Annotated in this window: 101 protein-coding genes, 3 tRNA genes and 2 pseudogenes (1 of these 106 running past the window's edge); 61 read left to right on the top strand and 45 right to left on the bottom strand. The window is 40.5% G+C overall.

Annotation, left to right across the window (positions count from 1 at the left end; genetic code table 11):
• Window positions 1-243, top strand: the 3' end of a protein-coding gene (locus H6G75_RS15945; protein WP_190980999.1) for a PEP-CTERM sorting domain-containing protein. 510 nt of this gene lie to the left of the window's left edge; only the last 243 of its 753 coding nucleotides appear in the window; its start codon lies beyond the left edge, outside the window; its stop codon occupies window positions 241-243.
• A 131-nt stretch (window positions 244-374) separates the two neighbouring features.
• On the opposite strand, the gene H6G75_RS15940 is transcribed toward H6G75_RS15945, so the two are convergent.
• The gene (locus tag H6G75_RS15940) at window positions 375-827 is read right to left on the bottom strand and encodes a MerR family transcriptional regulator (protein ID WP_190980998.1); all 453 of its coding nucleotides are present in this window, start codon (window positions 825-827) and stop codon (window positions 375-377) included.
• An 81-nt stretch (window positions 828-908) separates the two neighbouring features.
• Between H6G75_RS15940 and cas12k the strand changes: the two genes are divergently transcribed.
• The gene (cas12k, locus tag H6G75_RS15935) at window positions 909-2,828 is read left to right on the top strand and encodes a type V CRISPR-associated protein Cas12k (protein ID WP_190980997.1); all 1,920 of its coding nucleotides are present in this window, start codon (window positions 909-911) and stop codon (window positions 2,826-2,828) included.
• A 555-nt stretch (window positions 2,829-3,383) separates the two neighbouring features.
• Here cas12k and H6G75_RS15930 read toward each other — a convergent pair.
• Window positions 3,384-3,465, bottom strand: a tRNA-Leu gene (locus H6G75_RS15930).
• A 110-nt stretch (window positions 3,466-3,575) separates the two neighbouring features.
• Window positions 3,576-4,763: an alanine racemase gene (gene alr, locus H6G75_RS15925; protein ID WP_190980996.1), complete on the bottom strand. Its 1,188-nt coding sequence runs from the start codon at window positions 4,761-4,763 to the stop codon at window positions 3,576-3,578.
• 379 nt (window positions 4,764-5,142) lie between these two features.
• Here alr and H6G75_RS15920 point away from each other — a divergent pair, with 379 nt between their 5' ends.
• From H6G75_RS15920 to H6G75_RS15855, 14 genes are all read left to right on the top strand, one after another.
• A complete protein-coding gene (locus tag H6G75_RS15920) occupies window positions 5,143-5,640 on the top strand; it encodes an HNH endonuclease (protein WP_062288673.1) in 498 nt (165 codons plus the stop codon).
• Window positions 5,641-6,162: 522 nt separating this feature from the next.
• Window positions 6,163-7,452, top strand: a complete 1,290-nt coding sequence (locus H6G75_RS15915; protein ID WP_190980995.1) for a bifunctional oligoribonuclease/PAP phosphatase NrnA — start codon at window positions 6,163-6,165, stop codon at window positions 7,450-7,452.
• 309 nt (window positions 7,453-7,761) lie between these two features.
• Complete coding sequence (locus H6G75_RS15910) at window positions 7,762-8,919, top strand: HNH endonuclease (RefSeq protein ID WP_190980994.1); 1,158 nt, start codon at window positions 7,762-7,764, stop codon at window positions 8,917-8,919.
• A 113-nt stretch (window positions 8,920-9,032) separates the two neighbouring features.
• Window positions 9,033-9,527 (top strand): phosphohistidine phosphatase SixA, encoded by a 495-nt coding sequence (sixA, locus tag H6G75_RS15905; RefSeq protein WP_190980993.1) that lies wholly within the window; start codon window positions 9,033-9,035, stop codon window positions 9,525-9,527.
• A 112-nt stretch (window positions 9,528-9,639) separates the two neighbouring features.
• Entirely contained in the window at window positions 9,640-10,776 is a 1,137-nt protein-coding gene (locus H6G75_RS15900) for a citrate synthase (RefSeq protein WP_190980992.1), read from the top strand.
• Window positions 10,777-11,212: 436 nt separating this feature from the next.
• Window positions 11,213-12,331 carry an NADH-quinone oxidoreductase subunit NuoH gene (nuoH, locus tag H6G75_RS15895; RefSeq protein ID WP_190980991.1) on the top strand — a complete coding sequence of 373 codons (1,119 nt, stop codon included), beginning with the start codon at window positions 11,213-11,215 and terminating at the stop codon, window positions 12,329-12,331.
• A 93-nt stretch (window positions 12,332-12,424) separates the two neighbouring features.
• Window positions 12,425-13,000: an NAD(P)H-quinone oxidoreductase subunit I gene (gene ndhI / locus H6G75_RS15890; protein ID WP_190980990.1), complete on the top strand. Its 576-nt coding sequence runs from the start codon at window positions 12,425-12,427 to the stop codon at window positions 12,998-13,000.
• Between the two features lie 230 nt (window positions 13,001-13,230).
• Window positions 13,231-13,830, top strand: coding sequence for an NADH-quinone oxidoreductase subunit J (locus H6G75_RS15885; RefSeq protein WP_190980989.1), 600 nt, complete (start codon window positions 13,231-13,233; stop codon window positions 13,828-13,830).
• A gap of 151 nt (window positions 13,831-13,981) precedes the next feature.
• A complete protein-coding gene (nuoK, locus tag H6G75_RS15880) occupies window positions 13,982-14,287 on the top strand; it encodes an NADH-quinone oxidoreductase subunit NuoK (RefSeq protein WP_006199065.1) in 306 nt (101 codons plus the stop codon).
• 6 nt (window positions 14,288-14,293) lie between these two features.
• Window positions 14,294-15,214 (top strand): NAD(+) kinase, encoded by a 921-nt coding sequence (locus H6G75_RS15875; RefSeq protein WP_190980988.1) that lies wholly within the window; start codon window positions 14,294-14,296, stop codon window positions 15,212-15,214.
• A 289-nt stretch (window positions 15,215-15,503) separates the two neighbouring features.
• Window positions 15,504-15,797 (top strand): hypothetical protein, encoded by a 294-nt coding sequence (locus tag H6G75_RS15870; RefSeq protein WP_190980987.1) that lies wholly within the window; start codon window positions 15,504-15,506, stop codon window positions 15,795-15,797.
• A gap of 178 nt (window positions 15,798-15,975) precedes the next feature.
• Window positions 15,976-17,148 carry a sigma-70 family RNA polymerase sigma factor gene (locus H6G75_RS15865; protein ID WP_190980986.1) on the top strand — a complete coding sequence of 391 codons (1,173 nt, stop codon included), beginning with the start codon at window positions 15,976-15,978 and terminating at the stop codon, window positions 17,146-17,148.
• Between the two features lie 80 nt (window positions 17,149-17,228).
• Window positions 17,229-18,371: a DUF1822 family protein gene (locus H6G75_RS15860; RefSeq protein ID WP_190981023.1), complete on the top strand. Its 1,143-nt coding sequence runs from the start codon at window positions 17,229-17,231 to the stop codon at window positions 18,369-18,371.
• Window positions 18,372-18,444: 73 nt separating this feature from the next.
• Window positions 18,445-18,912 carry a DUF4870 domain-containing protein gene (locus H6G75_RS15855; protein WP_190980985.1) on the top strand — a complete coding sequence of 156 codons (468 nt, stop codon included), beginning with the start codon at window positions 18,445-18,447 and terminating at the stop codon, window positions 18,910-18,912.
• Between the two features lie 10 nt (window positions 18,913-18,922).
• Here the strand turns inward: H6G75_RS15855 and H6G75_RS15850 are convergent, their stop codons facing one another.
• Window positions 18,923-20,581, bottom strand: a complete 1,659-nt coding sequence (locus tag H6G75_RS15850; RefSeq protein ID WP_190981022.1) for a sensor histidine kinase — start codon at window positions 20,579-20,581, stop codon at window positions 18,923-18,925.
• Between the two features lie 668 nt (window positions 20,582-21,249).
• On the opposite strand from H6G75_RS15850, the gene H6G75_RS15845 reads away from it, so the two are divergent.
• Window positions 21,250-22,026 (top strand): nucleoside phosphorylase, encoded by a 777-nt coding sequence (locus H6G75_RS15845; RefSeq protein WP_190980984.1) that lies wholly within the window; start codon window positions 21,250-21,252, stop codon window positions 22,024-22,026.
• Between the two features lie 253 nt (window positions 22,027-22,279).
• On the top strand, window positions 22,280-22,849 hold the full coding sequence (locus tag H6G75_RS15840) for a TIGR02281 family clan AA aspartic protease (protein WP_190980983.1): 570 nt from the start codon (window positions 22,280-22,282) through the stop codon (window positions 22,847-22,849).
• Window positions 22,850-22,939: 90 nt separating this feature from the next.
• Here the strand turns inward: H6G75_RS15840 and H6G75_RS15835 are convergent, their stop codons facing one another.
• The 3 genes from H6G75_RS15835 to H6G75_RS15825 all read right to left on the bottom strand — a co-directional run bounded on the left by H6G75_RS15835 (window position 22,940) and on the right by H6G75_RS15825 (window position 27,907).
• Window positions 22,940-25,234, bottom strand: coding sequence for a response regulator (locus H6G75_RS15835; protein WP_190980982.1), 2,295 nt, complete (start codon window positions 25,232-25,234; stop codon window positions 22,940-22,942).
• A gap of 21 nt (window positions 25,235-25,255) precedes the next feature.
• Window positions 25,256-25,714: a response regulator gene (locus tag H6G75_RS15830; protein ID WP_190980981.1), complete on the bottom strand. Its 459-nt coding sequence runs from the start codon at window positions 25,712-25,714 to the stop codon at window positions 25,256-25,258.
• Between the two features lie 234 nt (window positions 25,715-25,948).
• Entirely contained in the window at window positions 25,949-27,907 is a 1,959-nt protein-coding gene (locus tag H6G75_RS15825; RefSeq protein WP_199337890.1) for a CHASE3 domain-containing protein, read from the bottom strand.
• Between the two features lie 294 nt (window positions 27,908-28,201).
• On the opposite strand from H6G75_RS15825, the gene H6G75_RS15820 reads away from it, so the two are divergent.
• The gene (locus H6G75_RS15820) at window positions 28,202-28,669 is read left to right on the top strand and encodes a hypothetical protein (RefSeq protein WP_199337889.1); all 468 of its coding nucleotides are present in this window, start codon (window positions 28,202-28,204) and stop codon (window positions 28,667-28,669) included.
• Between the two features lie 64 nt (window positions 28,670-28,733).
• Here H6G75_RS15820 and H6G75_RS15815 read toward each other — a convergent pair whose 3' ends face one another.
• On the bottom strand, window positions 28,734-29,843 hold the full coding sequence (locus H6G75_RS15815) for a Gfo/Idh/MocA family protein (protein WP_190980980.1): 1,110 nt from the start codon (window positions 29,841-29,843) through the stop codon (window positions 28,734-28,736).
• A gap of 198 nt (window positions 29,844-30,041) precedes the next feature.
• Between H6G75_RS15815 and H6G75_RS15810 the strand changes: the two genes are divergently transcribed.
• Window positions 30,042-33,203: a PAS domain S-box protein gene (locus H6G75_RS15810; protein ID WP_190980979.1), complete on the top strand. Its 3,162-nt coding sequence runs from the start codon at window positions 30,042-30,044 to the stop codon at window positions 33,201-33,203.
• A 227-nt stretch (window positions 33,204-33,430) separates the two neighbouring features.
• Here H6G75_RS15810 and H6G75_RS15805 read toward each other — a convergent pair whose 3' ends face one another.
• The 5 genes from H6G75_RS15805 to H6G75_RS15785 form a co-directional block, all read right to left on the bottom strand.
• On the bottom strand, window positions 33,431-34,420 hold the full coding sequence (locus H6G75_RS15805; protein WP_190980978.1) for a glycosyltransferase: 990 nt from the start codon (window positions 34,418-34,420) through the stop codon (window positions 33,431-33,433).
• 141 nt (window positions 34,421-34,561) lie between these two features.
• Window positions 34,562-35,164 carry an FHA domain-containing protein gene (locus H6G75_RS15800; RefSeq protein ID WP_190980977.1) on the bottom strand — a complete coding sequence of 201 codons (603 nt, stop codon included), beginning with the start codon at window positions 35,162-35,164 and terminating at the stop codon, window positions 34,562-34,564.
• Window positions 35,165-35,167: 3 nt separating this feature from the next.
• Window positions 35,168-35,845, bottom strand: coding sequence for a hypothetical protein (locus tag H6G75_RS15795; protein WP_190980976.1), 678 nt, complete (start codon window positions 35,843-35,845; stop codon window positions 35,168-35,170).
• A gap of 9 nt (window positions 35,846-35,854) precedes the next feature.
• A complete protein-coding gene (locus H6G75_RS15790) occupies window positions 35,855-36,448 on the bottom strand; it encodes a Uma2 family endonuclease (protein WP_190980975.1) in 594 nt (197 codons plus the stop codon).
• 248 nt (window positions 36,449-36,696) lie between these two features.
• Window positions 36,697-37,599 carry a hypothetical protein gene (locus tag H6G75_RS15785; protein ID WP_190980974.1) on the bottom strand — a complete coding sequence of 301 codons (903 nt, stop codon included), beginning with the start codon at window positions 37,597-37,599 and terminating at the stop codon, window positions 36,697-36,699.
• 253 nt (window positions 37,600-37,852) lie between these two features.
• On the opposite strand from H6G75_RS15785, the gene H6G75_RS15780 reads away from it, so the two are divergent.
• Window positions 37,853-39,088, top strand: a complete 1,236-nt coding sequence (locus tag H6G75_RS15780) for a glycosyltransferase family 4 protein (RefSeq protein WP_190980973.1) — start codon at window positions 37,853-37,855, stop codon at window positions 39,086-39,088.
• Window positions 39,089-39,179: 91 nt separating this feature from the next.
• Here H6G75_RS15780 and H6G75_RS15775 read toward each other — a convergent pair whose 3' ends face one another.
• A complete protein-coding gene (locus H6G75_RS15775; RefSeq protein WP_190980972.1) occupies window positions 39,180-40,334 on the bottom strand; it encodes a glycosyltransferase in 1,155 nt (384 codons plus the stop codon).
• 154 nt (window positions 40,335-40,488) lie between these two features.
• Here H6G75_RS15775 and H6G75_RS15770 point away from each other — a divergent pair, with 154 nt between their 5' ends.
• The 3 genes from H6G75_RS15770 to H6G75_RS15760 all read left to right on the top strand — a co-directional run bounded on the left by H6G75_RS15770 (window position 40,489) and on the right by H6G75_RS15760 (window position 44,797).
• Entirely contained in the window at window positions 40,489-41,454 is a 966-nt protein-coding gene (locus H6G75_RS15770; RefSeq protein WP_190980971.1) for a DUF1822 family protein, read from the top strand.
• A gap of 83 nt (window positions 41,455-41,537) precedes the next feature.
• Window positions 41,538-43,901 (top strand): CHASE2 domain-containing protein, encoded by a 2,364-nt coding sequence (locus H6G75_RS15765; RefSeq protein ID WP_190980970.1) that lies wholly within the window; start codon window positions 41,538-41,540, stop codon window positions 43,899-43,901.
• 95 nt (window positions 43,902-43,996) lie between these two features.
• On the top strand, window positions 43,997-44,797 hold the full coding sequence (locus H6G75_RS15760; protein ID WP_190980969.1) for a DUF928 domain-containing protein: 801 nt from the start codon (window positions 43,997-43,999) through the stop codon (window positions 44,795-44,797).
• Between the two features lie 120 nt (window positions 44,798-44,917).
• Here H6G75_RS15760 and H6G75_RS15755 read toward each other — a convergent pair whose 3' ends face one another.
• The 3 genes from H6G75_RS15755 to H6G75_RS15745 form a co-directional block, all read right to left on the bottom strand.
• Window positions 44,918-45,889: a GTP-binding protein gene (locus H6G75_RS15755; RefSeq protein ID WP_190980968.1), complete on the bottom strand. Its 972-nt coding sequence runs from the start codon at window positions 45,887-45,889 to the stop codon at window positions 44,918-44,920.
• Window positions 45,890-46,089: 200 nt separating this feature from the next.
• The gene (locus tag H6G75_RS15750; protein ID WP_190980967.1) at window positions 46,090-46,761 is read right to left on the bottom strand and encodes an N-acetylmuramidase family protein; all 672 of its coding nucleotides are present in this window, start codon (window positions 46,759-46,761) and stop codon (window positions 46,090-46,092) included.
• 494 nt (window positions 46,762-47,255) lie between these two features.
• Window positions 47,256-47,849 (bottom strand): Uma2 family endonuclease, encoded by a 594-nt coding sequence (locus H6G75_RS15745; protein ID WP_190981019.1) that lies wholly within the window; start codon window positions 47,847-47,849, stop codon window positions 47,256-47,258.
• A 90-nt stretch (window positions 47,850-47,939) separates the two neighbouring features.
• On the opposite strand from H6G75_RS15745, the gene H6G75_RS15740 reads away from it, so the two are divergent.
• The 3 genes from H6G75_RS15740 (at window position 47,940) to H6G75_RS15730 (ending at window position 49,300) form a co-directional block, all read left to right on the top strand.
• Window positions 47,940-48,305, top strand: coding sequence for a hypothetical protein (locus H6G75_RS15740; protein WP_190980966.1), 366 nt, complete (start codon window positions 47,940-47,942; stop codon window positions 48,303-48,305).
• A gap of 95 nt (window positions 48,306-48,400) precedes the next feature.
• On the top strand, window positions 48,401-48,751 hold the full coding sequence (locus H6G75_RS15735; RefSeq protein ID WP_190594683.1) for a YtxH domain-containing protein: 351 nt from the start codon (window positions 48,401-48,403) through the stop codon (window positions 48,749-48,751).
• A 12-nt stretch (window positions 48,752-48,763) separates the two neighbouring features.
• Window positions 48,764-49,300, top strand: a complete 537-nt coding sequence (locus H6G75_RS15730; protein WP_190980965.1) for a hypothetical protein — start codon at window positions 48,764-48,766, stop codon at window positions 49,298-49,300.
• 270 nt (window positions 49,301-49,570) lie between these two features.
• Here the strand turns inward: H6G75_RS15730 and H6G75_RS15725 are convergent, their stop codons facing one another.
• Together H6G75_RS15725 and H6G75_RS15720 are read right to left on the bottom strand one after the other, a co-directional pair.
• Window positions 49,571-49,918, bottom strand: coding sequence for a hypothetical protein (locus H6G75_RS15725; protein ID WP_190980964.1), 348 nt, complete (start codon window positions 49,916-49,918; stop codon window positions 49,571-49,573).
• A 174-nt stretch (window positions 49,919-50,092) separates the two neighbouring features.
• On the bottom strand, window positions 50,093-50,653 hold the full coding sequence (locus H6G75_RS15720; RefSeq protein WP_190968595.1) for a DUF3611 family protein: 561 nt from the start codon (window positions 50,651-50,653) through the stop codon (window positions 50,093-50,095).
• Between the two features lie 455 nt (window positions 50,654-51,108).
• Between H6G75_RS15720 and H6G75_RS15715 the strand changes: the two genes are divergently transcribed.
• Complete coding sequence (locus tag H6G75_RS15715; RefSeq protein ID WP_062298395.1) at window positions 51,109-51,456, top strand: PadR family transcriptional regulator; 348 nt, start codon at window positions 51,109-51,111, stop codon at window positions 51,454-51,456.
• Between the two features lie 52 nt (window positions 51,457-51,508).
• Complete coding sequence (locus H6G75_RS15710) at window positions 51,509-52,042, top strand: cofactor assembly of complex C subunit B (protein WP_190980963.1); 534 nt, start codon at window positions 51,509-51,511, stop codon at window positions 52,040-52,042.
• Window positions 52,043-52,443: 401 nt separating this feature from the next.
• Here H6G75_RS15710 and H6G75_RS15705 read toward each other — a convergent pair whose 3' ends face one another.
• Entirely contained in the window at window positions 52,444-52,761 is a 318-nt protein-coding gene (locus H6G75_RS15705; RefSeq protein ID WP_062294629.1) for a DUF3155 domain-containing protein, read from the bottom strand.
• Between the two features lie 283 nt (window positions 52,762-53,044).
• On the opposite strand from H6G75_RS15705, the gene H6G75_RS15700 reads away from it, so the two are divergent.
• Window positions 53,045-54,409, top strand: a complete 1,365-nt coding sequence (locus H6G75_RS15700) for a GAF domain-containing sensor histidine kinase (protein ID WP_190980962.1) — start codon at window positions 53,045-53,047, stop codon at window positions 54,407-54,409.
• 188 nt (window positions 54,410-54,597) lie between these two features.
• Here H6G75_RS15700 and H6G75_RS15695 read toward each other — a convergent pair whose 3' ends face one another.
• The 3 genes from H6G75_RS15695 to H6G75_RS15685 all read right to left on the bottom strand — a co-directional run bounded on the left by H6G75_RS15695 (window position 54,598) and on the right by H6G75_RS15685 (window position 57,986).
• Window positions 54,598-55,839 (bottom strand): S-layer homology domain-containing protein, encoded by a 1,242-nt coding sequence (locus H6G75_RS15695; protein WP_190980961.1) that lies wholly within the window; start codon window positions 55,837-55,839, stop codon window positions 54,598-54,600.
• A 312-nt stretch (window positions 55,840-56,151) separates the two neighbouring features.
• Entirely contained in the window at window positions 56,152-56,838 is a 687-nt protein-coding gene (locus H6G75_RS15690) for a PEP-CTERM sorting domain-containing protein (RefSeq protein WP_190980960.1), read from the bottom strand.
• 440 nt (window positions 56,839-57,278) lie between these two features.
• Window positions 57,279-57,986 carry a conjugal transfer protein TrbI gene (locus tag H6G75_RS15685; protein WP_190980959.1) on the bottom strand — a complete coding sequence of 236 codons (708 nt, stop codon included), beginning with the start codon at window positions 57,984-57,986 and terminating at the stop codon, window positions 57,279-57,281.
• Between the two features lie 369 nt (window positions 57,987-58,355).
• On the opposite strand from H6G75_RS15685, the gene H6G75_RS15680 reads away from it, so the two are divergent.
• The 3 genes and pseudogenes from H6G75_RS15680 to H6G75_RS15670 all read left to right on the top strand — a co-directional run.
• Window positions 58,356-59,003, top strand: a complete 648-nt coding sequence (locus H6G75_RS15680; RefSeq protein WP_190980958.1) for a class I SAM-dependent methyltransferase — start codon at window positions 58,356-58,358, stop codon at window positions 59,001-59,003.
• Window positions 59,004-59,650: 647 nt separating this feature from the next.
• Window positions 59,651-62,677 (top strand): exonuclease subunit SbcC, encoded by a 3,027-nt coding sequence (gene sbcC, locus H6G75_RS15675; protein ID WP_190980957.1) that lies wholly within the window; start codon window positions 59,651-59,653, stop codon window positions 62,675-62,677.
• 33 nt (window positions 62,678-62,710) lie between these two features.
• A pseudogene (locus H6G75_RS15670) lies at window positions 62,711-63,229 on the top strand (transposase); the annotation flags it as partial.
• Here the strand turns inward: H6G75_RS15670 and H6G75_RS15665 are convergent.
• Entirely contained in the window at window positions 63,219-63,761 is a 543-nt protein-coding gene (locus tag H6G75_RS15665; RefSeq protein ID WP_190980956.1) for a GIY-YIG nuclease family protein, read from the bottom strand. The pseudogene H6G75_RS15670 and the gene H6G75_RS15665 overlap by 11 nt on opposite strands.
• 748 nt (window positions 63,762-64,509) lie before the next feature.
• On the opposite strand from H6G75_RS15665, the gene H6G75_RS15660 reads away from it, so the two are divergent.
• The 3 genes from H6G75_RS15660 (at window position 64,510) to H6G75_RS15650 (ending at window position 66,814) form a co-directional block, all read left to right on the top strand.
• Entirely contained in the window at window positions 64,510-65,940 is a 1,431-nt protein-coding gene (locus H6G75_RS15660; protein ID WP_190980955.1) for a form I ribulose bisphosphate carboxylase large subunit, read from the top strand.
• 91 nt (window positions 65,941-66,031) lie between these two features.
• Entirely contained in the window at window positions 66,032-66,439 is a 408-nt protein-coding gene (gene rcbX, locus H6G75_RS15655) for a RuBisCO chaperone RbcX (protein WP_190980954.1), read from the top strand.
• A 45-nt stretch (window positions 66,440-66,484) separates the two neighbouring features.
• Window positions 66,485-66,814 (top strand): ribulose bisphosphate carboxylase small subunit, encoded by a 330-nt coding sequence (locus tag H6G75_RS15650; protein ID WP_190980953.1) that lies wholly within the window; start codon window positions 66,485-66,487, stop codon window positions 66,812-66,814.
• A 146-nt stretch (window positions 66,815-66,960) separates the two neighbouring features.
• On the opposite strand, the gene H6G75_RS15645 is transcribed toward H6G75_RS15650, so the two are convergent.
• On the bottom strand, window positions 66,961-67,893 hold the full coding sequence (locus H6G75_RS15645; protein ID WP_190980952.1) for a DUF4351 domain-containing protein: 933 nt from the start codon (window positions 67,891-67,893) through the stop codon (window positions 66,961-66,963).
• Between the two features lie 174 nt (window positions 67,894-68,067).
• Complete coding sequence (locus H6G75_RS15640; protein ID WP_190980951.1) at window positions 68,068-68,643, bottom strand: DUF2808 domain-containing protein; 576 nt, start codon at window positions 68,641-68,643, stop codon at window positions 68,068-68,070.
• Window positions 68,644-68,875: 232 nt separating this feature from the next.
• Here H6G75_RS15640 and H6G75_RS15635 point away from each other — a divergent pair, with 232 nt between their 5' ends.
• A complete protein-coding gene (locus H6G75_RS15635; protein WP_190980950.1) occupies window positions 68,876-69,367 on the top strand; it encodes a DUF4149 domain-containing protein in 492 nt (163 codons plus the stop codon).
• Window positions 69,368-69,534: 167 nt separating this feature from the next.
• Here H6G75_RS15635 and H6G75_RS15630 read toward each other — a convergent pair whose 3' ends face one another.
• From H6G75_RS15630 to H6G75_RS15620, 3 genes are all read right to left on the bottom strand, one after another.
• Window positions 69,535-69,828 carry a TMEM165/GDT1 family protein gene (locus H6G75_RS15630; protein WP_190980949.1) on the bottom strand — a complete coding sequence of 98 codons (294 nt, stop codon included), beginning with the start codon at window positions 69,826-69,828 and terminating at the stop codon, window positions 69,535-69,537.
• Between the two features lie 43 nt (window positions 69,829-69,871).
• Window positions 69,872-70,288, bottom strand: a complete 417-nt coding sequence (locus H6G75_RS15625; RefSeq protein WP_190980948.1) for a TMEM165/GDT1 family protein — start codon at window positions 70,286-70,288, stop codon at window positions 69,872-69,874.
• Between the two features lie 94 nt (window positions 70,289-70,382).
• The gene (locus H6G75_RS15620; protein ID WP_190980947.1) at window positions 70,383-70,733 is read right to left on the bottom strand and encodes a YkgJ family cysteine cluster protein; all 351 of its coding nucleotides are present in this window, start codon (window positions 70,731-70,733) and stop codon (window positions 70,383-70,385) included.
• 130 nt (window positions 70,734-70,863) lie between these two features.
• Between H6G75_RS15620 and psb30 the strand changes: the two genes are divergently transcribed.
• A complete protein-coding gene (psb30, locus tag H6G75_RS15615; RefSeq protein ID WP_062296431.1) occupies window positions 70,864-70,998 on the top strand; it encodes a photosystem II reaction center protein Ycf12/Psb30 in 135 nt (44 codons plus the stop codon).
• A gap of 121 nt (window positions 70,999-71,119) precedes the next feature.
• Here psb30 and H6G75_RS15610 read toward each other — a convergent pair whose 3' ends face one another.
• From H6G75_RS15610 to H6G75_RS15600, 3 genes are all read right to left on the bottom strand, one after another.
• Window positions 71,120-73,297, bottom strand: coding sequence for a DHH family phosphoesterase (locus H6G75_RS15610; RefSeq protein WP_190980946.1), 2,178 nt, complete (start codon window positions 73,295-73,297; stop codon window positions 71,120-71,122).
• Window positions 73,298-73,406: 109 nt separating this feature from the next.
• Window positions 73,407-73,479: transfer RNA gene (locus H6G75_RS15605), tRNA-Arg, on the bottom strand.
• A gap of 46 nt (window positions 73,480-73,525) precedes the next feature.
• Complete coding sequence (locus tag H6G75_RS15600) at window positions 73,526-74,704, bottom strand: murein hydrolase activator EnvC (RefSeq protein ID WP_190980945.1); 1,179 nt, start codon at window positions 74,702-74,704, stop codon at window positions 73,526-73,528.
• A gap of 130 nt (window positions 74,705-74,834) precedes the next feature.
• Between H6G75_RS15600 and H6G75_RS15595 the strand changes: the two genes are divergently transcribed.
• The 8 genes from H6G75_RS15595 to H6G75_RS15560 all read left to right on the top strand — a co-directional run bounded on the left by H6G75_RS15595 (window position 74,835) and on the right by H6G75_RS15560 (window position 81,742).
• Window positions 74,835-75,128, top strand: a complete 294-nt coding sequence (locus H6G75_RS15595; RefSeq protein WP_190980944.1) for a hypothetical protein — start codon at window positions 74,835-74,837, stop codon at window positions 75,126-75,128.
• Between the two features lie 81 nt (window positions 75,129-75,209).
• On the top strand, window positions 75,210-76,406 hold the full coding sequence (locus tag H6G75_RS15590; protein WP_190980943.1) for a class I SAM-dependent methyltransferase: 1,197 nt from the start codon (window positions 75,210-75,212) through the stop codon (window positions 76,404-76,406).
• 371 nt (window positions 76,407-76,777) lie between these two features.
• Window positions 76,778-77,656 carry an NAD(P)-dependent oxidoreductase gene (locus H6G75_RS15585; protein WP_190980942.1) on the top strand — a complete coding sequence of 293 codons (879 nt, stop codon included), beginning with the start codon at window positions 76,778-76,780 and terminating at the stop codon, window positions 77,654-77,656.
• A 196-nt stretch (window positions 77,657-77,852) separates the two neighbouring features.
• Window positions 77,853-78,617, top strand: a complete 765-nt coding sequence (gene cysE, locus H6G75_RS15580; protein WP_190980941.1) for a serine O-acetyltransferase — start codon at window positions 77,853-77,855, stop codon at window positions 78,615-78,617.
• Between the two features lie 157 nt (window positions 78,618-78,774).
• Window positions 78,775-79,473, top strand: a complete 699-nt coding sequence (locus H6G75_RS15575; protein WP_190980940.1) for a murein L,D-transpeptidase family protein — start codon at window positions 78,775-78,777, stop codon at window positions 79,471-79,473.
• Window positions 79,474-79,547: 74 nt separating this feature from the next.
• Entirely contained in the window at window positions 79,548-79,988 is a 441-nt protein-coding gene (gene cynS / locus H6G75_RS15570; RefSeq protein ID WP_190980939.1) for a cyanase, read from the top strand.
• 117 nt (window positions 79,989-80,105) lie between these two features.
• Window positions 80,106-80,705, top strand: a complete 600-nt coding sequence (gene coaE / locus H6G75_RS15565) for a dephospho-CoA kinase (protein ID WP_190980938.1) — start codon at window positions 80,106-80,108, stop codon at window positions 80,703-80,705.
• A gap of 728 nt (window positions 80,706-81,433) precedes the next feature.
• Window positions 81,434-81,742 carry a hypothetical protein gene (locus tag H6G75_RS15560; RefSeq protein WP_242051546.1) on the top strand — a complete coding sequence of 103 codons (309 nt, stop codon included), beginning with the start codon at window positions 81,434-81,436 and terminating at the stop codon, window positions 81,740-81,742.
• 44 nt (window positions 81,743-81,786) lie between these two features.
• Here H6G75_RS15560 and H6G75_RS15555 read toward each other — a convergent pair whose 3' ends face one another.
• The 3 genes from H6G75_RS15555 to H6G75_RS15545 form a co-directional block, all read right to left on the bottom strand.
• A complete protein-coding gene (locus tag H6G75_RS15555; RefSeq protein ID WP_190980937.1) occupies window positions 81,787-83,181 on the bottom strand; it encodes a TldD/PmbA family protein in 1,395 nt (464 codons plus the stop codon).
• A 130-nt stretch (window positions 83,182-83,311) separates the two neighbouring features.
• On the bottom strand, window positions 83,312-84,349 hold the full coding sequence (locus H6G75_RS15550) for a PleD family two-component system response regulator (protein ID WP_190980936.1): 1,038 nt from the start codon (window positions 84,347-84,349) through the stop codon (window positions 83,312-83,314).
• A gap of 170 nt (window positions 84,350-84,519) precedes the next feature.
• Window positions 84,520-89,925, bottom strand: a complete 5,406-nt coding sequence (locus H6G75_RS15545; RefSeq protein ID WP_242051545.1) for an ATP-binding sensor histidine kinase — start codon at window positions 89,923-89,925, stop codon at window positions 84,520-84,522.
• Window positions 89,926-90,333: 408 nt separating this feature from the next.
• Between H6G75_RS15545 and nifJ the strand changes: the two genes are divergently transcribed.
• The 3 genes from nifJ to H6G75_RS15530 all read left to right on the top strand — a co-directional run bounded on the left by nifJ (window position 90,334) and on the right by H6G75_RS15530 (window position 96,350).
• Complete coding sequence (gene nifJ / locus H6G75_RS15540) at window positions 90,334-93,882, top strand: pyruvate:ferredoxin (flavodoxin) oxidoreductase (RefSeq protein WP_190980934.1); 3,549 nt, start codon at window positions 90,334-90,336, stop codon at window positions 93,880-93,882.
• 215 nt (window positions 93,883-94,097) lie between these two features.
• Window positions 94,098-95,129: a dihydroorotate dehydrogenase-like protein gene (locus tag H6G75_RS15535; RefSeq protein WP_190980933.1), complete on the top strand. Its 1,032-nt coding sequence runs from the start codon at window positions 94,098-94,100 to the stop codon at window positions 95,127-95,129.
• Window positions 95,130-95,267: 138 nt separating this feature from the next.
• The gene (locus tag H6G75_RS15530; protein WP_190980932.1) at window positions 95,268-96,350 is read left to right on the top strand and encodes an ATP-dependent 6-phosphofructokinase; all 1,083 of its coding nucleotides are present in this window, start codon (window positions 95,268-95,270) and stop codon (window positions 96,348-96,350) included.
• Between the two features lie 96 nt (window positions 96,351-96,446).
• Here the strand turns inward: H6G75_RS15530 and H6G75_RS15525 are convergent, their stop codons facing one another.
• A complete protein-coding gene (locus H6G75_RS15525; protein ID WP_190980931.1) occupies window positions 96,447-97,574 on the bottom strand; it encodes a hypothetical protein in 1,128 nt (375 codons plus the stop codon).
• Window positions 97,575-98,221: 647 nt separating this feature from the next.
• Between H6G75_RS15525 and cutA the strand changes: the two genes are divergently transcribed.
• From cutA to H6G75_RS15500, 5 genes are all read left to right on the top strand, one after another.
• Entirely contained in the window at window positions 98,222-98,542 is a 321-nt protein-coding gene (gene cutA / locus H6G75_RS15520; RefSeq protein ID WP_190980930.1) for a divalent-cation tolerance protein CutA, read from the top strand.
• Window positions 98,543-98,618: 76 nt separating this feature from the next.
• Window positions 98,619-99,170: an acireductone dioxygenase gene (locus H6G75_RS15515; protein WP_190980929.1), complete on the top strand. Its 552-nt coding sequence runs from the start codon at window positions 98,619-98,621 to the stop codon at window positions 99,168-99,170.
• Window positions 99,171-99,298: 128 nt separating this feature from the next.
• Window positions 99,299-99,931 carry an HAD-IB family phosphatase gene (locus tag H6G75_RS15510; protein WP_190980928.1) on the top strand — a complete coding sequence of 211 codons (633 nt, stop codon included), beginning with the start codon at window positions 99,299-99,301 and terminating at the stop codon, window positions 99,929-99,931.
• Entirely contained in the window at window positions 99,919-100,557 is a 639-nt protein-coding gene (gene mtnB, locus H6G75_RS15505; RefSeq protein ID WP_190980927.1) for a methylthioribulose 1-phosphate dehydratase, read from the top strand. The genes H6G75_RS15510 and mtnB overlap by 13 nt, the downstream gene beginning before the upstream one ends.
• A gap of 20 nt (window positions 100,558-100,577) precedes the next feature.
• Window positions 100,578-100,877: a putative quinol monooxygenase gene (locus tag H6G75_RS15500; protein WP_190980926.1), complete on the top strand. Its 300-nt coding sequence runs from the start codon at window positions 100,578-100,580 to the stop codon at window positions 100,875-100,877.
• Window positions 100,878-100,907: 30 nt separating this feature from the next.
• Here the strand turns inward: H6G75_RS15500 and H6G75_RS15495 are convergent, their stop codons facing one another.
• On the bottom strand, window positions 100,908-101,393 hold the full coding sequence (locus H6G75_RS15495; RefSeq protein ID WP_190980925.1) for a hypothetical protein: 486 nt from the start codon (window positions 101,391-101,393) through the stop codon (window positions 100,908-100,910).
• A 323-nt stretch (window positions 101,394-101,716) separates the two neighbouring features.
• Window positions 101,717-103,195, bottom strand: coding sequence for a glycogen synthase GlgA (glgA, locus tag H6G75_RS15490; RefSeq protein WP_190980924.1), 1,479 nt, complete (start codon window positions 103,193-103,195; stop codon window positions 101,717-101,719).
• Window positions 103,196-103,377: 182 nt separating this feature from the next.
• Here glgA and H6G75_RS15485 point away from each other — a divergent pair, with 182 nt between their 5' ends.
• The 4 genes from H6G75_RS15485 (at window position 103,378) to H6G75_RS15470 (ending at window position 107,620) form a co-directional block, all read left to right on the top strand.
• The gene (locus H6G75_RS15485) at window positions 103,378-103,830 is read left to right on the top strand and encodes a DUF4365 domain-containing protein (protein WP_190980923.1); all 453 of its coding nucleotides are present in this window, start codon (window positions 103,378-103,380) and stop codon (window positions 103,828-103,830) included.
• Window positions 103,802-103,975 (top strand): hypothetical protein, encoded by a 174-nt coding sequence (locus H6G75_RS15480; protein WP_190980922.1) that lies wholly within the window; start codon window positions 103,802-103,804, stop codon window positions 103,973-103,975. Before H6G75_RS15485 ends, H6G75_RS15480 begins: the two co-directional genes overlap by 29 nt.
• Window positions 103,976-104,148: 173 nt before the next feature.
• Entirely contained in the window at window positions 104,149-106,473 is a 2,325-nt protein-coding gene (gene pcrA / locus H6G75_RS15475; protein ID WP_190980921.1) for a DNA helicase PcrA, read from the top strand.
• A 49-nt stretch (window positions 106,474-106,522) separates the two neighbouring features.
• The gene (locus H6G75_RS15470) at window positions 106,523-107,620 is read left to right on the top strand and encodes an alkene reductase (RefSeq protein ID WP_190980920.1); all 1,098 of its coding nucleotides are present in this window, start codon (window positions 106,523-106,525) and stop codon (window positions 107,618-107,620) included.
• 192 nt (window positions 107,621-107,812) lie between these two features.
• Here the strand turns inward: H6G75_RS15470 and H6G75_RS15465 are convergent, their stop codons facing one another.
• The 5 genes from H6G75_RS15465 to H6G75_RS15445 all read right to left on the bottom strand — a co-directional run bounded on the left by H6G75_RS15465 (window position 107,813) and on the right by H6G75_RS15445 (window position 111,066).
• Window positions 107,813-108,172: a hypothetical protein gene (locus H6G75_RS15465; RefSeq protein WP_190980919.1), complete on the bottom strand. Its 360-nt coding sequence runs from the start codon at window positions 108,170-108,172 to the stop codon at window positions 107,813-107,815.
• A gap of 366 nt (window positions 108,173-108,538) precedes the next feature.
• Window positions 108,539-108,934: a beta-lactamase hydrolase domain-containing protein gene (locus H6G75_RS15460; RefSeq protein WP_190980918.1), complete on the bottom strand. Its 396-nt coding sequence runs from the start codon at window positions 108,932-108,934 to the stop codon at window positions 108,539-108,541.
• Between the two features lie 50 nt (window positions 108,935-108,984).
• Window positions 108,985-109,152, bottom strand: coding sequence for a hypothetical protein (locus tag H6G75_RS15455; RefSeq protein WP_190980917.1), 168 nt, complete (start codon window positions 109,150-109,152; stop codon window positions 108,985-108,987).
• Window positions 109,153-109,588: 436 nt separating this feature from the next.
• On the bottom strand, window positions 109,589-110,206 hold the full coding sequence (locus tag H6G75_RS15450) for a GerMN domain-containing protein (protein WP_190980916.1): 618 nt from the start codon (window positions 110,204-110,206) through the stop codon (window positions 109,589-109,591).
• A gap of 254 nt (window positions 110,207-110,460) precedes the next feature.
• Window positions 110,461-111,066 carry a metal-binding protein gene (locus tag H6G75_RS15445; RefSeq protein ID WP_190980915.1) on the bottom strand — a complete coding sequence of 202 codons (606 nt, stop codon included), beginning with the start codon at window positions 111,064-111,066 and terminating at the stop codon, window positions 110,461-110,463.
• Window positions 111,067-111,172: 106 nt separating this feature from the next.
• On the opposite strand from H6G75_RS15445, the gene H6G75_RS15440 reads away from it, so the two are divergent.
• A tRNA-Val gene (locus H6G75_RS15440) sits at window positions 111,173-111,245 on the top strand.
• A 96-nt stretch (window positions 111,246-111,341) separates the two neighbouring features.
• On the opposite strand, the pseudogene H6G75_RS33935 reads toward H6G75_RS15440, so the two are convergent.
• A pseudogene (locus H6G75_RS33935) lies at window positions 111,342-111,536 on the bottom strand (hypothetical protein); the annotation flags it as partial.
• 61 nt (window positions 111,537-111,597) lie between these two features.
• Between H6G75_RS33935 and H6G75_RS33545 the strand changes: the two are divergent.
• Both H6G75_RS33545 and H6G75_RS15430 read left to right on the top strand, forming a co-directional pair.
• Entirely contained in the window at window positions 111,598-111,726 is a 129-nt protein-coding gene (locus tag H6G75_RS33545) for a hypothetical protein (protein WP_277884094.1), read from the top strand.
• 320 nt (window positions 111,727-112,046) lie between these two features.
• Entirely contained in the window at window positions 112,047-113,228 is a 1,182-nt protein-coding gene (locus H6G75_RS15430; protein ID WP_190980914.1) for an FtsW/RodA/SpoVE family cell cycle protein, read from the top strand.
• Window positions 113,229-113,354: 126 nt separating this feature from the next.
• Here H6G75_RS15430 and H6G75_RS15425 read toward each other — a convergent pair whose 3' ends face one another.
• Complete coding sequence (locus H6G75_RS15425) at window positions 113,355-114,980, bottom strand: hypothetical protein (RefSeq protein ID WP_190980913.1); 1,626 nt, start codon at window positions 114,978-114,980, stop codon at window positions 113,355-113,357.
• Between the last annotated feature and the right edge of the window lie 363 nt (window positions 114,981-115,343).

Genomic DNA, 115,343 nt, shown 5'->3' with positions numbered 1-115,343 from the left:
GGAAGTTCCCCTTTGAGCTATACATTTGCCACATCTGGCATCTACAACATTGGTATTGGTAACATTGGTATTGGTATTGTTGATGTGGATGACACTGTTGGCTCATCAATATTGTCGTTAACAAATGCTTCAGTGACAAATACGAATCCTCAACCAGTACCTGAACCTTTAACTATCCTGGGTTCTATTTTGGCTGGCGGGATTGGAGTTATGTTAAAAAGAAAACATACAAAACAAGCTTAATGAGTAATGAGATTAGCAAAAATTATCCTTATATTTGCTAATTTCTCGATTTGAGTTTAACAGCTAAGGATAAAAGCGATCGCCTCCAGCTAACCTTGATTATCGGCTGTGGCGATCGCTCTTAGCATTGCTCAACTACTAAAGCTTTTGAGATTTTCTCTTAATTGTTGATGAATGCGATCGCACCAAAAAGGAATCACAGTTTTTCCCTGACAAAGAGCTTCTAGCGCCACTTTCTTGTCAAACTCTGCCAATTGTAAAGGTTGTTCAGGCGATCGCGTCGGTAATAACATTAGCTGCTTCATCTTTTCTTCTGGAACAGACTCATCAAATAACCAAGGTTCATTTTTCCGCAGTGTTTCCAATGCTGCATGGCAAACCTCAAAATTTAAACCAATTGACAGCAACTGCTCCATTACTGTTAATGCCAGTAGATCAGCTTTAGAGTAGTAAACATTACGACCTTTGCCACTACTGTTAACAGTAGGTACTATAACTCCCTTCTCTCGCCAATACTGTAACTGGCGGCGAGAGCAATGAGTAATTTCTGATGCTTCTGTGCTTGTGTAAAACTTTCCTTCCATAAGAATCATCCTATAGAAGCATCTCTTAAAACACATAATATTTTTAGATAACATAATGTGTTTTTGTGATATTTTATTTTTATGAGCCAAATCACTATTCAATGTCGCCTAATTGCTAGTGAGTCTACCCGTCAACAACTCTGGAAGTTGATGGCAAAATTAAACACACCTTTAATTAACGAACTGCTTCAACAGCTTAGTAAAAATCCAGATTTTGAGAAGTGGCAAAAAAATGGCACACTGCCCTCAACAGTTGTTAACCAACTTTGCCAATCCTTGAAAACTGACCCTCGTTTTGTCGGACAGCCAAGCCGTTTGTATTTATCTGCAATCCATGTTGTGGATTACATTTACAAATCTTGGTTAGCTATTCAAAAACGGCTACAGCAGCAGCTTGACGGCAAAATACGCTGGCTAGAAATACTCAACAGCGATGCTGAATTAGTAAAAATTAGTGGTTGCAGTTTAGAGGCTATTCGTACCAAAGCTGCTGAAATTTTGGCAATAGCTACGCCAGAATCTGAGCCTAATCCTCCTGTAGCTAAAAGAGGAAAGGCAAAGAAATCAAAAAAGTTATCTGCTTCAAATACTGACCGGAGTTTAGCTAATAAATTATTTGATGCTTATCAAGAAACTGACGACATACTCAGTCGTAGTGCTATTAGCTATCTCCTGAAAAATGGCTGCAAACTCAATAATAAAGAAGAAGACCCAGAAAAATTTGCCAAACGCCGCCGTAAATTAGAAATCCAAATTCAAAGACTCACAGAAAAACTAACCAGTCGAATTCCTAAAGGTCGGGACTTAACCAATGTTAAATGGTTAGAAACACTTTTTACTGCTACAACAACTGTTCCAGAAGACAATGCCGAAGCTAAACGCTGGCAAGATATTTTGTTAACTCAGTCAAGTTCTCTGCCATTTCCCTTGATTTTTGAAACGAACGAAGACCTTGTTTGGTCAACAAACAACAAAGGTAGGCTGTGTGTTCACTTCAACGGCTTGAGTGATTTAACTTTTGAAGTTTACTGCGATCGCCGCCAATTACATTGGTTTAAAAGGTTCTTAGAAGACCAACAGACGAAACGCCAAAGCAGACATCAACATTCTAGCGGTTTATTCACTCTCAGAAATGGTCGTTTAGCTTGGCAAGAAGGTGAAGGTAAAGGTGAACCTTGGCAAATTAACCGATTGACCCTTTATTGCTGTGTAGACAATCGCCTGTGGAGTGCTGAAGGAACAGAACAAGTTCGCCAAGAGAAAGCACAAGAGATTACCAAATTCATCACCAAGATGAAAGAAAAGACAGACCTGAGTATTACTCAGCAAGCTTTTATTCAGCGTAAACAATCTACACTAACTCGCATAAATAATTCCTTCGAGCGTCCTAGTAAACCCCTGTACCAAGGTCAATCACACATATTGGTAGGAGTAAGCTTAGGGTTAGAAAAACCTGCAACTATAGCCGTAGTAGATGCGCTTGCAGGTAAAGTTATAGCTTACCGGAGTATCCGCCAGTTACTTGGCGACAATTACGAACTCCTGAATCGTCAAAGACGACAACAGCGATCGCTATCCCATGAACGCCATAAAGCACAAAAAAGTTTTTCTCCTAATCAATTTGGAAAATCTGAGTTAGGACAATATGTGGACAGATTATTGGCTAAAGAAATTGTCGCGATCGCGCAAACTTACAAAGCAGACAGTATTGTTTTACCCAAGCTAGGGGATATGCGAGATATTCTCCAAAGTGAAATTCAAGCCATAGCTGAAACAAAATGTCCTGGCTCCGTAGAAATCCAGCAACAATACGCCAAACAGTATAGAATCAATATCCATTCATGGAGCTATGGCAGATTAATTCAGAGTATTCAAAGTAAAGCTGCTCAGACAGGAATTGTGATTGAGGAAGGTAAACAACCTGTTCGTGGCAGTCCCCAGGAAAAAGCAAAAGAATTAGCCTTGTGTGCTTATAATCTCCGCCTAACTAAGCGAAGTTGACAAATATCTGAACCTTGATAATGGAATAATATTTAATAGCGCCGCAGTTCATGCTGCTTGCAACCTCTGAACTGTGTTAAATGAGGGTTAGTTTGACTGTAGCAATCAGGTACTGGGTGGGTTGAAAGAAAGCAGGTAAGCAAGAGTTGCTTAAATTGCCCACGTGGCAACAACCCTCCAGGTACTGGGTGGGTTGAAAGTAGTATATATGAACGCCCACTTGCTGCGATTTAGGTGGCAACAACCCTCCAGGTACTGGGTGGGTTTCAAAATCTTTTAAACCGAGATTAGTTTTGGGTTTTAGTAACTATTAAATTTAGGGGTGGGTTGAAAGCAAGTCCTTTCATCCGCTTGTTTTAATTACTTTGTATAATAATTGCAGAGCATATTATATTATTGATGACATTTAATTTGTCATCAATTAATTAAGAAACGCTAATGGGTTACGACGACAATTAAATAGTCACAATGACATTAATTTGTCACCGATGACAAACAATGTGTCACTGTACAGATTCCCCTGAAACCTTTTATTTATAGCTTTTTTACACTTAGTGCGGATGAAAGGACTTGAACCTTCACTCCTCTCGGAACTAGAACCTAAATCTAGCGCGTCTGCCAATTCCGCCACATCCGCATCAGTCAACTATCCTAGTATAGCATATTCTTCCAGGAAGAGAAACACTAAAAGGATGAAGTTTAAATAATTAATTATGTATACTTCACCCTCATAGACTAGCAAGGAAACTAGATAACTCCCACACGTGGTAGGCGATGCTTGAACCCACACAGAATTTCCCAAGAAATTGTATTTAATTGTGCAGCCCAATCATCAGCGGTGATTTGTTCTTTTCCCTGGTCGCCTAGTAAGGTAACAATTTCCCCTTCTTGAATCTCAGGAAGCTGGCTAATATCAATCATTAACTGATCCATTGTAATTGCCCCAATTTGCTGCACTCGCTGACCACGTAACAGCACTTGCATCTTGTTAGAAAGGTTACGTGGTACACCATCCGCATAACCAATAGCCACAACAGCAATACGCATTTCTCTATCAGCCACAAATTGATGACCATAGCTAACACCAGTTCCAGGCGCGATAGTTTTCACCTGGGTAACTCGTGCTTTTACCTGTAACACAGGCTTTAAGTTAATCTTGCGTTGTAAATGTGGTGCAGGCGCAAGACCGTAAACCCCTAAACCCACTCTGACCATATCGTAGTGCAGTTGGGAATCTGCAAGAGTGGCGGCGGTGTTGGCTAAGTGCAAGCTCGGAATTTTGATGCCGATTTTTTGAATTTGGGCGATCGCCGTTTTAAATCTGCTATGCTGTTCTGCCATGATTGCCGGATCAGGACTATCCGCAGTAGCTAAGTGGGAATAAACACTGGCAATTTTCAAATGCGGTAAGCGTTCTACTAACTGCACAAACTCGGCTGCTGCTTGCCAATTCGTCCCTAACCGAGACATTCCTGTGTCCAATTTAATATGTACAGGTACAGGAGAACCGTAGTTAATTGCTTCTAAAATATTGGAAAAAATTAAAGCTTGTTTAGGACTGCACAATGTTGGTTGGAGTTTCCAATGGGCGATCGCATGAATTTGTTCTGGGGTCTGGGTTGCCCCTAAAATCAATATGGGAGCTTGTATCCCGGCTTCTCGTAATTGAATCCCTTCAGGAACTGTCGCCACCCCTAACCAACTCGCCCCCGATTGTAATGCTGTTTGCGCGACTGTAACTGCACCATGCCCATAAGCATCAGCTTTTACTACCGCCATCAACTGAGTACGTGGTGATAACAACTGCTTTATTTGCTTGACATTGTGTGACAACGCCTCTAGGTCAATTTCTACCCAAGCACGCTGGGAAAACCACGCATAGGTGTCACACTGTTGATTAGATGCACTACCAGTCATTTGATCACGACTCAGCATATTTCTGTTCTCCTATCACACCACCACTAATAGATATTCATACTCATATAAACTACTTCCGTGTTAATTGAAAAGTTTTTCTGAAGACGAATTCAATATTAGGTATGAAATATTTGAGTTTGGGGAAGATCATCAACCTCAGTTAATAAAAATTTACAAGTATTGCTTAATACCTCAAATACCTTACCAAATCGAGGTTGAACTTGAAATTTCCCATAACTATTGAGCAGTACAAGTTAACTTTTTCGGCTGGCAAGTCCAGATTTCTGATTAAATACACCAATTATTCAATTATTCCGGAAGTATAATTTATTCTCATCTCCCAAGGAGAAGAGAATCGTGTTAATATATGTAAAACTAATACCTTGAGCGTTAATCAATGGGGAAGGTTTTAGTCTTAAACGCCTCTTACGAACCGCTCAATATTACGAGCTGGCGACGTGCTGCGGTTTTGTTAATTAAAGGCAAGGCAGAACGAGTCGAACACAATGGCAGACTACTCTACGCGGGTTTCCCATTGCCAACGGTGATCCGCTTACGCCATTACGTGCGTGTTCCCTATAAGGAAATGCCTCTGACTCGTCGAAACCTCTTGCACCGCGATGGTCACACTTGTCAATATTGCGGCTATACAGGGGATGAGTTGACGTTAGACCATGTCATACCGCGATCGCGTGGTGGCGGCGATACTTGGGAAAACATCGTCACGGCTTGTGTCCGTTGCAATGTGAAAAAAGGCAATCGCACACCGCAAGAAGCCCACATGCTGCTGCGTCATCTACCCCGCCAACCTTACAGCAGCCTCTATTTTGAGGTTAGTAAGCATCTTAAAAGTGGACTGCATCAAGAGTGGCAAAAATATGTGATAGGTCTTTGACACTAACAACTCCACCCTAAATTGACACAGCCACAACGACCTGTGGTCGGTATGATGGTTTTGTCTGAGTTGGGGCAACAATAGGTTAGGTGCTGACATACTACTTATGACTGGTGTGGCATCCTTATAAGGATTGCAGCTGCTCAGGGGAATGACCCAACAGTAGCTGTGCGAGTAGTGTGCTGGCATCTGCCTAAATAATTCAACAGTCTTTTATTGTATATCCATAAACCGAAAAAAGCTAGACTTGCGTCAAAAATTCTCTCTAACTGAGAGAATGGTCTAGGGAAGGGAAAAATTAGAGTTTGATCACAAAACTGAAACCTTGATTTTCTGCCGTTATATGTAATTTGGCAGAACTTCATAAAATTTTGCCGGGTTATCTTGACAAAAAATACACCAAGATACGTATCCCAAGTATTCTATATTTTTGCGAAGATCAAGATGTGTGGCTAAATCAGTAAAACCCTGATTGTAACTTTCTCAATCAATCCAGCCTCACACTTAACAAAGATGTTTTCTATGCAACTAAATTCTTCCTTGAAGCAGTCAGAGAGTTTTTCATTGACCACAGAACCCAATCCAGAAGATGCTGAGGTAGACCACCAAGAAGTAGTAGAACTACCTCTGAATCGGCCATCCTTAACAGCATCTACCAGCGATGGGGTAAGTGTTTATCTGAGTCAACGTAACAATTCCTTAGCCTTTCAAAAAGCAGAGGAACTGCAAAAAACATTATTAGCGCATAGACATGAGCGCCAGCTAATTATTTTGCAGGATTTTCCTGACCCTGATGCGCTTTCCTGTGCTTGGGCTTACCAGCTAATCGCTCAACAATATGATATTAAGTGTGAAATTATTTATGCTGGGACATTAAGCCATCAAGAAAATATCGCCTTAGTCAAGCTGACAAATTTACCTGCACAGCGTTGGACACCGCAAAATGTCAAATCTAAAGATTTGTCATGTTATCAAGGTTTTGTACTCATTGATAACCAGGGAACCACCAGTCAGTTATTAGCTACTATACAGCAGTCAGGAATGCCCTTAGTAGCAGTGATTGACCATCACAGCTTACAATCGGAACTCAAATCAGAGTTTCTTGATGTTCGTCCTTACGTACGAGCGACAGCAACTATTTTTACTCAGTATTTACAATCTGGGTTACTCGCTTTAGACAGCAGCATTAGCCAACACGTTAAATGTGCCACAGCCTTAATGCACGGCTTGCGATCAGATACAAATCGCCTGATGCAAGCACAAGAAGAAGATTTTATGGCGGCTGCTTACCTGAGTCGATTTTATGATGCTCAACTATTAAATGCGATTCTTCAAGCGAACCGTTCTAAGCGGGTGATGGATGTAATTGAGCGATCGCTCAAAAACCGCATTGTCCAGAATAACTTTTCCATCGCTGGTGTTGGTTATCTGCGTTACGATGACCGCGATGCGATTCCCCAAGCAGCTGATTTCTTAGTCACAGAAGAAAACGTCCATACTGCCGTAGTTTACGGTATCGTTCATGATGAAGACGATGAACTTGAAGTTGTCATTGGTTCCCTGAGAACCACCAAACTCACCCTCGACCCCGATGAATTTATCAAAGAAGCCTTTGGTCAAGACAGCACCGGACGCTTTTTTGGCGGTGGTAGAACCAGTGCGGGTGGTTTTGAAATTCCAATGGGGTTCCTCTCAGGTAGTAACGAAAATCCAGCCTACGCCAAGATGAAATGGGAAGTTTTTGACGCTCAGATTAAGCAAAAATTACTGAAGTTAGTTAACCCTAAAGATAACCCCATTCAGTCAGAGTAAATCTTGCAATTGAAGGCAAAGGATAAAGTTTAACTGATTTTAAATTAGCAGCCAGAAATTTATTTCTTGGCTGTTTATTTACTATATAAATTTAAATTTGTGAATTATAGGTATACATAATAATTCTTGCATGAAGGTTAGAAAACAAAAATTTTAAGCCTCATGCAAAGGCGCAAAGACGCAAAGAGTTATGGAAATACTCAAGTAGCCGGATGAAATTAAGCATAAAACATAGTAAATATACGGCTTGCGGTTAGTATATTTAATGACTAATATTATGACTGTCATAATTAGCCAATTATATCTTTGATGGAAACTCTAATTTTCTTATGCTACCGTGAAGCTGAATATCACAGTAAACAAATAATTAGGGATAGTAAGAAACTTTTTGGCTTAATAAAATCTGAAATTTCTTCAGGCAATTCCTACATACTGTCGTGTAATTGCTGGAATTCTAGATTTATACAAGTTGGAGATAGAGTCTATCTTCAAAGAAGCGGAAATGTTGGCAATGAACCCAGCGGATTTATTGCTTCTGGTTATGTCATCGCTGCACCAAAAAACAAACAGTTAAAATTTTTAGACAGTAAATATTCAGAGTTAAGCGAAGCATACTCAGATGCTTACTATGAAGGTTTTTTTGTTGATATCAAAATAGATACAGTTGTTGACTTTGATTTTCCTCTACAACAAAAACACATAGAAGAATTATCTCAATTTCAAGGAGTAAATTTATATTTTGTGCGAGGTGGTTCTAGATATAATAGTCAAGCTGCTCCTTTTTTAGAATTAGTATGGAAACAGCATACACTCATGCAGCAAAGTTTAGGTAACGGAAGAAGACTAGTTGATGTCTTTGTTGAACGAGGCGATGCTTTCAAGCAAAATAAGGAATATCATGCTGCAATTAAAGAATATAAATCAGCCTTACAAGTTGATCCAAAAGATGCTGAAGTAATTGATAAAATAGAGTTTTGTAAATCAAAGATAAAAAATCTAGTGCCAGATGAGAGTAAATTAATAAGTGCTAGAGAAAAGCTTGAGAAAGAAAAATTCTTGACTTTTAAAAGTTATGCAGAGGCTTGCGAAAAAACTACTGTGTCAATTGCTAGAAGACAAGGACAACAAAAGTTTCGTCAGTCTCTGCTAGAAGCTTATTCTGGCAAATGTGCAATTACCAATTTTGATGCAGAAGCCGCACTCGAAGCCGCTCATATAATTCCTTATATTGAAACAGAAAATAATGAGCTATCAAATGGTTTGTTATTACGTGCAGATTTACATACCTTATTTGACTTAAATCTGATTACTATTGATCCAGAAACACTGAAGGTTTATATTCACCCTAATTTGCACAAAACTGAATATCACACAATTGATGGCAAAGAACTACAAGTTCCACAGGATGAAATGTGCCGTCCCAACAAACAGTTTTTGAAACAGAGATTTGAGCAGTGTCAATGGTGAGAAGTTTTGTAGTGCGATCGCCAACACTACTGCACTTGTAGTATTCAAGAATAATTAGGATATGTTAAATAACATCAAGCGTAAATCCTAACTCAGCACTCAGGGCTATTATTGTGGAACTGTATCTGATTCGTCATGGCATCGCACAAGAGCGACAGGCTGGCATTAAAGATGAGGAAAGAGAACTCACTAAAGAAGGCAGGCAAAAAACCGAGAAAGTTGCCCAGCGTCTGCTCAAGCTGGATTTACGATTTGATTTGATAGTCACCAGTCCTCTAGTCCGCGCTCGTCAAACAGCAGAAATTCTTGTCGCCACCGGACTCAGTTCACAATTAGAAGAATCTTCTCACCTCGCTCCTGGTGGTCATCTTTCCAGTTGGTTAGTTTACTGGTTAGAACCGAAAAATTATTCGCCAAATACCCAACTTGCCTTGGTTGGTCATGAACCTGATTTAAGCAACTGGGCAGAAATTCTCCTTTGGGGAGAAGTCAAAGGCTGCTTAGTCTTGAAAAAAGCAGGTATGATCGGAGTAAAACTGCCAGAAGCAGGAGCTATTGTGGGTCGTAGTCAAATGTTCTGGTTGACACCACCCAAGTACTTGCTATAACAGTTTTTCAACTCTTCTCGAAGAATTGTTGTGATAGCGACTACTGTTATGGCGAAACTAATTTCTGGTAAGTTAGCGTGATCGAATATTTCACAAAGCAAATGGTGTTGCCATGATGGTGTGCGAATACAAGCCTGGATTAGAAGGCATTCCCGCAGCCCAATCGAGTATCAGCTACGTAGATGGGCAGAAGGGAATACTAGAATATCGTGGCATCCGGATTGAGGAATTAGCAGCCAAAAGTACCTTTCTCGAAACTGCTTATCTCCTGATCTGGGGTGAATTGCCAAGTAAAGAAGAACTCAAAGCGTTTGAGGAAGAAGTTCGTCTCCACAGGCGGATTAAATACCGGATTCGGGACATGATGAAATGCTTCCCGGAAAGCGGTCATCCAATGGATGCTCTGCAAGCCTCGGCGGCGGCTTTAGGCTTGTTTTACTCCCTGCGCGATTTGCATAACCCTGCCTACATTCGAGATTCAGTTGTGCGCTTGATAGCAACTATCCCCACAATGGTGGCAGCATTCCAGTTGATGCGTAAGGGTAATGACCCTGTAAAGCCCCGTGATGACCTAGATTATTCCGCCAATTTTCTCTACATGCTCCACGAGAAAGAACCGGATGCTTTGGCGGCAAAAATCTTTGACATCTGCTTAATTCTGCACGTTGAGCATACAATGAATGCTTCGACCTTTAGTGCTAGGGTAACAGCTTCGACCTTGACTGACCCTTATGCTGTAGTAGCTAGTGCTGTGGGAACCTTGGGCGGCCCTTTACACGGTGGAGCCAACGAAGAAGTCATTCAGATGTTGGAAGAAATCGGCTCAGTCGAAAACGTCCGTCCTTATGTTGAGGAGCGCCTACAAAACAAACAAAAACTGATGGGCTTTGGACATCGCGTCTACAAAGTCAAAGACCCACGCGCTATTATTCTCCAAGAGCTTGCCGAGCAACTGTTTGACAAGTTTGGGGGAGATAAATACTACGAAATTGCCCAAGAAATGGAACGGGTAGTCGAGGAAAAACTCGGTCATAAAGGCATCTACCCCAACGTTGACTTTTACTCTGGTTTGGTGTATAGGAAGATGGGCATTCCTACAGACTTGTTTACACCAATATTTGCGATCGCCCGCGTTGCTGGTTGGTTAGCTCACTGGAAAGAACAACTAGCAGAAAACCGGATTTTCCGTCCCACCCAAGTTTATAACGGTAAACACGAAGTTCCTTACACCCCGCTCGACCAACGTTAACTAGCCGTGTGACCGTTAAGAAAGCATCTACCTGCAAGTAAAAATATCAGCATCAACCCCCCATTTAGGGAATCAGAAATCCTATAAGCAGCAAATAACCGTTGCCAGCATGGAAGCGGCAGTTTTTTGATGTTTGCTTGTGCTAGGGGCGATGAAGTCAAAAGATAAAAGGCAAAAGTAAAAAGCTGAAACTCTTTTGTCTTTTGATTTGTTCATCCCCCATAGTGAATACCAATCCTACCTATAAGCAGAAGTTCTTGTATAGCTACAGGGACTGAAAACCATGCAACGATATACTAGGCATGGGAATATGGCAATAAATCTTCAATCAGGAGTCATCTCAGAAAGGCTGAAGGCTGAAGTTTGAAGCAGAAAATTCATACTTCATACTTCACACTTCACACTTCATACTTCAAATGACCTAAAGAGCGGAAACATGAACTCAGGAATTGACCTTCAAGGAACGTTTATTAAATCCCTGACGGATTTAGGACTACCGGCAGGCACAGCCAAAGCAATTTGGATGCCATTGCCAATGATCCTGATGCTGATTGGGGCAACAGTGGGTGTATTAGTGTGTGTATGGCTGGAACGCAAGATTTCAGCAGCAGCACAGCAGCGAATTGGCCCTGAATTTATTGGGGCTTTTGGTTTACTTGCTCCAGTCGCCGATGGTTTAAAGTTGGTGTTTAAGGAAGACATTGTACCAGCTCAAGCCGATCGCTGGTTATTTACCCTTGGCCCAATTATTGTTGTACTGCCAGTATTTCTGTCTTATTTGATTGTGCCGTTTGGACAGAATATCGTCATTACAAACGTTGGTATGGGGGTCTTTTTGTGGATTGCCTTGTCCAGCATTCAACCAATTGGCTTGTTAATGGCAGGCTACGCATCCAATAATAAATACTCCCTCTTAGGAGGGTTGCGGGCAGCAGCGCAATCTATTAGTTATGAAATTCCGTTGGCGCTGAGTGTGCTGGCGATCGCTATGATGTCTAACAGCCTCAGCACCATTGATATCGTCAATCAGCAATCTGGTTACGGCATTCTCGGTTGGAATATATGGCGACAACCAGTCGGCTTCCTCATCTTTTGGATTGCCGCTTTAGCAGAATGTGAACGCTTACCTTTCGACTTACCCGAAGCCGAAGAAGAACTCGTAGCAGGTTATCAAACTGAATACGCTGGCATGAAATTCGCTTTGTTCTACCTCAGTTCCTACGTGAACTTAGTGCTTTCTGCTTTATTAGTATCAGTTTTATATTTAGGCGGTTGGGATTTTCCTATTCCTGTTAGCACCATCGCTAGTTTGTTAGGTGTCAGTGAAACTAATCCTGTCTTACAAGTAGTCACTGCCGGTCTGGGTATTACCATGACCGTACTCAAGGCCTACTTCCTAGTGTTTATCGCCATCCTCTTGCGCTGGACAGTACCCCGTGTACGCATTGACCAACTCTTAGATTTAGGATGGAAGTTTTTGTTACCAGTGGGTTTGGTTAATCTCCTATTAACCGCCGCCCTGAAATTAGCCTTTCCCGTCGCTTTTGGTGGATAGTCAATTGTCATTAGTCATTGGTCATTAGCAAAGAACAAATGACCAAAGACAATTGACAAAGGACAAATGACAAAAAAGAGAGAGTGAAACACAATGCTAAAGTTCCTGAAGCAAGTTGGTGATTACGCCAAAGAAGCAGTACAAGCTGGTCGTTACATCGGTCAGGGGCTATCTGTTACCTTCGACCATATGCGGCGGCGACCCATTACCGTACAGTATCCTTACGAGAAACTAATTCCAGGCGAACGATTTCGCGGTAGGATTCACTATGAATTTGATAAATGTATCGCCTGCGAAGTCTGTGTACGTGTATGTCCCATTAACTTACCTGTAGTTGATTGGGAATTTGAAAAAGCTAGTAAAAAGAAAAAACTCAAACACTACAGCATCGACTTTGGGGTTTGTATCTTCTGTGGTAATTGTGTGGAATACTGCCCCACCAACTGTCTATCCATGACAGAAGAATACGAACTTTCCACCTACGATCGCCATGAACTGAACTATGACAGCGTAGCTCTCGGCCGTCTGCCTTACAAAGTCACTAATGATCCAATGGTGACACCGCTACGTGAACTGGTTTATCTACCCAAGGGCGTACTTGAACCTCATGGTGTCCCCGCAGATGCACCCCGCGCTGGCGCACGTCCAGAAGACCTTGCAGAAAAATAAATGTCATTTGTCATTTGTTCTTTGTCCTTTACTAATGACAAATGACCATACCAATTTTAGATTTTAGATTTTAGATTTTGGATTATTTTCCGTTCAAGCCCCCAGATCACTTAATGGCAAGTGCTTACAGTAGGAAAATTACTCTATAAGGGTTCAACAGAACAAATCTAAAATCATCAATCTAAAATCGCAAATCTAAAATCCAAAATCGTTTGACTGAGGATAAAACAGTGAATCTAGCGGAAGGTGTACAAATTATTTCGTTTGGCGTGTTGGCTGTAATGCTGATTGGGGCAGCACTGGGTGTAGTGTTGTCTTCCAGCATTGTTTATTCTGCCTTTTTGCTAGGAGGCGTGTTTATCAGCATCGCGGGAATGTACCTGTTGCTGAATGCGGACTTTGTAGCAGCCGCTCAAGTGCTGATTTATGTTGGGGCGGTTAACGTGTTAATTTTGTTCGCCATTATGCTGGTGAACAAGCGGCAAAATTTTGCGCCATTTCCTAGTGCTGGTGTGCGGAAAGTACTCACAGGTGTAGTTAGTATTGGGCTATTTGGCTTGTTGAGTGCAATGGTTTTGGCAACCCCTTGGGCATACTCCACTACGCCTGTAGCTGGCGAAAGTTCGATAGTGTTGATTGGTGAGCATTTCTTCAGTGACTTTTTATTGCCCTTTGAACTGGCTTCTATTTTGTTGCTGATGGCAATGGTAGGCGCAATTATTTTAGCGCGGCGTGAGTATCTGCCAGATCAAGTTTCACAGTCAACTGTTCTAACTTTGCCAGAACGCCCTAGAGAACTGGTATCAGCAGGTAGAGACAGCCAAGAGTAAATTTTCCATGACAACGAGAAATCATGGTTTAGTCCAAGGGTGCAGGGGTGTAAGGGTGTAAATATTCAACACCCTTACACCCTTATACCCTTACACCCAACCTCAACAAAAGATTTACAGCCAGCAAACTTTACAAGGAATACTAGGATTCATGCAACTTCAGTACTTTTTATTACTAGCCGCCGCTTTGTTTTGTATCGGCATTTATGGTTTAATTACCAGTCGTAATGCTGTACGGGTGCTGATGTCAATTGAGCTACTGCTAAATGCTGTTAACTTGAATTTAATGGCATTTTCCAACTTTCTTGACTCAACATTAATTAAAGGCCAAGTATTTACCGTATTTGTCATTACTGTGGCTGCTGCCGAAGCGGCGGTAGGTTTGGCGATCGTTTTGGCCATTTATCGCAACCGTGATACCGTCGATATGGAGCAGTTTAATCTCCTGAAGTGGTAATTTTGCGTGCAACTCAAGCAGGTAATCATTGCTTATAAGGCGCGAGATTCTCAAAGTAAACGCTGGGCAGAAATTTGTGCCAAGCAACTAGAAAATCGCGGTTGTCATGTACTGATGGGGCCTAGCGGGCCAAAAGATAATCCTTACCCGGTATTTTTGGCATCGTCTAATCAACCAATTGACATGGCTTTAGTACTCGGTGGTGATGGTACTGTTTTAACTAGTGCCAGACATTTAGCCCCAGCTGGTATCCCCATTCTTGGAGTGAATGTGGGCGGTCATCTGGGCTTTTTAACCGAGTCTGTAGATGAATTTCAAGATACTGAAAAAGTGTGGGATCGGCTGTTGGAGGATCGTTATGCCATTCAACGGCGAATGATGCTACAAGCCGCAGTGTATGAAGGCCATCGCACGAATTTAGAACCAGTCACCGAACGCTACCTAGCATTAAATGAATTTTGTGTTAAACCCGCTTCTGCCGATCGCATGATCACCTCTATCCTAGAAATGGAAATTGATGGTGAAGTCGTCGATCAGTATGTAGGAGACGGGTTGATTATTTCTACTCCTACAGGTTCTACTGGTTATACTGTTTCGGCTAATGGCCCCATCATGCACGATGGTATGGAAGCTGTCACCATTACTCCGATTTGTCCTATGAGCCTCTCTAGCCGTCCCTTGGTGTTACCGCCTGGGGTAGTGGTAAGTATTTGGCCTTTGGGCGATTACGATTTAAGTACTAAATTGTGGATGGATGGAGTGTTATCTACTTCCATTTGGCCTGGACATCGCGTTGATGTTAGGATGGCTGAGTGTCGAGCTAAATTTATTGTCTTACGCGAAAACAATTCCTATTATCAAACACTGCGCGAAAAGTTACTCTGGGCAGGTACAAGGGTTCGCTACAGTAACAATCATCGTAATTGATTGACAGTCCCCAGTTGTTTTGGGGTAACTCTCAGCGTTTGATCTCAGGTAATTGCATCAAAATTAGTAATTTTATGAACTTCTAGCCCCTGAATAAATTCGGGGGTTTTTTGTGTTCACCGAAATTTTTAAGTGCGATCAACTCACGCGAGCATATCTGTTCCATTCTCAAACATCCGGTACTTTCCTGACGCAAGAATGAGCCTTATAGTATTGTTGACAGCAAAGTTATGGGTAAATTAAGCGCCGGCTTTTTTATTGTTTTACACCCAATCTTGATAGATAAACTTTGTACATAAGCCTAAAAAAAATCCCCCAGTGGTGGCAGCCGCCAGGGGAGTTAGTTATCAGGGTGCATCTACCAATTACCTGTTCTGTTGCTACTGCCCTTGAACCGGATAAAATTCTGCTCATTTTAGGAAATCAAGCCAAAAAAAATCCCCCAGTTGGTATAAACCAGCTAGGGGAGTTAGTTATCAGGGTGCATCTACCAATTACTTGTTCTGTTGCTACTGTCCTTGAACCGGATAAAATTCTGCTCATTTTAGGAAATCAAGCCAAAAAAATCCCCCAGTTGGTATAAACCAGCCAGGGGAGTTAGTTATCAGGGTGCATCTACCAATTACTTGTTCTGTTGCTACTGCCCTTGAACCGGATAAAAATTGTTCAAAATTTCCTAATCTGGCGAAAAATTATGCAATGGCCTTGTAGTAAAGTTTGTGCAGGCTTCGTTATTTTATCGGTCGACGTGTAATTTTTTTATGCAACCTCGACAAAGTATTATTGAAATTTTTTCAACTTTTGTGCAGTTTGAAGGCGATCGCTTCAGCCGATGGGCGACGGAATCACGCTTGCGTCGCAACATTCAAAGTTGTCTTCAGCAAATACCAAAAGAAAATTCGGAATATTTTTGGGTGCTGTATTGGTATAAGTTTTGGCAAGATTCAGCCGCCGCAGCTTTAGCGAAACAACATCTTACAGCTTATTTACAAGAACCTTGTTATTGGATATCGCAAAAAACCTGTGCAGCTTTCGCTAGTAGCCAGTTTAAATTGTCTGATTGTTTCCAAATTGCGATCGCACAAGTTGAACTTGTCTTAAAAAATTTTAATCCTTCCCAAAGCAGTACTTTAAAAAACTACGCCAGTCTAATTTTTAGTACTGCTATCCGCGAAACTTTGCGTCAGCGTCAAGAAGTTGATATTTGTAGTGATTGGGGTTTGTTACGCAAAACCAGTCAAAAGCGGTTGGCAGAATCTTTGCAAAATGCTGGTTTATCTCCTGAGACAATTCACGCCTATATTTTGGCTTGGAATGGGTTTAAAACTTTGTATGTTCCCAGCAAAGCAGGTAATTCTCGCCAATTATCTCGCCCAGATGATGCCACTTGGGAAGCGATCGCAAAATTCTACAATTCCCAAACCACCCAACCTGCTAATTCTCAAACTCTGGAAAAATGGTTACTCAGTGCGGCAAAAGCTGTCCGCAAATATCTTTATCCCACCCCAGATTCTCTGAATGTTTCTCTAGGCGGTGATGATGGATTTGAGTTATTGGATAATTTACCGGGAACGCAAGAATCATTAATTAACGAAATTATCGCCCAAGAAGAAGCACAAGCTAAAAGTCAACAGCAAAGTGAGATTAACCAAGTATTATCAACTGCGATCGCTCAATTAGAAGCACAAATTCAGGAAATATTGCAACTATACTACGCCCAGCAACTCAATCAAGATGCGATCGCCAAACAATTAGATATCAAGCAGTACACTGTTTCCCGGCGACTAACTAAAGCTAAGGAGGTTTTGTTGCGTTCTTTAGCTAATTGGTGCCAAGATAGCCTGCATATTTCTCTGACATCAGACTTACTTAAAAGTATGAGTGCTGTGATGGAAGAATGGCTACAAAATTACTACAGTCCATCTTCTAGCTAAATTCTTTGTAGCCTGTGCGGGAAAGAGAATGTTCCCTAGTAGCGCCAAAACAAGCCAAACCTTTCCCTGGAGAAACTGTGATGACTGTTACTTTTGCTAATTCTACAGACTTAATTTTAGAGATTCCCGAATTTACCCAAGGTAGTCAGGCTTTTTCTCATCCCAGTGCGGAATATCAAGCTTATTTGAATGAACTTTGCCTGAATGCTGTCTTACCTTGGTTACAGGAGGACTTTACACCACAGGCAAAGGTTTGGCCAACTACCACTGCATTATCCAGTTTTTGGGAACTGGTAAATGGAACTGCTGTTACAGTAGATGCAACGAGGTTTATCTTAGTTCCCAGTGAAAATATTGATTGCAGTGAATTACGTGTACCCCAAGAATGGATAGATTTACCGAGTTGGGTGGGAGATTATTATTTGGCGGTGCAAGTAGAACCAGATGCAGGCTATGTCAGGGTTTGGGGTTATTGTACGCACACGCAACTAAAGCAGCAGGGGAATTATGATCCAGGCGATCGCACCTATTCTCTGAACGCTAGTGAGATAATTACTGATATCAGTGTTTTAGCTGTGGCGCGGGAATTCTGCACGTCCGAAGCAACACGCACCCCCGTTGCAGCAATTCCCACCCTACCACAAGCCCAAGCCCAAAACTTAATTAATCGCCTCGGTAATGCGGAAGTCATCACCCCTCGGTTAGCGATTCCTTTTCAACTGTGGGGTGGGTTAATTGAACATAGCGGTTGGCGACAAAATTTATATGAACGCCGGATTAATTTACCCGAACAGCGTTCTGTGTTGCAATGGTTAGAAAGTGGTGTATCGCAACTTGCCCAAGCAATTGGTTGGGAACGTTGGAATTTAGAATTAAGTGCGGCGGCGCGGAGTGTCGAAGATAGACAAACTGAGGCAAATATATCACGGCAGTTAGCGATCGCTGGACAAATCTACGAACTGACAATTATCCCCCAAGGCGAACCTGACTCACCTTATTGGCGGTTTGAGTTGCGTAACGCCACAGTCGGCGCAGCCATCCCCGGTGGTTTTAAACTGCGCCTGCTAACAGAAGACTTACAGCCATTTCCCAACAACGAAGATATAGCCACAACCGCAGTCGAACAACTGTTTGTCGAAGTAGCTTTAGAACCAGGGGAAGGTATCGTCTGGGAAGTAGAACCTTTACCCGAAAATTATGAGCGAGAAATACTTAAATTTTAAACTTTTCTCCTGCTAGTTTAAAGGTAGTGTGGTAAGTAGAGATTCTATTTATCCATCTCCTCATTCACAAGCCATGAGAAAACAAGTCCAAAAACAAATGCGTACATGGGCGATGTTATGTCATCTTTCGGCTTTAGTAGCATGGCTATTGTTATTTGGATTGGTTTTTCTGGGCATTCCCTTGTATTTACCATTGAATATTTTATTACCCTTAGTCATTTGGCGATTGAAAAAAGCTAAATATCCTTGGATTGACTTTCAAGGTAGAGAATCTTTAAACTTTCAAATTTCCTTAACTTTGTATACTTTGGTGATAATTATTTTTTCGTTACTACTCGTTCTGGGTAGCTGTGGTATTGCCATCACAACTAATGGTGCAGTGAATGAAGTCAAATCTGTTTTAGATGGCTTACTTCTAGTTTGGACTTTCTTAATTATCGCCTTACTTTTATTACAATCATTTTTAGTTACATTTGCTGCTATTAAAGCTTATCAAGGAGAACATTATCGCTATCCTTTAACGATGCGAATTTTGCGGTAACAATTATAAGTTATATAATATTCGGGTAATTCCCTCTCCTCTGCTCCTCTGCTTCCTCTGCTCTCTCTGCCGTCTTAATAGGAATCTCAATCACAAATTCTGTACCCTTGCCTGGATAAGAAATACATTTAATATTACCTTTGTGCTTATCTACAATAATTTGGTAACTAATAGATAATCCTAAACCAGTACCTTTACCCACAGGTTTAGTAGTAAAAAATGGGTCAAATAGTTTACTTTTAACTTCCTCTGGTATACCAAAACCGTTATCTTTAATGTGAATAATTATATATTCTTCATTTTTAACTTGAGTTTGAATCTGAATGTAACTAGCCTGTTGTTCAATCTTTTGCTTGGAGTTTTCTACTTCCTTTTCGCGTAAAGCATCAATAGCATTACTAAGTAGATTCATAAATACCTGATTTAATCCGCCTGCATAACATTCAACGAGAGGTAAATTATCACAAAATTCTTTGATAATTTTAATTTCTTGCTGACCAGTCTTACCTTTTAGGTTATGTTGTAGAATCAACAAAGTACTGTCAATGCCTTCATGAATATCTACAGGTTTCATGTCAGCTTCATCCAGACGCGAGAAGTTACGCAATGTTAATACAATTTCGCAGATACGATCAGCTCCAACTTCCATTGAGGATAAAATCTTTGGCAAATCATCCAGAATAAATTCTATATCTATCTCTTTGATCGCAGCATTTATTTGGAAATTGTTACCAGAATATTCTTGTTGATATAAATTGATTAAATCCATTAATTGCTGAGTATACTCCCGCGCATATTTTAAATTACCATAAATAAAATTAACAGGATTATTAATTTCATGAGCTACCCCAGCCACCAGTTGACCAAGAGACGACATCTTTTCTGTTTGAATCAAATGTAATTGGGTGTTTTTTAATTCTTGTAAGGTTTGTTCTAATTCAATATTTTTTTGATTTAATGTTTCTGTTCTAGCTGCAACGTTTGTTTCTAGCATCAAATTAGTTTCTTCTAAAGCAAGTTGAGCTATTTTTTTAGCTTTTAAATATTCCTGCAATAGTCTCAGTACTAACCGCCAGGCGGGAATTAGCAATATTAAACTGACAATAGAACCTAAAACTGCCCAAAATATTTTTTGGCGATATTGAGTAACTTGTTGTTGTAATTGTAATGATATATTCAATCTTCTTTTCGCAACACCATCAGCATAAATTTGCTTTTGAGTTTCATATTCGCGGCTAGACAATAGTTGTTGTGCTGCCTGCTGTTTATTCTCCTTCACTAAATCAAAAGATTGATATTCCATTTTAACTAGCTGCTGATTAGCTACATCAATTTTTTGAGCATCTTCACTTTTATATGCTTGAGGTGCTAGTTTAATAGATTCTTGAATTGCCGTATCCAGTTTTTGTTCAAATCGATGATAGCGTTTTTCCCACATGATGTTACCTGTGACAGCATTCATCCTGGCTGACATAGTTAATACTTCATCAAGATAAATAATTTCGTCACTCAGTTTTTGTAATCTAAATTCATTTTTAGTAAGATTATTGAAGTTATAATATGCTTGCCAATTCAGCCAAATTTGAGGAATAAATAAGAGTAAAGTTAGTAGGACTGTTACAGTAACTAGTTGGGTAGGCGAAAATCTCTGTTTATGAGTCACATACATTAGTCTATCCACAAGATTTTTAGATAAATTTTCTTGGATTGATTATTTTTTGCAAATAATGTCATTCTTGATTACTCAAAAGTAATCTAATTTTATAAATATTGGGTTTTTCGGTATTTGTCCAGTTTTGTTGAGAAATATATTCTATTTTTTATCTACAACAGAATGAAATTGAATTTTTACAAAGTATGGGTAGGATTACTAAGATTAAAAAATCTGCTTTGATTTATTAAAATAAAATTTTTTAAATAAAACGTTACAAATCGTTGAATTTAAGCTGCAAAACTCAATATCAGGAAGAACAGAAAAAGAAGTAACACAAGTTTACTGAGTTTTTTTAGAAATCAAATATGATTCCTATATATCATTATTTATATAATTATTATCTTGTTGTTAGCTCCCAGTTGCGGGATTAATCTTAGCCAAATGCCTACAACCAATACTATAGTAAGGTAGAAATTTAATTATTACCTAAGCGATCGCTGGAGGAATTTTGTCGCTGGGTGTATCGGCTTATGGGCAATGCTCAATTTATCTATCCTCAATATCTAGCTGACAACATCAGGAATTTGCTCGGGCATTACTAGACAGGTATTGTTCTCAAGCTCCATAAATACTAATTGACAATTTTGTCTAAGTATAAATTGTTTCGATTATGTGAAATTAGTATGACAAATAAACGCTTTTATCACATTGGTTTTGGGCAAGAGGATTTAGGGAAATCGCCGCCTGAGATTGCTTTATTATCGGGCGATCGCGATCGCACCCGTCTCATTGCCGAAAATTATTTACAAGATGTGCGTTTATTATCCCAAAATCGGGGTTTAGATAGTTATTTAGGCTATTTACCCAATCATCGCCCTATCTTATCTACAACTAGTGGGATGGGTGCGCCTTCTTTAAGTATTGTGGTGAATGAATTAGTGCAGGTGGGAATCCGGCGAATTATTCGCATCGGGACTTGTGGCTCAATTCAACCTGATGTACCAGTCGGCAGTATTGTAATTAGTAGTGCGGCTTTATGTCGTCAAGGTGCAGCTAATGACATTGCACCTATAGAATATCCAGCGGCGGCTGATCCGTTTTTGACAGTGGCTTTAGTCAAGGCTGCACAAGAGTTAAAGTTTGAGCATTATTTAGGAATTACGGCATCTGTTGATACTTTTTATGAAGGACAGGAACGCATTGATTCAGCAAATCCCTATGTAATGCGATCGCTGCGGGGAATTACGGAAGAGTATCGGCGATTGAATATTTTGAACTACGAAATGGAATGCGGCACATTGTTCAAAATGGCAGGTGTGTATCAATTTGCGGCGGCGGCTGTTTGTGGTGTGGTGGCGCAACGCACTGTTGATGAGGGGATCGTTTTAGAACAAAAAGATGTTGCAATAGAAAATGCGATCGCTACTGCTATCCATGCAGTCACTCATTATTGTGTCTAGCTTTAAATATTACCTCAGTAGATTTATGGACTCTTCATTTAATCTTTAAGTTAGCGTTTCCTCAATCTCGATAATATAGATTTATTAGGTAAAAACTTCATAGTTTTAGATATTAATGAATCCTGAAAAATACCGGATTCCACTAGTAAAGTTATTGCGTAATCAGGGAAATTGTGCAACTGCAAAAATCAATCTGAAATTTTAATAAAGAATTTATTTTTCCTATTTATCAACAATCGGAGAACCTCCTCAAATGAACTGTGCTTGGAAACGGGCAATTACTAATATTAACGTAGCGTTGATTTTAGTAATGCCAACGCTGATATTCGCAGCATTGACACACCGGGTAGTAGCAGAAGATAAAGGCACTTGTTTTATGGTGACTGCATCTGGAATGACGGTGGAGTTAACCAAGCTTTGCAGTGATGCTCAGAAAATCAACACAACTTCTGGGGGTAAGGTTTTTCGGATACCTATCAAACGTCACTTTGGTAGAACCCCAGTGATTGATGTCACCTTTAATAACCAAAAAACCTTTGAAATGATTGTGGATACAGGTGCTAACGGAACCTTAATTACCCAAGCAATGGCAAATGCTTTGCAAGTTAAACCCACAGGTACGCTGCAAGCGCAAACTGCTGATGGTAGCCAAGTACAATTTCCTACAGGCAAAGTGCAGTCTATCTCTGCGGGTGGGATTGTAGCCAATAATCTGGAGGTGGCGATCGCATCCAAAGCAGGTATCGGCTTACTTGGTCACGATTTTTTTGGTAACTATGACATCAAAATTTCACAAACAGCCGTGGAATTTCATACGCGCTAAATTAGGCAGGAGTGGGGTAAAAGACTTCTACCTTCTGCCTCCTGCCTTTTGCCTCCTGCCTCCTGCCTTCTGCCTCCTGCCTCCTGCCTTCTATGATTTAACTAATTGAGTAATCAGCCTAACTAACTCATTCGGCTCGACTGGCTTAGAGGAGTGCATTTGAAAACCAGCCAAAAGAGCTTGTTCCTTATTTAATTCTCCCGCATAAGCTGTGAGGGCGATCGCCGGCACTTGCCCACCTTTTTCTGGGGACAGACTTCTAATTTGGCGCATCAGTGTATAACCATCGACATCGGGCATTCCAATATCAAAGACGAGTAAATCTGGTCGTAATTGGTTAAAAGCCAAAAGTGCTTCCGTCGCCGATGCAACTGCGATGACTTCTGCACCACACTCTTTGAGCATAAAAGCCACGACTTCGCGTGAATCTACTTCATCATCTACTACTAAGATCCGAATACCTGTTAACTCTTGGTAAATATCAGACTGTTCATTACTTGGAGATTGCTGAGTCTGATTTTTGATTAACGGTATTCTCACAGTAAAGATAGCTCCTTGCCCTTCTCCTGGGCTGGCTGCCCAAACTGCGCCACCATGTAACTCTACCAAATGTTTGACAATTGCCAGACCCAATCCCAATCCACCAAATCTTCTGGTAGTTTGGCTGTCTGCTTGCCGAAAGTAGTCAAAGACATAAGGCAAAAAATCAGGGCTAATTCCTTGCCCTGTGTCAATGACTTGAATTTGCGCTTGTCTGCCAACTTGTTCTAGGCGGACTTCTACACGACCGCCAGCAGAGGTAAACTTCACTGCATTAGAAAGCAAATTCCAAACTACTTGCTGTAAACGTACAGGATCACCCAAAACAGCACCAACATTTGGTGATAAAGTTGTCTGGATTTGAATACCTTTGGCTTGGGCTGCTAAGTGTACAGTTTCCAAGGCTGCGGAAATTACCGAACTCAAATCTACAGCAGCAATATTCAGGCTGAGTTTACCCCGCAGAATTTGTGAGATATCTAGCAAGTCTTCTATGAGTTGAGCTTGTAACTTCGCATTGCGCTCAATAGTTGCTAAAGCTTCCGCTCTTTTGGCTTCGGTGAGTTTGTGGCTAGTGAGTAACTTAGACCAGCCCAAAATTGGATTGAGTGGCGATCGCAATTCATGGGATAAAATAGCGAGAAATTCATCTTTAACTCTATTAGCCGCCTCTGCTTCTTGGCGTGCTGTTTGTTCTCGTTGCAACAGTTGTTCTCGCTCTTGTTCTGCTTGCTTGCGTTCTGTTAAATTAACCACAAACGCAAAACCATCAGTTTGAGAACCTTCTCGAAAAGCACAGCCTATGAGAATAGGAACGCGATAACCTGCTTTGTGAATGTAATATTTTTCTACGGGCGTAGAAATTCCAAATTGCTTTAGTTCTTCAATTATCTCTAAATCTTGCTCGTTATATTCAGACGAGGTGATATCTGTCCAACGTAAACTGCCTGTTTCTAGGTCTGCTCGTGTGTAACCTACTAACTGTAAATAGGCATCATTAGCTGCGGTAATATTGCCATCAATATCCCAAAAACAAATCCCCATTACATTTGATTCAAATAACCACCTGAACCTAGCTTCACTCTCCAGGAGAGCTTTTTCGGCATACTTGCGCTCAGTAATGTCTTCAATAATGCCATCAATGATTCTAGTATTGCCGTTAGTAGTAAAAGTTTGACTAATCCGTACCCAAATTTCACTGCCATCGATGCGGTGTAACAATAATTCCCGCTCCCGCCCATCTCCATTCGTTCTCAGTTGTTGCAAGAGTCGGGCATAGTCTTCTGATGAAAAATAAGGTTCAAGGGTTTCATTGACATGAATTTCAGTTAATGAATTTAAACCCAGCAGTTGTAAAAACGCCGTGTTAGCTTCTAGTACAATTCCATCGGCTGTGATGCGGTAAACTCCAACTTTAAGTTGATTGAGTAGGGTTTGAAAGCGCGTTTCTAACCTCTGCATTTGGCGTTGAGTTGTAGCTTGCTTGAGTGCTAGACGTACCGCCACAGGTAAACGCATATAGTTAGTGGGAGACTTGATGACATAGTCATCCAAGCCCGATTTCATTGCCTCCACAGCAATTTCTTGTGAGCCACTGTTAGTGAACATCACTACAGGTATTTCTGGATAGCGCCTTTTGATCTCCCGCAGTACTGTTATGCCATCACTCCAACGTAGTTCATAGTCAGTAATTACTACGTCAAATTCTCCGGCTGACAATGCCTGCTCAAGCTCTTGTGGGCGATTAACTTGCTGGAACTGAAGGTCGGCAAACTCTCGCTCTAAGGCATGAATTGCCAGCAAGCGATCGTGGGGATTGTCGTCAATCAGGAGAATGCGTAACATTGGAATTAATAATTAATTAATTTAAGAAGTACCCAGTTCTGGTTTTTGGTTAAAAACCAGCCAATGTTGGTTAATAATGGTGACAATTTCCACTAAATTATCGAAAGCTACAGGTTTAACCATGTAAGCATTTGCACCTAAGTCATACAGATGATTAACATCTGTATATTCTTGAGAAGCTGTCAAAACAACCACTGGCAGACGCTTAATTCCCGGTTGTTGTCTTAACCAAGTTAAAACCTCAGCGCCAGAACGACGCGGCAATTTTAAATCGAGCAAGATTAAGACTGGTAATGGATAAAGGCTGCGATCGCTATAAGATGATTCTCCAGAAAGGTAAAGTACTGCTGCATCCCCATCATGTACTACTTGTAGTGGGTTAGTAATGCCAGCTTTCCGAAACGCTCTCTGCACAAGGAGAATATCTTGGGGATTGTCTTCTACTAGTAAGATTGTTTCCCCTGTGGATAAGGTATTCATTGGTCTGTTGTAGCTTTTGAGCGAACAACCCAAAAATTATATGTATGTATTGATTTATACTTAAATTCTAGTTGATTCTTCATATAGTTCACTCCTTATGCTCATAGACTGCTATGTGAGGCTGCATAATATTTGAGACCCACTTATGATCATCCTGAGCAATTTCTGAGTTTTTGTCTTCTACCGCAGGAGTTATCGAAGTTACATGAAAGAAATCCCCTACGTAGATAGTCATTAACTATCTATGGTGTCTTGGCGGTTACGAACAGCTTTTGGTAAAGCAATCCAGAAGCGGCTACCTGTATTTAGCTGCGATTCTACTCCACACAAACCGCCCATCCGCTCTAAGGCTTTTCGCACGATCGCCAGTCCAATGCCTGTACCAGGATAAACTTCTATGCCGTGGAGTCGTTCAAAAACCCGAAAAATCCGCTCTTGATGTTCTGGTGCAATGCCAATGCCATTGTCGAAAATCCACAACTTGATCCAATGAGTTCCTTCCTGAATATACTCTTCGGAGTATATCTGCACTATAGGTATATCATTGGGCTTAACAAACTTAATGGCATTACTCAACAAATTGGTTAGCACTTGTACTAGGGTAGAGCGATGAGCCAGAACCTGCGGTAAAGAATTGTCAATTTTAACTTGTGCTTGCTGTTCTTTAATTTGTGCGTCTAATTGTTTAAGTGCTTCGCCAACTACAGTATTTAAGTCAACAGGTAGAATTTGAATTTGGACACGAGCGAGACGGCCATAACTTAGCAAATCGGTAATTAAGGTATCCATTTGCAACGCACCCTCAGCAATGTAGTTGAGATAGCTTTGACCAAAGGAATCTAGTTGAGTGCTGTAATCTTCTAGCAGAGCTTGGGCAAAACCTTGCATAGTACGTAGGGGAGCGCGTAAGTCGTGAGAAACAGTGTAGTTAAAAGCTTCTAATTCTTGATTAACTTCCTCAAGTTGGGCAGTACGTTGTGATACTCGCTGCTCTAATTGAGCGGCATAATCTTCGAGTTGTTGGCGGAGTTGAGATTGTTGAATTGCGATCGCTAATTGTGCTGAGACTTCAGTGGCAATTTCGACAATTTCACTACTAAAACTGGAACCTTGAGATTGAGCCAGAATTACTTGACCAATCACAGTATCTTCCACCTGCATTGGGATAATTAAACAACTATTTAACTCTGTAGCCAGCAGTTGTTTGACAATTGGCAAATATTCATTGTCTGCTGAAAAAATTTGTGGTGTTTGTAGAACTTCTACAGGCGTAAAATCGGTAATTGGCAGTGTAGTACCTTCAGCCAGTAGTAATTCGCCATCAGCATTTCCTGCAAGCACTTCGGCTATTTTGTTTTCAAAATTAAACAAGATAGAAAACGCTTGTTGGCAATTTATCAGTTGACGCAATCTGCCCAAACCATTTCTAATAATTGTGACATTCGGTTGAGCGGATAAAATTGCTCGGTCAATTTGATGCAAATCAGCCAAGCGTTGAGCCGAACGTTGAGCTTTTTGTGTTTGCTCAATCGCAGTTTTCAAAGCATTTTCATAAGTTTGTGATACCTTATATATTTGTTGACGAATGTAATAAGCAAAAGTTACCCCAATAACCAATGCCAAAATTATGCTAGTTGCACTTACTTGTTGTGCTGTGTAGCGAGCAGTTCGGCTGCGCTGGTTGCGTAGTTGTTCTTCTGTAGCAATAAAATCTGAGATTTGCTGGCGCATTGCATCCATCTTCTGTTGACGCACCTCAAATGCTACCAAAGGTTCAACTTTACCTAGCCGACGACGGATTTCTATTGTTCGAGAAATCAAACGATTCCACTCTTGAGATTGCAACTGGAGTTGCTTGACACGTTCAACTTGGGGAGGATTATCTGTAACCAAATTTTTTAATTCTAAAAAAGCAGCATCAATAGTTGATTGAGCTTCTTGGTAAGGTTGCAGGAAATATTCCTTGCCGGTAATAATGTAACCGCGTGATCCTGATTGTATATCCAGCAATAAGTTGTGGGTGCGGTAAGCCTGGGTAATTACCTGATCTGTATGATCTACCCATTGCAGTGCTGAGAGTAGGCGGTTGACTTGCCAAAGGGAAACCCCAGCAAATAACAATAAGAGAACGCTGGGAAGGGCGATCGCACTAGTTAGCCGACGATGGAAGATAGACTTAGCAATTTGCAGCATAATATTTATGCTAATGGCTTTGTTTGCAAATTCGCACAGTTTAGTAATGGGTGCGATCGCTAACTAAATGCTTGATTTTTGCCAATTGCCCAAAATTTTTCTCCAATTTCAGCATTAATACTCAATTTTTAACCTCATCTTAATAGCTAGTAGACATAATAAATTATGTGTCTAACTATGCAAACTCAAGAAGTCATTTTGATTTCAACCAAATACTATCAAGATATAATGTTTTTGACTAATTTTTAGTTAAAAAAGTCACATTATTGATTAACTCGCAATCACTTTGGAAATATGCAAACAAAACATTTAGCTTCATTATTAACCCTGGGTATGGCATTAACAACTATACCTGTTATGCCATCTCATGCCCAAGAAGCAAAAATCCCAACATTGTATCAGTTACAAAACCCGCAGATCAAAGTTACTTACTCAACAACTAGCTTTACTGGTAAGCCTCTTCTAGACTACAAAGACAGACAACAAACTTTACACTTTTCTGGAGATGAAATTCGGACTACAGAAACAGAAATTGGTCAATTAGTAACAGTAACCATCCGCAGGACAGTAGATACTGGCTCAACTACATTTAGTTTGCTTTTACCTGCGGTCAATCTAGGTCAACGTAACGAAGCCAAAATTGAAACTAAAGGTATTGTCACTATCAACCGTTTTTCACCAATCCCGGCATTTAATCAAGGGCAGACACAGACATACATAGTTACGCCGCTATCTGGTACGGCAAAAGCCGTGGTATTTTAACGTAATTTGTTGGTGTTCTGAAGCATTATGATATATGGGGAGTAAAATATTACTCCCTTAACTCTTAATTTTCCAGATAAGTATCCAAACTAGGGACATCTACCCAACTGCTATTTTGATGAGATTGATGGGATAAATCCATTAATAATTGGGAATAAACTCCTTCGCGTAAGGATGGGACGACTGACTGCTTTTGGTCAATTCCTTGCAACCATTGGTCTACTACCCGAATGAATGCAGAAATGCGGCCGTCGGTGAAGTTTTGGGTGAACATTAACGACTGAGGAATTTCAATTTCTGTGAGTGGTTGTCCGATTTGAGAACCCCAAACGCGAAAACCGTGGATGTAGTCTTTTTGATTTTCGCTGCCTAAGACTAAGGTACCGCGATCGCCATACACCTCTAACCAATGGGTGCGCGGTGCGTGAACCACTGCACTAATATTCAGTTGACAAGGTGTCCCATCGGCTAATTCCAGGGATAGTAAACAATTATCATCGGTTTCCACCGGCTTGAGTTGATTAGTACTGGGGTCAAGGCGGTTGGGGATGGCTGTACTTAAATAAGCACTTAATCTGCGGACTGGCCCAAATAACCAATAAATATAATCAAAAGCGTGGGAACCCAAAGACCCCAATGCACCACCGCCCTGTGCTTGAGACGAATACCAATTCCACGGGCGAGAAGTATCAGCGCGAGAAGAACCAAACCAATCAATTTTAATCAAGCGTTTGTTACCGACATAATCCGATGCTAATAAATCTGCAAATAATTGCCAGCCAGGAACAAAGCGAAATTCAAAATCTACTACCGCAGTTACTTGATTTGTAATTGATAACTGATATAATTCTTTAGCTTCAGTTGCATTTAAAGTTGTGGGTTTTTCTAATAATAAATGTTTACCTGCTTTTAGTACAGTTTTAGCCATTTCATAATGCAGAAATGGTGGTGTAGAAATACTAACTGCTTGTACTTCTGGGATGTTGACAATATCAGTAATAGTAGTACAAGCATGAGGGATTTTATGGGCATTTGCAATGGCTTGGGCTTGATGAATATCCCGATGATAAACAGCAACTACATTAGTTCTAGGATGGGCAAGCAACCCAGGGATATGAACTTTTTGACCAAATCCAGTCCCAACTACAGCCACACCAACTGCATTTTGATTCATGGTTAATTCTGCACCTCTAAATTAAATTTAACAGTAGCAAGATTATTTACATTAATCATCTTGAATAACTATCACAATATAATACGATAGTGATGACATTCATTACACCGGAAACTTCGGCGATCACTCTGTAATGAATACTTGTTTTAGATTGTGGCTTGGCTGTTATTTCGCTGTTTCTCCAGCGTAATTGATGTTATGACTTGTGAAGATCCTGTTGTCTCGCCTGTAAATGGATTGGCGTTATCCGAAGAAGCCTTTTTCTTTGAGCGATCGCTTGATCTGCTGTCAGTAATCGGTCTGGACGGATACTTTCGGCGAATCAACCCGGCATTTACTCAAATCCTTGGTTACTCAGAAGCAGAATTTTTAGCCCGTCCTTTCTTGGATTTTGTGCATCCAGACGACCATGTTGCCACCTTGGCAGAAATGGAGAAAGTCAAGACAGGTATACCCACACTCAATTTTGAGAATCGTTACCGGACAAAAGATGGAGATGATCGCTGGCTAGAGTGGACAGCATCACCACAAGTTAACAGGGGTGTAATTTACTGCGTGGCGCGAGACATCACCCAGCAAAAACAGACGGAAGTTACCCTACAACAAAGCAACCAGGAACTAGAACAGCGCATTGCCGAACGGACTGCTGAGTTAGAACAGGTAAATGCCGCACTGCGGGAGAGTGAAGAACGCAACCAATTAGCAATGGAAGTTGCCCGGATCTATACCTTTGAATGGGATGTAAGCACCGATGCAGTCAAGCGATCGCCTCAATGTGGTGTGATTTTAGGGTTAACTCCATCATCAGCGCAACAAGACACAGGCACAAATTTTTTTCAGCGTGTCCATCCTGACGATCGCGATCGCTTTATCGGAATTATACAGACACTCACACCTGAGAATAGCAGTTACAAAATTACCTATCGACTAGTGCGCCCAGATGAGCAAATCATCACCTTCGAGGAAAGTGGACGCGGATTTTTTGACCAGCAAGGACAGTTAATTCGCCTGATTGGGATCACGGCAGACATCACAGAACGTCAGCGACTAGAAGCTGAATTAGAATCAAGTCGGGCAACTTTGCAACAGCAATTAACGGAAATTGAAACTATCTACCAGTCTGCCCCAATTGGCTTGAGTGTTCTCGATTCTGACCTGCGGTATGTGCGAATTAACCAGCGATTAGCAGAAATTAATGGGTTTTCTGTAGAAGAACATATTGGGTGTACAGTGCAAGAGTTACTCCCTGATCTTGCCAATGCAGCCGAACAATTAATCCGTCCGATTTTTGACACAGGAGAACCATTACTTAACGTCGAAATTCGTGGGGAAACTCCCGCACAACCGGGAGTAGAACGGGTTTGGTTAGAAAAATTTTTGCCGTTGAAGGACGGAGAACGTGTGATTGGTGTCAGTATCGTTTGTGAAGAGATTACCGAACGCAAACGCACCGAGGAACAACTACGCCAGTTCAAATTACTCATTGAGTTGTCTTATGAACCGATACTGGTGTGGCACTTGGATGGAGGGATTGTTAGTTGGAATCAGGGTTGTGAGCAACTGTACAGTTATACCAAAGAACAAGCAATGGGGCAGAGTAGCCATACTTTACTCCAGACAATTCACCCTTTACCTCTAGCGGAACGTCTTGCCATCCTTGAACGCGATCGCCAATGGACAGGAGAGTTAAAACATACCACAAAAACTGGACAACAAGTAATTGTAGAGAGTCGTCAGCAATTAATTGAAACGAACGGACAGAAACTAGTTTTAGAAACAAACCGCGATATTACCGAACACAAAAAATCCGAGTTAGCCCTGCGTCGTTCGGAAGAACGTTATCGCACCCTGTTTAAGACGATGGAAGACGGTTTTTGTGTAATTGAAATGTTGTTTGATGAAAACAACAAACCAGTTGATTATTGCTTTTTAGAAATTAACCCTGCTTTTGAGCGAGAAACCGGACTTAAACAGGCAGTTGGTAAAACAGCGCGGCAACTTCTTCCTAATTTAGAAGAATTTTGGTTTGACACTTATGGCAGAGTTGCCCTTACCTGTGAACCTGTGCGCTTTGAAAATGGCTCTGAAGTTATGAATCGCTGGTTTGAGGTTTATGCCTTCCCCATTGAACGGGCAGAAAACCGTAAAGTTGCCATTTTATTTAAGAATATTAGCGATCGCAAAGCCATAGAAGCCCAGCAAGAAAAATTATTTCAACAGGAACAAGCCGCACGGGAAGCCGCCGAACGCGCCAATCGGATGAAAGATGAATTTTTAGCGATTCTCTCCCATGAATTGCGAACGCCCCTCAACCCGATTTTGGGTTGGGCAAAAATACTGCAATCACCCAAGATGAATGCCGAAAAACTCCAGCATGGCTTAATTACTATTGAGCGTAATGCCAAACAACAAGCGCAACTAATTGATGATCTCCTCGATATCTCCCGCATCATTCGTGGTCAACTTTCCCTCAGTTTTGGAGTTGTGAATTTATCAGAACCCATCACTGCGGCTTTAGAAACTGTGAATTTAGCAGCACAGGCAAAAGCTATTAAATTAGAGGTACGGCTTCAGACATTAGAAGCTTATGTGAGAGGGGATGCAGTCAGATTACAACAAGTTATCTGGAACTTACTGTCAAATGCCATAAAATTCACCCCCAACGGTGGACAGGTGACAGTACAACTCACTGGTATTGATAGCCATGCACAAATTCAAGTTAGTGATACTGGTAAGGGCATCAAACCAGAATTTCTGCCTTATGTATTTGAATTATTCCAACAGCAGGATAGTTCAACAACTCGCAGTTTTGGGGGGTTAGGACTGGGTTTGGCGATCGCGCGTCAAATAATTGAAGCACATGGAGGGATTATCAATGCCACCAGTGCCGGAGAAGGGCAAGGGGCAACCTTTACGTTAAAGTTGCCCTTAATGTCTGCGTCAAATCTCCATACCCCTGATGACTCCAACTCTCCAACACTAACCATAGAAAATCTCCGCGTGGTTGTGGTCGATGATGAACCTGATTCCCTAGAACTGGTAAAGGTTTTACTGGAACAAGAAGGCGCACTTGTCAAAGAAGTATTATCTCCTAACAAAGCCCTGCCTTTGTTAGCCACAACACCATTCGATTTGTTGATCAGTGATATCGGAATGCCAGATATGGACGGCTACACTTTTATTCATCAAGTGCGTCATCTACTACCGCAATTTAATCGAGAGATTCCTGCGATCGCTTTGACTGCTTTTGCCGGGGAGACAAATCAACAGCAAATCCTCGCGGCGGGATTTCAAGCACATCTAGCTAAACCAATTGAACCGCAACAACTATTAGATGCGATCGCCACAGTAATCTCTTGATAGTACATCTCTCAAAAAATGATGTATTGCAGGGGACAGGTAATAGGTGACAGGTGACAGAGTTAAAAGCTTTATGATGTCTAAGTCTCATGATTTATCAATGTCCTAACCAACTTGGCTACTGCTATAGTGTTTGGCTATCTTTGAATCCACTGTTGTATCTAGTTATGGTGAACATTGCCATTGTTCAAAATAGCAGTTGATATCAAATTCAGTATGAACCGTGATTAATAACTTTGGATATGATTTGCTGCTTGTACAGCACCGTTAATATAACTTGGTCTAGAGAAATTGTTGGCTATTTCTAATTTGTTGAGAAGTATTTTGACGATGGCTATTGTTTCTGCTAAACTTCGCACACTGTAAACTTGATTAGCTCTTTTGGCTTGGCGATCGTACAATCTTTTAAAGGCAAATGCTACCAAAGGTACACCCACAGCCGCACATTCGTAAACTGTGTTGTATCCTGCACCCCCAACAACAACATCTGCGGCGGCTAGACATTCAATTCCTGGATGGTGTGATATCCATAAAGTTTCGGGAATATCTGCGGGACAATTAGCAGCTAAAATTCTGACTGCACAATGGGGGAAATTTTGCTGTAAAAGCAGAGTGAGTTGGGCAAAGAAAGACAATTCTGAAGCGTTCCCGGCTGCACAAACTAGAATTGTTTTGATATCTGGGTTAACTTTGAGAATATGCGATCGCACACTTATTTTATCCGGTAATTCTTCACAGTTGCGAATTAACCAAGGCGCTGTATATTCCACATTGGGTAAGTCAGCTAAGGGTAAATCTTGCCCTTCGCCGGGAACAATTACTGTATCGTAGTGCTGGGCGACAAAAGACCGCAAATTTTTAGCAGTAACATACTCTGGGTTGATATCTCGATGAATTAAAATGCGGGGTATGGCTTGCAACTGCGGTAAGATGTCTGCTAATTCACCGCCTAAGCCTCTAGGAAAAGTGTCTATAATTAGGCGATCGCATTGAGTATTCAAGATGATTTCTCGTATTTGCTGACAAGTTGCAGAAAAACCAGCCTGTTCAGAAATATAGTTTACTATGCAATTTTCATGATTGATGTTTAAGGCGTAGGGACTGTTAGTAATAATCGTAACTTTTCTATCTTTGGCGGCAATTCTCCCCAAAGCCAAAGCGCGATTTAAATGTCCCCAACCACCCCCAAGGGCGTAAATTAACCAAGTGTTTGTCAATTATCAATTGTTAATTGTCATTTGTCATTTGTCATTTGTCATTTGTTATTAACTAATAATTCCCTACTCCTTACTCCTTACTCCTTACTCCTTACTCCTTACTCCTTACTCCTTACTCCTTACTCCCCACTCCCTTCATATTCAACTTGCTCCCATATTGGTTTCAAAATCGCTATCTCTTTCTGTTTCAAAACTGACAGCATCGGCTTCGGTAAAGTCTACATTACCGGTTTCAGGGTCATAAGAATAGTTATCGCGGTCATGATAGTAACTACTACCCCAGTAACGGTAACTACCATATTCGGGATAATAGGCATAATCATCATCATAAGACGCATTACAATCAGGGCAGTTGGTTCTATCGGTGCGTCCACAACGGCGTTTAAATAAAAAGCCTACCATGCGATCGCACTCTCCTAGATTTGCAAAGTTGACGACAATTTCACAACTGCCAATTTGAATGCGATCGCCATTTTGCAGGATACCATTAGTTAACTGAGCATTGTTAATTTTGATAGAATTATTTGTATTTTGGTTAATAATTGTTAACTCTTGATTTTGCCAGTCAATTAAAGCATGGTAATCTGCAATTAAGTCATCCTCGATAACTATTCGAGAAACTCTTTGTGCATGAATTTGCTGTGGCATAGCATCAAATTGTTTACCAATAGCCACTGGAGTTTCTAAGAGTGGTTCTCTGCGATCGCCTGTATTTGGATCTATCCAAGTTAGCTGTATTTGCAAAGTCTATTGTCCTCCGGTTAAATTGACAGCATAAGCCAAAGCTGCTTGCTGTTCGCGGTTGAGAACATCAAACCCAAAACAAGCAAATGCAATTGGTGAAATGCTCGATTTAGTATAAAACACAGTTTTACCTGCTGGATTTCTTAAAGCAGTCTTACCTTCTTTAATTCTGACTTGATAAACTAGCTGTTTATTAGAGTTTAAAATTTCGATACCTTTATCATTTGATTTAATCTGATAAACTAATTTTTTTCCTGAATCTTCTAGGTTATAATCACCATTATTCTGCTTTATCAAACTATATAAATCTTGGTTTTGGCTGGAATTTTCTAACTTCCAAGAGCCTTTTTCTGTGACTACATAACCTAAAGTTTTATCAGCTGGATTTTTAAATTTTAATTTACCAGATTTTTCTGATTTAATTCTAGCTATTTCTTGTTCTTTTCCATCAACTAATTTAGCACCATCTGCTTGCGGCTTAAGTTCAAATAAATCTGTCCCAGTTTCGGTTTTAATTTTAATTTTATCAGTCTGTGTGGCTACATTAGTTGTATTTTCAGCCACAGGAGAACTATTTACTTGATTTGGCTGTTCTACAGTCTTGTTACTTGCATTGCTACAGCCTAAAATGGCGGTAATTAAAAAAACTAAAGTTGCAATTTTTAAAACTCTATTTTTCATAGATTTAGTTTAGCTTTCTTCATTGTTGTCAGCAAAATTAACTCGTTCATAAATATCACTCAATGCAATTTCAACATTAAGTGTTTGAATTGATAAAGTTGCTGATTGAGTTTCAGTCTCTGTAAATAACCATTGACCTTCAGCAGTTTTAACATACTGCATAACATGATAGTTATACTGGTCAATTAAAATATATTCCTTAAACTCAGGAATTGAGCGATAATAAGTAAATTTATCACCTTGGTCATAGTTTTTAGTTGATTTCGATAAAACTTCGGTAATTAAACAAGGGTTCATCACAGTAGTCGTATTTGTTCCTGTATACACAGGTTCTCCGTCAATTACCATCACATCTGGATAAGTATACTGGCGATATCGAGGAATCCATAAGCGGACATCACTGATATAGATTTCATAATCTTGACCTCTCAATATCATTTTTAGAAATACAGCTAAATTCAAAGCGATTTTATTATGATTAGTAGTACCACCAGTCATGGGAATAATTTCTCCATCACGATATTCATTCCTAAATTCTGCTTTCTCTTCCAGTTCTAAATATTCTTCAGGTGTGTAATGGTGTGGTTTGATTTCTAACTGCATATTTCACCTACTTTTAAGTTGGTTTAATCATTATCAGTCTATTGTAGTATCTTGATCACTATAGTATTTCTATTTGATATGTAAACAACAGAGACAAGGGAGACAAGGATGACATGGTAGACAAGGGAGAAAGATGTTTATAAATTATTTTAGGATTTTTTTACAGCGTTTTTCACTCCAATAAAGTACATTCATCTAGCCTCTAGCTCCTATAAACTTGTACTGTACTCAACTGAAAAATGCTGTACTTATTTAGACAAGGCCTTTGCTAGATTCAATACTTGATAAAGACTTAAAAACATTGCTGTAACTGTTTGATAAATTTCCTCTTGATTGTCAGCGACATTAGGTGCTATCCTGACGGCAAGCTGCATAGATTTATCTGTTAATCTTAAGTTTCGCAGATTAGATAATTTTGGTAATTTTAATGCTCCATCAATTTCATCGTTTAAAACTTTGATTGCGCCATAGCGACGCTGAGAATAGACCATATCTAAGTGAATATCTAATCCTCCAGACTTAATTTTTGATTTATATTTACTTTTACCACTGCTACCACGTTTCCATCCGTGTTGCTTTTTAGATAAAGAAGTAGCAGATAATTCAAAGCGAGTCTTGTCTAAAAACTGTCCTTCAATTTTCATCCATTCATGTTGATAATTATCTATTTGCCAACCAGGTTTACTAGGGTGGGGTGTTGTACTCGTTTGATGCTCGTTTTTTTCAGTTATTTTAAAAGATAGATGCAAATTAATGTTTGCATTGCTATCCATATCTCTCGCTAACATTTGTAAGATTCTTTGTGTAGACTGGTAGCGATAATTAATCACGTTGATTCTGCCAAATTTTGACCGCTTGAATAATGCCAAAATAAAAGCGATCGCCAGCCCAACAATTGCTAAAGTTAATAAGAGTATCAGCACACCTAATAATTGATCATTAGGTGTAATGATAGAGATGACAATTATGAAAATAACGGCAATTAATATTCCCCAAAAGTAATTTAATGCCTTTTTGCCATATTCCTTTTGTTTCAGTTCGGCGAGGTGATCAATCTCTGCTATCTCTTGCAAATCAGCAATTACTTGCTTAATTGATGCTTGCGCTGTATAAGTCAAGTTTTGCCGGAATTGTTTTACATCAATAGGCATAATTATTTACAACTAAAGCAGCTTGAATAAAATTTATTTGGTTTTTATTAAAAAAAGTAATTTTTAAATTAATTTCAATATTTTGCAATATTTTTTAATAAATTATACTTTGGTTTTGCCTTGATGATAATCAATTATTAAAATACAGCAATTGTATCTTGTATTGGAAGTATGTGTAAGGTTGGTATTTACTACTATATTCTAGGTTAATTGAAAGTTTAGCTAAAAATGCCCACCTGTTATCTATAAATTTATGAAGCAATCAAAAATAGCTTATATTTCCTTTGATACTGTACCCGCACCAAAAGGAGCAGCAATTCATATTACAGCTTTTGCTCAAACTTTAGGAACTGCTTTTAATGGCATCCAGTTAGTAACAGTTTCACCAACCAGACAATGTATAGATAGTCAAGAGATTTATCCGCAAGTTACACACACAGCTTTAGCTGCTTGCGGCGATAATTTGATTCAGCGAATTTTGAATTTTCGTTATTTATTAAAAATATGGTTACAAGATAAGCAATTTCAAGTTATACATATACGGTCAATTTATGAAGGTTTGGTGATTGCACAAAACAAACATCGATATTATCAAAAATTAATTTTTGAAGTGAATGGTTTACCTTCTATAGAGCTAAAATATCGCTACCCAAATGTTGTTGCTGATCATGAGCTTTTACATAAGTTATATACTCAAGAGCAAATTTGTCTAGCAGCAGCAGATTTAATTATCACACCCAGTAGTATTACCTCGCAATATTTACAAAGTCGAGGTATATCAGTTAATAAAATTAGAGTAATTCCTAATGGGGTAGATTTGGATGTATTTACCTACTCTAGAAAAAGCCAAAATTTAAACCAAAAATCTCTCAATCTAATATATTTTGGTACTTTGTCACCGTGGCAAGGTGTAAATTTAGCAATTGAAGCTTTAGCTTTAATCAACCGCGAGATTCCTGTTTATTTAACTGTAATTGGACAAGCCAAAAATGACCAAATTAAAAATTTAAAACAAATGGCTGTGAAATTAGGAGTTGCTGAACAGGTTAAAATATTAGAACCAATATCACAGAAAAAATTGGTTGAATATATCCATAATGCTGATGTGATTTTGGCACCTTTAACACCAAACGATCGCAACTTAATTCAAGGCTGCTGTCCACTGAAGATTTTAGAAGGAATGGCAACAGGTACACCTGTAATTGCTAGTGATTTACCAGTAGTGCGAGAACTAGGCGAAGATGGCATACATTTTTTGTTAGTTAAACCCAGTTCCGCCAAAGCTATTAAAGATGCAGTCTGTCGCTTGCAAAGTGAACCAGAATTAGCAACTTATCTCGCTGCTAATGCTAGAGGGCGAATAGAACAATACTATACTTGGCAACTTGCAGGTGAGGCTTTAATTAAGGCTTATACTGAGTTGGGGATTGAGGAAGGAGACAAGGGGGACAAGGTAGACAAGGTAGACAGTTTGCATTTTGATTTTTGACTTTTAACTTAAAAGCTTCTAACTAGGGCAGCATTAAAATATAGAAGAATCACTTTTTACACCCTTACACCCTTACACCCTTACACCCTCTTCACCCTGAGTTTTTTAAAAGACGGTCAAGAACAATTTGCAGGCGCTGTTGTTCTTGAGGGATAGAATATTCTTTGAGGATGCGATCGCGTGCAGCTTGAGTAATTTGAGATTTGATGGCGCTGGGCATTGTCAAACATTCTAAAACAGCTTCACCTAATTTATGCAGTTGCGATCGCGGCACAATAAAACCATCTTCACCATGTGTAATTACTTCAGCAATACCACCCGCATCACTAGCAATACAGCAACAACCACAAGCCATTGCTTCTAAAAGTGCATTTGGCATTCCTTCCCACAGTGAAGGCTGGAGATATACATCACACAATTGTAAATGCGCCGCCACTGCTTGGGTATCAGGTAAATGTCCCGTCACAATAATTCTTTGTGCATGTTCTGGGTGTTGAGTTGCATAAACTTGCAACACAGATTCCTGAGAAGCCCGCACTTCACCGATAATCAATAAACAAGCTGGACGCTGATTTCGTACCGTTGTTAAAGCATTTAATAAAAATTGCTGTCCTTTCTTCTCCCGCAATTCTCCACAAAACCCCAATACTACTTCTTCTGGCGCAATTCCTAAAGATTCCCTACTAATTATCGACTTAGGCGCAAAAATTTCTGTATCTACAGCATTTTTCAACACCAACACATCATCTCTCCTACTCAATAGCTGAATTTTGCGCGACATATCAGCACTCACAGCCGTAATGACTTGAGTTTGTTGCAATGTCCACTGCAAACGGGCAAAATCACCAGGGGGAAACATTTCTTTATCAATATCATTACCACGGGCGCTAACAGTACTGGGTATTCCTTGCATTCCCCCAAACCAAGTTGCTAAAAAACCGCTTGGAAATACATAATGCCCCCACACTGCATCATAATGCCAACCAGAATGCAACCATTCCAGCACATTTAAAGTATGGGGCATAGTCATATCCCAATTCCGGTATAACCCAATACGATAAACACGGGATTTGCCATTTATACTTTCCGGTGGTAGAACTTCCCCCGGTTGCAGATAACGACTCCAGGTGACAACATCAACTGCTACACCCAACTGACAAAGCGTCTCCACTAACCTTGTTGCACTCCTAGCCAAACCCCCCACATCAGGGGCAAATCTTTCTGTAATTAATAGCAACCGCTTCATAAAAAATTTATATATCTTGGCATTGCAATAGCACAAATTTATAAATACACAAAAATATCAGGATATTTCTTTTATTTCTTGATTTTGTGGCATAAATTTATTGAGCCTGGGCGATAGATATTACAGCACAGTCCTGAACACTAGGTATAACATTATGACTCGAACCACCCAGAGAGTAGATGATCTAGGCATCACGTTGCCTATCACTCAAGCCGCTTGTAAGATGGCTGAAAGATTTGCCCATCAACAACCAAACTCTGCCAAAGCCGAACAAGTACGATTAAATACATTGGCTGTCTGGGTGGTGAATGAGTATTTTCAATTAATGGAAATTCCCACCAACCTCAACGTTGGCGATAGTTGGAACCCAATTATGCAGTTATGTAGTAACGTAGCTGACTTAGAAATCACCTCTGTCGGTCGTTTAGAATGTCGCCCAGTCAAATTAAACGAACAAGCTTGTTTCATTCCGCCCGAAACTTGGGAAGACAGAGTAGGTTATGTGGTGGTGCAAGTAGATGAATCACTCCATGAAGCCCATATACTAGGGTTTATGCGGAGTGTGAATGATGAATTTTTACCATTGCATCAACTACAACCTCTAGAAGCATTAATTGACCGTATCGCCCAACTACAAGCTTCTCCAGCTAAAGCTTTAGTAAATTTAAGTCAATGGTTTATCGGTCAAGTGGATGCAGGTTGGCAAACAGTGGAAGCTTTACGAGAATTGTTAGATTCTAGACCTAATTATGCTTTTCGTGGTAGTGTAACTACGGAAGAATCATCTGCTAACCAACGCTCACAAACCACCAAACGAGCAAAACTGATTGATCTGGGTATTCAAATAGCTCATCAACCCTTGATGTTGATTGTCGAAATTAGCCCAGAAGAAAATCAAACTAGTATCCGTTTGCAATTGCACCCCACAGCTAATCGAGTTTATTTGCCAGAAGGTGTAAAACTCACTGTATTAGATGAGTCAGGCGCAGTATTTTTAGAAGCCCAAGCCCGAAGTGCGGATAATTACATTCAATTGCAATTTCGGGGAGATATTCAAGAACAATTTAGCGTCGAAATTTCGTTAGATGATATGAGTGTTAGAGAACAATTTATTATTTGAGAAAATATGAGGTTCGGAGAGGTTAGAGACTAGAAAATCCGCACTCAGCACTTTGCTATAGAATCTAAAATTTTTTATTGGTCATGGCTAAGTTAGTGGTTTTGAAATTTGGAGACGTTAGTTTTAACCAAGGGTTTGCTGTGACGCTTCAGATTGGTGAAGAAAGCGATCGCCCAACCACAGAAATCACTGGTAGACTGCCACCATGCCCAGAAATGCCGCTATACTACACCCGTTGGCAATCAAGTTATCGTCAAATTGGTAATACCTTTCGCTTAGATGCTGAAAAAATTCAAGTCACAAATGTTTCTATTACCCAAAGTTGCCAAGATTTAGCCCATGTTTTACAAGCACGTTTTAATACTTGGTTGCGTTCTGAAGAATTTCGGCCACTGCGGGAAAAATGGCTAGAAAAACTCCTGCCTACAGATGAAGTACGGGTAATTTTACAAACAGATAATAGTCAATTGCAGAGATTACCTTGGCATCTGTGGGAATTACTGGAACGATATCCTAAAGCAGAAATCGCGATCGCTTCCCCAACCTACGACAGCATCCCCCAACTCCGCACGCAAAACCAAAAAGTTAAAATTTTAGCCATCGTTGGTAACAGTCAAGGCATTGACACCCAAGCAGATTTAGCCATTTTACAACAATGTCAAAATGCCGATATCACCTTTTTAGTAGAACCACAGCGTCAAGAATTAAACGATTTTCTCTGGCGGCAAAATTGGGATATTTTATTCTTTGCCGGACACAGTTCTAGTCAGGGAAATGATGCCACCGGGCGAATTTATTTAAACAAAACCGATAGCTTCAGCATTCACGAGTTAAGATATGCCCTCAAACAAGCCATTGAACGCGGCTTACATTTAGCAATTTTTAACTCCTGTGATGGTTTAGGACTAGCGCGAGAATTAGCTGATCTGCATATTCCCCAAATGGTGATTATGCGCGAACCTGTCCCCGACCAAGTAGCCCAAGAATTTTTGAAATATTTTTTAACAAGTTTTGCCGGGGGCGAATCTTTATACCAAGCAGTTCGTCAAGCCAGGGAACGTTTGCAAGGCTTAGAAGATAGATTTCCCTGTGCGACATGGCTACCAGTAATTTGTCAAAATCCCGCCCAAATTCCCCTAACTTGGCAACAGCTTACACCCACAATTAAACCAATTCCAATTTCACATCAATACCCCAAATTGCACTGGAAATTAGGTATAGCCTCTAGTGTCGTTATGACATTAGCAATTTTGGGGCTGCGGTTTTTCGGAGTTTTCCAAAGTGCAGAACTCCAAGCTTACGATCAAATGATGCGATCGCGCCCCGATGAAGGCCCAGATCAGCGACTATTAATTGTAACTATTGACGACGCTGATTTAGTCAACCAACGTCGTAGCGGTCAGGTGTTGAAGGGAACTTCTTTATCTGATCAATCACTTAATGCCCTACTAATCAAATTACAAGAATACCAACCGCGAGCGATCGGCTTAGATATTTATCGTGATTTTCCCGCCGAACTCCCAGAATTAGCTCAAAGGTTGCAAAAAACTGATAATTTAATTGGTGTGTGTAAAGGTAGTGATTCAACTGTCATGACCAAAGGCATTGAACCACCACCAGAAATTCCCAAAAATCGGCAAGGATTCAGCGACTTTCTGCATGATCCCGATGGAGTGGTGCGTCGCCATTTAATGTTTTTTACCCCAGAAACAGCATCTCTGTGTTCAGCTGACTATGCTTTCAGCACACAATTGGCATTTCGTTATCTTTTACCCTTGGGAATTGAACCAAAATTCACCCCCCAAAGAAATTTACAGTTAGGTAATACCATTTTTCCCCGTTTATCGTCTCGTAGTGGCGGCTATCAAGGCATTGATGCCAATAGCGGTCAAACCTTACTCAACTATCGCGCTACCAAGAAAATTGCCGAAACCGTCACACTCACCCAAATTTTATCGAGTCCGATGAACTCTAACGCCATCAAAGACCGAATTATTTTAATCGGTGTGACAGCTAGAGGTGACTTTCCTGATTATTGGGCGACACCATTCAGCAGCAGATTAGACTCACAAATGCCCGGAGTTATCGTTCAGGCACACATGATTAGCCAAATTATTAGTGCCGTCTTAAATCAGCGACCATTGCTGACGGTGTGGCCTTTTGGATGGGAAATACTTTGGATTTGGGGCTGGTCTGTGGTTGGTGGCTTGTTAGTTTGGCGATGGCGGCAGTTACCCCTGTTGGCATTAGCCTTGGGTATTACCTCTGGCTTACTTTATTTACTGTGTCTTGGTTTATTAATCTGGGGTGTATGGGTGCCGTTTGTGCCTTCAGCTTGGTTGTTGGTAGGAACAACAACTACTATTGCCATCCAAAATTGCCCATCGAAGTTTTGGCAAAAATTTAAGAAGGCAGGAGTTGAAAGGCAGCAGGCAGAAGGCCGATAAAAGAGTTAAAAACATGAACAATTAACCGCCCGAAACAGTAGTCTACAGAGATAAAATCAACTGTCTCAGCCTCACACAACTGGAGTTTAGAACTGATGAAAATATTACTCGGATTAACTCTAGGCTACGTAGGTGTTTTAGCCAGCCAAACCCTAGCAATAGCAGCAACCCCAAAGCCAATGGCAACACCAATACCAATGGCTAGTTACAACATGAAAACCGTATCCCAAACAGTAAATTTTAATCCACCTAAACCACCAGCAGATCCACCGCCAGGAGGTCGGGTATTGGGTGGTGCAAAACGCGGTTCTTGTCCCCAAGTCCAACAAGATTTGACGGCTTTAGTACCTTATACAAAAGAACCATCTTCAATTACCAATGTTTGGTCATTAACTACATCACCACACCCAACATTTTGGTTTTATGTGCCGTATTCCCAAAAAGATAATCTTCCCGCTAAGTTTGTCCTGCAAGAAGATCAGCCGCAATCAAAGGAATTGTATAACCAACCAATAGCACTGCCAAAAAATCCCGGAATCATTAGTGTGACTCTACCTGCTAATGCTCCCAAATTAGCTGTTAATCAACGATATCGTTGGTTTTTGACTTTTGCTTGTGAGACTAAAGAAACATCACCTCCTATTTTTGTGGAAGGAGTAGTTAAACGAGTTAACCTCAGTCAAGCAACTATCAAGGAACTGCAAACAGCCACACTTTTACAACAATTTGCTATCTATGCTCAAAATGGTATTTGGCATGAAGCCATCACAATACTAGCCACCCTCAGACAAGAAAATCCTCAAGATTCAGCCTTGAACACACAATGGCAAGATTTGTTAGCCAGCATCCGTTTAGGTAATGTTGCCACAGAGCCAATTTTGTCAGATAAGCATTAAATAAGGGTGTAAGGGTTTAGGGGTGTAAAGGCGTAGGGTGTAGGGGTGTAAGGGTTTAGGGTTCTGAGTCATGTACACTGAGCGAAGTCGAAGTGTACATGACTCAGCATTCAGCACTTTCTACACTAGACAAGCCAAAAAATCTTGTTTGAGTTTAGCTTCATCTAAATTCCGACCGATGAAAACTAACTCGTTTTTTCGTGTTTCAGTGGGTTTCCAAGGTCTGTCGGGTCTACCATCAAATATCATGTGTACGCCTTGAAACACAAAGCGATTGTCTTCCCCCGCAATATTTAAAATGCCCTTCATCCGAAAAATATCAGGGCCTTGAGTTTGTAATAATTTACTCATCCAAGCGTGTAGTTTCTCACCATCGAGTGCGCCTGCTGCTACTAACGCCACAGAATAAACGCTTTCATCATGTTCGTGGGCATCTTCGCCTAAAAAATTCGGGTCAATTTCTAAGGCGCGATTCAAATCAAAAGCTTGCACACCCAATAAGGAATCCATTGCTAATTCTGAGTTACGGGTGCGATAGATTTTGGCGATCGCATTCATCCCCCGAATCCGCTTTTCTAATTCTTCTAACTCTTCTGCGGCAACTAAATCGGTTTTATTAAGTAAAATAACATCCGCAAACGCAATTTGTTCTTGAGCTTCATCAGCTTCCCAATGTTGCCAAATATGCTTGGCATCCACCACTGTCACCACCGCATCTAAAGACAGTTTCGCCTGCATATCTTCATCGACAAAGAATGTCTGAATTACTGGTGCCGGATCAGCCAAACCAGTAGTTTCAATTACTAAATGGTCAAACTTATCACGTCGCTTCATCAAATTACCGATGATGCGAATTAAATCACCACGGACTGTACAACAAATACAGCCATTATTCATCTCAAATATTTCTTCATCGGCATCAATAACTAATTGATTATCAATGCCCACTTCGCCAAATTCATTCACAATCACAGCCACTTTTTTACCATGTTCATAAGTGAGAATGTGATTGAGTAAAGTTGTTTTGCCTGCACCCAAATAGCCAGTCAAAACAGTTACGGGAACTGTATCTGTTATTACATCAGCCACCATATCATCAAAACCTCTGGTCTCGCTTGCATGATAATCTTACTCATAATAAGCGGTTTTATATTTTTGTGCTAAGTAACAAACAATTTATATTTTCCATAAATTAACAACTATCTTGAGCCAGATTTCAAGCAAATCAGGGTTTGGCAGAGGGTGAAAGAGTGTCAATCAACACCTACACCCCTTCAACCCTCCCAACTTTTCTATAGAGCTTTTTTGTAAGCTGCTTCCAACTTGGTATGATAGTTATTCTTTTTATAACCAGGGCCATTGTAACCCCTAGCAAAACCATCCCAATCTTTTCGCTTTAGTTCATCTAGCAGATTATTATTCACAATAAAATTCATCATATGTCGGGCTTGCCAGTACTCTCCAGCAAAGTTTTCTTCAATAAACTGCTGAATCGAAGCACAACCCGCAGCAGTATAATTAAACCCCATCACTTGCCCCAATCCAAAAGATGCGCTTTTTAAAGCCTGAATTTCATCAAATGTCATTGCATCTAATAATCTTTCCCACTCGCCAGAACCACCTTTATATTTACTTTTATCCCAACTAGGATAAGACAAATCAGGACGGCTTTTAGAGACAGGTTTAGGAGTTAATTTATAGAACCAATGCCCTTCAAACAAAATTTTTGGGCGTGCTGGAGATGGTTCTTTCAATAAAAATCCAGAACCATTAGATTCAACTTCCATCACAGCTTTAACCAAGGCTACTTCTAATCCAAATTCATTGCTTAAATCTTTATAATCTGATTCAGATAATGCTGTTTGAACATATCTTGAAGGAATAATACAAATAGATTTCCTACCATCTGGATAAGTAATTAAGGGAAAAGCATATTTTATGTCGGTGCTTACTGGTTTTATCATTCTTCAATCCATTTGATTAAATCAAAAACTTACAGCAATTTTCACCGTTAAGAAGTACAAAAAAATAGACATAGTGTCTCTATGCCCCTATTGAGATGTACTTGACGCAATGGAGAACTGCTGAATGAAGAGTATCTTCTATAAAATACTTTCAGACCAATTCTCTAGAAATATGCAGGAAATAGGTTAAAAATTTATGAAAACTGTTAATGTTCATCAAGCGACAACGCACATTTGACGTTTTGGAGTACTACTAAAAATGCGATCGCAATTCCTCCGAAAATTCTCGCTGAGTTGAGTTGGTGAATTGCTAACGGATATCTTTTGTATCTTCTGATTTAGAAAGTTAAAGATGTAAGACTAATTGCGGAGGAAACCACTAGATATTCCGATTCTCGTTTTGGAGAGCAAGGTTCACTGAGAACATCTTTAAGTCTTGTTACAGAAGAACTCAGAAGTCAGAATCAATTAGTGGTGGATTCACCCGCCACTAATTAAGGATTTAGGATTGTAGTTAAAGATAAGATAAATCCTGGTAATACATCTTCACCAGACAATGCAGGTGGTTGTTCCACAGCAAAATTAATCACTTCCACCTCCACCCCAGGGCGATAAATTTCTACTAAAGGTGTGAAAGGGTCAATCAACCAACCTAAACGCGCACCATTATCTCGATACTCCAGCATCTTATCTCGCAATTTTTTGAGAGAATCAGTTTGGGAGCGCAATTCAATGACAAAATCAGGGCAAATGGGTGGAAAGCGTCTTTTTTGTTCAGGGGTTAGTGTATCCCAGTTTTCTTGCTTCACCCAAGAAACATCCGGCGAACGATACGCACCATTTGGTAAGCGAAACTCTGTAGAAGAGTCAAATACTTTTCCCAGCTTTGCTTGTTCATTCCAAATGTAAAGTTTAGCTGTCAACCCTGAATTTCTAATACCGCTTTCGCCGCCAGTTGGTGGCATAATAATTAATTCTCCTTCGGCAGTGAGTTCGATGCGCCATTCATCATTGGCTAGACATATTTGATAAAACTGCTCGTCTGTCAAACCTACTGCGGGTGGTATGTTGAGGGTGAGAGGTTCCATCGGTATTTTGCCCATCAGATTAATTTTATTATCTGCGATCGCAACTTCTCCCACACCCAAACATCAATCAAATTCTGACGTATGTAAACAATGGTTACAGTAGTAGTCGTTATTAATACTCTCATCTCCCTATTGCTTTTCTACGTAGCTTGGCAAATCTGGCAAATTAAGGGAAGAATCGCCTGGATAACTGATAGGTTAACCACATATGAACAATGTAGCCAGAATCTCCTGTCCCAAGCACCCCAAAATCTGGATATCAGTCAGCAAAATATCCGCAACCTGCGACTGGGAAATCAATCTCTACAATCCCAACTTCAGCAAGTGCGGCAAATTGTGAGTCTGCTATTGTTAGGACAGCGACTAAGTAAACGCTATATTCGCCAATCTCATTCTTTCGGGCAAACAAAGACAGTTACCAAAACCAGAATAAACAACAGCAACCTTCCTCGTTGATCAATTGTCAAGATAAATTAACTCGATAAAATCATTCTGGTTATACAAGGGGAAACAAGCCACCTAAAATAAGTGTAAGGAGAGAAATAACTCAGATGTCTAATAACCGTTCTGGAGTCTTTATTGGCGGTATGATGCTAGGAGCAACCATCGGTGCTTTAACCGGTTTGCTAATTGCTCCGCGCACAGGACGCGAAACCCGTAAACTTTTGAAAAAGTCTGCTGATGCCATCCCAGAATTAGCGGAAGATTTATCAACAAGTGTACAAATTCAGGCAGATCGTCTGTCTGCTAACGCATTACGTAACTGGGATGAAACTTTAGATAGACTAAAAGAAGCGATCGCAGCTGGCATTGATGCTAGTCAGCGCGAAAGTCAAGTTTTGCATCGGCAAACAACAGAAGAAGACTCAGATTCAATTCCCCAGCCTTTGGAACGCTCATAGATAGCATAAGCCGTGATAGACCCCCTATTTTGGTTGGGACTTTCCCTACTCTTAGTCGCCGCCAGCCTAACTGCTGTTTTAGTAGCGGCAATACCCGCATTGCAAGAAGTAGCACGCGCCGCCCGCAGTGCTGAAAAGTTTTTTGATACTCTTTCGCGGGAGTTACCACCTACTTTAAATTCTATCCGCACCACTGGTATCGAAATCACTGACTTAACTAATGATGTCAGTGAAGGTGTCAAAAGTGCTAGTCAAGTCGTTCAACAAGTTGACCAAAGCATTGATGGTGCAAAAAAACAAGCCCAAAATCTTCAAGTTGGGACTCGTAGCTTTGTAGTGGGTATAAAAACTGCCTGGAAAACCTTTGTGCGACAGAAATCCTCTAAGCGTACAGTAGAACGTTTGCCCATTACCGAAAAGCAACAACTCACATCACGAGAACGAGAAACTTTACGCCAGGAAAATCGCCGCACCAAAGCCGAAGCCTATCGTTCTAATAATGTTTCTAATTGGGATAATCATCCCGAAGATGAAGACTATCTTTCTTAAGTTGAGATCAACAGAGTTAATAGAGCCTAGAGGCTAGAGGCTAGAAAAATGTACCTCATTCAGATGAAATATGCTGTAAACAAAATTCCCTATGAAGTTATAGCAGTAGCCAAGTTGGTTAGGACATCGATAAATAATAAAACTTAGACACCACAAAGCTTTTAACCCTGTCACCTGTCACCTATTACCTGTCCCCTGCTATAACTCCCAAAAACTGATCAATAAAATTGTCACCTGTAACCTGTAACCTATCACCTCTCACCTGCTATATCAATTTTTAGAGTCTGTAGTTATAGTTGTGGAATTAGTTTGAGCCAAAACAGTATCGTGACCAGCTTGGCCGTTACTGTCAGTAGCCGTAAACGTTCTAGTATTAATTGTCATCTCCTCTTTATCATCTTTATTCTGTCCAGGTGAAGGCAACCAGTATGCTAATACACTAGTCACCCCACCCCAGTAGAGTGCTGTATTCTGATCACTACTTGGTTTCGACACCAACTGAAAAATACAAAGTCCTAACACCATAGTGCTAAAAGCAACTTGTACACCAAATCTCCAAGCATTCTGATCAAAATTTTGTCTTGGTTGATTTCTCCTGGGGTCAAATGAATTTGCCATAATATCCTCAAAAAATACATTTCATCCTGAGTAAGCTTTAATACTACTTATAAGTAGTAAGTTTTTTTAGAACTATATGCTAAGTTACAAACTTGTGTAAGTTGGTTTCGGAAAAGTTAAAAATAAACTTTTGCTTACTAACAGGACAATATGAAATCAGCCAAGAAGATCCGATTAGGGGCGGTTGATGCGATTGATTAGCCACAGCGATGCCACTAATCCAGCAAAGTGGGCGGAAACGGTGTTAGTGTTTGCCTGAACTACCAGCATATCTAGACCGCTAATAATCCGCGTTGGATCAAAAAATTGTGTAGTGATGGCTTGGGGAGAAATTGACCTAGCTACCAAAGTCCCAACGATCGCCTGCGCTCCTAAAAGTGTGACCAAAGTCCCAATCAAATTTATCCACAAGCCTAAGCGTAATACTTGTACAGTTTCACTTTTGCGGGGGCGGTTACTGGGATTTGAAGATTCCAGTTGTCTCCCAATTCTGGTGTAGCGAAAAGCAATATAAATACCCGCACCTAAAACAATTAATCCACAGACCGCCAAAAATACACCAAACCCCGTCCCCGGATTATTACTAGGGCTACCGGCTCTTTGGGAGAAAATAGCAAACAATAACACAATGATGCTGGAAACAACCCCCAGCACTAGCTGAATCCAAAAACTAATCCAACCTATGAGACGGAATGTTTGAGCGATCGCTCGCAGGGCATCGGAATTTTGCGACATACTAATCACCAATATACTTGGCACTTGCTAGATTTACTATCACACTTACCAGATGACCTATAAATAGCTCAAGTAGAACTTCGTCATGAAAGAAAATTTACAGACAAAATCGCATTTTACTTGTAAAATTTCTTCGATGGCATTTTATGCTTATGCAGTTCTAATCGGCTCGGCATCATTTGACACCAATTACAGTGGCTATGCCTCTGTCTTTCTTGCTCCTCACCACACTGCCTAGAGCTTAAATAGGAGAGTAAGTCTTACGCTCCTTAGAGTTTCGCTTGTATCCCATGACTTTATCTGCGTGGGGCATATTTGTTTTACTTTTTTTACGTTGACGCTTTGACAATCCTGCCTAGTGTCTCTGTATGAATGCTTACTTTTAGTAGTACTACATACGTAACACAAGGATCATAAACCCCACACTAGGGCATTTTTTTAGCCATTCACCAACCATGAAACTTGAGGATATATATCAATTCTTTGAGAATCCTCCGCCAACTTACCTCTGTCAGGAACTAGCAATTTGTTACATACTGTCTGTCTTACTGCAAGGTGAATCCTACGGCACCGAGTTAATTCAACGTTTAGAAACTGAATATCCAACCTATCGGCTTTCAGATACCGTGCTTTATAGTGCGATTAAATTTCTGGAAGACGAAAGGGCAATCAATGGGTATTGGAAAAAACTCGAAGGACGAGGAAGACCTAGGCGAATGTACCAAGTTTCTCCAGAATGGCAAGTTCAAGCACAGGATTTAACACGTCTTTGGCAAGAGTACATCAACGGGAGGACAAATTAACTAATAATTAATAATGAATAAATCTCCTCCTGTCAAACAGTAACAATCAGTTATGGATACTGCTATTCTGCCATCTACGTTTCTGCTCACCTTATTGTTATTAGTTGGGTTGTTTTTCTTTATTCGTGCTGCTACCAAAGACCGCACAGAAACGGCTCAACTAATATCTGAGCAGGAAGAAGCTGTATTAATGCCCCAATTACAGGATTACTTCCGTTCACGGTCTTACCGAGTGGCAGCGGTAGACCGAGATCAAAATCAAGTCACTTTTGAGGGTTTTGTCCAACCCAGCTTATTTTTAGCGATTTTTTTAACCCTACTTGCAACTGTAGGTTTAATTTGTTTATCTTTTGTTTTGTCACTGCTTCTGCCCAACATTAGCAGTTTTTTTCTGGGAATAATTCTGTTAGCACCTTTGAGTGGTGTATTTTATTGGAAAAAAGCCGGAAGAACCGAGAAAGTCTTGCTTCATCTGCAAAAAGCTAATCAAGATGAACCAAACTCTCCAGGCAAGATCACTGTAACTGCCCATCGAGATGAACTGATTGAGTTACAGAAGGCACTCAACTTAAAGCTGAGTGATTAAATTTTATTTTTTAAGCTGCTTCTAGTAATTCAGCAAGAAGAAATAAACAATAGGGAGTGGGAAAGAGGATGGTTGGGATGTAAATTCTCTCTGTAACGAAAAGTCTTAGAGAAAAACGTATCTTGTAACGTAGCTCTCAAAAGCCAAGTAAAAATCTACTCTCGCTTTTGGATGCTTTGTATCACTCTTTCTCACTCCCTGATGTGTATTAGTTGATAATTCAACTCACACAAACCAAATTGGCTTGAATAAAGTTGTTTGTCCAACTGCCTGGACTACCCTCTACTGGCAAATCAGACCCAAATTTAAAAAAAATTGAAAATTTTGCATAAACTGAGCAACTTTGCCAGTTAAATGAATATTCAGAACACATTCAACAACGTAAAAGTACCAATTCAAGTTCAACGTGCAGCTACTGCCACAGGTTCTGAACCAGCCGGAGCTTCTAACGTCCGTAGGCTGGGAAACAAGAAATGGTTTTCTTCTACGTATTGGGCACCAAACAGACCTTTTTCTGCCCAGAAATATCGGTCTGTTGTGTGTTCATTGCGCTTTACGAGTAGCAGAGCGGGTGGCAAGATCCCTTCAGCCTGAATGAATTTTCTTGCTGCTGTCACAGGTTTTTCTTCGCCGCTTTCGATGCTATATTGAGGCACATGCTCTAAAATCCGCCGTCCTTCCTGGCGACGACGACTCTTCCGTTTCCGTCTCCTTGCCAACCTATTTTCCTCCTCTTTCAAGCTATTAGATTGTAGTGATAGCTACAAAATCCGTCGTAATTATAAAAGTTCTAGTTCAAAAAATCAATAGTTTATAAACTTTTAATACAACAAAAATAATTTTTTTGAAGGCAAATAAATCACAAAACTAGTAAAGTACACAATTTCTTTATTTCTACCATTACTTGAGAAGCTTTAGTTAAGCTTGATAAAAAGAGAGTTAGAATCAAGCTGATTCTTGAAAATTCCTTCAAAGCCTGTGATCCTGAGCAAGAAATGAGAAATGTTAATGTCTGCTAGTTCAGATTTTGTGGCTTTATGCCGAGAACAAATAACATTGTTAGCCCAAGGGTTGGGTGCTTCTTTAAGTGTGGTTTATTTAACACAAGAATTGGTAGAAGCGCCAACAACTGAGGCGAAGCTGGTTCCTGTGGTTGTTTATCCAGAAACCGCAGGATTACTGCCTGGAGAAGAAAATACGGAAGTAAAAGTACGCAAACAGTTGCAAATTAGTAATATTTTGCTACTACCGAAACAGCAAAAAAAGTTACTAACCGCAGCTACGGAATCTCCAGCTGCATCAGAAGTCGAAACAACAGATACTGAACAAGCAAATTTCCAAGAAGAGTATTTGCTGAGTGGACACCAGATTGTTCTGCCTTTAGTTCATGAAGGTGTGATGATGGGATTACTGGTGACTTGTAGAGAAGACCGGGCTTGGACTGAACAAGAACAAAATACAATTCAAAAGATAGTTCAAACTTTGGCGATCGCTTGTGTTTTAGATCAGCGTCGCGCTTGGTTACAACAGCAGCTACATCAACAACAAGTTCTGCAAGAACAGCAACGAGATTTATTAGATAACTTGCTGCACCAATTTCGCAATCCCTTGACAGCATTGCGGACTTTTGGCAAATTGCTATTTAAAAGACTGCGCCCAGGCGACCCAAACCGAGAAGTAGGGGCGAGTATTGTGCGAGAAAGCGATCGCCTCAAAGAATTATTGCAACAATTTGAGCAGGTTATTGACTGGTCAGAATTGGATGTAGCACCAAGAGCATTACCAGAAAATGAAGTGTTTGTAGAAGCTACTGTCCAAGCAGAACCTAAACCGATTTTATTATTGCCAGGTACAGGCGAACAAGCCACGGATTGCTCTTTGTCTGATTTATTAGCACCATTATTACTATCAGCCAAAGCGATCGCCCAAGAACGACACCTGAAAATAAAAACCGAAATTCCGAAAAGCTTACCTTTGGTGCGTGTTAATCTCAAAGCCTTACAAGAGGTATTGAATAATATTATTGATAATGCTTTGAAATACACACCCAGAGGCGGCAAAATTTTTATCCAAGTTGGTCAAACAAGAGATAGCTTTTTGGGTGTTGCTATTAGTGATACTGGGCCAGGAATCCCCCAAGAAGACATAGCACATTTGGGTGAAAGACATTACCGGGGTGTACAAGCCCAAACAGAAATTCCCGGTACAGGCTTGGGACTAGCGATCGCAAAACAATTAATCGAGCAAATGCAAGGTGAAATTGAAGTTTTCAGCCCCGCAATTACAACCGCGATCGCACCATCCGATGCACCAGGAACTACATTTATTATTTGGTTGCCAATTAGTCAAATGAAGTATGAAGTGTGAAGTGGGAAATTTGTCCTTTTCACATCTTGCACCCAGCGACTAAAGTCGCGGCTACACAGACAAAACCCGCCAGCGCGGGTTCAAAACCTTTGATTTTATATGAGTCCGCGAAGGCGGACTACCCTGCGGGAAGCCGCTTGCGCGTCTACGTTTTTATAGCCGCGAATTCCATTCGTTGGGGCTAAGTACTATCTCACTGACACCAACAGATTTTGATTGACGGTCATTTCTAAATCGGTATTGGGGTTAATGGCGATTAAATCAACACTGTTGCGACCGAAGAACAAGCCAATTAAACCACCGATCGCAGCACCACCGAGAACTTCTTCGGTTGCGATCGCGCGATCGCCTGTCACCGCAGATACCGCCGCCGCCGCCCCAGCACCTAATACTGTATTGGTAATAATGGTTCTAGTGCTAGTACCTTTGTTGACTGTTTCAGTTTTGGTAATCACATCAGAAGTAGCAGCAATTTGATACTCTTGACCTGTGGTTAACACCAGTTTCTGTCCTACGAATTGCGAACCGCCTTTTGCTGGTTTGAGTTGACCAACAACTTGACTACCAGCCGGAATGACCACAGTACCATCTTGGGTAACTACATTTTGGTCAACAGTTAGTGTTAAAGGTGCAGTCTCATCTTTAGTTACCAAGATTTTTTTCGCTTGGTCATACTTCACGGGGATAACAGTTCCTTGGGGAATTGTAATTGAGACGGGTGTAGGTGTTGTGGGTTGAGACGCAACTATATAAGGTGAGTTAATTGCCGAAGCTTGATTAGAACTCACTAAAGCTTGGTAAATAAAAGCTGCTACCTGAGCGCGTGTTGCAGTGGCATTCGGGCTGAGGAATTTAACATTAGGATAGTTGACCACAATTTGCTGTTCCGTCGCCGCCGCAATCGGACTACGGGCATAACTCGCAATTCCCGAAGCATCGTTGAAGTATTGCAGAGTGCCTTCCACATTACCACTAGGGCTATATTGCAAACCATTAGCCAGGGAAACTAACACCTGTTGACGAGGAATCGCTTGATTCGGCTCAAAACGATTTCCAGGATATCCAGATAAGAAACCGATGGTATAAGCTTGCTGAATGGCGCTAGATGCCCAGAAATTGCTGGGTACATCCACAAAGTTGATTGCTTGGCGTTGTGGTGCTTTTGAAAAGGCCTTATTTACCATCGCGGCAAATTGAGCGCGGGTGACTGCTTCTTCTGGGCGGAAACTACCATCAGGGAAACCTGCAATTACACCCCGTTGTGATAATTCTTGAATAAATTGTGCTGCCCAATAATTAGAAGAAACATCTGTAAAAGTAGTTTGAGCTAAAGAAGGTGTGGCAGTTATAAAAGGTGCGACAGCGCCAGCAGTGATGGTCAAAGCCATGAGTGCAGCAGTTTTAGATTGCCAACGATTTAAAGTAAACATTAATTTTACCTCTTTACATTTATTTTGTTTCTGTTAATTACTTAGACAATTTTGACTATAAAAAGTTTCTGGTATTTGATATTTTTTGAAAATATTTTTAGATTCAAATTATAGATATGAATAGGAAATAAGTCATGTGTGTCTATCTCTGATGTATGACTTATTTCCTATGACATATTAAAAATTAATTGATAATTCATCAATAACTATTTCTCATTATGGATAATCTCATGGCAACATAAAATCACCATGAAAAAACTGCTATGCGAGTTTGTTCACATAGCAGTTATCAAATTAAGCTGAAAAGAAAATTTATCCTTGTACAGCTACTTTCTTGTGTTGACGTTTTAAAAGTGAAGTAGTTCCAAAAGTTCCTATTGCCAATACACCTAACATCGCGCTGGGTTCTGGAACACTCTGTGCTAATCTATAGGCGTGGTTATCTGTTTCAAAGGCAATACCATTTGAGCGCATCACAACTCGATCAAATTTTTCGCCTGCATCACCTACAAGATTGACAAATAGATTAGCTTGACCGCTAGTCCAACTACCATCAGCTACAGCACCTGGCACATCTGAGCCACTAAAACTCTTTAACAACTGATTACCGCTATAGATGTCAATGTAGTTGTAACTATCCAAGGAGCCTGCATAAAAACCGAAGTAATCAACAGCTTCTTTGAAAGCAATACTGACAAAACCACTATCACCTGCAACACCACTACCTGATGGCGCAATTGTCAGGAATTTGGTGGTATCTTGATAGGGTGAAGCATATTGACCACTGACACTACCTTGAACAATGTTAGTAGTCACATTAGAGTAAGTAGCAAATCCATTTGGATCATTTGCTGTCCCATCATCAAAGGTGACAGTTTTAGCATCAGAGTAGCTAGAGAACATACCGCCACTTACTACCATAGTTACAGCACTAGCTGGGTTAGCACTCGCTACAATGACAGTTGTTCCTAGTAAAGCAAGAGATAAACTTTTCAGCATAGTAAAAAACCTTCAAGGATATGTGTAAATTAGGAATTGACGATTGATTTCAAACCAACTGGAATTAGTTGATTTTATGAACGCACCTATGTAATAAATAGACAGATAACTTAGTTAAATCCTGCTAGTGAATTTTATTGTTCCCAGTAGGATGGAAGATGCAAATTTGTTTGGGCGCTTAATAATTTAATCTTGGTTTTTTCTACTAAAAACTGATACCGTACATCCACTAAATTTCTTCTAAAGAATAAGTGAAGCGAATTTTAGAGGTTATTAGCCAGCAAATATTTAGCCTGTCGCTTGAATATTAAGTAAGACGATATAGGAATAAAAATGTTTCAGAAATATTAATTTTTGTATCTATAAAAATGAAGCGATCGCCTGTGTCACTATGATAGGCGATCGCTGATAGCATGATTAAATTCACGACGGAATTTTAGTTAATAGGTATTATTTCGAGAAATAACTAAATTGCTGGTCAGTGTGATGTCCAAATCTTCTTCAGGTCTGAGAACAAACACATCAGCTTGGTTTTTCCGCAACAGCACACTCGCAGCAGCGCCAACCGCACCACCAGCCACAGGCTCTAATACTTCAACTTTTCTGTTACCCGTTAACAATGAAATAACAGTGGCTGCACCTGCACCAATAGCTGCATCGGTTAAAATTTGACCAGTATTAGCACCTTTGCTGATTCTTTCGGTTTCAGTAATTGTGCGAGAATTTGCATTAATTGGTAATCTGCGACCAGAAGGAAAGACAAGTTCAGAAGCAACAAATCTCACACCCTTGCTATTATCACTATTTCTGTTGCTGGAGGAACTTCTACCGTATAACTCGACAGGCTCTAATCTACCAACCACTTCAGTTCTAGCAGGAATTAAGACATTTCTATTTCTATCGATGATGTCATTAGCTATTCTCAGCTTGATGGACATACTTTCGCCTGGGGTGATCACGATTTTTTCTTTTTCGTAAGTTACAGGCAAAGTTACATTAGCAGGAATTGTAGTTGAGCGTGACTGCCCAAGATTATATTGCGCTTGGGCGGGAGCTAATGCAATCATGGGAGCGATCGCACCTGCTGTAGTTAAGGCCATTGCCATGAATGCAGCAGTTCCAGATTTAAGCCGATAAAGGTGTGTCATAACAAATTTTACGCTTATGTGTGTGACCTGTGTAATGACGAGGTGTTACTGAGATTGTTTCTGACTAATCGTGGAACTATCTCTCGGCATATTCCCTAGGTAAGACTGATTGCATGACGAGGAGTATTTGCTGTGGTTCCACAAAATTTTAGACTTTTGAAATACGTTGCCCACTCAAGATTTTGATACTTCTAATTGACGCAAATTTACTAAATTTGTTCCATGATAATTTTGTTTTACATTTTATATCTAAAAATAAAAGTATTTACACGGTTATATAATATACAAAATTTGATAATTATATCTTGTCAAAGTATTGCATAAATAGTTACAACAAGGTATTTACTTATATTATTAATGAGTAAGTTTATGCAAGTAGTCAAAATAATTGATGCCTACAATCACGGTGCAGTAGATTATGAACAGATTATGCTGCGCTACTGGCACATTGAACGTCAACCACTAATTGATTCCCTACAACTTCAACCAGGACAAACTGTGCTAGATGCTGCTGTTGGCACAGGATTAAATCTTCCAGCTTATCCCCAAGGTGTAAGCGTTGTGGGTGTAGATTTATCTGAGAAAATGATGAATGAAGCCAGCAAAAAAACTGTCGCCGCAGATATCTCTTTTAAAGTCGCTGATTTGCTAAATCTGGATTTTGCCGATAATAGCTTTGATGCTGCTGCATCTGGCTTTACCCTATGTGTTGTCGCTGATCCTGTACGCGCTTTGAGTGAGATTTTACGTGTTACAAAATCTGGTGCATTAATCGCCATTCTCGATTATTGTAAATCACGAGATCCAGAGATTGAGAAATGGCAAGAATTAATCTATGATGCCGCTTTAGAATTAGGTTTTCCTACAGGCAAGATTAAGTGGAATGCGTTGATGGATTACGATCAGTTAATTTATCACAGTAAGTTGCCGATTGAGGTACTTCAAGATGAGCGTATCGAAAATCCCAACCCGTTTTTATGTGGTTGTCAATTACTGCTGCGAAATTTGAAGGGTTAAGTTCAGTAAATATATAGCAGCCCTAATTGAGAAATGAACAAAAGAGACAAGGTAGATAAGGTAGAGAGATGTTTGTATATCATTCAGGATTGCTATATAGCAATTCTATCTGAGTTGTGAAAAAGTATTCTTTTTAACGTAGACGCGAAGCGGCTTCCCGTTCGCCGTCAGGCGTTCCCGAAGGGTAGGGTACCGCAAAGGGCGCATAGACGCGATAGCGGCTTCCCGCAGGGTAGGACACAAAGAAAGAGAAAGAGGAAAAGAAAGAGATTTCACAAATGATTTAGGATTGCTATAGTAGAGACTTTGTATACAAAGTCTCTACAGTAAAAATAAATTGTCTCTCAAGCTTACATCTCTTTATTAACAAAATAATTTGTGGCGTTGCTGAATAGAGGTATGAATTTAAATGTAGAGACGTTTCATGAAACGTCCCTACAAGGGTTTTATCAGAAAACAAAATGATTTTCATACATGAAATCAGCAACGCCTAATTTGCCAGATGGGAAAAACTTGCTCATCATATTGTTAATTTTCGTAAAATTACGGACTTAAAGACTAGAATACTGATATCTACCTAGCTAAACTATCTAGAGTGCATCTGTACTGCTTGTTGATGAAAACCTAGATGTGGCGCTATTGCCTCAATGATTCCAGTACAACTTATCCTCAAAAACTTCCTTAGTTACCGTGATGCTACTTTAGATTTTCGTGGTTTGCATACGGCTTGTATTTCTGGTTCTAATGGTGCGGGTAAATCGTCTTTGCTTGAGGCGATTACATGGGCAATTTGGGGTGAAAGTCGTGCTGCTGTTGAAGATGATGTGATTCACGCCGGGGCTAAAGAAGTCCGCGTTGATTTCACGTTTCACATTAACCAGCAACTTTATCGCGTCATTCGCACCAGAATTAGAGGTGCAACTGGTGTTTTAGAATTTCAAATCGAAACGCCTGCTGGGTTTCGTCCTCTGACAGGTAAAGGAGTACGGGCGACTCAGGATTTGATTTTAGAACATATTAAACTGGACTACGATACTTTTATTAATTCTGCTTACTTGCGTCAAGGTCGTGCGGATGAGTTTATGCTGAAGCGCCCGACAGAACGTAAGGAAATTTTGGCAGAGTTGTTAAAACTAACGCAGTATGATGATTTGGAAGAACGGGCGAAAGAATCTTCCAGACAATATAAAGCGAGGGCGGAAGAATTAGAGCGTTCTTTGGAAGCGATTAAAATTCAACTGCAACAGCGAGAATTGACAGAAGCGCAACGGGTAGAATTAGAAGCCGAACTGAATCAGCTTCAACAGGTACAAGCTTTTGAGAACATTCAGTTACAAAGTTTGCAGGTTGTCCAGCACCAGCGACAAAATTGGGAACAACAACTGAGCTTTGTGAGGCAACAATATCAAAATTTAACTCAAGATTGCGATCGCCTTCACCAAGAACAATCATCTGTTAAAACCCAACTGGCGGAGTTAGCCGCAATCTTAAATCAAGAAGCAGAAATTAAAAACGGTTACGCCCATTATCAAAGTCTCCAATCTCAAGAAGAAGCTTTTGCGGCTAAATTTGAACAACACACCCGCGCCACAACATTACGTCAACAAAAGCAGCAGCAATTAACTCAGCAAATTCACGAAATTGAAAGACAACTCCAACAAGTCCAAGCACAACTGGAAGCCTTATCACAGCAAGAACAGGAAATTCAGCACACCCTCAGTAAATCAGGCGAAGTCGAAGCCGCATTAGGACAACTCAACGCCGCCCGTCGTCGGGTGACGCAGTTGGATGAATTACAGATGCAGGTTTCGCCTTTATTGCAACAGCGTCAAAGTTTGCAAACTTATTTAGATAGAATCCAAGCTAGTTTAGTCGCCAGATTAGAACAAATCCAAGCTACAGAAAATCAACTGCAACGCGCCTCCCAACGCCACCCGGAACTACAACAAGCGGTGATGGCGGTGGCGATGCAAATTGAACAAATGGAGAAAGAGCGGGTTTATTTGCAACGTGTGCAAGAAAAAGGGCAGGAAAGAAGGCACTTTATTGAGCGACTGCAAGGACAGCAGCGAGAATATGAGAGGTTATTAGGCGAATTAGACCAAAAATTACAAATGCTCCGCAACCCCGATGCGATTTGTCCTTTGTGTGAACGTCCGTTAGATGAGCATCATTGGAATCGGGTTGCTGATAAAACTAAATCGGAGTACAAGGAAACTGAGGAGCAATTGTGGGTATTCCGCGAGCAATTAGCTTGTACAGACAGAGAAATTCAGGCTTTGCGGCAAGAATACCGGGCAATTTCCCAAAAATTGTCACCTTATGACTCTTTGCGGGAACAGCGCGGACAATTAGCCGCCCAACTAGAATCAACCAGTGATGCAGAACAACAGTTAGAACAACTGGCGCAGGAAAGACAACATTTAGAGCGATCGCTCCAAGTGGGTGATTACGCCCAAGATAAACAGCAAGAACTGAGGAAATTAGACGAATATCTGCAACAATTAAATTACAATGAGCAAGACCATGCCCTAGCACGGAGTGAAGTTGAAAGATGGCGCTGGGCAGAAATTAAACAAGGGCAAATTAAAGACGCACTCAAACGCCAAACCCAACTAGCCACCCGCAAACCAGAATTACAAGCAACTATCGTCCAATTGCAAACCAGAATTCAGCAAGAACAAACTGATTCTGAATGCGCCCAACAAATTGCCGCCCTAGAGCGTCAAATTACAGAAATTGGTTATAGTGCAGAGCAGCATAATAACCTACGCCAAGCCGTCCGCCAAAGTCAAGGTTGGCAGTTACGTTATCAACAATTGCTCTCAGCCCAACAGCAATATCCCCAATTGCAAGGCAGATTACAAGAACTAGAAGCGGCGAAAACCACGCGGTTAAATGAACGACAACAACTCGCCAGCCAAATTGATGAAATTGTCCAACAACTAGCCCAGTCTGCCAACCCGATTGAGCAAATTCAAGCTTTAGAACAGCAATTAGCTATCCGCCGCCGACAACTCGATGAACAAATTGCCAAATTAGGGCGTTTGGAACAACTCGCCCATCAATTAGAAACCTTACAAGTACAGTACGAAGAACAACAACAACAACTGCAAGCTTGTAAAAAACAGTACCGTGTTTACCATGAGTTGGCTTTGGCATTTGGTAAAAATGGTATCCAAGCATTGATGATTGAAAATGTGCTGCCCCAACTAGAAGCTGAGACAAATCAGTTATTGGCGCGGTTGAGTGCCAATCAGTTGCATGTGCAATTTGTTACCCAAAAAGCTGGACGTAGCGGTAAATCTACCAAGAAAAATGCCAAGTTGATTGACACCTTAGATATTCTAATTGCTGATGCCAAAGGAACCCGCGCTTATGAGACTTACTCTGGTGGGGAAGCATTTAGAATTAATTTTGCCATCCGGTTAGCAATGGCGAAATTATTAGCACAACGGGCGGGTGCAGCGTTGCAATTGTTAATTATAGATGAAGGCTTTGGTACACAAGATGCCGAAGGATGCGATCGCTTGATTGCCGCCATAAATGCGATCGCTGCTGATTTCGCCTGTATACTGACAGTAACTCACATGCCCCACCTCAAAGAAGCCTTTCAAGCCAGAATTGAAGTGCATAAAACTCAACAAGGTTCACAGGTAAGGTTGTCGGTTTAAGAAAATAACCTTCAGAAATCAAAAATGAGTCCTATATTATGGGGAGACATAACTGGTTATGTCTGGGGTAAAACAGACCAAGAAATAGCAATTAGCATTGTTAACGAACGAGAGAAACAGACATACTACGGTGCGGTTGATTATCTGGATGGCAAGTTACTTATTAAAGCTTATAATGCTGGTAACTCAAACAATACGATTGATTATTTACGTTATTTATTAGACGCTTCTCCCAACCAACGATTACTTCTTTTTTGGGATGGTGCTTCTTACAATCGTTCACATCTGGTTCAAAACTTTTTAGGAGAGATAAACCGTGATGTGTCTCCAGAGCAGTGGAAAATTCATTGCGTTCGCTTCGCTCCTAATTGCCCATCACAAAACCCAATTGAGGATATTTGGTTACAAGCTAAAACCTGGGTGCGCCGTTTCTGTGCTTTGATTCCTTCGTTTTCTCATCTCAAGTGGATGTTTGAGTGGTTTCTCCGACACACTAACTTCGATTTTGCAACTCTTCAAATGTACGGTGCTTTTTCAGAAATCAAATACTAGTCCTATATGAACTCCAAAATTTCTGAACTCGATGAGATTTATTTTTGTGAATCGAGTTCAATAGTATACTGCTGTCATTGCTAGGGGCTAATATAACTATGCAACGTATAGTGTCATCAGCATACTCGCCAGCCACTACAGAACACACTGTAGAAAACAAAAGTGTGGTTTTATTTAGTACTTTTAATAAACGTTTGATTTCCCTTTTAACTTCTAGTTGTTGAGGCAAATATTTTTTAACTTTGCAACCATTAAGCTCTGGTTTTAGGATTTCAATATAGTACTTTTCCTTTTCGGTTAACACATCAATAGAAAACTCATACCAATAGATTCTGTATAAGTGTTTTTTGTAAGAGCGAATGAATTGTTGATAGCGATGATGTGTTTTGCCTTCCCAACGAGATTTAATATCACTAGCTTTGCCAACATACCAAACACATTCGTTGACATCCACAACCACATAAATTCCCGAAGAGGATGGTAGACAATGCCTTTCAGTAAATGCAACACTCGACCAATCTTTCCATTCCATACAGCTTAACCCACAATCCTTTGTTAGTTAAGATTTCCACATATGCAGAAAATCAAACATCTGTCAATACCCAAACTTTTGTTTTCTAGGATATCAGTAGTCGTTATTTTGCCAGGGTTGATGCTTTACACCTTTGTACATTTTTGTAAACTATTTTTAACAAAATGTTTAAATCTTTATGTAATAAAAAATTTAAATATATAAGTTAAAAATTTTCAAAGAATAACTTATGCAATTTCTTGATATATTGTGAGACAAGTTACAAATTACGTTGTGTGCAATTTTGTCTTTCGCTGACTACTCGACTAAATCACCATCCCGCAAAGTCTCGTCTGGTTTGCTTTCTACAAATTGGAAACACAGCAAGAGTGCGGATGCGGAAATGTAAGCGAGAACGCGCATTTCCATAATTAAACAGATGTAAACGAGAATAACCTCATACTTTCTGCAAAGTAGAGAGTTTTTACCGAGGCTACAAAGGTTTAGCGAGTCAAGAAGAATAGATAAAAGAAATTTTTCCATCCAACAAGGGCGCAAGCGTCAGGATATGCACTCCTGAGCATGAACAGCACTGGTGAGAAACCAAGTGTTAATTAAAGAAAAACTGCTACCCTGTGGCGAAGACGACCTCAAACAACCAATGGTGCCTAACTTTCTCCTCTAGTGATGAGGGTGAAAAAATGGTGAGAGGAAGTTGTACAAAACGTGATTTGATAAGTAAAAAGAGTGACATCTTGGAAGGATAGATATGTCTTACGCTCAAACGAAGACTCAGTCAAAAGCTGGGTATAAAGCCGGGGTTCAAGATTACAGACTAACTTATTACACACCCGATTACACACCTAAAGATACGGATCTTCTGGCGGCGTTCCGTGTTACACCCCAGCCTGGAGTTCCCTTTGAAGAAGCAGCTGCGGCTGTAGCGGCTGAGTCTTCTACTGGTACTTGGACAACCGTATGGACAGACTTATTAACCGATCTAGATCGTTACAAAGGTCGTTGCTACGATATCGAACCAGTTCCTGGCGAAGACAACCAGTTTATTGCCTACATTGCCTATCCTCTGGATCTCTTTGAAGAAGGTTCCATCACCAACGTTTTAACCTCAATTGTGGGTAACGTATTTGGTTTTAAAGCTTTGCGGGCATTGCGTTTGGAAGACCTTCGCTTTCCTGTTGCTTACATTAAGACCTTCCAAGGGCCTCCTCACGGTATTCAAGTTGAGCGTGACAAATTAAACAAATATGGTCGTCCTTTGTTGGGTTGTACCATCAAACCAAAATTAGGTCTATCTGCTAAGAACTACGGACGCGCTGTGTATGAGTGTTTGCGCGGTGGTTTGGACTTCACCAAAGACGACGAAAACATCAACTCTGCACCATTCCAAAGATGGCGCGATCGCTTCTTGTTCGTAGCTGATGCTATCCACAAGTCTCAAGCAGAAACAGGCGAAATCAAAGGTCACTACCTCAACGTCACCGCGCCTACCTGCGAAGAAATGTTGAAGCGGGCTGAGTATGCTAAAGAACTCAATATGCCCATCATCATGCACGACTACCTAACCGCAGGTTTCACAGCTAACACCACCTTGGCTCGTTGGTGTCGTGACAACGGTATTCTGCTTCACATCCACCGCGCGATGCACGCAGTAATTGACCGTCAAAAGAACCACGGTATCCACTTCCGCGTATTAGCTAAAGCTTTACGTCTATCTGGTGGTGACCACATCCACACCGGTACAGTTGTAGGTAAGTTGGAAGGTGAACGTGGTATTACAATGGGCTTCGTTGACCTGTTGCGGGAAAACTACGTTGAGCAAGACAAGTCTCGCGGTATCTACTTTACCCAAGATTGGGCTTCTCTACCTGGTGTAATGGCAGTTGCTTCTGGTGGTATCCACGTATGGCACATGCCCGCGTTGGTAGAAATCTTTGGTGATGACTCCGTATTACAATTCGGTGGTGGTACACTCGGACACCCCTGGGGTAATGCTCCTGGTGCAACCGCTAACCGTGTAGCGTTGGAAGCGTGTATCCAAGCTCGTAACGAAGGCCGCAACTTGGCGCGTGAAGGTAACGACGTTATTCGCGAAGCTGCTAAGTGGTCTCCTGAACTAGCTGCTGCTTGCGAACTGTGGAAAGAAATCAAGTTCGAGTTTGAGGCAGTTGATACCGTCTGATCATCAAGTAAAAGGTAAAAAGTTAAAAGGTAAAAGAAATCTTTTTACTTATTACTTTTTACTTTTAACTTAAATTTGGGCTGGGTCAAGCATGAATCTCAAGCAAATTGCGAAAGATACAGCCAGAACGCTCCAAAGCTACCTAACTTATCAGGCGCTAAGGACTGTACTGGCACAGCTAGGCGAAACGAATCCACCATTGGCAATTTGGCTGCATAACTTTTCCGCAGGAAAAGTCCAGGATGGAGAAGCTTACATTAAACAACTTTTCCAAGAAAAGCCAGATTTAGCTTTGCGGATAATGACAGTCAGAGAACACATTGCTGAAGAAGTTGTCGAGTTCTTACCAGAAATGGTTCTGACTGGTATTCAGCAAGCTAATACAGAACAACGTCGCCAGCATTTAGAACGCATCACGCAGCTGAGTTTATCTAACCCCAGTCCTGAATCAGAACAACAGAGTTTTTCCGATCCTGACTGGGACAACTTAGCCAGTTAGGAAATTTCCAAGCCGTCACAAAATAGCAAACAGTTATCACCAGTTATGCAAACCCTACCAAAAGAGCGCCGCTACGAAACCCTTTCTTATCTTCCCCCCCTCAGCGACGCTCAAATTGAAAAACAAGTTCAGTACATTCTGAGCCAAGGCTACATTCCAGCAATTGAATTTAACGAAGTTTCGGAACCCACCGAGTTCTACTGGACACTTTGGAAGTTGCCTTTGTTCGGTGCTAAATCCACCCGCGAAGTATTAGGCGAAGTTCAAGCTTGCCGTTCTCAATATCCTACCCACTACATCCGTGTTGTAGGTTTCGACAACATCAAGCAGTGCCAAGTTCTCAGCTTCATCGTTCACAAACCCAACAGATATTGAAAAAGTTACAGGTAAAGGATAAAAATCCTAATACCTGAGTTAACTAAATTTAAACAAGAGAGGTGAAGTAACAGCCTCTCTTTTTTTGTTATAAAATTTTGTTTATTCTTGAGTGCGATCGCTCCAACTTAGTCAAAATTAATAGTTTACTGATTAGTTGTATCTTGTTGTTGGCTTAACCAAACTTCTAAATCTGCCACTATGGCAAAATCTAACAATGCTTCTGCCAGAGATTCTAATTGTTCAATAGATAATCCTTGAATTTGCTCGATTAAAGATATATCGATTTCTCCTAAACGCCGATTTAACAGCCGCAGAATTAGCTGTTGTTCTCCTTGTTGTACACCTTGCTGTAAACCTTCTTGTAAACCTTCTTGTCTAGCGCGTTCTCTATCTTCCTGATACAGTGGTGCTAATCTCATCACTAACTCCCGATCATCTGTTTCGATATTTTGATTGATTCGCAAGTTTTGTTGCAGGCTATATAGTAATTCTAGCGTCACTCTCTGAAAGGGGTGATTTGCTGGTAGTGCTGTTAATTCATCAATCGCTCGTTGCTGTACTTTCCCTCGTCCCAGGATTCTCAGCCATAGTGTTTCGGGAGTTGATGGTAACTGATGAATTACGACTATGGCTGTTCGCAAATATTCAGGTAAAAAGTACACTCCCTCCAGCCAATCTGATTTGAGAACTACACCAAAACCAGCAAGAGTTGTTTCTGATGCGGTGGGTGTGAGTATCCATTGTTGGGGAATTTCTGAGTCTGAGATTTTGCTTTTGTTGCGATTTGCTTCTCGCTGAATTGCTTTGTTTACTTCTAATGATTTTGAGAGACAATCTTTAATTTCTTCGATGGATACTGGGTTGCGAAATGGTTCAAAAATGGCTGGTGTTGTCGCCATTCTGCCTAATATTCCCAAAGTGTTTAAGTTAGCTGTTTGTGTGGGAATTGGTGTGAATAATACATCGATTTCTTTGACTTCGGCTGCAACTCGACTTGGTGCTTGGACTGTTCCGAATGGTTTTAGGAGTTCTTCTAAATAATCTTTAGAGAATTGATCATGGATAAATCTCGTCATTATTTAAGTGATTTGAGTCAGATAATTGCTGTTATTTTATCAAAGCGATCGCACTACAGAATCAGCAAAGATATCTGATGGAGATCACTGATAAATTGCGCAGAATTTATCAAGTTTCTTTTGTCATTTTTTAATTGGAAATCTCTGAAAACTACATTGATTTATGACGATTATCTAGCGCCAGAAACCAGGCCACCAAACTGAGTCACTACTACTATAAAACTGCAATCTGCCATAACCTAAAAATTGTCCGTGGGATTTTTCCCCTGTAGGAAAAGCTGTGACTCCAAACAGATAAACACCAGTACTACGGGGATTTTGCCAAGGTTTTAAACCAATGGTAATGGTTTTACCTGGAGACACTGGTGGATCAAATGTCAGGGTGACTGTTCTGGTTTTGCGATCGCCTTTTACAGTTTGTAATTCTACCTTTTGTCCCTTACCAGAAGGTTTACCTTCAAAAGCCACACTATCGTTTAAATCAAAAGTAATATTGTCTACGCCTTCGTGCTGATTAATTACTAGGCTTTGTAGTGGTTCGCCGGCATTTTCTGGCAAATTGATTGTAAAGTAATATGTCGCACCCCAGGCGTAAATCTCGTTATAAGTAGTGATGGTATTAACTAAACGCGGTGGTTGTGCAAAATACACTGTGCCATCTTGTAATTGAATGGCGTAACTTGGCAGCAGATAGCCCTTAATTAAGGTTATACTGGCGATCGCGGCACCCAATAATACTCTAGAACGCATAAATTTTTGGGATGGTTACTTAATTAATATTGTAATTTGAGTGCGTCTTACCTGTATTATTTCCATCATCTTCAGTATTAAACAAGCACAACAATAGATGTTTTTATTACATCTTTGTTACTTGTTTCTGCTCTTAGTTAATACTATTTTGCAAAATTTAATTGATATTTGTTGTCAAAGTTACTCTTAAAGTTAGACACTAAGAGTAAAAGCACAGCAATTATTTTGTATTATGAATACATTTGCTACAGTTGCATTCAAGCGGTCAATTTGGCAACCTGCCATTATGTTGACCTTGGGTTTTTGGTTAAGTGCTAGTCTGATTTTAGATTGGGTAATAATGCCTACGCTTTATTTTTCTGGGATGATGAATGAAGCTAGTTTTACTACAGCAGGCTACGCAATTTTTTGGAATTTTAATCGCATAGAATTGTTATCTGCGGCGCTCATTTTAACTGGTGTATTGGCTTTAAGTAAAACCAAATATAACTGGCATCCTAATACTATTGTGTTTGCGGTTATTTTGCTCACAGTATCTCTGCTGGAAACTTATTTTTTAACTCCCAATATGTGCGCGGCTGGAGTTCATCTCAATTTGTTTGAAACATCGACAATTCCCGCAGCAATGGATTTATTACATGGTGGTTACTGGGTGTTGGATGCAGTGAAGCTGTTGACTGGCGGAATATTGTTAAGTCAATGCTGGCGGATGCAAGCTGAGTAACGGGAATTAGGGCTTCTGTCGTTTCAAACTAAATATTGTCTTGAAATTGAAAAACTAATCCATTGGTGAAAATTGAATGTGAAAAACCCCAGTTTTTCTAAAAAACTGGGGTTCTCATTTTTTAGTCAAAAGTTATGAAATTGATGGTGACTTATTCTTCAAGGTGTTTATTCCGATTCTACTGATTCTTCGTTGTTAAAAAATAATAACCTTGCAGCCAGAATCGCAAAACCTACAGCCGCGATCGCTTTTAATATCCTTGTAGGTAATACTTCTGCAACTGCACCACCAGCCAATGCACCTAAAAGGCTGGTTAACAATAGTGCGCCTGCTGTACCAAAAAAGATAGCTTTTTGAGATTGACCACGACTAGAAAGTGCGATCGCCGCTAACTGGCTTTTGTCACCTAATTCTGATAAAAAAACTGTAATAAAGCTTAGTCCTAAAAGATGCCAATCCATAATGTTAAGGGGAGTAGGGAGTGGGGAGTGGGGAGTAGAGGAATTAACCTTGCAATACATCCCAAAACAGCATGACGGAAATTAACAGCAACATAACTCCGGCTGATTTTTCTACAGTTTTGGGACTGAGGCGACTGGCTATCCAACTACCCAACAGTACACCCAGTAAACTTGTGCTGATTAACGCCGCCGCAGATCCGAGAAACACTACCCAAGGTGCGTGAGATTCTGCACTCATTAATAAAGTGGATAGCTGAGTTTTATCACCAATTTCTGCGAGAAATATCGTCACGAATGTTGTGCTGAAAACAACAAACGCTGATTCTTGCTTTTTAGGACTTTCAGTAATTACAGGTTGCAGAGGCTCAATAGTTGCAATATCCAGTTGAGATTTAGCGTTTTCTTTGAATTCTGGTAAGTCTTTCGCAGAAATTACCACAGGTGCAGTGTCAAGTTTCACAGGCAGTAGTTTTATGACTAGTATATTTTCATATTTTTCTCATTTTCTCAGATAGTTGTAATAAATTGCAACTGTGTTGCGAAAAATAACATAATCACAAGCCAACAGCTTTGTCGAAGCGCAGCATTTCTAAAGAGCGATCGCCATATACCCCTTCAATCTGTTGGCGACAGCAATCTATGGCAAAATCATTCAGTTCTTCTGGTTCAATACCGTACATATCTTGAAATGCTTCTGCTTCTACTCGGCAAAAACGCGGACGGTTGGGATAAATCCGGCATTCTCTTGTGGTATGGTCGAAATTAATACACCAACCATCTTCGCCTACCATACTCAGGTAAAGTTCCAACTCTTCTGGCGTGAGGTATTCGTCTAAGTCGGGACGGTCGTTAGGGTCGAGATTACAGCAGGCTCCACATTGCTTGACACATTGCCAGTTTGCCATTTTGTGTTTTTTCCTATAATTTTGTTAAGTAAATTAAAAATCACACACCGTTCCCGGATATGATCAATTGCGGGTTTTGCAACTGATTGATTATCGAACTTTTTAAGACAATTGGGAGGAAAGAGAAAAAATGTTAGACGGTATTATTAGCACTTTCACCAGCATCAACTGGGAAGTTATTTTCCAACTGCTTTCTGTTGCATTAATTGTCATTGCTGGCCCAGCTGTAATTTTTGTCCTGGCTTTTCGCAACGGCAACCTGTAAGAGTGTAAAGTGCTGAGTTGTGAGTGCTGAGTGAAACATCAGTATTCATGACTCAGCATTTATGGCGGATTTCGGGTGAATCAGGTACAAAATTTTACCAAAAAGTCATATTATAAGGAACTTACAACCCTGTTGCCTGTCCCCTGTTGTCTATTCCCTGCTGTATGTATGATAATGCTTGCAACGCTGCTTGAATAATGGAATCATACTGTGGTTGAGAGACATCAACCTCCATTGCCTCTTCACGACTGGTTCCCAACAAGCCGATTGTGCGTTCTGGCTGCATGACTAAGATTTTACCTTCAGGATTTTTGATTCTGAGTTCTGGGAAAGAATTATTTTGATAGATGCCACAAGTATACTGCCGTTGATTGTGTTGAAATGTGGCTTTGAGTGGGTTCGGTGATGCAGTGTAAAAGATTTGAGATGAGGCTTTTGTTAATCTCACGCCGAGTAATTCTAACTCGATGGTAGTGTTGCCGTTAAAAGTGTTTTCGCGCAATTTATAAGCAATATCAACTCGTTGTGGTAGAGGATAATAATCACGCCAACGCCAAGCGATCGCCTTAATTGTATATTGCTGACTATCAATAGTTTGGGCTAATGTCACTTTAATATGACCTTTGCCGATAGTTTGCTGGTCGATAACTTGGACGTTTGGTGTCCAAAAAACGGGATCAGGGTTATCGATACCGCAAGGATGCAACGCATTTAATTGTTGGAATAGTTGGTGATTGATTTGGTTAAAGTTAGCTTGAGCATCAATTTTAAGCAGTGGCTTGAGGTGTTGGGGTTCTAGACACTGGTTAGCAAAATCAATTAAACGCGATCGCACCAATTCTAAATTTTCTGCGGGTAAAGAAAATCCACCTGCCGCTTTATGACCGCCGAATTTACCTAACAAATCCCGACAATATTCCAACGCTTCAAACACATGAAACTCAGGAATTCCCCTTGCAGAACCACGGATATGTGTTTCATCTTCATAAGTACCAATAAATACAGGCACACCGTAGCGTTCTACCAAACGAGAGGCAACAATCCCAATTACACCATGATGCCATTCAGGTTGGATAACTAATAATACGCGGTCTTGTGGTAAAGAGGCGATAAATTCTGATTCTACATAAGCGATCGCTTCTTGTTCAATTTCCTCGCACATTTGCTGACGGCTAGTGTTTGTTTGCTCACACTGCATTGCTCTTGTCAGTGCAACTCCCATATCATCAGTAGTTAGTAAATCAATCACCGTCTGCGGATCACCAATTCTACCAACTGCATTAATCCGGGGGCCAAGACGAAAGCCGATATCTTCTGGTTTGAGGGATTTGGGGGGAGATAAGGGAGGAGGGGTAGACAAGGGAGAGGGGGGAGACAAGGTAGCGATATTTCCACCTTGTCCGCCTTGTCCACCTTGTCCCCCTTGTCCCTCCTGCTTCGCTTGCACGCCAGCGATTTGAATTAACGCTTGCACACCTGGTAACTTAGATTTTGGTAAATGCTTCAAACCGCGTTTTACCCAACGGCGATTTACACCAGTTAAAGGAGCTAAATCTGCAATGGTTCCCAGGGTGAATAATTCAAGCATTGGCTGAATTAAGCCTCTGGTTTCGCCTAGCTGTTGTGCAAGACAAACCGCCAAAATATAGGCTACACCTACACCAGCCACACCGCGATAAGGTGAAGCTTCGGCGATGAGTTTGGGGTTGAGGATAGCATCGGCTGGTGGTAATTGTTGCGGAATGTCATGATGGTCGGTGACAATGACTTTTACGCCGAGTTCTCTGGCTCTAGCGATGGGTTCATAAGCAGAGATCCCATTATCTACAGTGAGAATGAGTTTGACACCTTCGCTGTGAAATTCTTCGACGATGCGTTTGTTGATACCGTAACCTTCGTGCATCCGACTAGGGATAGCATAATCTACTTGTGCGCCTAAAGCCCGGAGACTCCGCAATAATAATGCAGTACTAGTCATACCATCGGCATCATAGTCGCCGCAGATAGCGATTTTACTTTGAGATGCGATCGCCTCTTGTAACAACTCCACACTCATCGCCAAATCAGGAAATTCTTCTAACGGCGGAGGTAAAACTATTGATTCTGGTTCTAAAAATGCTTGTGCTTGTGCTGGTGTTTCAATGCCACGATTAATTAATAACTGGCTGATGATAGGAGAAAGATTAATAGAAACTGCCAGTTTTTCAGCTAAATCTGTTTTTTGTGGGTAAATTTGCCAACGCTGATTCGGTAAGCGCCTGCGAGTTTGTGAACGTTCAGGTAAAGGTCGGTTCAGCACAATCAAAGCAAATATAATCGCAAAATCTATATTAGCGATTATTGCTATATTAAGTACGTCCGCAAAATTTTTTTCTGCAAGACTACTAAAATATATACAGCTATAAAAACGAGCGCGGAGGGATTTGAACCCCCGACCCACAGAACCGGAATCTGTTGCTCTATCCACTGAGCCACGCGCCCTTAGTCTTCTGGATTATAGCATAGTTGTGATCAAGTTTGCAGACTATTAAAGAAAATCAGCCGGATTGATGGGCGTACCACGGCGACGCACCTCAAAATGTAGATGTGGCCCGGTAGAAAAACCTGTGGAACCGACAGCCGCGATCGCTTGTCCGCGTTGTACTCCTTGTCCTTCCGAAACAAACAATTCGCTGGTGTGTCCGTAGAGTGTAGTCAATCCGTTACCGTGGTCGATAATTACGGCTCTACCATAGCCACCATACCATCCAGCAAAAATGACAGTTCCCGAATCTGCGGCGCGAATTGTACTACCATAACTAGCAGCAAAATCCAAACCTGCGTGGAAGCGGCGATAGCCGAGAATTGGATGTATCCGCCAGCCAAAGGGACTGCTAGTAGGTGCATTGCTGGGATAAGCAAACACGCCTGTTCCGCGAATGATCACACTATTGCGGCTGTTGGTTTTGCTGCGTCCTTCTAAGGCGGCGACTTTTTCTTGAATTAAGTTTTCTAGATTTTGAGAGTCTTTTGCTAATTGATTTTCGGCTGCTTCTAGGGCGAGGCGATCGCTATTTAAACGTTGAAGTAATTCTGCTTGAGACTGCGCTTGAGCTTGATAATCTGCTTTTTGTAAAAGTAATTGCTGACGAATTAACGCAATTTCATTTTTTTGTTGTTCTACATCAGTTTTTTGCTGATTGATTTGCAGTGCTTGGACATTGAGTTTGGCTAAAATTTTCTGGTCTGCCTGATAAACTAACTTTAATTGATGACGACGGCTGATAAAGTCACTGATATCTTGGCTCTGCATTAAAACTGCCCAGCCTTGACTAGCGTGCGATCGCTGAAGATATCGTAACCTAGCAACTGTAGCAACTTGTCTTTCTTCGTAGCTACGTTGCGCCACAGCTAAATCGGCTTCTAACTTTTGCAGGCGTTGAGTTGCTTGGGTTAACCGCAATTCACTATCTTGAATTTGATTATTTGTGGTATTGATATTTTGATTGATACCAGTTAAACGGTTTTGTGCAGCATTGTGCAAATTTGTCAAGCGATCGCGTTCCTGAATCACATTCTGGCGTTCTTGATTAATTTGTTGCTGCTGTTGTCGCAAGGTATCAACGGAAGCTGATGTTGTTGCATATCCCGCCGATAGGGAAATTAATACCAAACAAACACATAAAACATAAGCAAATCCCAGAAAAATGATTTTTAATGCTCTCATAGCGTGAGCCTAACCAAGCCAATGCTGCGAAACACTATGAGTATTCCCAAAATTCTGGTGTTTTGCTCAATGCACTATTTTTTACCGTACCTGTGAGAAGTTAAATGGAATAGGTAAATCATCCGGTGTTATGAAAGCACGTATAGCAATTCTCTTAATTACTTTAGTTTTTCCAGGTGTGGCGGTAGTAGGAACATCACTTTATTGGTTTAACTTAGACTATGCTGCACTGGGCAAGGCTGAGAATTATGTACAGAAACTAGTAGAAGAAAACAAAGTCAATGATAGACAATTAGAATACGCTTACCATCGTACTTTTATTCATCGCATCAACGTATTCGCTGATGGTACATGGGGACTATTGGGAGGTGTGATCACAGCACTGGGGATACATGGATTAGTAACGATTAAGGAAAAGCCATAAAAAAATATCTATTGTAAATAAGAAGAGTCCCAACTTATCAAGGAATTTAGGGATTTGAAGCCCACTGAGTCTAACTTGTTTATGAATTCTAACCCAGCGTTGTGTGCGGCCATTAGCGATCGCATTGCTACTAGTCTGCAAAAGCGAATTACCTTTGCGGAATACATGGATATGGTGTTATATCACCCTGAATATGGCTACTATGCCAGTAAAGCCGTCAACATTGGGTTTAAAGGCGGTGATTTTTTCACATCTGTTAGTCTTGGCGCTGATTTTGGCGAGTTACTAGCAGAACAATTTGTGCAAATGTGGGAAATTTTAGGACAACCTCGACCTTATTCTTTGGTAGAAATGGGAGCAGGTCAAGGATTATTGGCGTTACACATCCTCAACTATTATCAACGACATTATCCTGATTTTTTACCAGCATTAGATTATGTGATTGTCGAAAAATCTCCCGAATTGCAGCAGGAACAACAGCAACGTTTACAAAATTACCCTGTGCGGTGGTGTAATTTAGCAGATATACCTAGCAATTCCATCACTGGCTGCTTTTTTTCTAACGAACTAGTCGATGCTTTTTCAGTACATCAATTCATTTTACAAGCTGGGGAATTGCGAGAAATTTATGTCACCTTACCATCTGATGTAGAGCAAGATGAAAATTATCTGCTGTTAGAAGGAGAGTTTCAAGAAATTATTGGGGAAATTTCTACACCGCAGCTGAAAAAATATTTTGAGTTGATAGGTATAGATATAACTGCAAAAGTCTACCCCGATGGCTACCGCAGTGAAATTAATTTAGCGGCTTTAGACTGGTTGAGTATAGTAGCAGACCGCTTGCAACGGGGTTATGTGGTAACAGTTGATTATGGCTATCCTGCCCATCGCTACTATAACCCCAGGCGATCGCAAGGAACCCTCCAGTGCTACTACCAGCATCGCTACCATAACAACCCCTATATTAATCTTGGGCGACAAGATATCACCGCCCATGTTGACTTTACCGCCTTAGAACTGTGGGGAGAGCAATGTGGTTTAACCAAAATTGGCTTTACCCAACAAGGTTTATTTTTGATGGCGTTGGGTTTGGGAGACTCAATAGCCTCACTTTCTTATCAAGATATAGCGATCGCTCAGTTATTACAACGACGCGAGTCACTTCACCAACTTATTGATCCCACAGGCTTAGGTGGCTTTGGAGTCCTCGTCCAAAGTAAAGGACTTCAAAATCTGGAAATTTCGCAACCCCTGAAAGGATTAATTGTGCCAAAGTAAAAGTAAGGGAAAAAGTTAAAACTCTCTGTAAGTCGTCAGCATCACTGTTATATGGACTAGCATTACTATTGATTACTGCGAAATCCTGTATTTAAAAAGCAACAAAAACTATGAATACTCATGACTTGTTGATGCTAGTAATGCTACTTACACCCGGTATCTTACTATCTGTTGTCATTATGGCGACTTTTGCTGCTGGCGGTTGAATTTAAAGTGCTGAGTGCTAACTACTCAGCCGTATTGGGTGAATTTGAGATTTAGGATGGCATCTTAAGTCTCAAATTACAAATCGCCAGCCAATTACAATCAAAAGATGAAAACGCGATTTCTGTTATAGACATCGCCTCAGCTTTATCAAAGGAACGTGAACAATGAAGGTGGCATTTCTGGGAACTGGACTGATGGGACAACCAATGGCTCAAAGGTTGTTAGCAGCCAATATACAAGTAGTTGCCTACAATCGCACCCCAGAAAAATTAGCACCATTACAAGCAGCTGGCGCAGAAATCGCCACACAACCCCGTCAGGCCATTCGTGCTGCTGATTGCATTATTTTAATGCTGACTAACGCCGCAGCTATTTATCAAGTCTTACTTTCAGATACAGCTTGGCGTACCCTCGAAGGACGCACAATTATTCAAATGGGGACAATTACACCCACCGAAAGCCAAGAAATTCGAGATACCATCATTGGTGGTGGTGGTGAATATATAGAAGCACCAGTATTAGGCAGCATTCCCGAAGCCAAAAGCGGGCAATTAATTGTCATGGTAGGCGCAACTCCAGATCAATACCAAAGACATTTACAATTACTCCAAAACTTTGGCCCTGAACCTTTACTAATTGGCCCTGTAGGGACAGCCGCAGCCTTAAAGTTATCCCTCAATCAATTAATTGCTTCTTTAACAACTAGCTTTGCCCTGAGTCTGGCTTTTTTACAGCGTCAAGGTGTCAATATTGAATCTTTTATGCAGGTTTTACGCCAAAGTTCTTTGTATGCGCCAACTTTTGATAAAAAGCTGCAAAGAATGTTAGAGGAAGACTATGCAAACCCCAATTTTCCGACAAAACATTTGCTCAAAGATACAGACTTATTTATCTCCGAAGCCAAAGCTTTGGGTTTAGACCTCAGCAGCATTGAGTCTGTGCGACACATTTTAGCTACAGCTATGAAAATGTCATTTGCTAATGAAGATTATTCATCAATCTTTTCTGCAATTAAAGAATGGGGAGATTCTGGGGCTGAGTGAGTGGGAGTGGACAAGGGGCAAGGGGGCAGGGAGAAGGGAGACAAGGGAGACAAGGGGGACAAGGGAGCAATCTTTCTACCTTGTCTACCCCCTCAGCACTCAGCACTCAGCACTCAGCACTCAGCACTTTATCAACCAAGCACTCAAAAAGATAATATGGTATGGTAGCTCGTTTGCTTTTCGAGGGTACTATTGCGTGCTATCTACTTTACGTGCCGATTTCCGCATCATTTTTGAACGTGACCCAGCCGCCCGTAACTGGTTAGAGGTTTTGGTTTGTTACCCTGGCTTGCAAGCCCTACTTTTTCACCGACTGGCTCACTGGCTACATCACTTTGGTCTTCCCTTTATTCCCCGTTTCATTTCTCACCTCTCTCGATTTTTGACTGGTATTGAAATTCACCCAGGTGCAACCATTGGGCAAGGGGTATTTATTGACCACGGTATGGGTGTGGTGATTGGTGAGACGGCAATTATAGGTGATTATGCTCTGATTTATCAAGGTGTCACTTTGGGCGGAACTGGTAAACAAAGTGGTAAACGCCATCCTACAGTCGGTGAAAACGTTGTAGTTGGTGCTGGCGCAAAGGTATTAGGCAATATTCACATTGGTAATAACGTCCGCATTGGTGCTGGGTCAGTTGTGCTGAGAGATGTGCCTTCTGATTGTACAGTCGTCGGTATTCCTGGACGGATTGTCTACCGTTCTGGAGTCCGCGTTGCACCTTTGGAACACAACAATTTACCTGACTCGGAAGCGGAAGTGATTCGCGCTTTAGTCGATCGCATTGAAACTTTAGAACAACAAATTAAAACTCTACAGCAACTACAAATTGCTGCTAAAACTCCTGTATTAGTTGGTTGTGTTGCTGTTCAAGAACCTGAACCAAAATCAGAGGCTCCTTTGTGTAGTCTCAGAGACAAAGCAATTCAAGAATTTCTTGATGGTGCAGGTATTTAAATTATTTATACCAAATCGAGATGAAGAAGCATATAATTAGCCTGCATTCGGCGTTGCCTTTGCCGATAGGCTAGGCAGGCTTTGTTTGTCTAGACCCAGACTTCCAGTTTCTTGGGTTTATATGCCGCCTCTTATGGAATTGGTATAACTTAAAGTTATGAAGCAAGAGCCTCTGAAAATAATTTCTCTGCATCGTCAGCAGATCAAAATTATCCTCTTATTACTAATCAGTGGCTCTTTATTTTACTTGCTTTTAGTTCGATTGGGATTTTTAGCTCCCATCCAAGAAATTCCGCAAATTTTGTGTCTAAAAACTTGCCAGCCTGAGCAGAATTTTCATAGTAATTTACCGGGAAATCAATTATTAAATTACGACAAATCTCTTGAGCAGTTAATTGACACAAATTACAACAAGAATAAAATATCTATCCTAATTGAAAAATCTCAGCACAGGCTGACACTGTACTATGACCTCAAGCCAGTCAAATCTTACCCAGTAGTGTTTGGTAGTAACTCTGTGGGTGATAAGTATGGTGAAGGTGACAGAAGAACACCGGAAGGAATTTTAAAAGTTAGAGATTTGTATCCTCATCCACAATGGTCAAAATTTATCTGGTTGGACTATCCTAATAGTCAATCTTGGCGTAAGCATTTGCAAGCAAAGCTTGATGGTAAGTTAGCTTGGTACATTCCGATTGGTGGACAGGTTGGTATACATGGTGTCCCAGTTGGTACTGATAAAATGATTAGCGATCGCTACAATTGGACTTGGGGTTGTCCTTCCTTAAAAAATCAAGATGTCGATGAACTGTATCAATGGATCGAAAAAGGTACAGTAGTTGAAATTTTACCTTAAGGTCAACATCCAGACTGTCTTGCCAAAGTATACTATCTCTGGTTTAAAATCCAAAATTGCTATCAGAGTGTACTATGTCAATTCCCGCATTAACTCAAAAGCTGCTGGCTGCTAAAAAACTCAAAGGATTAACCTTTACAGATTTAGAACAAGTTTTAGGACGTGATGAAGTCTGGATTGCAGCTTTGTTTTATCGTCAAGCAACAGCTTCTCTAGAAGAAGCACAAAAACTAGCTGATGTGTTAGGACTTGATTCTGAAGATATTGCGGAACTAATTAGCTATCCCACCAAAGGTTTAGGCCCTGTTGTCCCAACCGATCCCTTAATTTATCGGTTCTACGAAATTATGCAAGTTTACGGTTTCCCAATCAAAGAAGTTATTCAAGAAAAATTCGGTGATGGGATTATGAGTGCAATTGATTTTACCTTAGACATCGAAAAAGTCGAAGACCCCAAAGGCGATCGCGTTAAAGTCACAATGAATGGTAAATTCTTACCTTACAAGAAGTGGTAAGAAAGTGCTTAGTCCTGAGTGCTAAACTCTCCCTTGTCCCCCTTGTCCTCCTTGTCTCCCTTATCCCCAACCCAGGGAATAGGGAGAAAATCACTAATGACTAATGACAATTGACTAATGACCAAACGCATCATCGGTTTAACAGGAGGAATTGCTACAGGTAAAAGCACTGTTGCTAATTATTTAGCCAGTGCTTATAACCTGCCGATTTTTGATGCTGATATTTATGCTAGAGATGCAGTCTCTATTGGTTCACCTATTTTAAAGGCGATCGCTCAACGTTACGGTGAACAAATCTTACTTCCTGATGGTAGTCTCAACCGCCAAAAATTAGGCGAAATTATTTTTCAAAATCAACAAGAACGCCAATGGATAGAAGATTTGATTCACCCTTATGTGGGTAACTGTTTTCTGCAAGCAATTGCAACATCAACCGTAGAAACTTTGGTGTTTGTTATTCCACTGCTGTTTGAAGCCAAAATGACACATTTGGTTACAGAAATTTGGGTAGTCAGTTGTTCAGAAACACAACAGTTGCAAAGATTAATCCAGCGTAATCATCTTAATCCAGCACAAGCACAAGCAAGAATTCAAAGCCAACTACCCTTAGCCGAAAAAATATCCCGTGCAGATGTTGTTTTAGATAACTCTTCTACCCTAGAATCCTTACTTAGCCAGGTAGATATTGCTTTTCAAACAAAAACAAATTTACAATGAACCACTCATATCATGTTTGGTGAAATAATTATCATTAAGACCGCAGAAGGAGTTTTCTGCACAGATTTCCGTAATTATAACTAATTACCCTAACTTGATATCAAACTGGAAGTCTGGGAGTATAAAAACAAAGACCACTTTTGCAGACTAATTATATACTTCTTCATATCGACTCAGTGTGAGCATTCACTAATATATTATGAGTTGCTCAAGATTTTAAATGTGAATTTCCATCCTAAATACTGAAATAACTGGAAATTTTGGATTTTTGCTAAAAATTCATCCAAATGACACTCGGATGTCATCTTTAATACACATATTTATATATAATCGAAAGTCAAGTAATCAAGACTTATATCTCAAGTGTTCTTCATTGAAATTTTAGTAAATGTGATGTGAACACTACCTTTTATACTTCTATAATTTATGTAATCAATACATCTTTGAGCAGTCTAATACAAGAACCTAAATCATTGATAAATATTATGGTTGGCATCAACAGCAACACGGATATTATCTTTAGATAAAAATTAAACAATTAAAATTCAGAATTAAGTCTAAAAAAAATTTACCTCGATTCTGAATCCTGCTTATAAAATTATGAAACGGTTGCTGGTTTGACCTGTTGGTTCATCTACATAACAAGTTATTGATGAGGAGATAGAAATTATCTTCTACTTTTTCACTATTGTTTATTGCTCAAGATATCTCGGTTTTGCAATTTTTGTATGAAAAAAACTATGACTTTAAGTTTTAATTTTTTCAATTGGTTGCCACTGTCGGTGATGTCAATTAATCAAACAAAGCAAAAATATAGAACACATGATTACAGTAAATTTATTTCAGGTAAAGATTACGTATTTGAATTGCTCAATTGTGGTTTAGAAGGCAGAATGACAGGCATAGGCCAAGGTATTCAGCCCTTTGATTACATTATTTTACGTTGTGGTTCTGAATTATTACGATATCAAGTTGTAGATATAGATTACTATGCTGATCCACCAGATATGTGGATGGCTTCACTCAAAAAAATATAGATAATTAGTAATTAGTAATTCATAATTACTAACTACTAATTTAACTAAGCTTCTCCACCTACAACGACATCTTTAATGCGGAGGCTGGGGCCACCACAACCTACAGGTAAACCGTTTTGTCCTCCTTTACCGCAGCCACCAGACTCATCCCAGTAGAAGTCATCGCCAATTGCTTCAATATCGGCCAGGGTTTGGAAAACATTACCTGAAAGTGTGACATCCCTAACAGGTTCAGCAATTTTGCCATTTCTAATCATCCATGCTTCCCCGGCGCTAAAGGTGAACATTTCACCATTAGTCATTCCACCAAGCCAGTTACGGGCGTAGACTCCTTCTTTGATATCGGTAAATAAATCGGCGACTGGGGTTTTTCCTGGTTCTATCCAGGTATTGGTCATCCGCACAATGGGGCTGAAGTGATAATTGAGACAACGTGCGTTACCAGTGGGTGCTTCGTCTAATTTGCCTGCGGTTTCTCGTGAGTGCAACCTTCCAACTAATACCCCATCTTGGATAAGTTGGGTGGTTGTGGCGGGTGTACCTTCATCATCATAAAAATAACTACCACGATGTCCGGTTGGGGCTGCACCATCAAAAATTTGTAGTTCTTCTGGCCCAAACCGCCGCCCGATGGTCATAACTTCGAGTAAGTCGGGATTTTCGTAAGCCATATCAGCTTCAGAAAGATGACCAAAGGCTTCATGAACAAATAAACCTGTGAGGATGGGGTCAATAACTACGGTGTAGGTATTACCTTTAACTGGTGGGAGAGATAAAGCTGCAACTGCTCTTTGAGCTGCACTTTTTACTTGTTCATCTAAATTTATTAAATCTTCGTAGGCTTTGCGAGAACCTGTAGTTTCTCTTCCTGTCTGGACTGTTTCGCCGTTTCTGGCGGTGGCGGCGAAACGCATTTCCATATCTACCCAAGATTGGTCAATTAGTGTACCTTCTGAGGTAGCAATGATTATTCTTTGGGCGCTATCACCGTAGCGAACTGAGGTTGTAGTAATTTGAGGGTCAACACTTTTTAATAGTTGAGTGTAGCGATCGCACAATTGTTTTTTCTGCGATAAGCTAATTTTACGTGGATCTGTACCCGTTAGAGGTAATTGACAGACTGCTTGCACTGGGTCAATGGGTGCTAGTAGAGTTTCTTCATCACCGACCATACGAGCAGCTGCGATCGCTTCTTCAATTCGTTCTTTAATAGTAGAAAGCTGGTTAAAACTGCTTAAACCCCAGCCACCTTTATAACAAGCGCGAATATGTCCACCAATAGAAATACCTTCACTGAGGGTTTCTACCTTGTCGCCACGCAACAAGATATCAGTCCCTTCTGCTTCCTCTAGGCGAATCATCAAATAATCTACACGGGATGAGTAGCGGGAGATGAGGTCAGAAACTAAATTTTGCGCGTCAGCAAGTGTAGTTGGCATTTGTTGGTAGTCACCACAACGAACTACATTTATTGTGCAATATCTTGCAGGGGATGGGGTGGAAAGTTTTTTGGTATGTGGCTTTGTTCTTTAATTACATAGACAAATGAGCATCGTGAGCATTGAAATTTTAGACTACCATCTTCACATTTGAAAAAATGCGATTACGTCCAGCTTCTTTTGCTTGGTAAAGTGCCTTGTCTGCATCCATAATTAAATCTAGAGGTGAAGCATCCCAAGTCGGAATTACAGTTGCTACTCCTAAACTTAAAGTCACGTACTGACTAACCAAAGACCCATCATGATTAATTCTTAAGTCTCTGACTTCTGATTGGATTAAATGGGCAATATGAACAGCACCCGCTGCATGGGTATTGGGCATAATAACGGCAAATTCTTCTCCGCCATAACGTGCAACTAAATCTTGATATTTTTGAACTGTCGAATTTAAGGCATGACCTACTTTTTTTAAACAAACGTCTCCCATCGGATGACCATATTGATCGTTATATAATTTAAAAAAGTCAATGTCACAAAGAATTAGCGATAAAGGCGATTCTTGCTGGGCTAAATTAATCCACTGAGTATTGATATAATCATCAAAGCGACGACGATTAGCCAGTCCAGTTAAACTATCTTCGTTTGCTAGTTCTTGCAAAGCTTTATTGGCTGCCTCTAATTGTTTATAAACTTGTGCTTGTTTGAGTAATTGACGCAACTGCCGACGTAAGACTGTTAGTTGAATTGGTTTAGTAATAAAGTTGATTGCACCTACATCAAAAGCACGATTGATAGAATCTTCGTCATCTAAATTCGTAATCATTACTATTGGCGTATGTTTCCAAAGTTTAGAAATCAAGAGTTCATGTATTTCCAACTCTGAATTAAACTTTGTCATTGCTGATTTTAAATTATCTCTGTTAATTTGCAATAATTCCTGACAACAGGTGAACCCATCCATTACGGGCATGACAGCATCTAGCAAAATGATATCTGGCTTCACAGTTTCATAAGCATCTAAACATTGCTTACCATTAGCAACTTCAACCACTTGATAGCCTTCATGTTCCATAATTCGCCGCAACGTCATTCGGATGACGGGATCATCATCAGCTACAAGAATGACGGGAGACTTTTTGCTAAGAGAAAGTGAGCTGATACTTTTCATGAGCCGAGTTCTACAAGTTGTGTTTATATAGTATGGCTGTGTGAGGTTGCGTCTGGCAAAACATGACAACTGGACAAAATATGAACAGTTGGCAATATAGTTAAAGGTGTTTAAATTATTCCCAAAATACAGAACAGACTTGATATGGAATGATGGGAATTTTGCGGAATTTAAGTAATAGGCAGAATAATTTCAAACTCTGTTTCTGTTTTTGGCAGAGAACGCACAGTTAAAGTACCGTTATGTTGTTGAATGATTGAATAACTCACAGATAATCCCAAACCTTTCCCTTGTCCCACGGGTTTGGTTGTAAAAAAGGGTTCAAAAATTCGGTTGTAGAGACTCTCCGGTATAAAACTATGGGTATTGGCGATCGCAATTCTTAACTTTTCATTTTCAATTACTTCAGTAAAAATACGAATTTGGGGTTGTTCGCTGCTTTGGAGATGATCTCGAATTGCATCAATCGCATTATTAATAATGTTCAAAAAGACTTGATTTAATTGGCTAGGATAGCAAGTTACTAAAGGTAGATTGCCATAGTTCTTAATTACCTGTATTTCGGGGTGATTCTCCGATTTTTGTAAGCGATGCTGCACAAGTAATAATGTGCTTTCAATGCCACTGTGTAAGTCTACAGCCTTAATTTCTGCTTCATCTAACCGTGAGAAGTTACGTAAACTCAAAACAATTTGATGGATGCGATCGCTACCAACTTTCATAGATTCTAAGGTTTGATGGGCATCCGCCAACAAAAAATCAAGTTCAATTTCCTCTGTCAAAGCTTGAATTACTGAATTGGGTTGGGGATATTCTTGCTGATAAAGTTTCAGCAACCGCATCATATCTAGAATGTAATTTTCTGTATGATTAAGATTACCCTGAATAAAGGTAACTGGATTGTTAATTTCATGAGCAATTCCAGCTACCATTTGACCAAGAGATGACATTTTTTCACTATGAATTAATTGGGCTTGAGTTTGTTGTAATTGTTTTAAAGTTTGTTCTAAATCTTCAGCTTTTTGCTTCAGAGCTTGAGTTTTACGCTCTACTTCTACTTCTAGGGTATGAGCATAGTTTTCTGTTTGTTGATATAAACGAGCATTTTCTACTGAAATTGCCGCTTGGCTGGTAAGCAGTTGTAAAATTTCAATGCGATCGCTTGTAAAAGCTCCAACAGCTAAGTTATTTTCCAAGTATAAAATCCCAATAAGTTTTCCTTGGCGGCTAATAGGAGTACAAAGAACTGATTTGGGCTGATGAGTTATAATATAGTTATCTTTGGCAAATTGTAGAGCATCACTCAAATTTTCAAATACAGCAGTTTGTTGCGTGCGTGCTACTTGATAAATCAAACTTTGGGGAATATTTTGGTATTCTTCTAAAGGGATTTCTAAAGTTTTTACTTGCTCAGTATTGGCTTTTGCTACTACTAATAATTGTTCGTTTTGCAGCAGAAATAAATAACCAATTTGTGCGCCGGCATTAGCTATGGCAATCTGCATTAAAGTTGCCAAAAGCTTTTCTAATTCAATTTCTTGAGAGATAGCTTGTGCAGCTTTCATTACTGCGGGTAAATCTAACCACAAATCTTGACTATTTCTGTCACTAGAGACATTCGGCTTGACATTTTGAGTAGTGCTGACTTCAGAGGTAATGAGTTGTTTTGTGGGTTGGAGAATAGCTGTGAGTAATTGTGGATATTGTTGTTCTAAATGGGTGATTTTGGCTTCTGCACCCCAAAGAGCATAGCAGTGATACGCTTGTTCCATATAGACTTGAGCTAATGTTACTTTACCCCAGTTCAGGTAAAATTTGGCTGTCAGTTCGTTGGCTAAGGCTTCTTCTTGAATGTAACCATGAGCTTGAGCCTGAGAAATGGCGCGATCGTAGTATTCTATTGCTTCATAGTGTTTTCCTAATACTCGATGAATTTCTGCTTCTACTAAATGAAACTTATGCAGGTAATTTATCGGAGCATGTTCCGCCCATATTTTCAGTAACTGTTGATTATTGACAACCTTATCAAAATCAGCAGTTTTAATCTCTGCATTGGGACTGGAATATAATGATAGTAAACTCAAAGATTGATAGAAATTCTTCAAAGGCAGAACCAATAATCCTGCTACACCTTGCTCATATTCTTCAAATTTATTCGCATACTCTTCTGCACGTTTAGGTTCATTAAATAAATACAGCAGTAAGAGTTTGGCTAAATAAACATAGCAAATTCCACATACATTACAACTTTGAATTAAAGATGGGAGAGTTACAAGTTCATCAAAGCTAGAACCAATGAGCATTGTCGGATTTTCCGCTTTCCCCCGCAGATTATTGACTGTTTGTTGCCATGTGGTTAACCAAATTACAGAGGCTTCTTGTTTAATTTCTTGAACTAGTTGGCAGTATTTATCTGCTTCAGCTTCAGCAATTTCAAGATTTTCTCCTGTCCAAAATAAGAATTGGCAATAGCTATTAGCACAATAACCAACATATTCTAAATCGCCATGTTCTAACCCACTAGTTAGACCAGATAAAAATACTGGGAGTACAGAACGAATAGAATCTTGCCAATGTTTAATAAATAACCCAAAAGTGAGATTAACTTTACTGGTTAATTCTTTGGCTTGTAACTTCTCTAAAACAATAGTTGCGAGTTGACCAAATTGATAGCCGCGTGCTATTTCGCCTGTAGCGCATAAAAATAAGCCATAAAGACTATAGGCGATCGCAGCTTGAGGAGAGTTACCATATTGAATGCAAATTTTCACCATTGTGAATATTTTTAAAGGTAACAATTCTGGTTTGGCTAAATATACCGATGCAAATAAACCCGCAAGAATTCGCATTGCTGCTGATTGATATTGTTCATTTAGCAGTGGTAAATCAGCTAGGGTTTCTATCAGGCGATCGCCTAAAATATTTTTGAGGTGTTGATGTTGCTGATTCATAGTTTCAACATCACATTGTTCTGGAAAATCTATACCCAGTAAGTTCAAAGCTTCTCTACCTACATCTATTGCATCTAGAAGTTGGCTTTGGGCTGTGTATGATTGAATTTGAATTTCATAGACCTTGATTTTGTCTAACAAGTGACGAGCTGATAATAGGGTTTGGTCAATTAAATATTTTGATTTAGCAAAATTAGTATTTAAATATTCCGACTCTGCTAAAGACTCATACAATTTCCAAGTCAACTCATACTGACTTTGCCAACTATCTGGATTTAGGAGTGCAACACCCGTGTTTAAATAACTCACAGATGCGGCGTAAGCTGTAGCAGCTTTCGCTTTATTTCCAGCTTGCAGATTTAACTGTGCTAATTCTTCTTTTTGGTTAATATCTTGAATTAATGCAATCCCGATATTTAACTGATTAACAATATCAAATATCCGGTTTTCTAACTCTGATGCTGGTAAATTTCTTTTGAGTAATTTACCAATGTTGAGGTGAGTAACTTGTTTTTGTGCTTCAGGAATTAGAGAGTAAGCAGCTTGTTGGACACGATCATGTAGAAAGCGGTAGACAACATTTTCGATGTTGCTAATATTTTCTTCTATAGCATCAGAGTTTAAATAAAATTTGTACATTTGGCTATTTGGTAGAATCAAGCCTTCTTGTAAGGCTTTCCATAAAGCTGCTGCTGTATTGGCTGGTGATTGTTCATAAATAATCGCTAAAGTTGTTAAATCAAAAGAGTTACCAATACAAGCTGCTAACTTTAGTACTTCTTGGGTTTCACGAGGCAATTTCTGTAACCGAGTCGCCATAAATTCTACGACATCATCAGTTAAAGATAAGGTATTGATGTGGGAAATATCACATTCCCAATAGCCTTGTTGACGATTAAATGTAATCTTGCCAGCTTCGTGTAATGCTTTGAGAAACTGGGTGATAAAAAATGGATTTCCTTGGGTTTTGCGAGTAATTAATTCTGTCAGAGGGTGCGATCGCTCGGTTGTACAATGTAATGTATCGGCAACTAACTGATTCACATTACTGAAAGCAAGTGGCGCAAGGATAATTGTATTTACAGTCTTTTGGGCTTTATTCAGTTCCTCTACCATCAACATAAATGGATGTGTAGGCGAAACTTCATTGTCTCGATAAGCCCCCAATAAAAGTAAATAACTGTTATCCTGCATCAGCAGGTTAATCAACTGTAGAGAAGCGGAATCTGACCACTGTAAATCATCAAGAAAAATGACTAACGGATGTGCTTTGCTTGTAAAGACAGCAATAAATTTGGAGAACAGTAAATTAAACCGATTTTGTGCAGCATTTCCTAACAGTTCTGGTACAGCAGGTTGTTCACCAATAATTAATTTTAGTTCAGGAATTACCTCAATTAACACTTGACCATTATCACCTAAAGCTGCCAAAATCTTAGTTTTCCAAGTTTGCAGTTGCGCTTCATTTTCTGACAACAACTGTCCCATTAAATCCCTGAATGCTTGCACAAATGCTGATAGGGGAATGTTCCGGTTAAATTGGTCAAATTTACCTTTAATAAAATATCCTTGCTGACGAGTAATTGGTTTGTGGACTTCATTAACTACCGCAGTTTTACCAATTCCCGAAAAACCAGCCACCAGCATCATTTCGGAACTACCATGAGTGACGCGTTCAAAAGCTTGCAATAGAATGCTGACTTCAGATTCTCGCCCATAAAGTTTTTCAGGAATCAAGAAGCGATCGCAAGTATCCCGCTTTCCTATGGCAAAATTTTTAATTTCGCCTATATCTTGGAGTTGAGCTAAACAAGTTTCCAAATCATATCTTAATCCCAAAGTACTTTGATATCTATCTTCGGCATTTTTCGCCATTAATTTCAGCACAATATCTGAAATTATCTGTGGGATTTCTTGATTGTTCCCTATTGCTGTTGGCATTTTCGCCAGATGACAATGCACCAACTCCATTGGATCAGCAGAGATAAATGGTAATTCTCCGGTTAGTAACTCATAAAATGTCACACCTAAAGAATAAAAATCACTGCGATAATCTATTCCTCGATTCATTCTTCCTGTTTGTTCAGGCGAGATATAAGCAAGTGTTCCTTCTAAGATATTGGGACTTTTAATTTCTTGAGTTTCTTTGGGTAATAAAGAAGCAATACTAAAATCTATCAGTCTAACTTTTTTGGTTTGGGGATGAATTAAGATATTTACAGGTTTAATATCTTTGTGAATCACAAGATTTTGGTGTAAATCTTGCAAAATATGAGTTAATTGAATAGCGATCGCTAAAAAATCTACCAGTGATAAAGGATTATTTTCAACGTATTCTTTTAAAGAAATTTCTCCAACATCTTCCATCACCAAAATATAGCTATTAGCATAAGCCTCTAACGATAAAGGACGAATAATTCCAGGAATATTGAGATTTTTGCTAATGGTATATTGGTTGCGAAATTGCAGTAATTCTTGGAAGTTGGGAGATTCAGAGTTCAGCAGTTTAATGACGACTGGGAGATTTTCTGGCTCTCGGATAGCTCGATAAACTTGAGTTCTAGAACCTGCGTAAAGTTGAGAGCTAATTTGATATCCAGGAATCACAGGAGTAGCAGTCATCATCTCTACTGACCTCATGGTATAATTTATCTTGATGAAGCTAGTATTCCCAAGAAGCACCTGAGTGTTTACAATCAGGTAAAATTAGTCAGAATATTTAGACCTATTGGATTTCTGCTCTAACTGGATAACAGGGTGTTGCTAAACAAGCATAATACTTAGTCTTATTTATGACTGAGTTTGTGTGGCTTCAGCGATGAATCAATTCTTGTATATTTTCCTCACAAGTTCCTCAAGTTTTTACTCTAACTTCAACTTAGAAACAGCAAAGTCTAGAAGAAAGAGAAGCTAGGAGCTATAGGTTAGAGATTAGTATTTTTACGCAGTACTTTTAAGCCACTCAACTGATGAGAAACCTATGACTTTCTCTAGTTCCTAGCTTCTTTTCTCAACTCAGGGGAACGGAGCAAAATGAACAACAGAACCTTTGCAACCATTGATGGTAACGAAGCTGTTGCCCAAGTTGTTTATAAACTGAATGAAGTTATCGCCATTTATCCTATTACGCCTTCATCACCGATGGCTGAATGGGCGGATGCTTGGGCGAGTGAAAGTAAACCAAATATTTGGGGAACTGTACCAACAGTGGTGCAGATGCAGAGTGAAGGCGGCGTAGCGGGTGCTGTACATGGTGCTTTACAAACAGGTTCTTTAACAACCACATTCACCGCATCCCAGGGATTATTGTTGATGATCCCGAATATGTACAAAATAGCGGGAGAACTCACACCTACAGTATTTCATATTGCCGCGCGATCGCTCGCCGCCCAAGGTCTATCTATTTTTGGCGACCATAGCGATGTCATGGCTTGTCGTGGGACTGGTTTTGCGATGTTATGCGCCGCCTCTGTGCAAGAAGCTCATGATTTTGCTTTAATTTCTACAAGAGCAAGTTTAGAATCTCGCCTGCCTTTTTTACATTTCTTTGATGGTTTCCGCACTTCCCACGAAGTTGATAAATTAGAACTTTTAGCTGAAGCAAATTTACGCGCCTTCATCCCCAATGAATTAGTATTTGCCCATCGTTCTCGCGCCTTAACTCCCGATAAACCAGTGTTACGGGGTACAGCCCAAAACCCTGATGTTTATTTTCAAGCTAGAGAAACGGTTAATTCTTATTACAATAATTGCCCAGAAATCACCCAAAAAATTATGGATGAGTTCGCCCAAATGACAGGGCGACAATATCAATTATTTGAATATTATGGCGACCCCAGCGCCGAAAGAATTATCGTAATTATGGGTTCTGGTTGCGAAGCCGTCCAAGAAACCGTAGATTATCTCAATGCCCGTGGTGAAAAAGTCGGCGTAGTGAAAGTGCGGCTGTATCGTCCCTTTGATAGTCAAAGATTTATCGCTGCATTACCCCCAACTACTCGCACTATTGCAGTTTTAGACCGCACCAAAGAACCAGGCGCATCTGGTGAACCACTTTATCTGGATGTTGTTACAGCTTTGCATGAAGTTTGGGGTGTAGGGGTGCAGGGGTGTAAGGGTGTAGTGGGCGGAAGATATGGTTTATCTTCCAAAGAATTTACCCCAGCAATGATTAAAGCTGTGTTTGATAATTTGGCAGAGACTACACCAAAGAATCATTTCACTATTGGGATTAACGATGATGTCACCCATACCAGCTTAGATTATGACCCAGAATTTCACATCGAAGCAGATAATATAGTCCGGGCAATTTTCTATGGTTTAGGTTCCGATGGAACTGTGGGCGCAAATAAAAACTCTATCAAAATTATTGGCGAGGAAACTGATAATTACGCCCAAGGTTATTTTGTCTACGACTCGAAAAAATCTGGTTCGGTGACGGTTTCGCATTTGCGTTTCGGTTCTCAACCTATTCACTCTACTTATTTAATTAGCCAAGCCAACTTTGTCGCCTGTCACCAATGGGGATTTTTAGAACAGTTTGATATGTTGACGCATATTATCCCTGGTGGAACTTTCTTATTAAATAGTCCTTATAGCTTAGAAGATGTTTGGCAGAAATTACCGAGATTAGTCCAAACACAAATTATTACAAAACAACTCAAATTTTATGTAATTAATGCTTATAAAGTTGCCCGCGAGGCAGGGATGGGCGGCAGAATAAATACGGTAATGCAAGTATGCTTTTTTGCATTGTCTGGTGTGCTACCACGGGAAGAAGCGATCGCCCAAATCAAGCAATCAATTATCAAATCCTACGGCAAAAAGGGCAATGAAATTGTCCAAATGAACCTCAACGCCGTAGACCGCACCTTAGAGAACCTCTACGAAGTCCCTGTTCCCCAAGGTGTAGATAGTCACATTGAACTGCGCCCACCTGTACCCGATACTGCACCAGCTTTTGTGCGGGAAGTGTTGGGTAAAATGATTGCTAAATGTGGCGATGATTTACCTGTGAGTGCTTTACCTGTGGATGGAACTTACCCCACCGGCACAGCCAAATGGGAAAAACGCAACATTACCCAAGAAATTCCTGTATGGGACACGGATGTCTGCGTACAGTGTGGCAAATGTGTAATGGTATGTCCCCATAGCGTTATCCGCAGCAAGGTTTACGAACCCCAACAACTCGAAAATGCACCGCCAACTTTTAAGAGTACCAATGCCAAAGACCATGATTGGCACGGTTTGAAATATACCATCCAAGTAGCGGCAGAAGATTGTACAGGTTGCGGTATTTGTGTTGATGTATGTCCGGCGAAGAATAAAACCGAAACACGCAAAAAAGCCATCAATATGGAACCGCAACCCCCATTGCGGGAAGCTGAACGGCAAAATTGGGAGTTCTTTTTGAATCTTCCCAACCCTGATAGACGCAACTTGAAGCTAAATCATATCAACCAACAGCAAATGCAAGAACCGCTATTTGAGTTTTCTGGTGCTTGCGGTGGTTGCGGGGAAACTCCCTATATTAAATTAGCAACACAGTTGTTTGGCGATCGCATGATTGTTGCCAACGCCACAGGTTGTTCTTCGATTTATGGCGGTAACTTACCGACCACACCTTGGACACAAAACGCCGAAGGACGAGGCCCGGCTTGGTCTAACAGTCTATTTGAAGATAACGCCGAATTTGGTTTAGGTTTTCGCATTTCCCTTGATAAACAAGCCGAATTCGCCGCCGAATTACTGACTTTACTTGCACCAGTGGTAGGAGAAGAACTAGCAAATAGTATTCTCAACGCTGTGCAGAAAGATGAAGCCGATATTTGCGAACAACGCGATCTCATTGCTATCCTCAAACAAAAGCTAGAAATTATTAATCATCCCAAAGCCAAGGAACTGCTGAGTATTGCTGACTACCTCGTTAAAAAGAGCGTTTGGATGATTGGTGGTGATGGTTGGGCGTATGATATCGGCTTTGGCGGACTAGATCACGTCTTCGCCAGTGGTCGGAATGTGAATATTTTAGTGCTTGACACAGAGGTATATTCCAACACAGGCGGGCAGATGTCCAAATCCACCCCGAAAGCCGCCGTCGCCAAATTTGCGGCTGGTGGAAAACCTGCACCCAAAAAAGACTTAGGCTTAATCGCTATGACTTACGGTAACGTCTACGTTGCGAGTGTGGCGATGGGTGCGAGAGATGAACATACACTCAAAGCCTTTTTAGAAGCTGAGGCTTATCCTGGCACTTCGTTGATTATCGCCTACAGTCATTGCATCGCCCACGGCATCAATTTGAGTCAAGGTATGCAAAATCAAAAAGCCGCCGTAGATTCAGGTAGATGGCTACTGTATAGGTATAACCCCGAACTCCGCAACCTCGGCGAAAATCCCTTACAACTAGATTCCCGCACACCAAAACTATCGATAGAACAATCGATGTATTTAGAAAACCGCTTCAAAATGCTGACCAAAATTAACCCAGAAGCAGCCAAGCGGTTACTCCAAGAAGCCCAAGCCGATGTCAATACTCGATGGCAAACATATCAATATTTAGCAAAAAAGTCTGAAGTTTGAAGTCTGAAATTTCCTACTTCTTACTCCCCACTCCCTAGGGCGTGTTTTCAAACTCTGTGATCCCCCCAACCCCCCTTAAAAAGGGGGGCTAAGAAACTCTTAAAGTCCCCCTTAAAAAGGGGGATTTAGGGGGATCTAAAAAGTTAGGAGGCAAAATTAATAGTTTGAAAACACTCCCCACTCCCTAGCCTCTAGCCCCTAACCCCTTAGATAATATGGACATAACTACAACATACATGGGGTTGCAACTGCGATCGCCCCTTGTCCCCTCATCGTCTCCCATGACGGAAAATATTGATAACATTCAACGGATGGAAGATGCTGGTGCTGGTGCAGTGGTAATGCACTCACTGTTTGAAGAACAGTTAATCTTAGAAAGCTACGAACTGCACCATCACTTAACTTATGGCACAGAAAGTTTTGCTGAATCTCTCACTTATTTTCCTGAACCAGAAAGATTTCGCATCGGCCCAGACGAATATTTAGAACTAATTCACAAAGCTCAGGAAAAAGTCGATATCCCCATTATTGGCAGTTTGAATGGTTCTTCTTTAGATGGCTGGACTGATTACGCTAGGCTGTTAGAACAAGCAGGTATTTCCGCACTAGAATTAAATACTTACTACGTCCAAACTGACACGGAACTTCCAGGAGAAGATATCGAGGAAAGTTACGTCAATATGGTGCGGAACGTCAAAGCCTCGGTGAATGTTCCCGTTGCAGTCAAGCTGAGTCCATACTTTACCAACATGGCTAATTTCGCCCAGCGTTTAGATTATGCTGGGGCTGATGCTTTGGTATTGTTCAATCGGTTTTATCAACCAGATATCAACCTCGAAACCTTGGAAGTGGAACCAAACGTATTGTTAAGCACTCCCCAAGATATCCGCTTACCTCTGCGTTGGATTGCTATTCTCTACGATCGCATTAATGCTGACTTAGCCGCAACTAGTGGGATTCATAACGCTCACGATGTCTTAAAAATGCTGATGGTGGGCGCAAATATTACTATGTTGTGTTCTGTGCTGCTACGTCAAGGTATTAATCACATCCGTTGCATCGAGGAAGAAATGCGCCAATGGATGGAAAAACACGAATACACATCAATCCGACAGTTGCAAGGTAGCATGAGCCAGAAAAATTGCCCAAATCCCAGCGCCTTTGAACGCGCCCAATATATGAAAGCCTTGCGGACTTATAAACCTGAATGGGGGCGGATTTATGAACCATCTTATTATCATGGCTAAAGCCGGGAGTAGGGTACGAGGGTGTACTTCTCTGCGAGACGCTCCGCGAACGACTGCGCTCAGTAACCAGAGTTTAGAGATGTAAGGGAGACATCTAATAACAAAGGACAAATGACCAATGACCAATGACAAATAACTATGAAAAAACGTATTGGTATTCTGACTAGTGGCGGCGACTGTCCGGGTTTGAATTGTGTGATTCGTGCAGTTGTGAGTCATGCCACACTCACCTACGATTGGGAAGTTGTTGGTATTCCTTATGCTACACAAGGTTTATTAGAGCGACAAGCGATCGCACTTAGCGTCCACGGTTGGGATTTGCGCGGTATTGATCCCCTGTTGAATATGGGCGGTACTATTCTCGGCACAATCAATAAAGGTGATACCCTAGCCCGTGCTAAAGAGATGATTGCTGGTTATGCAGAATTAAATTTAGATGCCTTAATTGCCATTGGTGGTGATGGCAGTATGAACATCATCCATCAACTAGCTATTCTGGGCAATTGGAATTTAATTACAATTCCCAAAACTATAGATAATGATGTGGCTTTAACAGAACGAGCGATCGGATTTGATTCGGCTGTGAATACAATAGTCGATGCTCTTAATCGTCTCACATTTACTGCCGCCAGCCACGATCGCGTCATGATTGTCGAAGTGATGGGACGCAGCGCCGGACATTTAGCTTTACATTCCGGTATTGCCGGTGGCGCAGATGTCATATTAATCCCCGAAGTAACTTACACAATTCCCGGTTTATGCCAACATCTCGACGAACTGCGAAATACTTGGCGGCGGAAATTTGCCATTGTTGTGGTTGCGGAAGGTATTTCCCCCTGCGTAGCCGATTTTGGTAACAGTTGCGGTTTAGAACTCAATAGCAAATCCCCATCATCAAAATGTGGGATGGGGCAATATATTGCAGACCAAATCGCTCAATGTACTAACCATGAAGTAGATACACGAGTTTCAGTTTTAGGACATATTCAACGTGGTGGAATTCCTTCTGCTTTAGACAGACTCACAGCTACAGTCTTTGGCAAAGCTGCGGTAGATTTAATCGCGCAAGAAAAATACGACCGGATGGTAGCTTGGCGAAATGGGCAAGTTGTCCCTGTCCCCATTGCTGATGTAGTCGCTAAAAGCCCATCATCCGTAGACCCCGGCAGTTATTTGATACACAGCGCCCGTGCTTTAGGGACGTATGTAGGTGAGTGCTGAGTTATGAGTAAAAGATTCTCTCCCTACTCCCTACTCCCGGTTGGTGAGCGTACTTGTACTGAGCGCAGCCGAAGTAGCCGAACCACTCCCTAGCCTCTAGCCTCTACAAAAACTAAACGTCTGTGTTGGTAGATTCCAACTAGCAGACACACCATTTCCCAAGGGTAAACCATCAGGGTTAAATCGCAGGGCGTGTCCTGGGGCGTTGGGGTTTTCAACTACAGCTAGAGAAGATTTGCCTTGTCCTGTCCAATAGATTTTGCCGTCAGGTGCTAACCTCGGCCCGGAATAGCCAGTTGTATCGCCAATAGGTAAGGTATCAATTTCGGTTTCTATCTCGGTCACTAAATCCATTTGATGTGGTGTGGCGCTCCAACCTTCTAAAGTCTGGTGCTTCCACTGTCCAAACTCCCAATCACCTTTAGCGTAATACAACTTTTTACTATCAGGCGAGAAGGCGCAACAGTAACCAGCCGAACCGCGAATGAGAAAATCACTATGGCTAATTGTACCTGTAGTCCGGTCAACTTTGGCGATCGCAATTCCTAACCCTGCCACACCCAAAGCAACTTTTTGCCAATTGGGACTGAAAATAATCGAACCTTTATGAACTTTTTTACCAACTAAGGGATTCAACCGATTTTCGGGAAAATCAATTGGTGAAGCTACATATTTGCTATTGATGCCATTTTTATCTACTAGGTAGGCACGCACCTCTGTTCTGCCATTAAAAATTATCAGCCAAAAAGCCTCGCCATCGCTATGGGGTACAACACCCAATGCTTCTCCAGGATTATCTTGTCTGCCTGTCAATTTGCGGTTTAGTAAAAGCACTGAACCATTGATACCTTGAGATAAATCCGCAATCGAGTAGTATATCTCTTGATTATTATTGGTAAAGATATAAAATCTGTCAGGATGACCACCAGGCGCGGGTACAATTGCTACTGCTTGCGTTGCTGACCAACTTTTTGCACCCCAAACTCCGTTCTCTAATATTTCATGAGTTTGTCCGTTAAAAATTAATTGACCATCACTATATAACCGCAGTTTACCTGTTAGTGGATCGGTGTAGCTGGCAGTTGCTTCAAAACCTGAACTCTGCCCTACTTGATGAATAATTTTTGGGCGATCGCTACCAAAGTCAATTAAGACTTTTTTCCTCACTCCTGTGTACCAAAATCTGTCTGGGACAGCAAGCCTTGTAATCGGTAGTGCATTCATGGCGAGTTTTCTTGAGCAATTAATTGTCTAATTTAGCTGTCAAAACTATTAAAAATAGCACCTATTAATATCTTGATTTGTAATTAAATTTATGCTTGTTTAAGTATTAATCTTGAGTAATAAATTTAAACTATATAAATTTATTGTGGTTATATTGCACGAACGTAATTAAATACATATATTACAAATTTTAGCAATCCTATTAGTATACATATACAGAGCAATTAAGAAAATCTTAATTATTGCCAAATTTTTATATCAAGTTCTTACCTTGATATTTGCTTGATTTACTTTAGAAAATAACATAGGGTATTATGAATTTTTGTAACTTACTACACAAAACTTAATATTTTCTTGGTGATACTACTTAATATTTTTTACTGAACCATTGATATTTATTAATCAGTCATAAGTCATAAACCTACGCGTTTCTTAGCTGTAAATTTGATTCTCAAAATATAGATGAAAGTTACTTCTTTAGATAGAAGACAGGATTGAAACATAAAATTAAAGGTTTAATAGCCAGTCTTGGTAGCTGACGTAAAAAATCGGAAGATGTTGCTGTAGTTGATTTATTTGCCCATTTAGTTCAAATTTAATTGAGATAAATATTTTGCTAGGTTCTAAAAATCTAATGGGGATGTTCAATGAAGCTGTACTACATCACATTGAATAATACAGATGAAGCGCGACAAATTGGACGCTCATTACTCGAACACAAGTTAGCCGTTTGCGTAAATTGGTTTCCGATTACCTGTGCTTATACCTGGGAAGGAGAAATTACTGAAGAACCAGAAGTAGTACTGATAGTGAAAACTCAAGATGGTTATGGTGCAGAAATTGAAAAGTTAATCCGCCAGCACATAAGCTACACTAACTTTGTTGCAGAGATTTCACCCACAACGGTGAATACTGGGTTTCTTAATTGGTTAAATGCCGAAGTTGATGCGAAAGAGGCTAGAGGTTAGTGGTTAGTATTTTTACTGAGTTTAATTGCTAAAAATTTGACTAGTTAAATTTCTAAAATCCAAAATGGGATGAGCTATGGCGATTTTAAAATTAGAAGATGGCAAAATTCTCACAGATATCAATCACATTGCCCAAGAACTTGCACCTTTAAATATTCAACTTAATCGCTGGGATGTGGGAGAAAATTCAGAGTTACATCATCTACTCACCCAAGATAGCCTCAACGAAGACCAAAAAACCCAAGTACTGGAATTTCTAGATCATTATTTTGAAAAGCTACAACAAATAGCAGGTTATCAATCTCGTGATTTAATTGTGTTGCATCCCGAAATTCCCGACTTGGATGGATTTCTAGCAAAATTTTCCCAAATTCATACCCACGCTGATGATGAGGTACGCTACGTGATTGATGGCGAAGCAGTGTTTGGCTTCGTGCGTCCTGATGATAGCCAAGTCGAACTAACAGTACAACCACAAGAATATATCAACGTACCAGCCGGAACCGAACATTGGTTTTATCTCACCCCCGCGCGACGAGTCAAAGCTGTGCGTTATTTTATCGATACAGCAGGCTGGGTTCCGCAGTATACAGGTAAAGAGATTCGCACCCATCAAGCTGTTGCTTAACAAGGGTAAGGGACTTCCGATTAAAAATATATTATCACTGTGTAGGCACAGAGCAGGGAGCAGGGAGCAGGGGGCAGAGGGAAAAGAGTTTTGTCGGAAAAATCAAATTAATCTAACAGGATGAAACTGTGAAGCGGATTGTTTTTTGCGATTTTGATGGGACAATCACTGTGGAGGAAACCTTTGTGGCGGTACTGAAAAAGTTTGCGCCGGAAGTGGCTGCAAAATTTTTACCAGAAATGTATGCCCAAAGGGTAACGCTGCGGGAGGGAGTCAAAAAAATTTTAGAATCAATTCCATCTTCAGAGTATGGAGAAATTTTAGAATTTACGCGATCGCAATCCATACGTTCTGGATTTGTTGAACTGCTAGATTTTCTAGATTCCCAAAATGTCCCTTTGGTTGTGGTGTCTGGTGGACTGCGGGGAATGGTAGAAGTAGTTTTAGGTGAGATAGCCCAAAGAGTAACAGCTATTCACGCCGTTGATATAGATACTACAGGTGCTTACTTCCAAGTCAATTCTGATTATGAAGGCGGTACAGAACTAGTCGCCAAGGTGCAAGTCATGGCCAAGTATCCCGCTGATGAGACAATTGCCATAGGTGACTCGCTTACAGACTTGAATATGGGTTTACAAGCTTCTGTTGTATTTGCCCGCGATCGCCTAGCATATTACTTAGACCAACATCAAAAACCCTATATTCCCTGGAATACTTTCTTGGATATTCAGGAGTATCTACAGCAATTGTGGAAACTGTGATTGATCCTCGTGCAGAATTGATAACAACAGCCCGTCACTTTTACCAGCAAGGTTGGATGGTAGGCACAGCCGGAAATCTTTCGGTATTATTAAGCGATCGCAGTTTTTGGATTACTGCTAGTGGTGTGTCTAAAGGCGAACTCTCGCACAGTGATTTTGCCCGTGTTTATCCAGATGGAAGAGTAGAAACAGCCGCACCACATTTCAAACCTTCGGCGGAAACAGAGATTCACAAATTAATTTATCACCTGTTTCCTGAAGCCCAAGCCTGCTATCACATCCATTCCATCGAGTCCAACTTAGTGGCGCGTTTTGTAGTGGGAGATAATTTACCTCTACCACCATTAGAAATGCTTAAAGGCTTGGGAGTGAGGGAAGAGAAACCCAGTTGTACAGTACCAATTTTTACTAATCATCTAAAAGTTTCCCAGATTGTGGCGGAGATTAGCGATCACTTTACAGTTAACCCACCTCAGATTCCCGCCTTACTCATCCGTGACCACGGTATCACAGTCTGGGCATCTTCTTTGCAAACAGCCCGTAACTCCATTGAGTTGGTAGACTACATTTTCCGTTACATGGTAGCTGTAAGACAACTGGGACTTGAGAGAGACAATGACTATTAACTATTAACTTGAGGTACAAAATGTCTAATCAAACTCTGCGTGTTGTTGCTCGTCTGATTGCTTTACCTGATAAAGTCGAAGAACTCAAAGCCTTACTACTCAGTATAATCGAGCCTACCAGACAAGAAGCAGGTGTAATTAGTTACGAACTTCTGCAAAACCAATCAGACCCAACAGATTTCACCTTTGTTGAAGAGTGGACTTCTGCGGAAGCCTTAGACACTCATTTAAACTCACCTCATCTCCAAGCAGCATTAGTTAAACTCGAAGGTTTAGTAGCTACTGCACCAGATATTCGTCGCTACAATCTTTTAGCGTAATACCAATCTCCCTTGTCTCCCTCATCCCCTTTATCCACCCACCTTTACACCCGCCACTGAATTAGCCCTCTGTTCTAATTGTTGCGGACTGGTTACATCGAGATACCTAGCAGCCATCTCCGGTGTTAGGAGTTCCAACATCAAACGATTTTCAATCCAAAATTCCACCACATCAAAAACCCCATTACGGCTACAAGCAAGCACTCGCCAACCTTCCCGTGCGCCAATGCGCTCAATTTCCTCTATGTTGAGGGGAACAGAAATTGCTGCATGAACTGATGTGTAATTTGCCGGATGCTCATTCATCTGAAATCCAGCTTGTCCTTGCCATACATCAGGGATAATCTCACTACCCAAGGGATAAAACTCAATTCCTGTACCAAATTCATCCCCCACAAACATCATATATCCACCGGGATTAGGTGAAAATGGTGCTACTCGACCGTGCATAATTTCTGCCATAACATTAGCTACGTGCTGAGGATTTTTGACAGAAATGGAAATATGGTGGAGCATAGTTACCTCTCAAAATATGAATCAAACCTTATATTTTGATTTATAGCTTGTGTAGAAATTCTGACATCTATCCTAAGAGATCCAATTAGCTAAAGAGTAACTTTGACATTTCACGTTATATAAAAAATTGTTAACAAGACAAATTTAGAATCTCCAGAAAACCTCGCCAATCAGCGACAAATATTTATCAAGTTATATGTTGATATGTATAAATTAGTAAAGGTGCGATCGCAACAGCAAAACGCACCTTTTAATATCAAAACTGTCTTAAATTAAACCAAGATAAACCCATTTATCAGAGTAAAGAATTTCATCAAGCTAACTTACCAAGGATGTCTAATCCACTCGTAAATCTTTAAGTAATCTGCTCCCGGAATATTCCATGAGTAGTCATATTTCATCCCCTGAATTGCTAATTGGCGGAACTCATCAGGTGACTGATACCACAAATCAATTGCGCGATTCATCGCCGATTCTAAAGCTTGATTATCTGTTTGATAAAATACATAGCCATTGCGTTTTTCTGGTGGCAGATTTTGGTCATAATCTCTATCAAATACCGTATTTACTAACCCACCAACACCACGTACAATTGGCACTGTGCCGTATTTTAAACCAATCATCTGAGTTAACCCGCAGGGTTCGTAATTGCTGGGAACCACAATCATATCTGCCCCTGCATAAATTAGGTGGGATAATTCTTCATTAAATCCCAATTCTAAATGCACATCGGGGTGACTATTTAAAAATGCTTTTTCATGGCGGAAATGAGCATTGATTCCTGCTTCTGTGGCTGAACCTAGTAATACAAATTGTGCGCCTTTATTGAGTGCATGATAAATTGCATGATGTACTAAATGTACACCTTTTTGATTATCTAACCGACCAATATAAGCAATGATTGGTTTATCGGCGGCATCAAGTAAGAGCCTTTCGCGTAAAGCCTTTTTGTTATATATTTTTTGTTCAAAATCTTCGTAGGTATAGTTATTGGGAATGTAACGGTCAACTTCAGGATTCCAAAAATCGTAATCTATACCGTTAAGTACTCCACTAAATTTATCTTGATTTAAATGCAGTGTATGACCTAAACCACAACCCACTTCTGTATAACGTGCTTCTTCAGCATGGTTGGGGGAAACTGTAGTGACTGCATTGGCGTAAACAATACCCCCTTTCATGTAATTCAAGGCAAAGGGGTTGAAGTTGTCGCGTAGCTTATCATATTGGAAATAGTAAGCTGCTCGATTTAAACCTGTAGCCGCCAGTGTTTCTTCACCACCTATTCCTTGATGCTTAAAGTTATGGATGGTGTAGCAAGCTCGCTGATATTCCATACCATTGTATTTGTAAATCTCAGCCAGCAAAACAGGAATTAAGCCTGTTTGCCAATCATGACAATGGATAATATCAGGTCGCTTGTTACTTTGATTTAAAAATTCTAAAGCGGCTTTGCTAAAGAAGGCAAAGCGCATATTGTCATCATCGCAACCGTAATAACAGCCGCGATTAAAGAAATTGTCTTCGGAGTGGGGTTGAATAAAGAAGCACAACCTACCATGCACCCATCCGCAATATACAGAACAGTGGACTGCTGCGCCATACCAGGGTACCCACAAGTCTTTGTAGGCATCATGCAGACCCCAAATATGGTCGTAGCGCATACAATCATACATGGGCAGAATAATCTCAACGCAATTGCCCCTGCCTTCTAATTCCCTACTCAGTCCGTAGACAACATCCCCTAAACCGCCTGCTTTAATTACAGGAGCGCATTCCGAGGCAATCTGTACTATGTACATTCCTAGTCCTCGCTATACAAAAATTTATATTAACTATACTGTTCAGTATATGCAATATGTACTCATTGACAAGTAAGTAAGCCAATGTTAATCACGAAAGCTTAATACAAGTGGTAGAGATTTGGGATGCTTCATCTGCTGCAATACTTATACTGAGGAGATTCGAGGGGTGTGGAATTTAAATGAATCACAATCTACAAGATTTTATTGCTGAACGCGCCGAATATCTTGCAGTTATGTACCTGACTCGTCGCAATGATTTAGTGACTGAAAGGATGAAGTCGGCTGATTATGGCTTTGATATTCTTGTAACGATACTAAGAGATAACCTGCCGACTGGAAGAGTTTTTGGTGTGGAAGTTAAAGCACAAGACACAGCTATCAGCAATTTACAAGAGATTTCACAATCTATTACCCAAAAAACAACTGAATATCTTCATAATGTGCCTTTTACCCTATGTTTATTGCTGTTTACGATAGAGGATGACCAGGGATATTACAAATGGTTAAACCATGTTATTGTTGACTCTAACCAAGTATATTTACAATGGCATTCTCTAGATGAGAATGGAATTAGACAAATTGTTGACGATGTAAACGCTTGGTATGACGCTAAGAGCCATTTTGCTGCATAAAATCTTGCGCCAACAGAAAAATTTAGTAGTTAAACCTAAAACCTGTAGGCGCTACTCACTAGAAGAACTGGTACAAGAAATCAACCAAGATAATCTACACACTGAAGTTGATAGTGGATTAAATGTGGGGAATGAATACTGGTAGTACAAGAATAATTAAGATGGCGTGAAGTACACCATTTAGTTCTCTAAGCTAGGTAGAGAAATTACTTCTGAATTCTGCTGTAATTATACGATCGCTCCAAATAAAAACTTGACAGGTGACACTGCTAAAATACCTTATGACTAGCAGCGACTCACCAGCACACCTCACAAGCCATGACTACTACTATTGACTTTCTCAGTCACCTTAACCCTAGCCAACGTCAAGCCGTAGAACACTATTGTGGCCCGTTGTTAGTTGTGGCTGGCGCTGGTTCCGGGAAAACACGCGCTTTGACTTATCGCATCGCTAACTTGATTCTCAAACACCGTGTAAACCCTGAAAATATCTTGGCGGTGACTTTCACCAACAAAGCCGCAAGGGAAATGAAGGAACGCATTCAAAAGCTGTTTGCGGAACAATTGGCGATGACGCAACATGGTACAAGATTTGAGTTATTACCAGAACACGAACAAACCAAACTGCGATCGCAAGTTTACCGCACAACCATCAAAGATTTGTGGTGCGGCACTTTCCACAGTTTATTTTCACGGATTTTGCGCTTTGATATCGAAAAATATCAAGATGAAAAGGGGCGCAAATGGAATCGGAATTTCTCAATTTTTGATGAATCAGATGCCCAATCTTTAGTTAAAGAAATCGTCACCAAACAATTAAACCTCGACGATAAAAAGTTTGAACCGCGTTCTGTCCGCTACGCCATCAGTAACGCTAAAAACCAAGGCTTATCACCCCAAGACTTTGAAAAAGAACAACCAAATTATCGCGGACGAGTAATTGCTCAAGTCTACAGTTCCTATCAAGATAAACTAGCAGAAAATAACGCCCTTGATTTTGATGATTTAATTCTTGTCCCCACTAAGTTATTTCAACAAAACGAGCAAGTCTTAGGCTATTGGCATCGCAAATTCTGTCATATTTTAGTCGATGAATATCAAGATACCAACCGCACACAATATGATTTGATTCGGTTGTTAGTTACCAATGGGGAAGACAGAAAAAGTGAATGGAATTGGCAAAATCGCTCAGTATTTGTAGTAGGCGATGCTGACCAATCAATTTATAGTTTCCGCATGGCAGATTTTACCATTTTGCTGGAGTTTCAAAATGATTTCGGTGATGGTTTACCGGATGAAGATACGCGCACAATGGTGAAGTTAGAAGAAAACTATCGCTCTTGTGAAAATATCTTACAAGCAGCCAATGAATTAATTGAAAATAACACGCAACGCATTGATAAAGTCCTCAAGCCAACGCGGGGAAGTGGCGAACAAATTTATTGTCATAAAGCCGATGATGAACTAGCCGAAGCAGATTTTGTGATTCGGCAAATTCGCACCTTAGAAAATCAACATCCCGAATTAAATTGGGGTAGTTTTGCCATTCTTTATCGCACTAACGCTCAATCTCGCCCCTTTGAAGAATTGTTGGTGAGGAATCAAATTCCTTACACAGTTGTGGGTGGGATGAAATTTTATGACCGCAAAGAAATTAAAGATGTGATAGCTTATCTCAGAGCGATCGCTAACCCTGCTGATACAGTGAGTTTATTGCGAGTGATTAACACTCCCCGACGGGGAATCGGTAAAGCCACTATTGATAATTTAATTAACGCCTCACAGCAATTAGGGCTTAACTTGTGGGAAATTCTCAGCGATGAAACCTCTGTCAATACATTAGCGGGGCGTTCGGCAAAATCGGTGAATAATTTCGCCCAAATGATTAGCCGCTATCAAGAACAAGTCGCTACAGTTCCAGTTTCGCAAATTGTTATGGGTTTATTAGAAGAATCTGGTTACGTCCAAGACTTGCAAAGCCAAGGTACAGATGAAGCAGAAGACAGAATCCAAAACGTGCAGGAACTTTATAACGCCGTCTTACAATTTCAAGAAGAAAATGAGGATGTTTCCTTAACAGCCTTTTTGCAAAGTACCGCCTTAAGTTCTGATTTGGATAATTTAAAAGAGGGACAAACAGCCGTTTCGTTGATGACTCTGCACGCCTCTAAAGGATTGGAGTTTCCCGTAGTATTTTTAGTAGGGTTAGAACAAGGGTTATTTCCTAACTACCGTTCCATGAACGACCCCGCCTCTTTAGAAGAAGAACGCCGCTTGTGTTATGTAGGCATTACCCGCGCCCAAGAAAGGTTACATTTATCCTTCGCTCGCGAACGCCGTTTATATGGTTCAAGAGAACCCGCATTGCGATCGCAATTTCTGGACGAATTACCCCCAGAGTTATTAACTAGCCAAAGTAAAATTCGTCAAAATTATTCTCGAACTGCTGCAACAAATAACGGACAGCAAGAAGGATCTCACAATTGGCAAGTAGGAGATAAAGTTTTACATAAAACTTTTGGAATTGGAGAAATAACTCACGTTTTCGGTTCAGGAAATAAAATATCTGTAGCGATTAAATTTGCTAGTTTAGGGCAGAAAATTATTGACCCCAGAGTAGCACAGTTGCAAAAAGTTAATTAGCACCTAGCCCCGCCGTCAGAGTACGCCCTAGTTCTATAAGAGGAAAAATATGCCAGAAAAATCAGGACTTTTTACACCCATTAGACTAGGTTCGCTTGACCTTCCCAACCGGATCATCATGTCTCCCCTGACCAGACTCCGGGCTACTACTGACTGTGTACCTACCCCCTTAATGGTTGAATACTACACTCAGAGAGCTTCAGCCGGACTCATTATTACGGAAGGCACGCATCCGAGTCCAATGGGGCGAGGCTACACCACCTGTCCTGGGCTGCACAACGAAAAGCAGGTTGAAGGCTGGCGAAAAGTTACAGATGCGGTTCATGCTGCTGGCGGTCGGATATTTGTACAACTGATGCACGCTGGACGGGTATCACACTCCTCCCTATTACCTAACAATGCCCTACCGATTGCACCTTCGGCTATCCCAGTGGTGTCTGAAGAAATTCACATTTGGAATGGCAAAGTCCCTTTCGAGACACCCCGTGCTTTAGAGTTGGACGAAATACCCAAAATAGTTGAAGAGTACCGCACAGCAGCAGAACTCTCGATTAAAGCAGGTTTTGATGGTGTGGAACTTCATGCTGCAACTGGATACCTCCCAAACCAGTTTCAAGTCAGTGGCTCAAACCAACGCACAGATGCCTATGGTGGCACATTGGAAAATCGAACTCGCTTCACACTCGAAGTAGTCAATGCTCTGTGTAGCGTTCGGGGAGCAGAACAGATTGGGGTCAAGATTGCCCCTGGTTTCACAGTCAACGACACATTTGATGATCATCCTGCCGAAACTTACACTTATGTAGCAAAAACACTCAGTCCACTGGGTTTGGCATACTTACACGTTGGCTATGACCGAGGTTATGCCAGAGGAACTGCACCGAACTTTAACCCCATTGATCTCATACGTAGCGTTTATCAAGGAACACTGCTGGCAGTGGGTGGATTTGATCGACAACAGGCTGATGTAGCAATTACAAGCGGACGGGCTGATGCCATAGTTTTTGGGCGCTCATTCATCTCTAACCCTGACTTAGTAGAGCGGCTAAGGCTCAATGCTCCTTTGACCGAAGGTGATGTCAGGGGGTTCTATGGTGGTGATGAACATGGTTACACAGACTATCAAACTCTGTCGCAACTCCATTGAGCAGCATAATATCGTGTCCGCTAAAAGACTTATCATAAAGACCGCAGGGGGCAGCACCTCGGCTCCGCTCGGCGACCGGGAGCAGGGGGAGAAAGAGTTTTGTCTATTTGAAAGCTTGAATGCCAGGAATAGTAAGACTTTTCCTCCTGCCTGGTTGGTGAGCGAAGCCGAACCACTGCCTTCTGCTATATATCAACCAAACCAATGAGATGCGGACAAACCTGGATCAACTGCTTCTGGAATGTAGCGATGAAGATTCTGTGCTTGTTCACCTAGAATTTTTTCAACACCTTGGCGAATAATTGATTCTATGTGCAGTGTGCTTTCTAAAGAACGACACAGAGATTCTGAACAAAGAAATTTTGGTTTTTCTACCTCATCAACTGTGATGTATTGATTGGGAATTCTACTTAAAATATAAGCAATGAGATTTTGCCGCATATCAGGATTAGCAAAGGCTTCCTGATAAGGATGATGAGGGTAAGTTTCTAAAATAGTCTCAAGTTCTTGAAGAACTAATCTTATTGTCAGATTCAATAGAGTTTTAGTCATTTTAAATCGCCTCTCTTCAATGTATCTTTATTATGATTAGTCACCAATTGATAATGGTGCTTTTATAAATTACCAAGAAGAATTTATACTAAAATTACAGTCAAAAACGTAGGACTCATATTTAATTTCTAAAAAAAATCAGTAACCTGAGTCTAGATTTATTTTCTGTTGTCGGCATACACAAGTAATCTCGTGTCCAGTAAAAGATAATTATTCAGAACGCAGGGGAAGCAACACCTCAACTTCGCTCGGTGAGCAGAGGCAGAGGAGAGGTTTTTACGTTTCTGCACAACTTGTCGGAATCACCACTGATGACCCATGATATAAAATCAATCAGAAATTAAACTAGATTCCTATATAAAATTTTCAGCAGTGAGACGAAATTAAGCCTAAATTGATAGTTTGTTGGAGAGCTTTTTCAAAAGTGACTCCTTGTTTAGTAGCAATATATAAAAGTACGATTGCTGCTGAACGGATGGAATCATCACAATGAATTAAAGTTGGTTTTGGCGATTTGTTGATGACTTGAAAGATATCAAGTGCTGCTTGATGATTAATTTCTCCAAGATTGGTAGGAAAATTAATATACTGTAATCCTAACAACTCAACTTTTTCTTTTTCATTGTCTAGTGAGCTTGTTTCATCTGGCGATCGCAAATTAATTACAGACTGGTAGCCTTCCTCAGCCAATTGCTTTAACTGAACTAAGCTAATTTGTCCTGCGATCGCTAATTCATCGTTAATTTTCCTAACAGTAATCATGTTCGCCGCCTTACTTGAGTCGGGCGACTGAGTAAGTCGCCCATTTATCTTTAATGCCTACGTTTATTGTTAGCAATGTCACCTTCAAATGGTTGAACTCCAGTTTCTGGGTAGTTATCATCTCTGGGGCTAAAAATTCTACTAGCTGCACTTGAAATATAGGTGATAACTTGAGCCGTACCATCTGTAATTGTTTTGATGATTTTGCTAAGAGACATAAATATTTCTCCTATTTGGTGTTGATGTGAAAAACTTGAGTAAATGCTTTATTTAAATGAGTTTCAGAATTCAGAAAAAATATTTGAGACACTTGAATCTTATGAAAGTTATCCTCGCTAATTCTGACTTTTAGATGATTTAATCTTAGTTAGCCTCATTTTTTATGGATAAACATCTCTCTAATAGGGTAATTATGTCAGAATTGCCGCCTTTCTCTAAAAATTGAATGGTGTCATAATTCCAGCTTTGCTCTAATTCCTCACATATATGGTAAAGTTGCCAAAACTTAAAAGGGTTCAACAATGTCCTATCCTGCAAAAGTGGTTGGTTAAGAAAATGCCATAAAACAATACAATTCTTCAGTAAAAAATTATGACTTTTCGACATGGTAGTGCAGTTTGAGATATAGAAAAAACAGAACAGCAAATAAAACAATCAAGAAATTGAAAAATCTTCGGTAAATTGTTGCCTTGTAATTGGTTGTCGCAAAATTAGCCCTTCACCACCAAGTGGATGATCTGTATCGATTGGTTTACCTGCAACAGAGACATAAACCTTAGCAGTTGGGTCAATACTAGTAGCAGTATAGACAACCTGTGCTAAACGATAAGCCATTGAAGTACTGCCACCACCCTGACTAAATTCTGGCGATAGATTGACATAAATTCCTGTCTTAGTAACTCGCACATCTAATATCTTTGTACCTGATGGAATTGTTGTACTTAACTCAGCAATTTTAGGAGTTGTTAATAGATGAGTGAAGGCTAATTTTAAAGCTTCTTCTGAGGTTACGCCGACTTTTACCTCTACAGGTTGAGGTACTAGGTGAATTTGGTTGTTATCAAATTTTAACCAGTAGGTTTGTGGTTGTATTTCTTCTACATTTTTGGGTGCAGATTTTGAGGCAATAATGACTGCTGAATTATTCACTTGAGTTGTGGGATTAGTCATTTGCCAAGTCAACCAAGCAGTTCCTCCTGATACCGCCAAAATAACCAGTGCATAACCTGCGATCGCTTCTCGATATACTGGATAGTTGCGTTGGGTTTTCATAACGAACTCCTGTAAATCTTCTGAGTGTGAACAAACATCCGAAAGCATTTATGCTGATGTTTGGTCTGATTGACTATGAGATGGAGTTAACCAACTAAAGGCGATCGCTAGTTACCTACACTTTTAATTTAGAAGAACAATTTGAGGAACTTGTGAGGGAGTTTCATTATTAAAACTGACGCATAAAAACAAATAATCGCTCAGTCTCCATCTAGAATTGCTAAAAGGCTTGTGGTATTACTATTCTTTACTTTTTACTTTTGCCTTTTTGTATTAGTTCTAGGTGGTGACTGACGAACACGGCGTGATACTTTACGTTTTTTAACTTTGCTAGAGGCAAGTAAACCGCTAATTCCCTGCTTTTGCATCCGCTTATATGCGGAACCACACCAATCACTTAAAGAGTGACTCATTGCACCGAGTTCTAAACCAAGAAACAGGGCAAGATATTCTGTACCATAGCCAACCAACGATTTTTGGATATTTTCACCCAAAGCTGACCAATTAAATGTTGTGTTTCCCAGTTTTTCCAAAATTACCAAAATTATCAATGCTGCGATCGCCAACAAGCAGGAAAGATAAATGACTCGCAGCGTTGTCCCAATAATCGGCCCATGCGATAAAAAAGAACGATGACGCAGGCTTTTTTGATAAGGTAGCCAAATCCAGCGCAAAAAACCCCAGCGTTGATATTGCCGAGAGTAAATATCTAAGTCAGGGCCAAACATCAAACCGCCAAACATAAACCCACCAGCCACCAGCAAAGTCACGCTGCTACTGCGGGTCTGCCAAAAAGCCACACCCGCCACCAACGGCAAAGCCCACAGAGTAATGCGATCGTGCGTTCGACCAGAGGGCATTTCAAGGTTCTCAAAAATATTCAAAAAATTTTTCTCAAAAATACTAGCGCGATTCAAAATATTTTGCTATATTATTTAATTGTGAGCGCAAACAGAAAGCGCAAACGGGCGGTTAGCTCAGTTGGTAGAGCGCCTGCCTTACAAGCAGGATGTCATCAGTTCGAGTCTGGTACTGCCCATTTTATACGAAATATGTCATTAATTATGACGTATATGTTTACACATAAGCTTGCCTTAATGGTAAGCTTATGTTTTTAATAAAAGGCAGCAAAGTGATATTTACTTTCCGGGTCGATGAAATTATCTAATTCTGCCTTACCTTGAGCATCATCCCCAGTAATTCGCCTAATGTAGTGGTTGTTCTCAGCCACAAAATCAGTGTTTTCCTTCACCAATGCTATCCGCACTCATTCTCCGTGGTCAGTCTTCTCACAAACAACAATAGTTTTGGCAAAGCGATCGCTTGATTTAAATAATACCAATTTGAAAAGAGAACGCGACAGATAAATACAAGATTGGTTAGAAAAAAATTTGGGTGTGCAAGCCGAGTATGCAGCTGTACATCATCTGGTACGTTACAGGCTCAAAGCCAAGCTGAAAGTTCCACGTCCGCATAACCGAAAACAGGGCAACGCGATCGCAAATTTAGTAGTGATTTAACTTATGTATTAAACACTTGGCAACAGTCCCAAATAGTTTTCGAGTACAAGCGACTTGCCGAGCAATATCCGGTTCAACCGCTAAAAATTTGGGCATTTCCTGGGTTAGGAATCTAGGTTAAATTAATAGCTCATCTACACATACGACGGAATCCTACAGGTGGTTTTGGTGAATTTATACCTTCCGCACGCATCTAGTGGTTAAGCGAAAATATTCACCGTAATTTCCGTGAATGATTGCTGGTGTCAAGACAAATTTGAGTTATAAGTTATAAGTTATGAGTTTATACCTTAACTTTTAAGCATTACCTGTACTGAATCGTGAATCTAACTCGACTGATTCCCATTTTTGATAATTCTGTTACTAGCTGGGCTGTAGAGGCGCGGCTGTTGCGTTGGTTAACCTTGATTTGGTTATTTTTTGGGTTAATTGTGTTGTATTCAGCATCTTACCCAGTTGCCGACGCACGTCAAGGTGACGGCTTATATTATTTCAAACGTCAGATTATCTGGGTGTTAGTTTCGCTAATTGCCTTTAACTTTATTGTGAATCTGCCGTTACGCAAAATTTTGCGGGTATCCCATTGGTTTTTAGGACTGTTTTTACTGTTAATTTTCGTGACTCTTGTCCCAGGGTTAGGTAAAAAAGCGTTTGATGCAGCGCGTTGGATAGCCCTTGGCCCCATTCCCATTCAACCATCAGAATTAATCAAACCTTTTTTAGTGTTGCAAAGTGCCAGACTGTTTGGACAATGGGAACAAATACCTTGGCGAGTGCGCTTGACTTGGCTAGTAATTTTTGGGTTGGTACTTTTGGGAATTCTTGCCCAACCTAACTTGAGTACAACTGCACTTTGCGGTATGACAATTTGGCTAATTGCCTTAGCAGCTGGACTACCTTATAAATATTTAGCTGGCACAGCAATAGGCGGAGTATTATTAGCTGTACTCAGTATTAGCATTAAAGAATATCAGCGCAAGCGGGTAATGTCTTTTCTCAACCCCTGGGCAGATGCCACAGGCGATGGCTATCAGTTAGTTCAAAGTTTACTTGCTGTTGGTTCTGGTCAAACTTGGGGCGCTGGTTATGGCTTTTCGCAACAAAAACAATTTTTCCTACCCATTCAAGATACCGACTTTATTTTTGCTGTTTTCGCTGAAGAGTTTGGTTTTGCGGGTGGTGTCGCCCTGCTGCTGATGTTAGCAGTGTTTACCACTTTAGGATTAATTGTGGCAATGAAAGCCAAAAATCCAATTAATCGCTTAGTGGCGATCGGTGTCACAATTGTCATGATTGGGCAATCTTTATTACATATTGCCGTTGCGACAGGCGCTTTACCAACTACAGGCTTACCTTTACCGATGTTTAGTTACGGTGGTAATTCGATGATTGCCAGTTTAGTTGCTTCTGCCTTACTAATTCGGGTAGCCAGGGAAAGTAACGAAGCTGAAGTTGTACCTTTACACAGAACTCCGTCGCGGCGAAAGTTGTATAACAGGTGATAGGTTATGGGTGACAGGTTACAGGGTGATGGTTTAGGTTTCGTTATCTGTTACTAAGCTTGCCAAGATTCGCCATCATGATTGATTGAATATCTCAGAGTAGGTGCGATCGCACCTACTTCTTTTTTACAAGTTCTCTACTTTTAACTGCGTGTCTGTGTTTTGCCATGCGGTGATAAATTCAGTCTGCGTCACTTTGGCTGCATCATCTTTACCTTGGGCTTGTAAACTTGCTTGTAAACCAAACAAAGACCTTCCATTATGGGGATACTTTTCTAAATCAGCACGAAACACTTTCTCAGCTGTAGCATAATCACCCTTGGCTAACAGCACACCCCCTAATGCTTCCCTTGTAGGAAAATACCAATCTGGTGGTTCTACATAATCAAGGGCATCTTCCGCTACTACTGCTTGTTCTAAGTATCTAATTGCCGAGTCATAGTTATGGTTAGCTTTGGCAATTTTGCCTTCCAGAACTTTTTGCGCGATATAAAGAATGCGATTAGCCGGAGTAAACCCAATAGTCACCCCAGACGGAAGTTTTTGGATGGCAACTTGTAAGGCGCTGCTTTCATCCGTCGCACTTTGCAGATTGCCTGTAGCTGTATAAGCTAAACCTTGGGTAAAATGCCAAAGTGCTGTGGTTGTCGGTAAAGTCGCATCTGGTGGCGGAGTGTGTAAAATTGCGTCCCAATCATTAAACCTAGCTTGGATCAGCATTTTACTGCCCAAAAATCCCTCGACCATAGGTATATGAGAACCGAGAGAATTAGCATGGGCAATTAATTTATCAGCAGCTTGGAGTGCATCTTGATATCTACCCGCCATACTACTAGCCACCATGAGAAAATGTATATTGTGGCTAAAGTACATTTGGGCATAAAATCCCTGAATTTTATTTTTACTAATATAGGCAGCATCCTCAGTGATCGCTTGTGCATTTGACCGCATTGCCCCTTGATAATCTCCCACACGAAAATAAATATGGCTAGGCATGTGTACCAAATGTCCAGCAGCAGGAACAAGATTTTCCAAACGTTTCGCACTGGCGAGGGCAAGTTCTGGATGCAGTGAAGCTTCCACCGCATGAATATAGTAGTGATTTGCCCCCGGATGATTAGGATTTCGTTGCAAGACCGATTCTAAAACCGCCACAATTTCTTTTGTATCTGCTTGCGGTTGACCATCATGTGTCCAAAGTTGCCACGGATGTAAATCCATCAAACTTTCTGCAAACAAAGTTGCTGCATCCAAATCATCAGGATATTTTTGGGTGAGATTTGCCATTGCTTGGGCATATTTCACTTGTAATTGCGGCAAATCTGCATCAGGATTGGCAGCATAACGCTTTGCCAAAGCCGCAATATAATCTTGTTCTAGAACTGGCGCTTTTTCTGCAAGTGTCAAAGCTTGTTGTATTGCGTGATATGCTGTTTGTTCTTTTTCAGTCGTGATGACTGCGTTGATATTCGGCCCTAAAGCCAAAGCAATACCCCAATAAGCCATCGCCATTTTTGGGTCAAGTTCCGCCGCATGTTCAAAAGAACGCACCGCTTCATCATGATTAAAGCCGTAAACTAAATTTAATCCCTGGTCAAAAAACTTTTGTGCTTCCGGATTTTGGGTGGAAACTGGATGATGATAAGTCCCCAAGCCAGGAATTAGGTTATATGAGGGTTTTGCTTCTGCAAGTACCTCACTAGGAAAGATTAACGTTAGTATGAGTACCCAAACTATAAATAAGTACCTCATAGCAAGATTCCCATTTTTCTAGATTATTGATATATGGTGAGTAGCTAGGCGCAATTAAATATAAAACGCTCATACCAATTCTATTTGAGGTTGCATTTAATCCTTATATCTCTTCTTTCTTTGTGTCCTACCCTTCGGGAAGCCGCTATCGCGTCTATGCGCCCTTTGTGGTTCGTTCTTTAATTCAGTGCATCTTCATACAGAATTGGTATCAAGAGCATATCCATCCTTAAGGATTCTGGCTTCAATGCCATCAATAATTGCCATCGCTAAATCATAATTATTATCAAACATCTGTCCAGCAATTTCATGAGTCTTCAATTGATGCCATTCCTCCTCAATTCGATTCATTTGAGAACAATA

It is taken from the genome of Nostoc sp. FACHB-280 (assembly GCF_014697615.1).
In the GTDB taxonomy this organism is placed as follows: domain Bacteria; phylum Cyanobacteriota; class Cyanobacteriia; order Cyanobacteriales; family Nostocaceae; genus Nostoc_B.
This window is presented reverse-complemented; position numbering and strand designations above follow the sequence as displayed.

Coding starts and splice junctions, on each gene's coding strand:
- H6G75_RS15585 (WP_190980942.1), top strand. CDS start 76,778: ATGAAGGTGGCATTTCTGGGAACTGGACTGATGGGACAACCAATGGCT.
- H6G75_RS15860 (WP_190981023.1), top strand. CDS start 17,229: ATGACTGTTACTTTTGCTAATTCTACAGACTTAATTTTAGAGATTCCC.
- H6G75_RS15765 (WP_190980970.1), top strand. CDS start 41,538: ATGGCTAAGTTAGTGGTTTTGAAATTTGGAGACGTTAGTTTTAACCAA.
- H6G75_RS15840 (WP_190980983.1), top strand. CDS start 22,280: ATGAACTGTGCTTGGAAACGGGCAATTACTAATATTAACGTAGCGTTG.
- H6G75_RS15550 (WP_190980936.1), bottom strand. CDS start 84,349: ATGAAAAGTATCAGCTCACTTTCTCTTAGCAAAAAGTCTCCCGTCATT.
- H6G75_RS15915 (WP_190980995.1), top strand. CDS start 6,163: ATGCAACTAAATTCTTCCTTGAAGCAGTCAGAGAGTTTTTCATTGACC.
- H6G75_RS15740 (WP_190980966.1), top strand. CDS start 47,940: ATGGTTACAGTAGTAGTCGTTATTAATACTCTCATCTCCCTATTGCTT.
- H6G75_RS15685 (WP_190980959.1), bottom strand. CDS start 57,986: ATGACACACCTTTATCGGCTTAAATCTGGAACTGCTGCATTCATGGCA.
- H6G75_RS15665 (WP_190980956.1), bottom strand. CDS start 63,761: ATGGAATGGAAAGATTGGTCGAGTGTTGCATTTACTGAAAGGCATTGT.
- H6G75_RS15725 (WP_190980964.1), bottom strand. CDS start 49,918: ATGGCAAATTCATTTGACCCCAGGAGAAATCAACCAAGACAAAATTTT.
- H6G75_RS15535 (WP_190980933.1), top strand. CDS start 94,098: ATGGACATAACTACAACATACATGGGGTTGCAACTGCGATCGCCCCTT.
- H6G75_RS15785 (WP_190980974.1), bottom strand. CDS start 37,599: ATGCCTATTGATGTAAAACAATTCCGGCAAAACTTGACTTATACAGCG.
- cas12k (WP_190980997.1), top strand. CDS start 909: ATGAGCCAAATCACTATTCAATGTCGCCTAATTGCTAGTGAGTCTACC.
- H6G75_RS15455 (WP_190980917.1), bottom strand. CDS start 109,152: ATGTCTCTTAGCAAAATCATCAAAACAATTACAGATGGTACGGCTCAA.
- pcrA (WP_190980921.1), top strand. CDS start 104,149: ATGACTACTACTATTGACTTTCTCAGTCACCTTAACCCTAGCCAACGT.
- H6G75_RS15640 (WP_190980951.1), bottom strand. CDS start 68,643: ATGCGTTCTAGAGTATTATTGGGTGCCGCGATCGCCAGTATAACCTTA.
- H6G75_RS15470 (WP_190980920.1), top strand. CDS start 106,523: ATGCCAGAAAAATCAGGACTTTTTACACCCATTAGACTAGGTTCGCTT.
- coaE (WP_190980938.1), top strand. CDS start 80,106: ATGACCAAACGCATCATCGGTTTAACAGGAGGAATTGCTACAGGTAAA.
- H6G75_RS15810 (WP_190980979.1), top strand. CDS start 30,042: ATGACTTGTGAAGATCCTGTTGTCTCGCCTGTAAATGGATTGGCGTTA.
- nuoH (WP_190980991.1), top strand. CDS start 11,213: ATGAACTCAGGAATTGACCTTCAAGGAACGTTTATTAAATCCCTGACG.
- H6G75_RS15780 (WP_190980973.1), top strand. CDS start 37,853: ATGAAGCAATCAAAAATAGCTTATATTTCCTTTGATACTGTACCCGCA.
- H6G75_RS15795 (WP_190980976.1), bottom strand. CDS start 35,845: ATGAAAAATAGAGTTTTAAAAATTGCAACTTTAGTTTTTTTAATTACC.
- H6G75_RS15515 (WP_190980929.1), top strand. CDS start 98,619: ATGGCGATTTTAAAATTAGAAGATGGCAAAATTCTCACAGATATCAAT.
- H6G75_RS15500 (WP_190980926.1), top strand. CDS start 100,578: ATGTCTAATCAAACTCTGCGTGTTGTTGCTCGTCTGATTGCTTTACCT.
- glgA (WP_190980924.1), bottom strand. CDS start 103,195: ATGTACATAGTACAGATTGCCTCGGAATGCGCTCCTGTAATTAAAGCA.
- H6G75_RS15910 (WP_190980994.1), top strand. CDS start 7,762: ATGGAAACTCTAATTTTCTTATGCTACCGTGAAGCTGAATATCACAGT.
- H6G75_RS15600 (WP_190980945.1), bottom strand. CDS start 74,704: ATGAGAGCATTAAAAATCATTTTTCTGGGATTTGCTTATGTTTTATGT.
- sbcC (WP_190980957.1), top strand. CDS start 59,651: ATGATTCCAGTACAACTTATCCTCAAAAACTTCCTTAGTTACCGTGAT.
- H6G75_RS15920 (WP_062288673.1), top strand. CDS start 5,143: ATGGGGAAGGTTTTAGTCTTAAACGCCTCTTACGAACCGCTCAATATT.
- H6G75_RS15790 (WP_190980975.1), bottom strand. CDS start 36,448: ATGCAGTTAGAAATCAAACCACACCATTACACACCTGAAGAATATTTA.
- rcbX (WP_190980954.1), top strand. CDS start 66,032: ATGAATCTCAAGCAAATTGCGAAAGATACAGCCAGAACGCTCCAAAGC.
- H6G75_RS15715 (WP_062298395.1), top strand. CDS start 51,109: ATGAAACTTGAGGATATATATCAATTCTTTGAGAATCCTCCGCCAACT.
- H6G75_RS15445 (WP_190980915.1), bottom strand. CDS start 111,066: ATGCCCTCTGGTCGAACGCACGATCGCATTACTCTGTGGGCTTTGCCG.
- H6G75_RS15855 (WP_190980985.1), top strand. CDS start 18,445: ATGAGAAAACAAGTCCAAAAACAAATGCGTACATGGGCGATGTTATGT.
- H6G75_RS15940 (WP_190980998.1), bottom strand. CDS start 827: ATGGAAGGAAAGTTTTACACAAGCACAGAAGCATCAGAAATTACTCAT.
- H6G75_RS15425 (WP_190980913.1), bottom strand. CDS start 114,980: ATGAGGTACTTATTTATAGTTTGGGTACTCATACTAACGTTAATCTTT.
- cynS (WP_190980939.1), top strand. CDS start 79,548: ATGTCAATTCCCGCATTAACTCAAAAGCTGCTGGCTGCTAAAAAACTC.
- H6G75_RS15720 (WP_190968595.1), bottom strand. CDS start 50,653: ATGTCGCAAAATTCCGATGCCCTGCGAGCGATCGCTCAAACATTCCGT.
- H6G75_RS15660 (WP_190980955.1), top strand. CDS start 64,510: ATGTCTTACGCTCAAACGAAGACTCAGTCAAAAGCTGGGTATAAAGCC.
- H6G75_RS15710 (WP_190980963.1), top strand. CDS start 51,509: ATGGATACTGCTATTCTGCCATCTACGTTTCTGCTCACCTTATTGTTA.
- H6G75_RS15525 (WP_190980931.1), bottom strand. CDS start 97,574: ATGAATGCACTACCGATTACAAGGCTTGCTGTCCCAGACAGATTTTGG.
- H6G75_RS15560 (WP_242051546.1), top strand. CDS start 81,434: ATGAAAAAAACTATGACTTTAAGTTTTAATTTTTTCAATTGGTTGCCA.
- H6G75_RS15645 (WP_190980952.1), bottom strand. CDS start 67,893: ATGACGAGATTTATCCATGATCAATTCTCTAAAGATTATTTAGAAGAA.
- H6G75_RS15820 (WP_199337889.1), top strand. CDS start 28,202: ATGCAAACAAAACATTTAGCTTCATTATTAACCCTGGGTATGGCATTA.
- nifJ (WP_190980934.1), top strand. CDS start 90,334: ATGAACAACAGAACCTTTGCAACCATTGATGGTAACGAAGCTGTTGCC.
- H6G75_RS15745 (WP_190981019.1), bottom strand. CDS start 47,849: ATGGAACCTCTCACCCTCAACATACCACCCGCAGTAGGTTTGACAGAC.
- H6G75_RS15450 (WP_190980916.1), bottom strand. CDS start 110,206: ATGAAAACCCAACGCAACTATCCAGTATATCGAGAAGCGATCGCAGGT.
- H6G75_RS15850 (WP_190981022.1), bottom strand. CDS start 20,581: ATGTATGTGACTCATAAACAGAGATTTTCGCCTACCCAACTAGTTACT.
- H6G75_RS15760 (WP_190980969.1), top strand. CDS start 43,997: ATGAAAATATTACTCGGATTAACTCTAGGCTACGTAGGTGTTTTAGCC.
- H6G75_RS15635 (WP_190980950.1), top strand. CDS start 68,876: ATGAATACATTTGCTACAGTTGCATTCAAGCGGTCAATTTGGCAACCT.
- H6G75_RS15620 (WP_190980947.1), bottom strand. CDS start 70,733: ATGGCAAACTGGCAATGTGTCAAGCAATGTGGAGCCTGCTGTAATCTC.
- cutA (WP_190980930.1), top strand. CDS start 98,222: ATGAAGCTGTACTACATCACATTGAATAATACAGATGAAGCGCGACAA.
- H6G75_RS15845 (WP_190980984.1), top strand. CDS start 21,250: ATGACAAATAAACGCTTTTATCACATTGGTTTTGGGCAAGAGGATTTA.
- H6G75_RS15590 (WP_190980943.1), top strand. CDS start 75,210: ATGAATTCTAACCCAGCGTTGTGTGCGGCCATTAGCGATCGCATTGCT.
- H6G75_RS15865 (WP_190980986.1), top strand. CDS start 15,976: ATGCAACCTCGACAAAGTATTATTGAAATTTTTTCAACTTTTGTGCAG.
- H6G75_RS15575 (WP_190980940.1), top strand. CDS start 78,775: ATGAAGCAAGAGCCTCTGAAAATAATTTCTCTGCATCGTCAGCAGATC.
- H6G75_RS15755 (WP_190980968.1), bottom strand. CDS start 45,889: ATGGTGGCTGATGTAATAACAGATACAGTTCCCGTAACTGTTTTGACT.
- H6G75_RS15680 (WP_190980958.1), top strand. CDS start 58,356: ATGCAAGTAGTCAAAATAATTGATGCCTACAATCACGGTGCAGTAGAT.
- H6G75_RS15485 (WP_190980923.1), top strand. CDS start 103,378: ATGAATCACAATCTACAAGATTTTATTGCTGAACGCGCCGAATATCTT.
- H6G75_RS15690 (WP_190980960.1), bottom strand. CDS start 56,838: ATGCTGAAAAGTTTATCTCTTGCTTTACTAGGAACAACTGTCATTGTA.
- H6G75_RS15650 (WP_190980953.1), top strand. CDS start 66,485: ATGCAAACCCTACCAAAAGAGCGCCGCTACGAAACCCTTTCTTATCTT.
- H6G75_RS15595 (WP_190980944.1), top strand. CDS start 74,835: ATGAAAGCACGTATAGCAATTCTCTTAATTACTTTAGTTTTTCCAGGT.
- ndhI (WP_190980990.1), top strand. CDS start 12,425: ATGCTAAAGTTCCTGAAGCAAGTTGGTGATTACGCCAAAGAAGCAGTA.
- H6G75_RS15830 (WP_190980981.1), bottom strand. CDS start 25,714: ATGAATACCTTATCCACAGGGGAAACAATCTTACTAGTAGAAGACAAT.
- H6G75_RS15545 (WP_242051545.1), bottom strand. CDS start 89,925: ATGATGACTGCTACTCCTGTGATTCCTGGATATCAAATTAGCTCTCAA.
- H6G75_RS15530 (WP_190980932.1), top strand. CDS start 95,268: ATGAAAAAACGTATTGGTATTCTGACTAGTGGCGGCGACTGTCCGGGT.
- alr (WP_190980996.1), bottom strand. CDS start 4,763: ATGCTGAGTCGTGATCAAATGACTGGTAGTGCATCTAATCAACAGTGT.
- H6G75_RS15770 (WP_190980971.1), top strand. CDS start 40,489: ATGACTCGAACCACCCAGAGAGTAGATGATCTAGGCATCACGTTGCCT.
- H6G75_RS15815 (WP_190980980.1), bottom strand. CDS start 29,843: ATGAATCAAAATGCAGTTGGTGTGGCTGTAGTTGGGACTGGATTTGGT.
- H6G75_RS15460 (WP_190980918.1), bottom strand. CDS start 108,934: ATGATTACTGTTAGGAAAATTAACGATGAATTAGCGATCGCAGGACAA.
- H6G75_RS15735 (WP_190594683.1), top strand. CDS start 48,401: ATGTCTAATAACCGTTCTGGAGTCTTTATTGGCGGTATGATGCTAGGA.
- H6G75_RS15465 (WP_190980919.1), bottom strand. CDS start 108,172: ATGACTAAAACTCTATTGAATCTGACAATAAGATTAGTTCTTCAAGAA.
- H6G75_RS15835 (WP_190980982.1), bottom strand. CDS start 25,234: ATGTTACGCATTCTCCTGATTGACGACAATCCCCACGATCGCTTGCTG.
- psb30 (WP_062296431.1), top strand. CDS start 70,864: ATGTTAGACGGTATTATTAGCACTTTCACCAGCATCAACTGGGAAGTT.
- H6G75_RS15695 (WP_190980961.1), bottom strand. CDS start 55,839: ATGTTTACTTTAAATCGTTGGCAATCTAAAACTGCTGCACTCATGGCT.
- H6G75_RS15825 (WP_199337890.1), bottom strand. CDS start 27,907: ATGCTGCAAATTGCTAAGTCTATCTTCCATCGTCGGCTAACTAGTGCG.
- H6G75_RS15630 (WP_190980949.1), bottom strand. CDS start 69,828: ATGGATTGGCATCTTTTAGGACTAAGCTTTATTACAGTTTTTTTATCA.
- H6G75_RS15900 (WP_190980992.1), top strand. CDS start 9,640: ATGATGGTGTGCGAATACAAGCCTGGATTAGAAGGCATTCCCGCAGCC.
- H6G75_RS15750 (WP_190980967.1), bottom strand. CDS start 46,761: ATGATAAAACCAGTAAGCACCGACATAAAATATGCTTTTCCCTTAATT.
- H6G75_RS15480 (WP_190980922.1), top strand. CDS start 103,802: ATGACGCTAAGAGCCATTTTGCTGCATAAAATCTTGCGCCAACAGAAA.
- H6G75_RS15775 (WP_190980972.1), bottom strand. CDS start 40,334: ATGAAGCGGTTGCTATTAATTACAGAAAGATTTGCCCCTGATGTGGGG.
- H6G75_RS15495 (WP_190980925.1), bottom strand. CDS start 101,393: ATGCTCCACCATATTTCCATTTCTGTCAAAAATCCTCAGCACGTAGCT.
- nuoK (WP_006199065.1), top strand. CDS start 13,982: ATGCAACTTCAGTACTTTTTATTACTAGCCGCCGCTTTGTTTTGTATC.
- H6G75_RS15700 (WP_190980962.1), top strand. CDS start 53,045: ATGTTAATGTCTGCTAGTTCAGATTTTGTGGCTTTATGCCGAGAACAA.
- H6G75_RS15555 (WP_190980937.1), bottom strand. CDS start 83,181: ATGCCAACTACACTTGCTGACGCGCAAAATTTAGTTTCTGACCTCATC.